The organism is Bacteroides sp. 90-K9/2 (assembly GCF_047310725.1).
In the GTDB taxonomy this organism is placed as follows: domain Bacteria; phylum Bacteroidota; class Bacteroidia; order Bacteroidales; family Bacteroidaceae; genus Bacteroides; species Bacteroides vicugnae.
Map to the genome: position 1 here is coordinate 230687 of NZ_JBCGVL010000003.1, position 115343 is coordinate 346029.

The 115343-nt window shown below is 42.1% G+C and carries 87 protein-coding genes, 2 pseudogenes and 1 riboswitch (2 of these 90 running past the window's edge); of the genes and pseudogenes, 35 read left to right on the forward strand and 54 right to left on the reverse strand.

Features of this window, described 5'->3' with window-relative positions; all coding sequences use genetic code 11:
- The 6 genes in view from AAHJ11_RS10360 to AAHJ11_RS10385 are tightly spaced (at most 54 nt apart) and all read right to left on the reverse strand, a layout consistent with a single transcriptional unit that may run on beyond the window.
- Positions 1-813, reverse strand: the 5' portion of a protein-coding gene (locus AAHJ11_RS10360; RefSeq protein WP_167511763.1) for a fimbrillin family protein. 699 nt of this gene lie to the left of the window's left edge; only the first 813 of its 1512 coding nucleotides appear in the window; the start codon lies at positions 811-813; its stop codon lies beyond the left edge, outside the window.
- Positions 814-851: 38 nt separating this feature from the next.
- Positions 852-3302, reverse strand: a complete 2451-nt coding sequence (locus tag AAHJ11_RS10365; RefSeq protein ID WP_195649453.1) for a polysaccharide lyase family 8 super-sandwich domain-containing protein — start codon at positions 3300-3302, stop codon at positions 852-854.
- Between the two features lie 21 nt (positions 3303-3323).
- The gene (locus AAHJ11_RS10370; RefSeq protein ID WP_148364866.1) at positions 3324-4277 is read right to left on the reverse strand and encodes a DUF5017 domain-containing protein; all 954 of its coding nucleotides are present in this window, start codon (positions 4275-4277) and stop codon (positions 3324-3326) included.
- 25 nt (positions 4278-4302) lie between these two features.
- Positions 4303-5928, reverse strand: coding sequence for a RagB/SusD family nutrient uptake outer membrane protein (locus AAHJ11_RS10375; protein WP_229126990.1), 1626 nt, complete (start codon positions 5926-5928; stop codon positions 4303-4305).
- 23 nt (positions 5929-5951) lie between these two features.
- On the reverse strand, positions 5952-9158 hold the full coding sequence (locus AAHJ11_RS10380) for a TonB-dependent receptor (RefSeq protein WP_320974686.1): 3207 nt from the start codon (positions 9156-9158) through the stop codon (positions 5952-5954).
- A gap of 54 nt (positions 9159-9212) precedes the next feature.
- Positions 9213-10436 carry a glycoside hydrolase family 88 protein gene (locus AAHJ11_RS10385; protein ID WP_148364865.1) on the reverse strand — a complete coding sequence of 408 codons (1224 nt, stop codon included), beginning with the start codon at positions 10434-10436 and terminating at the stop codon, positions 9213-9215.
- Positions 10437-10649: 213 nt separating this feature from the next.
- Here AAHJ11_RS10385 and AAHJ11_RS10390 point away from each other — a divergent pair, with 213 nt between their 5' ends.
- The 4 genes from AAHJ11_RS10390 (at position 10650) to AAHJ11_RS10405 (ending at position 20788) form a co-directional block, all read left to right on the forward strand.
- Complete coding sequence (locus AAHJ11_RS10390) at positions 10650-14684, forward strand: two-component regulator propeller domain-containing protein (RefSeq protein WP_320974687.1); 4035 nt, start codon at positions 10650-10652, stop codon at positions 14682-14684.
- A gap of 107 nt (positions 14685-14791) precedes the next feature.
- Positions 14792-15919 (forward strand): glycoside hydrolase family protein, encoded by a 1128-nt coding sequence (locus AAHJ11_RS10395; RefSeq protein WP_148364863.1) that lies wholly within the window; start codon positions 14792-14794, stop codon positions 15917-15919.
- Positions 15920-16205: 286 nt separating this feature from the next.
- The gene (locus AAHJ11_RS10400) at positions 16206-18722 is read left to right on the forward strand and encodes a DUF4955 domain-containing protein (RefSeq protein ID WP_320979084.1); all 2517 of its coding nucleotides are present in this window, start codon (positions 16206-16208) and stop codon (positions 18720-18722) included.
- A 23-nt stretch (positions 18723-18745) separates the two neighbouring features.
- On the forward strand, positions 18746-20788 hold the full coding sequence (locus tag AAHJ11_RS10405) for a PL29 family lyase N-terminal domain-containing protein (protein ID WP_320974689.1): 2043 nt from the start codon (positions 18746-18748) through the stop codon (positions 20786-20788).
- Positions 20789-20878: 90 nt separating this feature from the next.
- Here AAHJ11_RS10405 and AAHJ11_RS10410 read toward each other — a convergent pair whose 3' ends face one another.
- From AAHJ11_RS10410 to AAHJ11_RS10425, 4 genes are all read right to left on the reverse strand, one after another.
- The gene (locus tag AAHJ11_RS10410; RefSeq protein WP_148364860.1) at positions 20879-21733 is read right to left on the reverse strand and encodes a histidinol-phosphatase; all 855 of its coding nucleotides are present in this window, start codon (positions 21731-21733) and stop codon (positions 20879-20881) included.
- A gap of 153 nt (positions 21734-21886) precedes the next feature.
- A complete protein-coding gene (locus tag AAHJ11_RS10415) occupies positions 21887-23755 on the reverse strand; it encodes an ABC-F family ATP-binding cassette domain-containing protein (protein WP_148364859.1) in 1869 nt (622 codons plus the stop codon).
- Between the two features lie 26 nt (positions 23756-23781).
- Entirely contained in the window at positions 23782-24588 is an 807-nt protein-coding gene (locus AAHJ11_RS10420; protein WP_148364858.1) for a DUF3805 domain-containing protein, read from the reverse strand.
- Between the two features lie 141 nt (positions 24589-24729).
- Complete coding sequence (locus tag AAHJ11_RS10425; RefSeq protein ID WP_148364857.1) at positions 24730-25923, reverse strand: hypothetical protein; 1194 nt, start codon at positions 25921-25923, stop codon at positions 24730-24732.
- A gap of 241 nt (positions 25924-26164) precedes the next feature.
- Here AAHJ11_RS10425 and AAHJ11_RS10430 point away from each other — a divergent pair, with 241 nt between their 5' ends.
- Both AAHJ11_RS10430 and AAHJ11_RS10435 read left to right on the forward strand, forming a co-directional pair.
- Positions 26165-26854 (forward strand): response regulator transcription factor, encoded by a 690-nt coding sequence (locus tag AAHJ11_RS10430; RefSeq protein ID WP_148364856.1) that lies wholly within the window; start codon positions 26165-26167, stop codon positions 26852-26854.
- A 27-nt stretch (positions 26855-26881) separates the two neighbouring features.
- A complete protein-coding gene (locus tag AAHJ11_RS10435; RefSeq protein WP_195649448.1) occupies positions 26882-28663 on the forward strand; it encodes a sensor histidine kinase in 1782 nt (593 codons plus the stop codon).
- 121 nt (positions 28664-28784) lie between these two features.
- Here AAHJ11_RS10435 and AAHJ11_RS10440 read toward each other — a convergent pair whose 3' ends face one another.
- Entirely contained in the window at positions 28785-28931 is a 147-nt protein-coding gene (locus AAHJ11_RS10440; protein ID WP_413579538.1) for a hypothetical protein, read from the reverse strand.
- Between the two features lie 37 nt (positions 28932-28968).
- Between AAHJ11_RS10440 and AAHJ11_RS10445 the strand changes: the two are divergent.
- Positions 28969-29346 (forward strand): annotated as a pseudogene (locus AAHJ11_RS10445) (DUF6377 domain-containing protein); the annotation flags it as partial.
- A 329-nt stretch (positions 29347-29675) separates the two neighbouring features.
- Here the strand turns inward: AAHJ11_RS10445 and AAHJ11_RS10450 are convergent.
- On the reverse strand, positions 29676-29963 hold the full coding sequence (locus tag AAHJ11_RS10450; protein ID WP_148364854.1) for a hypothetical protein: 288 nt from the start codon (positions 29961-29963) through the stop codon (positions 29676-29678).
- Positions 29964-30014: 51 nt separating this feature from the next.
- On the opposite strand from AAHJ11_RS10450, the gene AAHJ11_RS10455 reads away from it, so the two are divergent.
- From AAHJ11_RS10455 to AAHJ11_RS10485, 7 genes are all read left to right on the forward strand, one after another.
- Positions 30015-30959 (forward strand): DUF5106 domain-containing protein, encoded by a 945-nt coding sequence (locus AAHJ11_RS10455; protein WP_148364853.1) that lies wholly within the window; start codon positions 30015-30017, stop codon positions 30957-30959.
- Positions 30960-31264: 305 nt separating this feature from the next.
- Positions 31265-31465, forward strand: a riboswitch (cobalamin riboswitch).
- Between the two features lie 182 nt (positions 31466-31647).
- Positions 31648-33693, forward strand: coding sequence for a TonB-dependent receptor plug domain-containing protein (locus tag AAHJ11_RS10460; protein ID WP_320974691.1), 2046 nt, complete (start codon positions 31648-31650; stop codon positions 33691-33693).
- Between the two features lie 19 nt (positions 33694-33712).
- Positions 33713-35725: a YncE family protein gene (locus tag AAHJ11_RS10465; protein WP_148364851.1), complete on the forward strand. Its 2013-nt coding sequence runs from the start codon at positions 33713-33715 to the stop codon at positions 35723-35725.
- A 49-nt stretch (positions 35726-35774) separates the two neighbouring features.
- Positions 35775-37085, forward strand: a complete 1311-nt coding sequence (locus AAHJ11_RS10470; RefSeq protein ID WP_320974693.1) for a DUF5074 domain-containing protein — start codon at positions 35775-35777, stop codon at positions 37083-37085.
- A 219-nt stretch (positions 37086-37304) separates the two neighbouring features.
- Positions 37305-38678: a tryptophanase gene (locus tag AAHJ11_RS10475; RefSeq protein WP_148364850.1), complete on the forward strand. Its 1374-nt coding sequence runs from the start codon at positions 37305-37307 to the stop codon at positions 38676-38678.
- Between the two features lie 80 nt (positions 38679-38758).
- Positions 38759-39061, forward strand: a complete 303-nt coding sequence (locus AAHJ11_RS10480) for a GNAT family N-acetyltransferase (RefSeq protein ID WP_148364849.1) — start codon at positions 38759-38761, stop codon at positions 39059-39061.
- 8 nt (positions 39062-39069) lie between these two features.
- Positions 39070-39294, forward strand: a complete 225-nt coding sequence (locus AAHJ11_RS10485) for a (4Fe-4S)-binding protein (protein ID WP_004300640.1) — start codon at positions 39070-39072, stop codon at positions 39292-39294.
- Between the two features lie 38 nt (positions 39295-39332).
- Here the strand turns inward: AAHJ11_RS10485 and AAHJ11_RS10490 are convergent, their stop codons facing one another.
- The 4 genes from AAHJ11_RS10490 to mutY all read right to left on the reverse strand — a co-directional run bounded on the left by AAHJ11_RS10490 (position 39333) and on the right by mutY (position 43092).
- Positions 39333-39965, reverse strand: coding sequence for a 4'-phosphopantetheinyl transferase family protein (locus AAHJ11_RS10490; RefSeq protein ID WP_320979086.1), 633 nt, complete (start codon positions 39963-39965; stop codon positions 39333-39335).
- Entirely contained in the window at positions 39943-41298 is a 1356-nt protein-coding gene (locus tag AAHJ11_RS10495) for a gliding motility-associated protein GldE (RefSeq protein WP_217721123.1), read from the reverse strand. The genes AAHJ11_RS10490 and AAHJ11_RS10495 overlap by 23 nt, the downstream gene beginning before the upstream one ends.
- Positions 41299-41378: 80 nt before the next feature.
- Entirely contained in the window at positions 41379-41867 is a 489-nt protein-coding gene (gene ssb, locus AAHJ11_RS10500) for a single-stranded DNA-binding protein (RefSeq protein WP_320979087.1), read from the reverse strand.
- 190 nt (positions 41868-42057) lie between these two features.
- The gene (gene mutY, locus AAHJ11_RS10505) at positions 42058-43092 is read right to left on the reverse strand and encodes an A/G-specific adenine glycosylase (RefSeq protein ID WP_320979088.1); all 1035 of its coding nucleotides are present in this window, start codon (positions 43090-43092) and stop codon (positions 42058-42060) included.
- A 211-nt stretch (positions 43093-43303) separates the two neighbouring features.
- Between mutY and AAHJ11_RS10510 the strand changes: the two genes are divergently transcribed.
- From AAHJ11_RS10510 to AAHJ11_RS10520, 3 genes are all read left to right on the forward strand, one after another.
- Positions 43304-43579 (forward strand): HU family DNA-binding protein, encoded by a 276-nt coding sequence (locus tag AAHJ11_RS10510; protein WP_004300646.1) that lies wholly within the window; start codon positions 43304-43306, stop codon positions 43577-43579.
- A 282-nt stretch (positions 43580-43861) separates the two neighbouring features.
- On the forward strand, positions 43862-45436 hold the full coding sequence (locus AAHJ11_RS10515) for an Rne/Rng family ribonuclease (RefSeq protein WP_148364845.1): 1575 nt from the start codon (positions 43862-43864) through the stop codon (positions 45434-45436).
- 178 nt (positions 45437-45614) lie between these two features.
- Positions 45615-47363 carry an ATP-binding protein gene (locus AAHJ11_RS10520; protein ID WP_217721125.1) on the forward strand — a complete coding sequence of 583 codons (1749 nt, stop codon included), beginning with the start codon at positions 45615-45617 and terminating at the stop codon, positions 47361-47363.
- 77 nt (positions 47364-47440) lie between these two features.
- Here AAHJ11_RS10520 and AAHJ11_RS10525 read toward each other — a convergent pair whose 3' ends face one another.
- From AAHJ11_RS10525 to AAHJ11_RS10535, 3 genes are all read right to left on the reverse strand, one after another.
- Complete coding sequence (locus AAHJ11_RS10525) at positions 47441-47941, reverse strand: GNAT family N-acetyltransferase (RefSeq protein WP_320982732.1); 501 nt, start codon at positions 47939-47941, stop codon at positions 47441-47443.
- Positions 47942-48712: 771 nt separating this feature from the next.
- Entirely contained in the window at positions 48713-51694 is a 2982-nt protein-coding gene (locus AAHJ11_RS10530) for a hypothetical protein (protein WP_320982731.1), read from the reverse strand.
- Between the two features lie 372 nt (positions 51695-52066).
- Complete coding sequence (locus AAHJ11_RS10535) at positions 52067-53011, reverse strand: tyrosine-type recombinase/integrase (RefSeq protein WP_217721128.1); 945 nt, start codon at positions 53009-53011, stop codon at positions 52067-52069.
- Between the two features lie 202 nt (positions 53012-53213).
- Here AAHJ11_RS10535 and AAHJ11_RS10540 point away from each other — a divergent pair, with 202 nt between their 5' ends.
- From AAHJ11_RS10540 to AAHJ11_RS10565, 6 genes are all read left to right on the forward strand, one after another.
- Entirely contained in the window at positions 53214-53483 is a 270-nt protein-coding gene (locus tag AAHJ11_RS10540) for a DUF4248 domain-containing protein (protein WP_099147019.1), read from the forward strand.
- A gap of 461 nt (positions 53484-53944) precedes the next feature.
- Positions 53945-54568, forward strand: a complete 624-nt coding sequence (locus AAHJ11_RS10545) for a hypothetical protein (protein WP_320979090.1) — start codon at positions 53945-53947, stop codon at positions 54566-54568.
- Positions 54569-54572: 4 nt separating this feature from the next.
- Complete coding sequence (gene dnaB, locus AAHJ11_RS10550) at positions 54573-55952, forward strand: replicative DNA helicase (RefSeq protein ID WP_320979091.1); 1380 nt, start codon at positions 54573-54575, stop codon at positions 55950-55952.
- Between the two features lie 188 nt (positions 55953-56140).
- Complete coding sequence (locus AAHJ11_RS10555) at positions 56141-56647, forward strand: HU family DNA-binding protein (RefSeq protein ID WP_258981323.1); 507 nt, start codon at positions 56141-56143, stop codon at positions 56645-56647.
- Between the two features lie 121 nt (positions 56648-56768).
- On the forward strand, positions 56769-57062 hold the full coding sequence (locus AAHJ11_RS10560) for a hypothetical protein (RefSeq protein ID WP_099147015.1): 294 nt from the start codon (positions 56769-56771) through the stop codon (positions 57060-57062).
- 18 nt (positions 57063-57080) lie between these two features.
- Entirely contained in the window at positions 57081-57530 is a 450-nt protein-coding gene (locus AAHJ11_RS10565) for an N-acetylmuramoyl-L-alanine amidase (RefSeq protein ID WP_148364840.1), read from the forward strand.
- 149 nt (positions 57531-57679) lie between these two features.
- Here the strand turns inward: AAHJ11_RS10565 and AAHJ11_RS10570 are convergent, their stop codons facing one another.
- From AAHJ11_RS10570 to AAHJ11_RS10675, 22 genes are all read right to left on the reverse strand, one after another.
- Complete coding sequence (locus tag AAHJ11_RS10570; protein ID WP_099147013.1) at positions 57680-59014, reverse strand: ATP-binding protein; 1335 nt, start codon at positions 59012-59014, stop codon at positions 57680-57682.
- Positions 59015-59243: 229 nt separating this feature from the next.
- The gene (locus tag AAHJ11_RS10575; protein ID WP_413579501.1) at positions 59244-60416 is read right to left on the reverse strand and encodes an iron-containing alcohol dehydrogenase; all 1173 of its coding nucleotides are present in this window, start codon (positions 60414-60416) and stop codon (positions 59244-59246) included.
- A gap of 61 nt (positions 60417-60477) precedes the next feature.
- A complete protein-coding gene (locus AAHJ11_RS10580; RefSeq protein ID WP_320982729.1) occupies positions 60478-61488 on the reverse strand; it encodes a lysylphosphatidylglycerol synthase transmembrane domain-containing protein in 1011 nt (336 codons plus the stop codon).
- Positions 61489-61535: 47 nt separating this feature from the next.
- The gene (locus tag AAHJ11_RS10585) at positions 61536-62453 is read right to left on the reverse strand and encodes a phosphatase PAP2 family protein (RefSeq protein ID WP_148365007.1); all 918 of its coding nucleotides are present in this window, start codon (positions 62451-62453) and stop codon (positions 61536-61538) included.
- A gap of 130 nt (positions 62454-62583) precedes the next feature.
- Positions 62584-63234 carry a CDP-alcohol phosphatidyltransferase family protein gene (locus AAHJ11_RS10590; RefSeq protein ID WP_148364837.1) on the reverse strand — a complete coding sequence of 217 codons (651 nt, stop codon included), beginning with the start codon at positions 63232-63234 and terminating at the stop codon, positions 62584-62586.
- Positions 63235-63320: 86 nt separating this feature from the next.
- Entirely contained in the window at positions 63321-63788 is a 468-nt protein-coding gene (locus AAHJ11_RS10595; protein ID WP_148364836.1) for a GtrA family protein, read from the reverse strand.
- 14 nt (positions 63789-63802) lie between these two features.
- A complete protein-coding gene (locus AAHJ11_RS10600; protein ID WP_148364835.1) occupies positions 63803-64282 on the reverse strand; it encodes a phosphatidylglycerophosphatase A in 480 nt (159 codons plus the stop codon).
- 162 nt (positions 64283-64444) lie between these two features.
- On the reverse strand, positions 64445-65734 hold the full coding sequence (locus AAHJ11_RS10605; protein ID WP_148364834.1) for an inositol-3-phosphate synthase: 1290 nt from the start codon (positions 65732-65734) through the stop codon (positions 64445-64447).
- A 108-nt stretch (positions 65735-65842) separates the two neighbouring features.
- The gene (locus tag AAHJ11_RS10610) at positions 65843-68395 is read right to left on the reverse strand and encodes a DUF5686 and carboxypeptidase-like regulatory domain-containing protein (RefSeq protein ID WP_320974963.1); all 2553 of its coding nucleotides are present in this window, start codon (positions 68393-68395) and stop codon (positions 65843-65845) included.
- Between the two features lie 97 nt (positions 68396-68492).
- Positions 68493-69785 (reverse strand): sensor histidine kinase, encoded by a 1293-nt coding sequence (locus AAHJ11_RS10615; RefSeq protein ID WP_195649429.1) that lies wholly within the window; start codon positions 69783-69785, stop codon positions 68493-68495.
- 26 nt (positions 69786-69811) lie between these two features.
- Entirely contained in the window at positions 69812-71161 is a 1350-nt protein-coding gene (locus AAHJ11_RS10620; RefSeq protein WP_413579503.1) for a sigma-54-dependent transcriptional regulator, read from the reverse strand.
- A 92-nt stretch (positions 71162-71253) separates the two neighbouring features.
- Positions 71254-72732, reverse strand: coding sequence for a TolC family protein (locus AAHJ11_RS10625; RefSeq protein WP_195649428.1), 1479 nt, complete (start codon positions 72730-72732; stop codon positions 71254-71256).
- 129 nt (positions 72733-72861) lie between these two features.
- Entirely contained in the window at positions 72862-75471 is a 2610-nt protein-coding gene (locus tag AAHJ11_RS10630; RefSeq protein ID WP_413579504.1) for an ATP-binding protein, read from the reverse strand.
- Between the two features lie 84 nt (positions 75472-75555).
- Complete coding sequence (locus AAHJ11_RS10635) at positions 75556-76809, reverse strand: ABC transporter permease (protein ID WP_413579505.1); 1254 nt, start codon at positions 76807-76809, stop codon at positions 75556-75558.
- 34 nt (positions 76810-76843) lie between these two features.
- Positions 76844-78133 carry an ABC transporter permease gene (locus tag AAHJ11_RS10640; RefSeq protein ID WP_148365005.1) on the reverse strand — a complete coding sequence of 430 codons (1290 nt, stop codon included), beginning with the start codon at positions 78131-78133 and terminating at the stop codon, positions 76844-76846.
- A gap of 31 nt (positions 78134-78164) precedes the next feature.
- Positions 78165-79433 carry an ABC transporter permease gene (locus AAHJ11_RS10645; protein WP_148364828.1) on the reverse strand — a complete coding sequence of 423 codons (1269 nt, stop codon included), beginning with the start codon at positions 79431-79433 and terminating at the stop codon, positions 78165-78167.
- A 1-nt stretch (position 79434) separates the two neighbouring features.
- On the reverse strand, positions 79435-80712 hold the full coding sequence (locus tag AAHJ11_RS10650) for an ABC transporter permease (RefSeq protein WP_413579507.1): 1278 nt from the start codon (positions 80710-80712) through the stop codon (positions 79435-79437).
- A 56-nt stretch (positions 80713-80768) separates the two neighbouring features.
- Positions 80769-81395, reverse strand: a complete 627-nt coding sequence (locus tag AAHJ11_RS10655; RefSeq protein ID WP_148364826.1) for a GIN domain-containing protein — start codon at positions 81393-81395, stop codon at positions 80769-80771.
- A gap of 67 nt (positions 81396-81462) precedes the next feature.
- Positions 81463-82128, reverse strand: coding sequence for an ABC transporter ATP-binding protein (locus tag AAHJ11_RS10660; protein WP_008999908.1), 666 nt, complete (start codon positions 82126-82128; stop codon positions 81463-81465).
- A 17-nt stretch (positions 82129-82145) separates the two neighbouring features.
- Complete coding sequence (locus AAHJ11_RS10665; RefSeq protein ID WP_148364825.1) at positions 82146-83393, reverse strand: efflux RND transporter periplasmic adaptor subunit; 1248 nt, start codon at positions 83391-83393, stop codon at positions 82146-82148.
- Positions 83394-83574: 181 nt separating this feature from the next.
- On the reverse strand, positions 83575-84951 hold the full coding sequence (locus tag AAHJ11_RS10670) for an NAD(P)/FAD-dependent oxidoreductase (protein ID WP_148364824.1): 1377 nt from the start codon (positions 84949-84951) through the stop codon (positions 83575-83577).
- A 137-nt stretch (positions 84952-85088) separates the two neighbouring features.
- Positions 85089-85994 (reverse strand): glucosaminidase domain-containing protein, encoded by a 906-nt coding sequence (locus AAHJ11_RS10675; protein WP_148364823.1) that lies wholly within the window; start codon positions 85992-85994, stop codon positions 85089-85091.
- Between the two features lie 110 nt (positions 85995-86104).
- Here AAHJ11_RS10675 and cdd point away from each other — a divergent pair, with 110 nt between their 5' ends.
- The 6 genes from cdd to nudC all read left to right on the forward strand — a co-directional run bounded on the left by cdd (position 86105) and on the right by nudC (position 92534).
- On the forward strand, positions 86105-86587 hold the full coding sequence (gene cdd / locus AAHJ11_RS10680) for a cytidine deaminase (RefSeq protein WP_148364822.1): 483 nt from the start codon (positions 86105-86107) through the stop codon (positions 86585-86587).
- A 2-nt stretch (positions 86588-86589) separates the two neighbouring features.
- On the forward strand, positions 86590-87429 hold the full coding sequence (locus AAHJ11_RS10685; RefSeq protein ID WP_004300715.1) for an AraC family transcriptional regulator: 840 nt from the start codon (positions 86590-86592) through the stop codon (positions 87427-87429).
- Between the two features lie 88 nt (positions 87430-87517).
- Positions 87518-88099 carry a DUF417 family protein gene (locus tag AAHJ11_RS10690; protein ID WP_148364821.1) on the forward strand — a complete coding sequence of 194 codons (582 nt, stop codon included), beginning with the start codon at positions 87518-87520 and terminating at the stop codon, positions 88097-88099.
- 99 nt (positions 88100-88198) lie between these two features.
- A complete protein-coding gene (locus AAHJ11_RS10695) occupies positions 88199-89572 on the forward strand; it encodes an FAD-dependent oxidoreductase (RefSeq protein ID WP_148364820.1) in 1374 nt (457 codons plus the stop codon).
- A 377-nt stretch (positions 89573-89949) separates the two neighbouring features.
- Positions 89950-91650, forward strand: a complete 1701-nt coding sequence (locus tag AAHJ11_RS10700; protein WP_148364819.1) for an ABC-F family ATP-binding cassette domain-containing protein — start codon at positions 89950-89952, stop codon at positions 91648-91650.
- A gap of 47 nt (positions 91651-91697) precedes the next feature.
- Positions 91698-92534 carry an NAD(+) diphosphatase gene (gene nudC / locus AAHJ11_RS10705; RefSeq protein WP_297284526.1) on the forward strand — a complete coding sequence of 279 codons (837 nt, stop codon included), beginning with the start codon at positions 91698-91700 and terminating at the stop codon, positions 92532-92534.
- 362 nt (positions 92535-92896) lie between these two features.
- Here nudC and AAHJ11_RS10710 read toward each other — a convergent pair whose 3' ends face one another.
- The 3 genes from AAHJ11_RS10710 to AAHJ11_RS10720 form a co-directional block, all read right to left on the reverse strand.
- Positions 92897-94642 (reverse strand): phospho-sugar mutase, encoded by a 1746-nt coding sequence (locus AAHJ11_RS10710; RefSeq protein ID WP_148364817.1) that lies wholly within the window; start codon positions 94640-94642, stop codon positions 92897-92899.
- A gap of 97 nt (positions 94643-94739) precedes the next feature.
- Complete coding sequence (locus AAHJ11_RS10715; RefSeq protein WP_148364816.1) at positions 94740-96377, reverse strand: C69 family dipeptidase; 1638 nt, start codon at positions 96375-96377, stop codon at positions 94740-94742.
- Positions 96378-96402: 25 nt separating this feature from the next.
- On the reverse strand, positions 96403-98055 hold the full coding sequence (locus AAHJ11_RS10720) for a M23 family metallopeptidase (RefSeq protein ID WP_234132934.1): 1653 nt from the start codon (positions 98053-98055) through the stop codon (positions 96403-96405).
- 198 nt (positions 98056-98253) lie between these two features.
- On the opposite strand from AAHJ11_RS10720, the gene AAHJ11_RS10725 reads away from it, so the two are divergent.
- The 5 genes from AAHJ11_RS10725 to ald all read left to right on the forward strand — a co-directional run bounded on the left by AAHJ11_RS10725 (position 98254) and on the right by ald (position 107971).
- Complete coding sequence (locus AAHJ11_RS10725) at positions 98254-100887, forward strand: zinc-dependent metalloprotease (RefSeq protein ID WP_259023244.1); 2634 nt, start codon at positions 98254-98256, stop codon at positions 100885-100887.
- 32 nt (positions 100888-100919) lie between these two features.
- Complete coding sequence (locus AAHJ11_RS10730) at positions 100920-104267, forward strand: SusC/RagA family TonB-linked outer membrane protein (RefSeq protein WP_148364815.1); 3348 nt, start codon at positions 100920-100922, stop codon at positions 104265-104267.
- A gap of 12 nt (positions 104268-104279) precedes the next feature.
- Entirely contained in the window at positions 104280-105617 is a 1338-nt protein-coding gene (locus tag AAHJ11_RS10735) for a RagB/SusD family nutrient uptake outer membrane protein (RefSeq protein ID WP_413579509.1), read from the forward strand.
- Positions 105618-106051: 434 nt separating this feature from the next.
- Positions 106052-106735, forward strand: coding sequence for a WG repeat-containing protein (locus tag AAHJ11_RS10740; protein ID WP_195649415.1), 684 nt, complete (start codon positions 106052-106054; stop codon positions 106733-106735).
- A gap of 129 nt (positions 106736-106864) precedes the next feature.
- Positions 106865-107971, forward strand: coding sequence for an alanine dehydrogenase (gene ald, locus AAHJ11_RS10745; RefSeq protein WP_099147204.1), 1107 nt, complete (start codon positions 106865-106867; stop codon positions 107969-107971).
- A gap of 160 nt (positions 107972-108131) precedes the next feature.
- On the opposite strand, the gene AAHJ11_RS10750 is transcribed toward ald, so the two are convergent.
- The 7 genes from AAHJ11_RS10750 to AAHJ11_RS10780 form a co-directional block, all read right to left on the reverse strand.
- Complete coding sequence (locus AAHJ11_RS10750) at positions 108132-109076, reverse strand: NAD(P)H-dependent flavin oxidoreductase (RefSeq protein WP_217721145.1); 945 nt, start codon at positions 109074-109076, stop codon at positions 108132-108134.
- Between the two features lie 73 nt (positions 109077-109149).
- On the reverse strand, positions 109150-109875 hold the full coding sequence (locus AAHJ11_RS10755; protein WP_195649483.1) for a DUF4858 domain-containing protein: 726 nt from the start codon (positions 109873-109875) through the stop codon (positions 109150-109152).
- Between the two features lie 178 nt (positions 109876-110053).
- The gene (locus tag AAHJ11_RS10760) at positions 110054-110578 is read right to left on the reverse strand and encodes a DUF4943 family protein (protein WP_074559124.1); all 525 of its coding nucleotides are present in this window, start codon (positions 110576-110578) and stop codon (positions 110054-110056) included.
- A gap of 11 nt (positions 110579-110589) precedes the next feature.
- On the reverse strand, positions 110590-111639 hold the full coding sequence (locus AAHJ11_RS10765) for a porin family protein (RefSeq protein WP_413579513.1): 1050 nt from the start codon (positions 111637-111639) through the stop codon (positions 110590-110592).
- Positions 111623-112174 carry an RNA polymerase sigma factor gene (locus AAHJ11_RS10770; protein WP_004300758.1) on the reverse strand — a complete coding sequence of 184 codons (552 nt, stop codon included), beginning with the start codon at positions 112172-112174 and terminating at the stop codon, positions 111623-111625. The genes AAHJ11_RS10765 and AAHJ11_RS10770 overlap by 17 nt, the downstream gene beginning before the upstream one ends.
- A 219-nt stretch (positions 112175-112393) precedes the next feature.
- Positions 112394-113242, reverse strand: coding sequence for a carboxylating nicotinate-nucleotide diphosphorylase (nadC, locus tag AAHJ11_RS10775; protein WP_004314515.1), 849 nt, complete (start codon positions 113240-113242; stop codon positions 112394-112396).
- Positions 113235-113627: a DUF4783 domain-containing protein gene (locus AAHJ11_RS10780; RefSeq protein WP_148364809.1), complete on the reverse strand. Its 393-nt coding sequence runs from the start codon at positions 113625-113627 to the stop codon at positions 113235-113237. The genes nadC and AAHJ11_RS10780 overlap by 8 nt, the downstream gene beginning before the upstream one ends.
- Before the next feature lie 127 nt (positions 113628-113754).
- On the opposite strand from AAHJ11_RS10780, the gene rlmH reads away from it, so the two are divergent.
- The gene (rlmH, locus tag AAHJ11_RS10785) at positions 113755-114228 is read left to right on the forward strand and encodes a 23S rRNA (pseudouridine(1915)-N(3))-methyltransferase RlmH (protein ID WP_413579515.1); all 474 of its coding nucleotides are present in this window, start codon (positions 113755-113757) and stop codon (positions 114226-114228) included.
- Positions 114229-114247: 19 nt separating this feature from the next.
- Here rlmH and AAHJ11_RS10790 read toward each other — a convergent pair.
- The 3 genes and pseudogenes from AAHJ11_RS10790 to AAHJ11_RS10800 form a co-directional block, all read right to left on the reverse strand.
- Positions 114248-114846: pseudogene (locus tag AAHJ11_RS10790) on the reverse strand (nucleotidyl transferase AbiEii/AbiGii toxin family protein).
- Complete coding sequence (locus AAHJ11_RS10795) at positions 114801-115100, reverse strand: DUF6922 domain-containing protein (RefSeq protein WP_413579516.1); 300 nt, start codon at positions 115098-115100, stop codon at positions 114801-114803. The pseudogene AAHJ11_RS10790 and the gene AAHJ11_RS10795 overlap by 46 nt, the downstream one beginning before the upstream one ends.
- 77 nt (positions 115101-115177) lie before the next feature.
- Positions 115178-115343, reverse strand: partial view of an HD domain-containing protein gene (locus AAHJ11_RS10800; protein ID WP_217721147.1) — the final stretch only. The gene runs 476 nt beyond the window's last position; only the last 166 of its 642 coding nucleotides appear in the window; its start codon lies off the right edge, out of view; its stop codon occupies positions 115178-115180.

Below are 115343 nucleotides of genomic sequence, written 5' to 3' on the forward strand. Positions count from 1 at the left end.
ACTATAACGAATTCCACTCTTAATCTCCGATAACCAGCTCGCCAAACTGATCTTTTCTGTTCGTCCCCCCATTCCGGGAAGAACAATTTCGACGTAATATCCATTAGTGGCTGTCGACGGTAAGATACGTCCGGACGCTCCATTTCCCTCACTTTCCTCATACGCAGGAAGCAGGATGTCCTGCACATTTGTTATATCCTGAATACTTCCTGTCAACAGATTAAAATTTGCTTTGGTAGGCAGCCCCGTCAACTTAATGGTAGCATTTACCAAATACTCATCCTTTACTCCATCTCCGGCTTCCAACTCTACATTCAACTCTGCAACTACCGGACGAAGTTCCATCATTGTTTTCTTATTATCCCTATTCAACCCTTTACTATTATTGGCATACACAAAGCTGAAATTATCCGCTACTGTCTGATCCGCAATATTCAAAGGGTATAAGTCATCCTTTAGATTATCTTTATACGGGTAGTAAGCCACTATATCGACTTTACTTCCATCTTCAGGATAATACAGTACTTCATCTGTGGAAACAGGAGAAAAATATCCAACAGGATAAACAGTAGCTTTATGCTTTATATTATGATAGGGCATGATGATCTCCGTTGAATTGGCTTTCAGCATAGAAACACCGATCATCTGATTATTTTCCCATTGTACACCCGACTCATCCACATCAAATGTATACACTGTGCCCTGTATGACTGCGGGAGTTATGATCGCTTCCACTTTCTCATCATCGCTACACCCCGAAAAGATGCCAGCCGACAATATCACTAGAATCGAATAAAACAGATTGTTTTTCATATTGTATCTTATTTTATTATTAATCATTATAAATCTTCTCATAACGTAATATTTGCAGGCTTACCACAGAATGCACCCTGCGGCATTGCCACCGGAATATGTCTGCCGTTCCACTGAAGCACAATCTCTTTCAGCCCTGCATTCATGGCAGCATCTGTCACGGAAATGGTAATTTTCCCGTTAATATCCTCAATCAGTACCGTACAAGGGGCTGAAACTTCCAATCTTACATCACCCTTATCTAATACCTCCCCCGATTGATAGAAGACAGCTTCGATCACTTTGCCGTCTTTAGACTTTACAGCCTGCACTAATGTATCATTACGCAATACTTCAAAGGGTAATTCCGCTTCCGGCATTCCATCACCCGCATATACAACATACCCATAAGTATCATTCACCGGATTTTGTGTATGGTCAATCCATAAACGAAGTATGTCAACTTGCGATGGAAGATCTTTTATGCTTTTATTGGCTGAATTACGTTTTACCCAGTCCGTTTTCAGAGTCTCGCATATAAAAGATGCATTCTTGGTATACTGAGGCAATATGCTATATGCAAACTTACCTTTCTGCACCACCCAGAAAGATGTACCGTCTTTAGGAAAACTTTGCATGCCGGCACCCACCGGCAATATTTTACCATTGCTCCAAACAACAACTTCCGATTCCTTTTCAGGCTGGTCAATGGTAGTCCGGATAGTTCCCTGCATCTGAGGAGTCAGATTCGTTATTCCGGCACCCAAGGCTACCATATAGTCCTTCAACATAAAATAAGACTTGTATGCTTTCACTCCATAAAGTATCTCATTCTTAAGCGGAATATTTTTCTTTCTTTCAGATTCAATCTTATCCGTGGCATCCATTTTCTCAAAGATATATCCGGCAACAGCATTCTCTCCGCCATTTGTCGAAGCAGCCGCATAATTATGTTTACTGCAATATCCTCTCCAGTTAGTAACCGGAATTAATTTTTCCGCTCCCTCACGGGCGGTTACTCCCGGAGTCATAGTTATATCCCACGCTCCAATAGCTTTACGATATTCATTTCCACTTTTCTGAAATAAAGTCATGCCATCCGCAGGGTAAAAATTATACTCATCAGCGGCCGCCACTGCGCTTTCCAGTCCGTCACAACGAACAGATGCCATATTGACAATCATATGATAACGATCATTCTTCTTTATCAGGTCATCATTATTGAAAAACCAACGCGTACCATTATACATCCCGTCGGAATAGCCATTCATACTGATTAACCGTTTGCGGGCATCATGCAGAAAACAACGAAGTTCATTTTTCTGCACTGGCGTGAAAGAATCCGACCAATCTTTAAGCAACTTATCAACAATGGCCAGTGTACGAATATCAACTTTAGCCGGAGTGTAACGGGCCGTAAATCGGTCAATATAAGGAGTTATATTTCCTTTGTAGTAATACCAGTTACTTCCCCGGATAAAATTAAGCAAGGTTTCTATATTCTCATCGGTCAACTTCTTATCCCACGGGGAGTTCTTTAACGCACCTAAAATATTTAACGCATTAATTCCTCCATCAATAGGATATCCCCAGACAAGACACTGCATCCCGTGTCCCCAACCTGCGCCATCCGCCGTACAACCTTCTGTCCAGAAAGCGGTATTATATGTATTCTGTGAAGTATAACTTATCCCTCCCTGGGCTACCTGAACCAGCAGATCGACCATCGGGATAGATCTATACATCATAGCTACCGGCAATAACGGACGATATGCCAGCGCATTACCGCCTACCCACCATACATGGTTACGAAAACGTTCTATCTGTACTACATTTTTATCCGTCTCGTCATTCCGCAGGGGCTGTGTCCACGACTGAAGTGCCAGTGCTTTCAGCATTTCACACATATCAACCAACTGTTGGTCTTTTGTTTTCCCGTTTTCCACCGCATCCATCTGTTTCAGGAAACAATAGTATATATTCACCGCAGCTGTAGGAATAGCAAAACAGGAAGCATGAAAGCGGTTCACCTTATTACTGCGGCTCACCTCAAGATTACCATAATAAAGTATAGACTTCTGAAGTTTACGAAACACATCTTTATCCAATGAAACTCCCATCCGGTCGTTGCGGAACTCTTCCGAAAGTTTCCATAGACGATTCATTGCATCTGTAATAAACAATCCCATCTCTTGTGCATCTTTCCCTTCAATCACCTTTTTTTCCCTGCCTGTCCAATCTGTAAATGTACCATCATCGTTCAGGAATGCAAGAATTTCAGGTACTGATATTTTTATCTTTGTTAAATCATATGCACGATAAGGAACTGTAGCATACTGATTCCGAAATGTCTTGATTGCCTTTTCTTTTTTATCATCTTTCACTTGTTGCGCATCCTTGGAATACCGATACAAATTATCAAACGATAACCGGCGCTCCTCATTCTGAGCCTGAACAGCCAGAGCTCCTATCCAAAGAAGGACAATCGCATATATACAATTCTTTTTCATAACTAATCCTCTATTTACTGATCAATTCACGGGATTTTCTTTCACTAATATCTTAATCTCCTTTACCATGCTCTTTGAGTTCCAAGCATTCGAATTAGAGCCTACGAATGTAGCAGTATATTCACCCGGTTCGTTATACGTATAGGTATAAGACTGTGTTTTCATATTTAAAGACTTGATAGGAGTTCCCATATCCGGTGATACCGCAGTCAGATCTATAGCCTGACTAATCGCCCAGACATCGACATCCGACTTCAAATTGTCTGTTGTAGGCTGAAACAACAACGTAGTATTGCTAGCACTAAAATTAGTCTTTTTCGTAATTGCTTCAAAAGCATAATTAAAACCGAATTGCGATTTCGGATCATTCATTGTTGAGGTAGAACCATCTTTCAGTTTCTTCGACACAACTAAAGAGGTGACATCCACACGAGGATATGTATCCGCATCTGACGCAGCAATAGCATTATAATGGAAAGCCAGATAAAATTTCTTATCTTTATAAGCAGTAAGATCCATTCCGTCAGCAACCGTTTCCCTGCCACTGGCATCTGCACAAAGCGGAACTTTCAGATGCAGCTGTCCGTTTGCTCCGGATAAACATTGCCAGTCCTCCTCTTTTATTGTGGAATAATCTCCATTAAAACTCTCTGAGATGAAAATAGACATTGTCTCTTTATTACGATAAGGTACCCGTGTATACTGCTGCAATATTTCATATGACAATTCAGCCGATTCTATCTCCACCCGCAAACGGTCTTTATTTGCATATTTACTCCCATCCTCACCGGAATAAAAAACAATATAATCCGGATTTCCACTAAAATCAAAGGTAACAGGCTCACCTGCAAATATTTCCTGTATATCATTGGATAAAGTCACGCCAAAATCAACACAATCCACTTCGTCAGCATCACAAGAAGAAAGCCATACGCCTGTCATTATCAGGAAAGAATAAAAATATATCTTTTTCATAATTTCGTTACATTAAAAGTTAAGATCACCAATTCACATTTTGTCCACAGGTCGGATTAGTATTCAGTTCTGCCTGGGGTATAGGATAATAGATATGTTTTTCTGCCAGGTTAATAGCAGGCAATGCTTTCACAGTGGTCAGATCATATCCGATTTTTTTATTCTGACTATCCATAGACTGATCCTTCAACAAATTGATACGGTCAAAGAAATATTGTTTTCCCCAACGGCGAAGCTCCATATGACGAGGCACTTCAAAGCATAGCTCCCTTGTACGTTCTACTTTGATGGAATCGCGGAAAGAACTTTGAGTACAGTCTGTCAATCCGATCTCCGATATTCCCGCTCTTTTACGTACTTCGTTTATCGCATCCACAGCTTCTTTTGTCGGCGAACCAGCCACCTCATTAGCACACTCGGCAATCATCAATAACACATCCGAGTAGCGCATTACAGGAAAGTTGATAGAGGAACTATTCAAAGACCACGGACGAACCGGATCATATTCAGCTCTCCATTTTCCGGGATCACCATCTACATAACTGGCTTTATCACTGTCTGACAACATCACTTTTTTAACTTTACCATCCGTCGTCACATATTTATAATCCGCAAAGTTCCACCATTTACGGGCATCTGCATCTTCGAACATCTTAAAAAACAATTTGGTGCCATGATACCAGGCATATGCTCTCGGTACATCGGGATCAGTAGTCGTTTGCTGGCTAATGCCCATATAAAGTCCCACTTTACCGCTTTCATTGGTCTTATCCAAACCGTTACCATAAAATTCGACCTCGAACATACTTTCACGGTAAGTCAGGTCATACTTATTGGAACACATATTAATAAATAAAGCACGATAACCATTCACCCCGTCCTCGGTCGTCTTATATAGAGTATGCAAACCGCTGTCTCTCACTTTACGCGCCCAGATAAGTGCGTCCTCCCAAGTATCAGCCTCAACTGGATATCCCGCCTGCCACATATATGCACGTGCCAACAATGCCTGCACGGTAGTTTTCGCAATGCGTCCCGGTGCATTCAGTTCATCAGCCGGAAGGCAACCCGGTTCCGCTTCTTCCAAGTCCTTTATAATCTGCCTATAAATTTCCGGCTGGGAAGATTTCTTCAGTTGTTGTTGTGCCAAATCACGAACAACTTCCAGTCGCAAAGGAACCTCTCCCCAATAAGCAACCAGATTCATATAGAATAATGCCCTTAATGCTTTTGCTTCTGCCAGAAACATTGTTTTCTTTCGTGCACCGCCACAATCCGAATCCGTGCGTCCGGTAATAGAAGCAATATAATCATTCGCACGATTAATACCCTCATACAAATGTTGCCAGGTAAGCTGTAAATAGGGATCCGTATTATTATAATTATTGAGTGAAGGCAATGCCTTGCTTTTATTATAATCGGCGCGATATACAGTAAGATCTGTTCCGGCGTCCAACTCTCCCCAGATATTCAGTCCATAAACACCTTCTGCTCCCAAACGGTCATAAATCCCGGCCAAACCTGCCATGCAACTATTCTCATCATGATACAGGTTCTTTTCATCCAGATTGCCATATACCTCCGTATCCAAAAAACTACAAGAGGAAAATGCCAAGGTTACTCCTATAATATATACTATTTTTTTCATCATATTCTGTTTTTATACCTGTTAAACTATAATCCTAACTTCACACCAAATGTAAAAGAAGTCGTTCTCGGATAAGCCGAATAGTCAAATCCACGAGTCATTGCCGAATTCCTGGTTGACACTTCCGGATCATATCCGGTATATTTGGTCCATGTCCACAAATTCTGTCCGCTAAGATACAACCGCAAGGAACTCAATTTAAACTTGCGAATCAGCTTTACAGGAAAATTATAACCTAACTGCACATTTTTCAATCGCAGGAAGGATGCATCTTCTACGACACGACTTGTATTGATGTCGGACAGTCCGCCATCTACCCTCCATAAATAATTCGTATAATTTCCAGCTGCATAAGTTCCGTCACCATTGTCTATACGAGGTGTCCAATGATCTTTTGCAGAAGCAAGCATATTGGTATGGCGGACACCATTCATATTCTCCAGTTTGGCACGATTATAATTGATCACATCATTACCATAAGACCATTGAAAGAATACACTCAAGTCAAAGCCTTTGTATTCGAAATTATTAGTAAAACCACCCGTATGAACCGGCAGCCCGTGACCAATCACTGTCATATCTTCAGGCGTCACCTTTCCGTCTCCATTAATATCTTTCAGTTTCATATCCCCCGGTTGAATGGTATTACGTTCCTTTGTATTGTTGGGTATTCCATCTTTCAGCACAAATACATTGGGAGAAACTTCATTAAAATCCTCATATTGATAAACACCATCATATACATATCCGAACATCTCCGAAAGAGGATGCCCTATACGGGCAATATAAAGATTAGACAACTTGGGAGAATCCAGCCCTGAAACCTGATAATCCTGATCGCCCGACAGTCCGGTAATCTCATTTCTATTGAAGGAGATATTAAAATTTGTTGTCCACTTGAAACGCCCCCTGCCACCTACTAAGTTGACCGTATTGATTGATATTTCCAATCCACGATTGCGCACACTACCTATATTCTGCTGTATTTTATCAAAGCCGATAGACAACGGGACTTCCGCATACAACAACAAGTCCTTTGTTTGTTTATCGTAAATATCTACTACACCGTTAATACGGTTATTAAATAATCCAAAGTCCAATCCTATGTTTGTCTGATAAGTGGTTTCCCACTTCAGGTCTTTGTTCGGCATTTGAGAAATATAAATTGCCGGATTATCTATAGAGTTATTAAAAGCATAATTCTGATCGCCTAAATAAAGCAACTGGGAAGGATAATAATTCTTCGTATTGTTATTACCGGTAGTTCCCCAACCCACTCTGAACTTTAAATTCGACAGCCACTTGCGACTTCCCTGCATGAACGCTTCTTCTGAAACACGCCATCCGAAAGAAGCCGAAGGGAAATATCCCCACTTATGATAAGGAAAACGGGAACTTCCATCCGCACGCATCGTTGCCGTCATCAGATAACGGGATTTCCAGTCATAGTTGAAACGGGCGAAATAAGACATCATACGGTCTTCAAAATTAGTCGAAGTAACCTTGTCAGGTGTTCCATTCGAAATTCCCCAAAAGCCGAGTCCATCCCACGGCACCATCGTCGAACTGGCACCTAATGTAGAGATTGTTTTGCTATTCATCGAGGCTCCGAGCATGGCAGTGATATTATGACTCTTGACTCTCTTTTTATAAGTCAACGTATATTCATTAGACCATCCATCCCACTCCCTAAAACTAAAATTACCATTTGAATGTTTGGCAGAATAACGCGGATCTCCCCAATAGGTATCCGCATTATTAAATGCCTCATTCCGGTCCTGACGCCAAGTATAAGCAAAAGTAGCTTTGAATGCCAGATCCTTTAGAATATCCCATGATAAATAGGCATTCAGATTCAACTGACGGCTGCGCACTTTCTGATACATATTTTCTATTGTTTTCAAAGGATTATACGGATAGTTCGGATTTTCAGCTAACAAAGCGTCCTCCGATTCTTCCGAATCGGCATAAAACACCGGACGATAAGCCAGTACCTGATATAGAAAATACTGCGTACCACCTGCGTCAGAACCCTGTGAAGGCGCCGTACCTTTTGAAATATTATTAGCAAAATTCAAGCTACCGCCGAATTTCACTTTCCTGGTAATCTGCTGGTCTAGTGTCAGACGTGCTTTCAAGCTCTCATAAGAAGAGTTAATGATAATCCCCTGCTGGTTATAATAAGACAAACTGGAACTATATTTCGTATTTTTAGTACCGCCCGTCAATGAGATATGATGACTGGTCATGGGCGCATTACGGAAAACCTGATCTTGCCAGTTGTACGAAGGCACTTTATCATAATCGTTCAAAATACGGTTACGTCCCAACGCTTCATCATAACTATAATATGTTCTATTCATTTCAGAAACAGTCAATACCTCCTCCTGCATGGCAACATAGTCTCTCCCCTGAAGCAGCTCCATGCCCTGCGGTTTCAATTGGTAAGTCACATATCCATCATACGTTACTTTCGGAGCACTTTCCGAACCACGTTTCGTTGTAATAATAATGACTCCGTTTGCCCCACGTGCTCCATAAATAGCCGTAGCAGAAGCATCCTTCAATACATCAATCGATTCAATGTCATTTGAATTCAGTGAAGCCAGATTTCCATCTTCCGTAGCAAAACCGTCAATCACATATAAAGGTGCGCCATCACTGGAGTCCGAAATTGTATTACTACCACGAATCACAATATTAGCCTCGGCTCCGGGTTGCCCGTCAGAGGAAACAACTTGCACACCGGCAACACGTCCACCCAATGCCTGGTCGACGGAAAGTACCTGCGCTTTCGTTAAATCATTCATATCCACCTTTGCCACCGATCCGGTTAAATCACTTTTTTTCACTGTTGCGTACCCTACAGCAACAACTTCATCCAAGGCAACACCATCTTCTTTCAATGTCACATTCAGTACCTTTTGATTTCCTACCGTCACTTCTTTAGTCGCATAGCCTATAAACGAGATGACTAATACTGAAGATGATTTAGGAACAGAAAGTTTGAACCGTCCATCCATATCGGAGATGGTACCGGTCGTTCCTCCTTTCACTTTAATATTCGCCCCTATAATGGGCTCTTTCGATTCATCCATCACCCTTCCACTGATTGCAATCTGTGCAAAGACAACGGTGAAAGAACAAAGCGTCATCAGCAACAGACAGACGCGTCTTGTGATTTGTCGATTCTCCATAATATAATTCAAATTGGTTATTAATCTATTTTTCATTCTTAGTATTCTATTGATTTAATATGCCGGTTTCTCAAGAAAGCAAACGGAAAATTACAGTACTTTCTTGCAAACTACTTGTTTTTCCATCTCCCGCTTACGACTCAAGGCTTCCAGAAAATAATAATCCGCATAATTCAATGGAACATCTACCTCCGCATTATGAGGTATGCTGCCTACTGAATGCATTAAAATAAAATTCCCGTTTTCTCCTACTTTAGCACGGTAGGCAGGAGTGCTTAATGAGGCCAGTATTTTGTCGGCTGTCTTTTTATAACGCGGATTAGGCAAATACATGCTCAGCTCATAAAGAGCTGCAGCAGTGATAGCCGCCGCTGAGACATCCCGTGGCTCATTAGGAATATTCAATGCATCATAGTCCCAATATGGTATCAAGTCGGAAGCCAAATGCTTATTCGTAAATATGAAATCATATATTCTACAAGCCTGCTCCCAATACTCCGGTTTATGTGTATAACGGTAACAAACCGTATAACCATAAATAGCCCATGCCTGCCCTCTTGCCCAGGCAGACTCATCAGCATATCCCTGGGCTGTCTGCCTACTGCGTACAGTACCAGTTTCCGGATCATAGTCTACTACATGATAACAGCTGCCATCAGAGCGGAAATGTTCTTTAAGTGTCCGGTCGGCATGACTGACTGCCATATTATAATAGGTGGAATCACCCGACAAGCGGGTCGCCTCGAAAAGAAGTTCGAGATTCATCATATTGTCTATAATAACGGGACATTTCCATCCTCGTTGTGCCTGCCAGCCCTTATCCGCATCCCAAGACTGTATAATTCCAGCTCCGGACCGGAAACGTGTAGAAAGCGAACGCGCTGTTTGCAACACAACCGACTTATAATCTTTCTGTCCCAAACGCATTCCATTAAGATAACTGCATCCTACCATAAAACCCACATCATGATGCCATGTAAGATACTGCACGGAATCGAGTGATTCCGTATATTTCACAGCCAGTTTCTCCCACTTTTCATCTCCTGTAAGCTGATACAAATACCACATACTGCCAGGGAAGAACCCACTGGTCCAATCATCATAAGAAGCATAAACCACTTGTTGCTTTTCGTCCAAAGTCTTCGGATTCATTATGCAGTCACTTGCTTCTATCCGGTTGGTCATCAAAGAATATTGGGAAACGGCGTTTGATATATTTTCTGTTACCATATCTTCCGTTGCAGCCTTTTTCAAGTTACATCCGGCCATCATAAAGATGGAAATTCCCGCCAAAGTCAAGACTATGCTGTTCATATGCTGTAAAGATTTAAATGAATGATATCGCAAATGTAGGTATTCATAAAAAAGAGGCCGTTAGCTATGCATACAAGAATCATACTCTGTACGTACATCATCCCTGCAAACTGCAAATGTACTTATATTACACATTTTATGTACTCATACAACAGTTGCATATCTGCAAAAAGAACGTATATTTGCATAGCAAATTCTAGAATTCTAATACCTATGACTATCAAGAAACATCTATGTCTCATTTGTTTCCTGCTTATCCATATTATCAAAGGACAAGCACAGGATATCTCTTTCAGACATCTCACAAATAGTGACGGACTCTCTCATAATGCAGTCATGACGATGTATCAGGACGAACGAGGATTCATTTGGATAGGTACACGAAACGGGGCTAATTTATATAACGGGCATGAATTCAAAATATACAAATCCCAGAAAAACAATCCAAACAGTCTGATCTACAACAACATCAGACAGATAACAGGTAATGGCAACGGGGAGATTTATTTCATGACTCCCAAAGGGGTATCTGCTTTCAATATCAGGCTCAATAAATTCACCACACTGATACAAAAAGAAATACGGGCCATGTTTTTCCATAAACAATTATATATCGCTTACAACAACTGTGTCTATAAATACGATGGGAAACAATTTAACACATATTATGAATTACCAGAAAAGCGGACTCAAATTACTTCCCTTCATATAAGTGAAGAACGTGTACTCATTGGTACCGAAACCCAAGGGCTGTTCAGTTTAGAAAAAGGCAACCTGTCACACCTCATTCCCAAAGGGAATATCTCTACAATCTTTCAGGATTCATCCGGACAATACTGGATAGGAAGCTGGGAACATGGACTTTTCACAATGAACGGAACTACAATCAAAAACTTCCGTCATCAGGAAAATGACCTCTCAACTATCAGTTCTAATTTTATCCGTTGCTGTATCGAAGATAAACAGGGGAATATATGGATAGGCACTTTCGACGGATTAAACATGTTTCATCCGGCTACTCAAACATTCACTTATTATTTGAAACACGAAAAAGGGCTTAGCCATTCCTCCATCTGGAGCCTTTTGTGTGACCATCAGGGTAGTATCTGGGCAGGGACCTATTTTGGCGGAGTCAATTATTTCAATCCGGAAAGTCAGATTTACCATCAATATCGGACATCGGACGTAGCAAATGAAGGATTGAGTTCTCCTATCGTAGGATGTATCATAGAGGACGGCCAGAATAACTTATGGATAGGAACTGAAGGCGGAGGACTGAACAAGTACAATTTGACAAGCCATCAATTCGAATGGTATAAACACGACAATAATGCCAACAGCCTTTCGCACAATAATATAAAATCACTCTATTATGACGCTCATCGCGAAGTGTTATGGATAGGTACGCACATGGGAGGACTGAACAAAATGGATTTAAAGACCAAACGGTTCACCCGATACAAATCTAAAGAGGGTGACAAAAATTCACTTCCTTCTAATATTATCAGGGATATTGTTCCTTATAAAGACCAGCTGCTCATTGCAACCAATATAGGGGTTTGCCTATTCCATCCCGAATCGGAAAAAGTGGAACGCCTGTTTCAAGAAGAACCAGACAAGATAACATATGCCGGAGGTCTCTTCATTGATCACCGCAAGACACTATGGATATACGGAGGAGGTGACGGGATATTTACCTACCAGCCAGATAGTCATAAAATGACAAACTATAAGCATAACCATGCTTTGGAACATAGTATCAGCAGTAATAGTATCAACCGAATCTATGAAGACAGCCGCCACCGTATATGGATATGCAGTAATGATAATGGCATTGATCTCTACCGGTATGAAACGGATGATTTCATTAACTTTGATGAAGAAAATAATGAGTTAGCAAGCAACTGTGTGTATGACGTATGTGAGTTGTCTCCGGATAAATTACTGTTCACCACAGATTTAGGTTTTTCAATTCTGGACTACCCTACCCAAAAATTCACGAATTACAATCAAGAGAATGGTGTACCCCTATCCACCCCTAACGAACGTTCTTTATACAGAACCCGCCAAGGAGAAATCTTCATAGGAGGCATTGACGGAATGATCTCTTTTGAGGAAAAAGACATTGATTATGCTCCCGGAGATTACACGATATCTCCATTCCGTCTTTTAGTAAACGGACAGGAAATTAATGCGGGAGACCAAAGCCATATACTGAAAGAAGATTTATGTTCCACCCGAAAGCTCATACTCAAAGCCAACCAGTCCATGTTTAGTATCGAATATGCCATATCCAATTATATTCCGGCCAATAAAGACCAACTGGAATATTTTCTGGATGGATTCTCAAATACATGGACCAGTACACGCGGACAACATACAATTACATATACAAACCTGAATCCCGGTGAATACACACTATACGTACGCCTTAAAAACAACCATGCGCATATACCGGCACATCAATTGAAGATCGTTATTCTTCCGCCGTTCTATAAGACTGTTTGGGCCTATTTATCATATATTCTGATTATTGGCGCAATTCTTTATTTCCTTATACGCACTTACAATAACCGGATCAAATTGCAGGAATCATTAAAGTATGAACAAAAACGTACTGAAGACATCGAACAGCTCAATCAGGCCAAGCTGCGGTTCTTCACTAATATCTCGCATGAATTCCGTACACCGCTCACGCTAATTATCGGGCAAATGGAAATGTTACTGCAAGTCCGTTCGTTTGCACCGACCATCTATACTAAAATTCTCGGAGTATATAAAAGCAGCCTGCAACTGCGTGAGCTGATAACAGAGCTTCTTGACTTCCGAAAACAGGAGCAAGGATATATGACTATCAAAGTAAGCGAACATAACATTGTCGATTTTATTTATGAGAATTATCTACTCTTCCAGGAATATGCCGTACAAAGAAAAATAACGTTCAGATTCCAGAAAACAAACGATATAATAAACGTATGGTACGATGCTAAACAGTTGCAGAAGGTCATGAATAATCTTCTGTCCAATGCCTTTAAATATACGAAAGAGGAAGGAGAGATTTCCGTATCGGTACGGAAGGGCAACCGGGAAGTCATCATTGAAGTTACCGATAATGGAGCAGGTATTTCTCCACAGGATATTGACAAGATATTCAACCGCTTCTATCAAACGGAACAAATGGATTCTCCCATCCATGCCGGAACAGGTATTGGTCTGGCTCTTACCAAAGGTATTATAGAATTGCATCACGGCAGTATCGAAGTATACAGCGAACAAGGAGAAGGAACTACCTTCTGCGTGCATCTCAAAAGTGGTAACGAGCATTTCAGTCCTGAACAAATCAGCAAACATCAGGAAGAACCGCAACAAGCAGTTGAAGAAGGACCTCACTCTCCGGAAACCGTACAACAACTTTTATCGGATCAGGAAGTCATGAATAAAGAGTCTATCGCACAAAGCAGAGAGGTTAAAATTCTGATTGTAGAAGACAATGAATCGCTGCGGGAAATGCTTGTTAAAATATTCGAGGTATTCTATACGGTCGATACAGCGGCTAATGGACAGGAAGGCTGGGAAAAGGTGCAGGCAGGACAGCCCAATATCATACTTAGTGACATTGTTATGCCTGAAATGTCCGGTACGGAGCTTTGTAAACTAGTAAAGAATAACATAGACACATGTCACATTCCAGTAGTATTGCTCACGGCACGTACAGCCATCGAGCACAATCTGGAAGGGTTACGTTTGGGAGCAGATGATTATATTACTAAACCATTCAACATTAATATCCTGCTTTCACGATGCAACAATCTCGTGAATAACCGCCTTATGCTGCAAGAAAAATTCAGCAAACACCCGCAAACGGTTCCACAAATATTGGCAACCAACCCATTAGATAAGGAATTGGTTGATCAGGCCATGCAAGTCATTGAGAAACATATAGATGATGTTGAGTTTAATGTAGATATCCTAGCCCGTGAGACAGGTATAGCGCGTACCAAATTGTTTACCAAGCTAAAAGCTATTACAGGACAGACCCCATACGATTTTATCCTGACCGTACGGCTAAAGCGTGCGGCCATCATGCTCAAGGAAAACCCTGAATTCAACATCTCCGAAATCTCCGACCGTTTAGGATTCTCTTCTCCCAGACAATTCAGCAAATGTTTTAAGGAAAAATATCACATGATACCTCAAGCATACCGGAAAGGGGATAATAAAGAAGAACAGGAAAGCGAAAACGGATAGGCCTGTACGCAGACAACACTATTCATGTACAGATGACACACTTGATTCTCATTAAAACAGACTTTATTTGCAATAATAAAGATAGTCTATAATTTAAGTAAAAAAACATGAGAAAGCAACATTTATATGTCTTATTATGCTTCACTGTATTGGGAAGCACTGTATTTGCGCAGAAAATAGAAAACCTGACAAAGTTGAAACGGCAATCGGAGAATGAGCTATTCCATCATCTGGGACAGGCTCCACGCACACCGGCGTTTGAATCCGAAGGATATTGGGTATGGGGAAGTTCTGTTATAAAAGGAAATGACGGAAAATACCATATGTTTGTTTCCCGTTTTCCGAAATCTCTTCCTTTTCATCCCGGCTGGATGGTAGCTTCAGAAATAGTTCACGCAATATCCGATACCCCCGAAGGACCTTACAAATTCAGTGACATCGCACTACCCGCCCGTGGAGCACAGTATTGGGACGGACGCTCGACACATAATCCGCGTATTCTGGAATACCAGAATAAATATTACCTGATATATATGGGATCTACACATCCTTTCGCCAATCCTACCTATGACCAGTTGACACTGGACAGCCCATGGTGTACTGTCGGACGCTCCAATAAACGCATCGGACTGGCTATTGCCGACAGCCCATATGGTCCTTGGAAACGTTTCGACGAACCTATATTAAAAACAAAACCCAATACTTTCTATAGTTTTCTTGTATCCAACCCTTCTCCTATCATACAGGAAGACGGTTCGGTAATGATGATCTTCAAAGGAAGAACGTATGTCGGAGACGATAAGTTCTCGGACATGGCGCTTGGCATGGCATATGCTCCGTCCATCGAAGGACCTTACACAGTACTCAACAATGGCCAGCCCATCTTTCAAGTGGACGGACAAGGAGAAGCGGAAGACCCGTTCCTTTGGAAAGACAGCAGAGGATACCATGCAATCTTTAAAGACCATGTTGCTAAATTTACCGGAGAAAAAGGCGGAGGTGTAATGGCTCACTCCCCAAATGGTATTCAGTGGACGATAGACAAAGATCCCAAAGCCTACTCACGTACTGTAGAATGGGAAGATGGAAAAGTGGAAATGCAAGGACAACTGGAACGCCCGTTCCTGTTATTCGAAAATGGGAAAGCGACTCATGCTTTCTTTGCAACAATGAATGGTGCCGGCGGATTTGACAATGCAACCCAATCATGGAACATGGTTATCCCGATAAAATAAAGACTCCCCCCTTTCGATACAGTCAACAGATCTGAAAAGAGATGTAACTTAGCACTTGAAGCCATGCAGTAAATTTGCGATGTAGATAAAAACTCTATGTCGCTTTTTTTATCCGGTTTCCATTCCGTTCATAACGAGTTCCCAATGTTCCGTTTTTATGCGGTCAACGTACATTGATCTTATTTTGTACTCTAACGTATGTTCTTAAGTACGCTGCACGCACCTGTTTTTTACCCAGATCAAATACATTTGCCCCCAGCAAAATTACCCACAAAAATAAAAACGTATGAAAAACAACAAAAGCATTAAGTACCTTTTGGGAGGTTTCTTCTGCTTGTTCTTCCTGTTCTCGTGTCAAGACACTGACGAATTGAGCAAAGAAATCAACCTGCTAAAAGACCGTGCAGTCGCTTTGGAGACTGCGACAAAGAGTCTTAACACTTCTCTCGAAAGCCTACAGGCTTTACTGAAAGCTGATATAATCGTAGGAGTCACTTATGTAGGCGACAAGTACCGGATTGAACTAAATGATGGTTCTACTATTGAAGTGGTACAAGCTTCTAAAGTAAATCTATCCATTCCCCTACTCTCTATCAGTAAAGAAGGATTCTGGGTTTTCAGTACAGACAACGGAGTTACATTCAATTCTTTGACTGACGAAAAGGGAAACAAAATTCCGGCTACGGCAGAAAGCGCAGACAAAACCGCTGTTACTCCACTATTAAGAGTCAACTTAGATGGATTCTGGGAAATCAGCACGAATGGGGGCGCCACATATAGCCTCTTGGGTGGTAAGGAATGTACAGCCATAGGAAAAAACGGTGTAAGTGAAGACGGAGTATTCAAAGAAGTTGTTTACGACTCTGAAAAGAAAATACTAACCGTCACCCTGACAGACGGTCAAGTATATAAAATACCTTGTACGGAAAGTTTCTATCTAAGAATACCGGGGACAAGTAAACAACAAGTATTCCCATTGGGTGAAAAACGCGTATATGAAGTAGAACAAAACGAGGTGTCCGCCGTCACTATCCTTGCACCGGATGACTGGCAGGCAGATCTCGAAGAACAGCAACTTACAATTATTGCTCCGTCAAACACATCAGTCGAGAAAGAAGAGAATATTAAAATTATATATACTTCCATACAAGGTTATCTTCGTATGACGACTATTTCCGTAAAATTGCTGACCACCGGTTTTGATGCGAACGCCACCTTGGCATGGAATCGTTTTGCCACCAACTCTCCGGAAAATATTCTGCTCGATTTTTCATATGCAGGTTACAAACACGGTACAGAAGCTCCTCCCGCCGTTCATTTAAAAAGTAATGACTACACCGTTTATAACGTAAAGGACTATGGTGCCAAAGGCGACGGCAAAACGTCAGACCGGGAAGCGTTGTTAAGTATCACCCAATTATTCAAGTATCAGGCCAATGCAAAAGCCATCATTTACTTCCCGGAAGGAGATTATGTGCTGCACACCGCTGCCGATGATGAAAACGGAGTTTCAAAGCCAATTGAGATAAATTTCGGAGGATTTGTACTCAAAGGAGCCGGACGTGATAAAACCATTATCAGAATGGCTGACCGCAATGTAAACGTAGCTAATTCCACTCCTCCTGCCATGATTAATATCAAACATACGGTAGATCTTCAGAATCCGGTCAGACTGACCGGTGATGTTGCTCCCAAAGGAACATTTGTCATCAATGTGGCAGATGCCAGTTCTTTTAGTGCAGGACAATGGGTATGCTTAAGATTGATTGATACCAGCCCATCTCTTATCAACAAGGAACTGACGTCTATTACAGCCGACGGGAATGTGTGGAACAAAACAGCCAACTCACAATGGACTAACCTTACTAATTCCGGTGTACAGGTATATGACTATCATCAGATAGTCAATAAAAAAGGAAATGAAATTACATTTGCAGAACCATTGATGCATGAGGTAGACCCTCAATGGAAATGGGAGCTATGCAAATTCAATTATTACGAGAATATAGGCATAGAAGACCTTACGTTTGCAGGAAACACACAACCCGGATTTCTTCACCATGGTAATAATGGAGGAGATGACAATGACTATAAGCCGATTGGCATGATGCGTCTGGTAAACTCCTGGATACGCCGTGTCGACTTCACTAATATAAGTGAAGCACTTAGCATATCATCATCTGCTAATATTTCAGCATATGACATTGAGATAAACGGCCATCGTGGTCACTCTGCCATTCGCTCGGGAGGATCATCCAGAATATTCATCGGAAAAGTTCACGACCATAGCAACGGATACATCGCCATTGATGAGAACACAACCGGTACTTATCTTGATAATGCCGGACAGTTTCATGGTTGCGGGGTATCCAAGCAAAGTATGGGTACCGTTATCTGGAATGTCACTTGGGGGGAAGACGCATGCTTCGAAGCGCATGCCACACAACCACGGGCTACTTTATTCGATTGCTGCAATGGAGCATTTATCAAATTACATCAGGGCGGTGCCAAAAGTGAGCTACCCAATCATCTGGACGATCTTACCTTATGGAATTTCAACGCAACTAATACAAACAGTGTGTCTCAAGGTTCTTTCACATGGTGGGACGGAAACTGGACTTGTTTCCTACCTCCTACAATCGTAGGATTCCACGGTCCCGCTGCCAGTCAGTTAACTTTCTCAGATAACGAAGTCAAATTAAACGAATCTTACAACACTGCCGTAGAACCTTATTCACTCTATGAGGCACAGCTTCGTAAACGTTTGGGATATGTACCCGCTTGGATTAACTCATTAAAATAAAAACAACTTTAAATAGAATTATTATGAAGAAATTATGGAATCTTCTAATCATGCTGACCGTAGTGTTCGCAGGATGCAACAAGACTGATGATCTTTGGGATGAAGTACACGATTTACAAAAACGTCTGACCAAATTGGAAATTCAGGCCAATAATCTGAACGGAAATATTACGGCTCTCCAAGAGCTTTATAGAAATGGGGCTACCATTACCACGGTGAATGAAGAAAACGGTGCCTATACCATCACTCTTAGCAATGGTAAAATATTGAGAGTTGTTCAGAAGATGGAGGAAACAATCTATCCCATGGTGGGAATTGACAGCGAAGGTTATTGGACCGTACGTTATGGAAATGAAACACCTGAACGCATACTCGTTGGCAACAGTCCGGTAAAAGCAACAGGCGAAGACGGACTTACTCCGGAATTCCGTATCAACGAAGAAACAGGGTATTGGGAAATACGTTATAAAACCAGCGAACAATTTAAGCCGGTTGAAGACTCCAACGGTCATCCGGTAAAAGCAGAGGGAACAACAGACACGGGTTTCTTTAAATCAGTCAATATCAGTGATGACGGGAAATCGTTCCACCTGATCTTGAAAGATGATACGGAAATAACGGTACCCATCGTTGGTTCATTCTCATGTACATTTGAGGAGTCAGTGACAGGAATTCAAAAATTCACTTCTAAAGAAAGTAAGAACTTTAAAATATTGCTGAACGATGTAGATGACATTGCATTAATGGCGTGTCCTGCCGGCTGGAATGCAACATTATCCGAACCTCTTGACAATGAAGCTATCTTAACCGTAACCGCACCCGAAGCTTTGACAACATTGACACGTGCCACGGCATCTAACAGCACGGATATTTCAATTCTGGCTAATTCCGGTAAATTCAGCACAATCCTGAAGTTGCAGGTGGAAGTTATTGCCGAAGAACCGGTTGAACCGGCTATTGACTATCTAAGTATCTATCAGAAAGGGGAAACTCTCTTCACTATCGGAGACGGAGCCGGTGCTATTGAAATTAACAGTACGAATTTCCCCGTATCACAAGAAATAGATTTGAGCGAAACGGACCAGACACTGGAAAAAACAATACTCGCCCCGTCTCAACCAACGATTTATTTCTTATCGGGAGAGCACATTCTTAATATTACCATGGATGGAGATCAAGCTATGAATGGTAAAAAGGTGGTATTCATCAGTAAGTCGGCAACAGAAAAACCGAATCTTAATTTTAGCGGTACCGGTGGCATACGTTTACAACAAAACAGTTCCATCGTATTCAAGAATGTCACTATAGAAAACTTGTCTATGGGCAACTACAGCAGTACAGGCAACGCCCATAATGTCTGGATCGGAGACTGCAACATCAACGCACCGGCCAAATCAATTCTCGCACTGACAGGTACTAACGCACCATTGGGTGGTATCAACAGCCTATACTTTAAAAACAACTATATCGACATGAGTAAATTTCCGGATAAAAGTTCAATATTCAACATTGGTTCATTGATAACCACAGATGTCACTAATGTCTCTATAGAAAACAATATCTGGTACAAGAAAGGAACTCTGCTGCAAGGAAGTATCTATACTTCCAATGCCAAAGGAACTACCAAAAACATTTCTTTCTCCAACAATACGATTATCAATTATGCCGGTAACAGCAGTAATTCCCTTGCTGCCGCCTATTTGGTTATGACTAATGTAGAAAATGTAAGTATAAAAAACAACATTGGTTATTCTGACGATAATGTGACGGATGGATTCAGCAATAGTGGTTCAAGCTTCTATATCATCGCAAACATCGACCCCATGCCATCCATATCAATAGCTGACAACATTGTTTACGGACTGAATCCCGACCTGACCAATAAATGGAAATGGAATACCTATGGATGGAAAACGAATGCCTCAACCAAAGTAAACCAAGAAGGGGAAACAAATGGTATTATCACCCGTTATTCAAAGAACCCGTTTGCAATTCCCGGAGGATTTGATAGTGGAAACTTCACACCAATCCCTGAACTTGCCGGAAAAGGAGCTAACCTGAAATAACATATATATACAGAGAATTTCAAGTATCTCACAGATTCCAGAACGTGTTTTCCCAGTAAGCTAATGACGCTCAACGGAAAGCACGTTTTCTCATACAAATGAAACAGAACCGATTCTCATATCTTCCCACCTTCCATGATGCCACTCCACGACTGTCTCAAAGCCTGCTTTCTTCAAGGCTGCCAATGCTTCGGCACGCCCATTATTGATCCGCTCCGGATAATGTGCATCACTGTTCACCTGTACCCGGACACCCAGCTCTTTCAAGAAAGAAAAATACCGTTCATTGGGATAGAATGTTCCTAATTCATAATAAGATTTGGTATTGACTTCAACAATGTATCCACGTTCGGCAATTGCCGTGAAATAGCTGCGAACGAATGTATCATACCACGGTTCATCTAGCAATCCCGGACGGTAGCAAGAAGCATTATAATGCATCTTGTCCGCATGACCGACAATATCAAATCCTCCCAGTTCTACCATGCGAAGCAGATTCTTATAATAAAGGTGGACTACATAATCCAAATCACCGCCAAAATGCTTGTCCACTAATTGACGGAAAGTATCTGCCGGAGTATCAATATCCACGATTTTCCCTTCCGGAGAATAGAGCATATGCACAGAACCTATCCGATAATCAAGCGGCAATTCTTGAAATCGGAAGAAAGCGGGATTGCTATCTTCGTTCAGGTAATCAATCTCAAGACCGACAGCAAGTTCTATTTTATCTGCAAACTTTTCTTTGAGACGGGCAAATTCGGAAAGGTAATCTTCCATTCTGTCCCATTCCATAGTCCATGCGGTAGAAAACGGCAACGGGGCATGAGAAGAGATGCCATAGGAAGTAAAGCCTTCACTAATAGCAAAACGGATAAAATCTTCCATATTGGCACGCCCGTCACAATAAAGGCAGTGGCTATGATAATTGGTAAGGTTTGTCATACAAGGTTACGTTATCAGGGTTATTATCATCATCAGGTCATCACAGCAATAGGCTGAACTATACTTGTGCCAACATAGTGGCACAACTGTGCCACTATGTTGGCACTGCAATGCCACCGCATTGGCACAGGTGTGCCAATACAGCGGCACAGTTCAACCTTCTATTTCGCTGAGTTCCAACCAGCGCATCGTCTTTTCATCAATCAAGTCATTGACTTCAGGCAAGCGTTTCGATTTCTCGGTCAGTTCGTCAACGGAGAGTGTACCGCTGCAAAGAAGTTCTTCAATCTGTGCCTTTTCGGTTTCCAGGTCGGCAATTTCCTTTTCCAGTTGTTCGAATTCACGCTTTTCCTTGAAACTCATTTTCCGCTTGTCGTTCAGGCGGACGCGGGCAGTCTTTTCTTCCTGCGGCTTCTCTGCTTCTTTCTCCTTTTGCGCTTTCGCCTCCTTCCAGTCGCGATAATCACTATAATTGCCGGGGAAGTCACGGATGTCACCCTGTCCGTTGAATACCATCAGGTGATCTACTACCTTATCCATAAAGTAACGGTCGTGGGAAACGACAATCACACAACCTTTGAAATTCTGAAGATATTCCTCAAGCACATTCAATGTGATAATATCGAGGTCGTTGGTAGGCTCATCCAGCACGAGGAAGTTAGGGTTACGCATCAGGATAGTGCACAAGTAAAGACGACGGCGCTCTCCCCCACTCAACTTATAGACATAACTATGCTGCGTTTCGGGAGTAAACAAGAAATGCTGCAAGAATTGTGAAGCTGTCAGTTTCTTTCCATTACCCAATTCAATTACTTCGGCAATATCCTGCACTACATCAATGACCTTCATTTGTTCATCAAACTGAAGACCATCCTGCGAGTAATAGCCGAAACGCACCGTTTCGCCAATATCTACCATACCGCTATCGGGCTGTACTTGCCCCATTAATATCTTGATGAAAGTAGATTTTCCGGTTCCGTTGTTTCCTACAATTCCCATCTTCTCATAACGGGCAAAGATATAAGAAAAGTCTTCCAGAATCTTCAGGTCACCGAAGCTCTTGTACAAATGGTCGGCTTCGAATATCTTGCTGCCGATATAGGATGCTTTTACTTCCAGTTTGACGTTATCGTTATTAAAACGTTGCTTCGCCACCTTTTCCAATTCATAGAAAGCATCTTCCCGATAACGGGCTTTATGTCCGCGTGCCTGCGGCATCCGGCGCATCCAGTCGAGTTCCGTACGATAAAGATTATTAGCCCGTTCAATTTCTACACTTTTAGCTTCGATACGTTCCTGACGTTTTTCGAGGTAATAACTGTAATTTCCCTTATATTGATAAACTTGCTGATTGTCTATTTCGATAATCTCCGAACAAACACGGTCGAGGAAATAACGGTCGTGCGTCACCATCAGCAGGCTAAGGTTGGTACGACGCAGATAATCTTCCAGCCATTCAGTCATGTCCAAGTCAAGATGATTGGTAGGCTCATCGAGAATCAATAAATCCGGTTCGGTAATCAAGGCGTTTGCCAAAGCGACGCGCTTCAACTGTCCGCCGGACAGTTGTTTCACTTTCTGGTCGAAGTTACGGATTTTGAGTTGCGAAAGAATTTGTTTGGCTTTCTGTTCATATTCCCAGGCTTTCTCCTGATCCATACGTACCAAAAGGTCTGCCAGTCCCGGATGCCCTTCGGTTTCCATACAACGTTCGTACTCCTTTATCAACTCCACTGTGCTGTTGCCATGATGAAAACAAGCTTCCAGCACTGTCAGTTCTTCGGGATATTGCGGGTCTTGTTCCAGATAATCCACCCGAAGGTCACGACGGAAGACAATATTACCGCTATCATAACCTTCCTTTCCGGCAATGATATTCAGTAAGGTCGTTTTTCCGCTACCGTTCTTTGCGATCAATCCTACACGCTGACCTTCGGCAATGCCCAAAGATATATTTTCAAAAAGAACCAAGTCACCGAAAGACTTGGTCAGGTTATCTATCTGTAAATAAGGTACTGCCACGTAAATAATGATTAGTTGGTTAGTGATTAGTGATTAATAATCACCGATTTATACTCTTCAATGACATTGCAAGGTTCACCTGCCTTTACTTTACTCCATGCAATTTTCATCGGGTCAATGATCCGGTCATTATATTGAACAACAGGAGCTTCCCGGTTACCGTCAATCAACGTCTTCCACTCCATACCTTCCACTTCATTCGTCAGAATCGCACAGACAGTAATACCGATAGCCAGCCATTCCTCTTTTTTCTTCGCACCTATCTTACCGCTGTCAATCACTTGCTGAAGTTTCTCCAAGTCCTCTTCTATTCCCTGAAAATCTTTCTTCAGTTCCTGCTTCACGGTAGATACCACCCATTCGTACCCTTCATTAATCAAATAGATTTCAGAAAGACGGACAGGAATCAGTTCAGCAGGATACTTCTGTCCTTCTTTGCGTATCTCCAAAGTAGCGATCACTTCTTCCGCCTCCTTCACAACTCCGCCTTTAGGTACGGTAAAGGAACATTCGAAAGCTATATCATCAACACCTGTAATCCACAAATGGGAAGTATAATAAGTTCCCTCCTCCTGAAACATTTCTTTGCTATACGCACATTCCCACGCTCCGACTTGCACCAACGAAGCCGAATCGTTCTCTTTCAGTTCCTGCCGGATAGCATCTTTACCATAACCGGCTTTTCCTTTAAATGCGGATATACGAAAATTTCCCGTCCATACATCGGGATTATAGAAAAGAAAAGAGCCTTCGCCATCTTCAAACTCGTTCCAGTCTGACGGATAGCTCATAGAAAACCATGCTCCGGGAGAGATAAATTTCTTGCCTTGCATCCTTTTACTTTAAAATGATTACTTGGCAAAAGTACGAATTAAATACGAATTTCAGGCACGGATTACACGGTTTTCACAGTTTTCGGAAAGATGATAACATAAAGCAACAGCGTAATCCGTGTAATCCGTGCCTGAAAAACATCATTTCCCTATAGGCTGTATTTTCCTACGCACATCTTTAGAAATCTCCAGAAACATATAGTTCAACTTTCCGGAGTGGATTCCTTCCTCATTCTCCTTATACTTTTTATTAGCATATTGCTTTGATTTCTCGAAAGTCAGCAATGACATTTCATTCTGCGATTTGCCTACCATCGTAGAGTCCAGCTGTTCATCCGGAAAGAAATCATCCAGATCGACGTCACCAATCATGGTTGTTTCCAGAAAGTTCTTGTCCGTATGTGAATTATCCGTATAATACCCCACAAACATATGCCCCGGTGTACGTACCAAGATCGGATCGATATTGATGGCACGGAGCAATGAAGCGAACAGTACACTACCGTCCACACAATTAATCTGTGAAGATTCCAGCGCATCATCAAACGTACGGACACGCTGCGAGAAAACAACATTGCTCGAAAGGCTGGTGTTGGAAACAGAACTGTAACGGAATTTGCGTTTCTGCAATATGTTCCAAAGGGCGTACACTTGCTTGTCCACCGCTCCTTTAGCTTTGCTCTGATAGCCAAGGAAACGATTCACAATACGGGTATTCAATGCCTCGCGAAGCAACTGGTCGATCATCGGATTCTCTTCATTGACATAGGCAGCAAAGAAAATACTTGTATCATGGAATTTGGTTCCATTCGATACATACCCCAACAGACATTCATTGATACTACGCACAGAGAATGTGCGCACCCGTTGCCCCAGATCCTTTCCATTCATCTCAACAGTAATAGCCACACTTACCGGTTCTGCCTGCGCCTCATTTTTCAAGGCTTCATAGTTCCAGATGATATCAGGATAAATCGTATATTCCGTTCTGGGCTTGTTTAGTACAAATTCCGACACCGAACGGGAGAAAAAAGGTGTTTCGGCCACTTCAATCCGTACCCGGCTATAGGCTGTCTTCGACTTCACCCGAATAGCAATACACGATTTCGGATTCCCCAAATACGTTGAATCTGACGGAACAATCACCTGCGCATCAGTGGTGGCAACAGACAGAATCGCCGAAGGGAATATATTCCCTCCCAAGTCGTCTACAATCTCAAAACCGGAATTGAATGAAGTATATTTAAACACAGACATACCGCCAAGGAGAATTAACAGCACCACAACAGAGCCTATTATTTCCCGCCGATGTCTTTTCAGGTCAATTTTTATCATTATTTGTAGTTTCTATGGTCAAACATTTCTATTGTATCTCGCTAACAAAGATAACAAATAGCGTTCGTTTTTTCCTCTTACAATCAGCAAAAACTTTTATATTTTATATCAGCCCTCTCGATTCCCGGAATGTAACATGATTGTAACGTCTGTTTCATCTGCCCGTAACAAAGTCTCCCCATCTTTGCAAAGGATAAAATAAAAACGTAACTTTGTCATATCACATTAATACATATATCTTATGAACGATTACCGTATTCTAGTTGTCGACGATGAAGAAGACCTCTGTGAGATACTGAAATTCAATCTTGAAAACGAAGGCTATGAGGTTGACACTGCAAACTCTGCCGAAGAAGCAATGAAGATGGACATCAGCAGCTATCATTTAATTCTCCTCGATGTGATGATGGGAGAAATCTCCGGATTCAAAATGGCGAATATCTTGAAGAAAGACAAGAAAACAGCGAAAGTGCCTATCATCTTTATCACGGCAAAAGATACTGAAAACGATACCGTGACCGGATTCAATCTGGGAGCGGACGATTATATTTCGAAACCTTTCTCTCTGCGTGAGGTCATTGCCCGTGTGAAGGCTGTACTAAGACGCACGGCAACAACGGAAACGGAAAGAGCTCCCGAACGTCTTACTTATCAATCGCTCGTCATTGACATCACCAAGAAGAAAGTAAGTATCGACGATGAAGAAGTGCCATTGACCAAAAAAGAATTTGAGATATTGCTTCTGCTGGTACAGAATAAGGGACGTGTATTTTCGCGTGAAGACATCCTGGCCCGCATCTGGAGTGACGAAGTGTACGTGCTCGACCGTACCATCGACGTAAACATCACCCGTCTGCGTAAAAAGATTGGTGTATACGGCAAATGCATTGTCACCCGTCTCGGATACGGATACTGTTTTGAAGCTGAATAAATAATTATGCCGAATTAAATAGTTATTATGAACCTGCCTGTAACTCAAAAGCATTTTCTTTCTTTCAGCCGGAAGCTTTTCCTTTCGGTTATCTCACTGTTTCTGGTATTTGCCATTTGTTTCATTGCTTACCAGTATCAACGAGAACGGGAATACAAAATAGAACTGCTGAATACAAAATTGCAAGATTACAACAGCAGACTCTACGAACAGTTGGACGAACAAGCCATTGACAGTGAAATAATCAATGGATATGTCAACAACCATATTCTGGAGGATTTACGCGTAACCCTTATCGATATGGAAGGAAATGTGGTTTACGACAGTTATCCGAGCCATAACAGCCAGATAGAGAACCATCAGAACCGTCCGGAAGTACAAAAGGCAATAAAGCATGGCAACGGGTATGACGTACGCCGTACTTCCGAAACAACCGGACTTCCCTATTTCTATTCAGCCACCCGCTATAAAGATTATATCGTGCGCTCGGCTTTGCCTTATAATGTCAGCCTCATCAACAACCTGCAAGCAGACCCGCACTATTTATGGTTTACCGTAATCGTAACCTTATTATTAATGGTTATCTTCTACAAATTCACCAATAAACTGGGGACTTCCATCAACCAACTCCGTGAATTTGCCATGCGCGCCGACCGGAACGAGCCTATCGAAATGGCTATGCAATCGGCTTTCCCGCACAATGAACTGGGAGAAATCTCCCAACATATCATTCAAATCTACAAACGACTGCACGAAACCAAAGAGGCTCTCTACATTGAGCGCGAAAAACTGATTACCCATCTTCAGATTTCACACGAAGGACTGGGTATATTCACAAAAGACAAGAAAGAAATTCTAGTCAACAACCTCTTTACCCAATACAGTAACCTGATCTCGGATTCAAACCTGGAAACAACAGAAGAAGTCTTTGCCATCAATGAACTGAAAGAAATTATTCATTTTATCAACAAGAACCAGCAAGAACGTTCAAGAGGAAAAGGTGAGAAACGAATGTCAGTCACCATCAACAAGAACGGACGGACATTTATCGTAGAATGTATCATCTTCCAGGATGCCAGCTTTGAAATCTCCATCAATGACGTCACCCAGGAAGAAGAGCAAGTAAGACTCAAACGCCAACTGACCCAAAATATCGCCCACGAGTTGAAAACTCCCGTCAGCAGTATTCAGGGGTATTTGGAAACCATTGTCAGCAATGAAAATATTCCACGTGAGAAGATCAACGTATTCCTCGAACGTTGTTATGCACAAAGCAACCGGTTAAGCCGACTATTACGCGACATCTCCGTACTCACCCGCATGGATGAAGCCGCCAACATGATCGATATGGAACGGGTGGACATCAGTGTACTGGTAGGAAACATTATCAATGAAGTGTCACTGGAACTGGACGAAAAGCATATAACAGTAATCAACTCCCTGAAAAAGAGCATACAAATCAAAGGTAATTACTCACTGCTCTATTCCATCTTCCGCAACCTGATGGACAATGCCATTGCATACGCCGGAACCAATATTCAAATAAATATCAACTGTTTCCGCGAAGATGAGAAATTCTACTATTTCAGCTTTGCCGACACAGGTATAGGAGTATCTCCCGAACATCTGAACCGCCTCTTCGAACGCTTCTACCGGGTAGACAAAGGCCGCTCACGCAAACTGGGCGGAACAGGGTTGGGACTGGCTATCGTGAAGAACGCCGTCATCATCCACGGCGGCAACATCTCCGCCAAAAACAATCAGGGTGGCGGATTGGAATTTGTATTTACGTTGGCTAAGGAAAAATAAGGTTCTTAGTCAAATTCCGTGTTACTTAATTTAGGCTAAAGCCCCTTACACATCGGTCTTTCAATGAGATTTACCAACACGAAACTTGACGAAGAACCATAAAGAAACAAGAATTACAACTCTATTTTAGCTCAAAAGGAACTCTGGACTTGACATCTGTAGCGGAAGATGCTATGACTGCCTCGAACTTACCCGCCTCTGACACCCACTGATGACGGGTGTCATCAAAGAATTTCAAAGCAGCTTCATTGACAGTAGATGATTTCAAATCACTGATATAAATTGTACTACTTCGCTACCCTCACGAGATGAAAGCCAAACAATTTGATGACATAAAAGAATTGACAGACTCTCCGATTATGGCACAGAATGAGTTGAAAGAGCTTTACCATAACTTCGACGCCATCTTTCTACATGTCTATCCCAATTTTGTCGAAGACTTCAACGCCCTGCTGCATCCCGACGAGCAGATTTTACTAAAAGATGGAGAATTACTGAACACCGAACTACGCATATATGCGCTGGTACGTCTGGGAATTAACGATAGCGTGAAGATAGCCGAATTCTTACATTGCTCTCCACAGACGGTCTACAACAACCGACTGAAGACACGCAACAAAGCCATTGTACCAAAAGATGAGTTCGCCAATACAGTGAAAAGTCTGGGCAAAATGCAAGAATGACCACTGTGCATACTTCCTTAAAAAAGGAATATTAAAACACACGAGAATGCAATAGATTGGATCACCGTGCGGAAGATTAACTAAATGCGTAGCATTTTCCTTCAGCGGAATCCTATATTTTACATTTTAGAACGTTTTTCTTTCAACACAAAAGTAATTTACCACTATATGACTCTTTTGGAAAGACAAATCATCGGTATACGGTCTTTTTGCCATTTTCCTTTTATCACCCGGCGAAGACCAACCAGCTCAAAAAAAGTCCCTTTTTATGCCTTCGCAGCTTCCTCACCGAGAAACCAAAGGTTTGTCGGTGAGAAACCAAAGCTATATCAGTAAGAAATGGAGGCTTTACTTACCCCCAAAAGTGCATATTCCTCGCTAAAACATACAAAATAAGCCGGAGTTTCTGCATATTCTTGCATTTGTTTATGCAATTTGTCTTCTGGTTTAATCATGTTGAAGTATTCTTTTTCGATGGAAATCTTAAAAACAGAACATGATCCTCTTTCCAGCTCATCCTTTCCCGAACTTCGCAAATTCACCATTTGAAACTCCGGTAACTGAAAAAAAGATGATTTTTTTGATAAAAATAAAAAGAAAGTTATCTTTGTCTTCAATACATGTATACTTCAATGCACATACATAAGTTAAACGAAAAATAGCAAGTCATGAAAACGAATATAAATATCCTATTTACTTTGTGTATTCTCCTTCTTTGTGCCTGCAAAAGTGGAAACGCTTCCAATCAATGTGAAAACGAAGCTCCCCGGGATACTATTACAACCTTCACCCTGCCCGCCATCCCGCAAATGATGACAGCTCCGGAGCAACGTGCAGAATTCCTCGTGAAGCACTATTGGGATCATGTCAACTTCGCCGACACCAATTACATCCACCACCCCGAAATAACCGAACAAGCCTGGGCGGACTATTGTGACATACTGAATCACGTCCCGTTGAAAACCGCACAAGAAGCCATGCGGAAAACAATCGAGCAAACGAACGCAGACAAAAAGGTATTCACCTACATCACCGATCTGGCCGATAAATATCTCTACGACCCCAACTCCCCCATGCGTAACGAAGAATTCTACATCCCCGTATTAGATGCTATGTTAACTTCCCCCCTGCTAGAGGAAATAGAAAAAGTACGTCCCAAAGCCCGCCGGGAATTAGCCCAGAAAAACCGCATCGGCACCAAAGCCCTGAACTTCAACTACACGCTGGCTTCCGGCGCGCAAGGTTCCCTCTACCAACAACAAACGGATTACATCCTGCTATTCATCAACAACCCAGGTTGCCATGCCTGCACAGAAACGATAGATGCCCTGAAAAACGCCCCTATCATCAACCAACTTCTGGAACAAAAGAAACTAACAGTCCTCTCCGTCTATCCTGACGAAGAACTGGACGAATGGCGCAAACATCTGAACGAATTCCCCAAAGAATGGATCAACGGATACGACAAGAAATTCGCCATCAAAGAACAACAACTATACGACTTGAAAGCAATCCCCACCCTCTACCTTTTGAATAAGGAAAAAACTGTGCTCTTAAAAGACGCCCCCGCACAAGCCATCGAAGAATACCTACTAATGAAAAGCGAACAGTAAACATACACTATACGAACTAATATAGGACACTTGATTAACATAGAAAAAATAGTGACGGTATATGGCAAGGATACCGTTAGTATCTTGAGCATATACCGTCACTATTTATATCGGATAGCGTCACCATTTTTCCAAAGTCCCACCAACGCTTACCCCTCCCCCACACCCACCTCACGAACACACCGCATGGTTTCCCGGCCTCGTTTTTCAGCGTCAAGCGCAGGTGTTTTCTTTTTGGTTCTTTCTCTTTCGTATCAAGACGAAAGAAAAAGAACACTCCCCCTTGCAAAAGCAAAATAAACTCGCTATCTTTGTCACGCATTGGTTCGCGACTCCCATGCGGGGGAAGCGATTAAAAGGGAATCAGGTGTAAATCCTGAACAGTCCCGCTGCTGTAAGTTCCATGTATGTTACAAGCAATTCACTCATTGCCACTGGAGACTAATCCGGGAAGGCGTTTGTAGCAGGAATAAGTCAGAAGACCTACCATGCAAATATGTTTCACTGCTTTCGAGGAAAAAGCGTTGAGTCTAATGAACGGGACAAGTCGTCCATCATTTCATTCATCACTCTGATTCAGAGAAAGTGTGTTAAAACGAATAAACTCTGCCAAGTTTATTTATGCGTGTCCGGTCGAAGGGATTTCGCCCGGACACTTTTAAATAGCAATAGACTGAAAAAGGAATAAATGAAAGAGAGAACATTTAAGAAAATGATCTTTGCAGTATTCTGCTGCCAATTCTTATCCATATCACTTTTTGCACAACAGCAAAAGGTAGATACGACACATACATATTCTATTCCTGAAATAACAGTATCAGATATCTACCAGACTCGCGAAGTACGTTCAACCGCTCCCCTGCAAGTATTCTCCAAAGACGCCCTGAAAAACCTGCACGCCCTGCAAGTCTCCGACGCAGTGAAACACTTTGCGGGAGTGACCGTGAAAGACTACGGAGGTATCGGCGGACTGAAAACAGTATCCATACGAAGCCTGGGAGCACAACATACTGCTGTCAGCTATGACGGAATTACCCTGACCGATTGCCAAACGGGACAAATTGATATAGGTCGCTTCTCGCTCGATAATGTTGACCAACTCTCTTTAAGCAATGCTCAAAGCGACAACATTTTCCAGCCTGCCCGCTTCTTTGCAGCAGCAGGCATACTGAATATACAAACACTTACTCCCCGCTTCGAGAAAGAAAAAACAACCAATATAAGTGCATCTTTCAAAACCGGTTCATGGGGGCTAGTCAATCCCTCCATACTATTAGAACAACAATTAAACTCCAAATGGACGGTATCAGTCAATGGTGAATGGATGTCTTCCGATGGACATTATCCATATACCCTACACTATGGAGATACAAAAGAAGATCTGACCTCTCGTGAAAAGCGGAAGAATACAGATGTGCAGATCTTTCGTGCCGAAGCTGGGCTTTACGGGAATTTTTCAGATAAAGAACAATGGAGACTTAAAGCATACTATTTTCAGTCGTCCAGAGGACTACCCAAAGCTACCACTCTTTACAATGATTATTCTCTCCAACAATTGTGGGACAAAAACACATTTGTACAAAGCCAATACAAGAAAGAATTCAGCCGTCAATGGGTATTCCAATCTTCTGCCAAATGGAATTGGAGTTATCAGCGTTATTTGGACCCAGACACTCCAAATTCTAAAGGTAAGACAGAAAACAGTTATTATCAACAAGAGTATTACCTCTCTGCTTCTGTTCTCTACAGGATGTTGGACAATCTTTCATTCTCTCTTTCTACAGATGGAAGCATCAATACAATGAATGCTAATCTTAATGAGTTTGCACAACCTACACGTTATTCATGGTTGACAGCTTTTGCTGGGAAGTACATGAATGATTGGCTAACAATCTCCGCATCAGCTTTAGCAACAATTATCAACGAGGATGTAAAAGAAGGGGGTAGTGCCGGCAACTATCGTAAATTAACACCGTATATAAGTGCTTCATTCAAGCCCTTTTATCACGAAGAATTCCGTATTCGCTTCTTTTATAAAGACATTTTCCGTTTACCTAGTTTCAATGATTTATATTATCAGGAAGTGGGAAACACTAAATTAAGACCGGAAAACGCACGACAATATAACGTAGGTCTGACATATAGCAAAAACGTATGTCCGTTCTTACCTTATTTATCTGCTACAATCGATACATATTACAACAAGGTGACAGATAAAATCATCGCCTACCCAACTAAGAATCTTGCCGTATGGAGTATGAGAAATTTGGGTGAAATTGAAATCAAAGGAATTGACGCCACGGGTAGTTTATCTCTTCAGCCCTGGGAAAGAATCCGTATTAATCTCTCCGGTAATTATACCTACCAACAAGCTTTGGATATAACTAATTCTGACCCCACTACCGAAGCAGGGAGGACTTACAAACATCAGATAGCTTATACTCCCCGTGTATCCGGTTCAGGACAAGCCGGTATCGAAACACCGTGGATCAATTTTTCGTATTCATTCCTCTTCTCCGGGAAACGGTATGTGCAGAATGAAAATATAGCCGAAAATAGTATGGAGGGTTATAGCGACCATAGTATTTCAATAAGTCGTAGTTTTCACATTCTAAAAACTCATACTTCAGTCAGCGTAGAAGTATTAAACATAGCCAACAAGAACTATGAGATTGTGAAGAACTTTCCCATGCCAGGACGCTCTTTCAGAGCAACTTTAAATATTAAATATTAAGAATAAAAGCAAGTAAATTATGAATATAAGAACAAAAATATTATATATATATCAGGCACTATTTTGCGCATTCCTGCCATTATTCGTAGCTTGCGATGACTTAGAAGACAAACCGACTTCAACAACCATAGATGGTAATATTACAGAAACCGGAACAGCCGAAATATATATATTAAGTGAGGGTTTGTTCAACTTGAACAATAGTTCATTAGCTAAATATTCATTCAAAAGCAACAAACTAGTCAAAAACTATTTCAAAGACTTGAATAAGCGTGGGCTAGGTGATACAGCCAACGATATTGCACTCTACGGAAATAAACTGTATATTGTAGTGAATGTATCGAGTACCATTGAAGTGATTGATTTCCAAACAGGTATATCGATCAAACAAATTCCCATGTTTACCGATAATGGAAGTTCCAGACAACCACGCCATATCGCTTTCTATGAAAACAAAGCATATGTATGTTCGTTTGATGGAACAGTAGCACGTATCGATACGACTTCGCTGCAAATAGAAAGTTTCACAAAAGCCGGAAGAAATCCGGAAAACATTTGTGTGAAGAATAAGAAATTGTATGTCTCCAACTCTGGAGGATTAGACTATTCGGAAGGACTAGGAGTAGATAATACAGTCTCCGTTATCGACATCGCATCTTTCACCGAGATAAAAAAGATAAAAGTTGGTCCTAACCCCGGCTGTATCTCACCAGGACCAAACGAAGCGGTCTATGTGGCAACCTATGGAAGTAATATTGCAGACGGAGATTTTAACTTCGTGAAGATTAATAGCCAGACGGACGAAGTAGAGCGCATTTATAACGAAAAAGTGATGAACTTTGCCATCGATAATAATAACATAGCCTATCTATATAATTATAATTACAATACCGAAGCATCGTCTATCAAAGTATTAAACTTAAGAACCGGAGAGACGATACGGGAGAATTTCATCACAGATGGAACTAAGATTAGTACTCCATATAGCATTAATGTCAACCCTTATAGTGGTAATGTGTATATCACAGAAGCATATAGCTATACGATAACCGGAGATGTATTATGTTTCAATACAAACGGTCAATTATTATTCAGATTAAACCGTATCGGTCTCAATCCCAACAATGTCATATTTAGCCAAAAAGCATCGACTGGTGATAGTGACGGAGAAGAATCCGACCCGAATGCCCCCTCTGCTTTTGCCAATAAAGTATTGGACTACAATCCGGCTCCCAGTCAATATATGAATACGGTTACCACAGCTTATAAAGAGAATTATACCGCTGAAGAGGTTAGAAAATATGCAGAAGAACAATTGAAAGATACCGATCTATGCTTGATTAGTCTTGGAGCATATGGTGGCTATATCACAGTAGGATTCGATCATACCGTTCCTAATGTCCCGGGTGAATACGATCTTAAGATATATGGTAACGCATACTATGATATGTTCGGAACATTGACCGGTGCTCTCGGGGGAAGCTCTGAACCTGGTATTGTATTAGTGTCCAAAGACACTAATGGAAATGGATTAGCAGATGATGAATGGTATGAACTGGCAGGAAGTGAATATAACTCTCCTGCTACGACCAAAAATTATACAATCACATATTATCGCCCATCCTCTCCGAAAGAAGATGTTAAGTGGACTGACAATAAAGGTAATGAAGGATATGTATATCGGAATGATTACCATACAACAAATTCTTATTACCCAGCATGGATAAAGGAAGATCAAATCACATTCCATGGAAGTCGTCTGAAAGATAATACAGTGAATGAGCCGCGTGAAAATATGCCCGAACATTGGGTGGGTTATTGTTATGCCTGGGGATATGCCGATAATCATCCGAATGGAGAAGAACAATGTAAATTCAAAATAGACTGGGCAGTAGATAAGAACGGAAATCCTGTCGTATTAGATGGAATCGATTTTGTAAAAATCTATACAGCAGTCAACCAAAGTAGTGGATGGATGGGAGAAATCTCCACAGAGCTACAGGCCGTTGAAGATTTACATTTCAAGAAATAGAAAGACAATAAACTATATATAATTTATTAATTCAAGAAAAATGAAGAAAATGAAATTCTTAATCAGCCAACTTTATCTGTTGGCATTATTCGCACTGCCATTTGTTTCAACATCATGTAGTGATGACGATGACAATAGCACAAAAGTAGAAATTACCAGTTTAGGTGTAGAAGATGGAACTACTATAGTAACAGGACAAATTATTCAACTTGAAGCTCTATTAAATAATCCACAAGGAGAAGTTCATTACTCATGGTCAACAGCTGGAAAGGAAGTCTCTACCCAAAACACTTATACTTTTCAAAGTGATGTCACAGGAACTCACACGATAACGCTAACTGTAACAGCCAACAATGAAGCGCAGGAAAAAAGTATTAATATAATGGTCGTTAAACCACCATTCTATGTTATTAATGAAGGTCAAGGCAAAGGTTCTGTTAATAGATACAAACAGGAACAATGGCAATATAATATAGTAGAAGGACTAGGAGTAACTTCAACTGTAGGTATTATCAATAACGGTTATATGTACATCGTTTGTAAACAAAGTCCTTTCCTTGTTAAAATGAATTTGGAAAATAACCAAATTGTGAATAAGATAGAAGACGGGTTAGACCAAAATGCACAAGGACAAAACTTTTGCATTGTTAATAATGAAACAGGTATTCTTACAACTAGTAATGGAGCATTCAAAGTTAATTTAAAGCAATTGACATTAGGTGAAAAGTTATCAGGTTTAGATGCAGTTAGTAGCGATAATGAAGATATATATAAAACAGACAAATACATATTCATTAGCAGCAAAAACACGATTAAAGTATATAATACCAATGATCTTTCCTTTAAACAAGACATAGCCTATCAAATAAAAACAGGATTCGCCCAAACCAAGGATGGCACATTATGGGCCGCAAATGGTAACAAATTAATTAAAATCAATGTAGAGACATTAGATTATGAAGAAGTTGAATTACCTAACGGACTAAGTGTTTATTATAACCAGTGGGCCTATACTCCTACAGGATTATGTGCATCTATAACAGAGAATGCATTATATTTAGTACAAATGTTTGAAGAAGGTTACAGTGTATATGGTAAGAACATTTATAAATATAATATAGAAACAAAAAATGCTACCCTATTCTTCTCTGCTCCTGCTGCTGATAAATCGGTATATGGAGCAGGTGTTCAAGTCGATCCCAGAAATGGAGATGTATACATTATCTATACAGAAGACGGATGGTTGACACATTATTTAAATACTAATATTTATATAGCAAATGGAGTCACTGGTACTCAAAAAGAAGTAATTGATTATACTGGGACTTATTGGTTCCCATCGACTATAGCCTTTCAATAAACATAGTACTACATTAGAAATCATCCTATAATTTTAAAGAGTCAGATATTCCCAATGGAAGTCTGACTCTTTTCATATCTCCACCCACCATGTTTCGATTTCCTACTATTTCACAAAGAGGCATCCACAACAGCCTCAATTTACAAAAAGTCATCATATATTTGCTAATCACGCAAATTTTAGCTACATTCGTCGTTCAAAACTATTAAATCTACGACAATGGAATTACCTTTTGCTGAATCATGGAAAATAAAGATGGTAGAACCCATCCGGAAAAGCACACGTGAAGAGCGCGAGCAATGGATTAAAGAAGCACATTATAATGTCTTTCAACTCAAATCAGAACAAGTTTATATAGATCTCATCACCGACTCCGGGACCGGAGCGATGAGCGACCGCCAATGGGCGGGAATGATGCTAGGTGATGAAAGCTATGCCGGAGCGACCTCATTCTTCAAGTTGAAAGAGATGATTACGAAACTAACAGGATTTGAATACATCATACCAACCCATCAGGGACGTGCCGCTGAAAATGTCCTTTTCTCTTATTTGGTACATGAAGGAGACATTGTGCCCGGAAACTCGCATTTTGACACCACCAAAGGACACATTGAGGGACGTCATGCCATCGCATTAGACTGCACCATCGATGCAGCCAAACAAACCCAACTAGAAATACCGTTTAAAGGAAATGTAGACCCTGATAAATTACAGAAAGCCCTCACAGAATACGCAGAACGGATTCCTTTTATCATCGTCACCATCACCAACAATACAGCCGGAGGACAACCCGTCTCCATGCAAAACTTATACGAAATACGTGCCATTGCCGACAAATATGGCAAACCCGTACTTTTCGACTCTGCACGTTTTGCCGAGAACGCCTACTTCATCAAAATGCGCGAAGAAGGTTACCGAGACAAAACTATCAAAGAAATCACACGGGAAATGTTCTCTCTTGCCGATGGCATGACAATGAGCGCCAAGAAAGACGGAATCGTCAATATGGGCGGATTTATTGCCACGCGGCGTGCAGACTGGTATGAAGGTGCAAAAGGTTTCTGTGTACAATACGAAGGCTATCTCACCTACGGAGGCATGAACGGACGGGATATGAACGCCCTCGCCATCGGACTGGACGAAAACACCGAATTCGACAACCTCGAAACACGTATCAAACAAGTGGAATACCTGGCAAAGAAACTGGATGAATACGGAATCCCTTACCAACGCCCGGCCGGAGGACACGCCATCTTCATTGATGCGCCTAAAGTGCTGACACATGTTCCTCGAGAAGAATTCCCGGCGCAGACGCTAACCATAGAACTTTACCTGGAAGCCGGTATCCGTGGATGCGAAATCGGCTATATCCTTGCCGACCGTGATCCGGTGACCCATGAAAACCGCTTCAACGGTCTTGACCTACTCCGCCTCGCCATTCCCCGCAGAGTATATACCGACAATCACATGAATGTAATAGCTGCCGCCCTCAAAAATGTATATGAACGCAGAGAAAGCATCACTCATGGAGTACGTATCGCCTGGGAAGCTCCCTTAATGAGACACTTCACAGTCCAATTGGAAAGATTATAAACTTGGAGAATATTTGTTCGCGTAAAACAAAAGTGTTCTCCAAGTGTTTATGTTATAATCGAACTTAATACGTAAAAATTATGGCAGAAGATCATAAATTAATAGACAACGAAGAAAAACATCGGTATGAGTTTCAGATCGATGGCAAAATAGCTGAAATAGACTATATCAAATCAAACAATGGAGAAATATACCTTGTACATACCGAAGTACCCGCTTCATTAGGCGGCAAGGGAGTAGGCTCACAACTTGCAGAAAAAGCATTGGCAGACATCGAGCGACAAGGTCTACGCTTGGTACCGCTTTGCCCGTTTGTAGCCGGTTACATTCACAAACATCCGGAATGGAAGCGAATTGTAATGCGTGGTATTCATATTAAATAAATACATATATGGGAAAAAAAATTGAATATACCAATGGTGAACTGACCATTGTGTGGCAGCCTGAATTATGTCAGCATGCCGGAATATGTGTAAAGATGCTACCCAATGTTTATCATCCAAAAGAAAGACCCTGGGTACAAATTGAAAATGCGACAACAGAAGAATTAATTGCACAAATCGGCAAATGTCCGTCAGGAGCATTGAGCTATCGACTTAATAAAAAAGAGAAATAACACACCGAGAAAAGAGCTTCACACACTTCTTCATCCGTTCAATTCAATGTCCACGTCAATACAAAGTCCGGACAGCTACGATAACCGACAGAATAAAGTTCTTGCTGCTCCGTAGCCAACTCCTGAACCTGAAACGTCCCCTCCGCTTGAGGAATAAAATGCGTCAACCGGAGTTTACGAAGATCAGCATCCGCATTTTCCATCCGCTTGAAAACAGCTTCCTTTGCCGACCAATGCAATAACAGCCCCCAGGTTATATCTCCCAGATAAGATTCTACTTGCTCGTCAGGACGGATATAACGGTCGGATACCTTGTGAACCCGTTGAGCATATTGTTCAATGTCAATGCCTACCGGAACCGAAGAAGCAAGCATCACCGCCACATAACCTTTCGTATGAGAAATACTGATAAAAAAAGAATGATCTGTGAGATAAGGTTTCCCCTCCGAAGAATAACCGATTTCCTTATCCTCCTGCAACATGGAATACAACAGAACACGAACCGACAACCATTCCATCTTACGACGTTCGGAGACAAAGCGATTCAATTCCTGCTCACAGAAAGCTCTTCGCGCACCGGGCAAAAGAAGCAATAAAGCATCCAAAGACTCTTCCATCTTCCAGACAGCCCACTGTATACCATTTGTCTTATACTGCAGAAACAACGCCATCTTCCACTTCCTTCGGCAGAATTGTGAACTTAACTTTCAATATACGGCGACTATCCATTTCGAGCACTTCAAACTCATAATTGTGATACGTCACTTTCTCATGCAGCACCGGGAATTCACCTTTAATTTCGAGCAACATACCTGCCAATGTATCTGCATCACCCACCACCTTTTCAAATTCGTCTTCGTCTACTTTTGCAATCTTATAGAAATCCGTCAACTGCGTTTTCGCTTCAAATATCCAAGTATGGTCATTCAAAACAACGTATGTACGCTCTTCATCATCGTATTCGTCGTGAATTTCCCCTACAATCTCTTCAATAATATCCTCCATCGTTACCAGTCCGGAAGTTCCTCCAAACTCATCCACAACGATAGCAATATGAATCTTATTCGCCTGGAAGTCACGCAGCAAATCATCAATCATCTTCGTCTCCGGCACAAAATAAGCCGGGCGAATCAATGACTGCCAACGGAAATTATCCCCCTTATTGACATGAGGCAGAAGATCTTTAATATACAGCACCCCCTTGATATTGTCCCGTGAACCGGAATAGATAGGAATACGTGAATAAGCATTTTCAATGATACACAGCATCACCTCCTTGAAAGACGTACGGATATCCAAATCGACCATATCCAGGCGTGATGTCATCACCTCCTTCACGGTTTCCCCACCGAAACGGATAATGCCCTCCAGAATATTATTCTCTTCAGAAAGCTCCGCTTTATCCGTCAGTTCCAACGCGTGCGACAGTTCATCCACAGAAATATTGTGACTCTTCTTAGCAAAATGCTTATTCAGAAAAGTTGTCGAACGCACAAGCACAGTAGCTATCGGACGGAATACCTTCTCCAGGAAGTAAATTCCCGGTGCCGAAAAACGGCAAAAGGCTAATGTTTTCTGTGCCGAATAGATCTTTGGCATAATTTCACCGAACAACAACAGCAGGAAAGTCAGGATGACGGTCAGTATCAGGAACTCTGCCAATGGAGAATGGAAGACAAACACATTCATAAAGAAGAAGTTGCAGAGCATGATAATGGTCACATTCACAAAATTGTTCGTAATCAATATCGTTGCCAAGAGGCGTTCTGAATCACCCAACAGGGCACTTATTTTTTCATCGGAAGGATGATTGTGTTCATCAATATCATTCCGGTCGGAAGGAGTAAGTGAGAAAAAAGCTATTTCGGAAGCCGAAGCAAAGCCGGAAGCAAGCAGGAGCACACCTGCCAGCACTATGGCAATAATAGCAGAGATAGAAGGAGTGTTTACGGTAATACCGTTGAAAATGTCAGCCAACTGGCTTAAATAACCATCTGAGTCCAAAGAGTTTATATTTTAGTTAAACAAAAGATAATGTGCCAATGAGCTAGAAAAAAAATCGATTGGCACACTATCACATTATCCTAGAACGGCAAATCATCTGCCGGATTATCTTGTACAGGTTGCGCCTGCGACTGCTGCGTTTGTTGCGTTTGTTGTGGCTGGCCGGCAACCGGTTGTTGCTGCTGTCCCGTAGCAGGCTGTCCGGAAGCAGAAGCTCCCGCACCCGAATTGGCTCCTTTCGAAGACAACATTTCCATATAATCGACGTAAATTTCAGTAACATAACGCGTAGCACCAGACTGGTCACTGTAAGAACGGGTTTTTATCTTTCCTTCCAGATACAACCTTTCTCCTTTGCGTACATACTTATCCACAATTTCCGCCCAACGGTTGGATGCAACGATATTGTGCCATTCTGTTCTGTCGGGAATCTGGGTTCCATTAGCCAAGGTATATCCACGTTCCGTCGTAGCTAACGAAAAAGTAGCCACCGCTGAACCTGCATCGAAATATTTCACCCGCGGATCTTGTCCTACGTATCCTAACAATATCACTTTATTTACTGACATATATGTATCAAGTTTATGATTCTTAAATCAAATCTGTCGCCAAAATTAAACAGAATAACAATAGGATGCAAGAATTTTAAGTATTAAAGTTTTAAGTATTAGGTATTAATCAAGTATTAGGTTTTAAGTATTAAGTATTAGGCTGTGCCATAAACTGGATGGTTAATACTTGATACCTAATACTTGATACCTAATACTTGATTAAGTTTTGCACCAGCTTTGAAATAGCGTACTGCTCCAGTTCCTCTACTTTTATTTTCTGGAAATCACCGAAAGAAGCCAAATTTTCAGAGATTGTTACTTCATACAGATTAGCATAAATCACCCGGTGAGACAACACATGCTTCACTTCCCTGCAAACAGAACGCACCACCGGCACTTCCCCCGATGCAAAGAATGCACGGAATTCCGGCAAAGCAAGAAACTCTTCCTCCGAAAGAGCCGTCGGAGTTTCTATCAATGGCAATTCGAACAAATTCTTCCAAATATCATTTCCTGTCCGTTTATTTATAAAGGTATACGCGCCCGCACGTACATAAATATAATTGAAGTAACGGTTGGTAGTCTTTGTTTTGTGCTGTTTCACCGGAAGCTTTGTCACCAACCCCTTCGAAAGTGCCGAACAACCGCCTGCCAACGGACAGAACAAACAGTTGGGCGACTGCGGAGTACACTGAATTGCTCCGAAATCCATTATCCCCTGATTATAAACAGCCGGATGCTTTTTATCCAACATCTCGTCTGCCAATGCTGCAAAAAGTTTCTTTCCCTCCGTCGAATCAATCGGAGTATCTATACCGAAATAACGTGAAAGCACCCGATACACATTGCCATCCACCACCGCATAGGGCATGCCGTAAGCAAACGAACAGATAGCCGCCGCCGTGTACTCCCCCACTCCTTTCAGAGCCAGCACTTCCGGATATGTTTTCGGGAAAACACCATTCATGCTTTTGGCGGCGGCATGAAGATTGCGGGCACGCGAATAATACCCCAACCCCTGCCAATACTTCATCACCTCATCCTCATCCGCAGCGGCCAAAGTCTGTACATCGGGAAAACGCTTGATAAAGCGAAGAAAATAATCATACCCCTGCGCCACCCGCGTCTGTTGAAGAATAATCTCCGAAATCCAGATCAAATACGGATCGGCAGACTCCCTCCAAGGCAATTCACGTTTATTCTCTTCATACCACTCTACAATCGTTTTCGTAAACTCGTTCATATCCTCTCTACTAATGTATTATCTAACATTTATCTTGTATATCCTACTCAAAAGGCACACAAAAGTAACTCTTTTAGCTCTAAGAAAACCCTATGCCACTATTTTTTTAGAAAAATGTGCAGAATATATTTTTTTAGGAGCTTAAAAAGCTATATATTTGCAGTCCAAAAAATTAGCAATAACATAGTAATAATATTTTTTTTAAGGAAAAATGACTAAAGCAGATATTGTAAACGAGATTACAAAGAAAACTGGGATTGACAAGCAGACAGTTCTTACAACAGTTGAAGCATTTATGGATGCAGTAAAGGATTCGCTGTCTAATGATGAGAATGTATACCTGCGTGGGTTTGGTAGTTTCGTAGTAAAGAAAAGAGCACAGAAGACTGCTCGCAACATTTCTAAAAATACTACGATTATTATTCCGGAGCACAACATTCCGGCTTTCAAACCGGCTAAGACATTTACAATTTCAGTAAAGAAATAATAAACAAGAGTATTAACCCATAAAATGTGAAGCTATGCCAAGCGGAAAAAAGAAAAAAAGACATAAAATGTCTACGCACAAGCGTAAAAAAAGACTAAGAAAGAACAGACATAAAAGCAAAAAATAATTTTTAAGTCTGGATCACACAGAAATAAAGAACAAACTTGCGAAGCCAATGTCTTTCAAGTTTGTTCTTTGTTTAAGTAGCTAACCCAAAATGAACATTTTGTAAAAAAAGTTGTTCATATAAATGAGATTCAATCAATAATAAGGAAACAAACAGTGACAAGTGAACTAGTAGTTGACGTACAGCCCAAAGAGGTCTCCATCGCCCTTCTCGAAGATAAGAGCCTGGTGGAACTTCAAAGCGAAGGAAGAAATATTTCTTTCTCTGTGGGCAATATGTATTTGGGACGTATCAAGAAATTGATGCCCGGACTCAATGCATGCTTTGTAGACGTCGGTTACGAGAAAGACGCTTTCCTTCATTATCTGGACTTGGGTCCTCAATTTAACTCACTCGAAAAGTTTGTAAAGCAGACTTTAAGCGACAAAAAGAAGCTGACCTCCATCAGCAAAGCAACCCTGCTTCCCGACCTTGACAAGGATGGAACTGTATCCAACACACTCAAGGTAGGACAAGAAGTAGTGGTGCAAATCGTTAAGGAACCGATCTCCACTAAGGGGCCGCGACTGACGTCCGAAATTTCGTTTGCCGGACGCTATCTCGTACTGATCCCTTTCAATGATAAGGTTTCGGTATCGCAAAAAATTAAATCGAGCGAAGAACGCGCCCGCCTGAAACAGCTGCTGATGAGCATCAAGCCGAAAAACTTCGGTGTCATTGTCCGCACGGTAGCCGAAGGCAAACGCGTAGCCGAACTCGACGGAGAGCTTAAAGTCTTGGTTAAGCATTGGGAAGATGCGATGGTAAAAGTACAAAAAGCCACCAAGTACCCGACGTTGATTTATGAAGAAACCAGCCGCGCCGTAGGTTTGTTGCGCGACCTCTTCAACCCATCATTTGAGAATATTCACGTCAACGACGAGGCTGTGTACAATGAAATTAAAGATTACGTATCACTGATTGCGCCCGACCGGGCTAATATCGTGAAACTGTACAAAGGCCAACTTCCCATTTACGACAATTTCGGTATCACCAAGCAGATTAAATCATCGTTTGGTAAAACAATCTCTTACAAGAGTGGTGCCTATCTGATTATTGAGCACACTGAGGCGCTTCACGTAGTAGACGTGAACAGCGGCAACCGCACCAAGAATGCCAACGGGCAGGAAGGTAACGCACTCGAAGTAAATCTGGGAGCCGCCGACGAGCTGGCCCGCCAACTGCGATTAAGAGATATGGGTGGTATCATTGTCGTCGACTTCATTGATATGAATGAAGCCGAAAACCGTCAAAAGCTTTATGAACGAATGTGTGCCAATATGCAGAAAGACAGGGCACGGCATAATATTCTGCCGCTTAGCAAATTCGGGCTAATGCAGATTACACGCCAACGTGTGCGTCCGGCAATGGACGTCAACACGACCGAAATCTGTCCTACTTGCTTCGGCAAAGGCACCATCAAATCGTCCATTCTCTTTACGGACACTTTGGAGAGTAAAATTGATTACCTGGTCAATAAACTGAAGGTTAAGAAATTCTCGTTACACGTCCATCCGTATGTTGCCGCCTACATCAATCAGGGACTCGTTTCCCTGAAACGGAAGTGGCAAATGAAATATGGATTCGGAATTAAGATTATTCCAAGTCAGAAACTCGCATTCCTGCAATATGTGTTCTATGATACACATGGAGAGGAAATCGATATGAAGGAAGAAATCGAAATCAAATAGACAGAAAAGGCGGCTCGTTAGGTACGGGTCGCCTTTTTGTTTATTCTATTTTTCTTCAACTATCCATTTTTCAAGATTACGGATTTCCGCACTGAAATTGATTCCTATTTTAAAAAGCTTCCGTCCATCCATCAAGATTCATTTTTTATTGTTACTTTTGTGAGAAAATGAAAGAGGCATGAATCAACCAGTAAAGCGCAAACGTATTCCTTATGGAATGATGAACTTCATCGATGTCCGCGAAGACGACTGTTACTACGTGGACAAGACACATTATATCCCGCTCATAGAGAATGCGAATAAGTATTTCTTTTACATTCGTCCACGCAGATTCGGGAAGAGTTTAACGATTTCCATGCTCCGACATTATTATAATATACTCGAAGCTGATAAGTTCGAGAAATGGTATGGCGACTTATATATAGGCAAGCATCCCACTCCCGAACGCAATTCATATCTCATCATTTACCTCAACTTTGCCGTAGTTAATGCGGAATTGAAAAGTTACCGTGAATCATTAGACGCGCATTGCAACACAGAATTCAACTTCTTCTGCGATGTTTACGCCCAATATCTTCCCGAAGGGATAAAAGAAGAGATGAATAAGAAAAAGGGAGCCGTAGAGCAACTGGACTATTTATATAAAGAATGCGTCAAGACCAATCAACAGATTTATCTGTTCATTGATGAATACGATCACTTTACAAACAAAATCTTATCCGAACCTTCCTGCCTGGAAGATTATAAGAGCGAAACACATGGGACCGGTTATTTACGCAGTTTCTTCGATACAGTGAAAGCCGGTACAGACTCCACGATCAAACGTTGTTTCGTAACAGGTGTCAGCCCCGTCACGATGGACGATCTGACTAGCGGATTCAATATCGGCACCAACTATTCACTTTCCCCGGAATTTAATGAAATGACCGGATTTAACGAAGAAGAAGTGCGCGCAATGCTGGATTATTACGCCACTACCTGCGAGTTCCATCACTCTATCGACGAGCTGATAGAAGCAATGAAGCCTTGGTATGACAATTACTGCTTTTCAGAGCAAAGTTACGGAAATACCACCATGTACAATTCCAATATGGTGCTTTACTTTGTAGATAACTACATTCGTAATGAAGGATATATGCCTCGCAATATGGTAGAAGAGAATATCCGCGTAGATTATAACAAACTACGAATGCTCATCCGCAAGGATAAAGAATTCACCCATGATGCCTCGACTATTCAAACATTAATAAAACAGGGATATATCACTGGTGAGCTAAAAACGGGCTTCCCAGCCGAGACTGTTGCAGAACCGGATAATTTTGTCAGCCTACTGTTCTATTTCGGCATGTTGACTATCAGCGGAACGTTAGAAGGAGAAACGAAGTTGACCATTCCCAACCAAGTAGTACGTGAACAGTTGTACAGTTACTTATTAGATACATACAACGAAGCAGATCTCCGTTTCGATAATTGGGAAAAAGGAAAACTGGCATCTGCCATGGCTTATCGTGGCGACTGGAAAGCCTATTTCAACTATATCGCCGAATGCCTGCACCGCTACTCTTCCCAACGTGACAAACAAAAGGGCGAAGCATACGTACATGGATTTACACTGGCTATGACTGTACAAAACCGTTTCTATCGTCCTATTTCCGAGCAGGAAAATCAGGAAGGATATGCCGATATCTTCATGTTTCCTTTATTGGATATTTACAAAGATATGCTTCATTCATACATTATAGAACTGAAATATGCCAAAGGAAAGGATAACGATGAAAAAGTAGAGCAACTCCGCCAGGAAGCCATCACACAAGCCAACCGCTATGCCGCCAGCGAAACGGTGCAAAAAGCAATCGGAACAACGACGCTGCACAAAATTATTGTTGTCTATCAAGGCATGAAAATGGCGGTGTGCGAAGAAGTTTAAAGTTCATATATATTCAAATGCACTATACAGAAAAGGCGACTCGTTAGGTACGGGTCGCCTTTTTGTTTGATTATTGTCTATTCTTCTTTCAAATCATAATACAACAAACGAATATGTTTATCATCATCATTTGGAAGCAGCAGACTAAAATTATTTTTCTCATAAAATGGAATAGCGTTTAAATATGCATCCACAGTAATGAAACGACATCCAGTTTTATTGTTCTCGATAAAATAGTCTTTTATAAAATCCATCAATACTGTACCGATACCTGTACCAGAATAAGCAACATCAACAGCAAAACGGCATATTTTCACAGCGGGACAACTTTTCAAACGCTTATCATTAACAAAACGATGCTTACGAAACCTATTAAATTCTGTCTTATTCTCAAAATCCCCTAACGAAACACGGTCATTAGCCAAACTGAAATATGCTATTATCCTATCATCAACTTTAGCGATGTAAGACACTGCCAGTAATGCCTCCCGATAAAACGAAGCCTCATGCAAAATAAAATCGTTCAAGTCGGCATCACCGCAATTGAACGATTCTTCTATTTTTTCACCTTCTTCCATCCGACTAATGCGGAATTTAGAAAAGTCTATTTGTACACCTATTATCCAATCATTTAAAATTGGTTGCCGCTTTCATAACGAGCTCATAATTTTTGCGTCTACGTTCCCGCTCCTCTTTCGACACTTTACGTGGACTTTTCATCTTTTCTTCAAACCGACGAGCATCCTCTCCAAACAATATTGGGGTTTCTCTTATTGGTCTTGCCATCTCATTACCTCCTTTCATTAATTGTAGATACAAAGGTAACACAATTTCTCCTATAGCAAATCATCATACATTTTCTTCTTCAGGAAGGATATGCCGATATTTTCATGGTGGTATGTGAGGACGTAAAATAGCAAGAATGGGTGTTTGGTAATTATCGTGCGATAATCTACAACTAAGATTTCTTCTTAAAGATTGAAAAGCCCGGACTTTCGCAAGCCCGGGCTTTCCGTATTCTCTCAAAGCATCTCCTTAATCTATAGGGAAATGGGGTACTAGTATTAAAAAAATAACGTACTAGCATAATATAGGGAGATACATTCAGAGTAAAGATAAAAGGGATGCCAGTGGGAAATTAGGGCGGCATCCCTTTCTAAAAGAAGTACAGAAAGGGGAGGACTGACTTTCACAAGCTAATGCCTTCCATCTGTTACTTCTTGACGTATTCTTCACCAGCGTGGTGAAGAAGGGTTTATCTATCACCAGAGATTAATATCTCCCGTTCCTTTTATTAGAAGAACCTATAAGTTACGGGAGATATTGTTATCTGATTAATTAGCAGGTTATTATTGTTTGTCTACCCAAGTCGGAACAGTGACTGTTATCGACTTAGCCTGACCAACCATGCTACCCCAAGGAGAGGTAGGAGTAGCTGTCACAACAACTTCCATCGTACTCTTGATCGTACTTGTTTCAGCTATTGATTTAATCAATTTGAGTTTACTGTCAGAAATAGTAGGCACTTCAAAAGAGGATGCATCTTTTCCTGAAAGAGAATACACGATAGAGAAATTATAGATATCCATAGCGTTATTGCTGCCATAGGTATCATTATCAGCTGTAGGCCATACGTTTTTCTTATCTCCATCTTTCCAAACAAATGCAGTTGTCAAATCAAGACCATTTGTTCTTGCAGTCGCGTTTTTCACGTCATACTCAAATTTGGTATTTTTTGCATCTTTATAGCCGAATGTTCCGTTCAACTCATTAGCAGGAATTACAACTGGAATAGTTATGGCGAATATTTTCTCCTTACCACATTTTCCCTCCAGTGTGACTTTGATAGGTTTGCCATCGTAATCGTTAGACACTGTAACAGTACCGTCTTTGTCAACTTTTACACCTTTACGTTCTTCCGGAGCAGCATCTTTTTGAACATCATCAGCAAGAGCAAACTCCATTGTACCACCGACAGTCGTAACCAAATTTTCATATACTTTATCGTAGTTTGTATAAAGTTCTTTCAAGCTTCTGGAGGCTGTTACTGCATTTACCTTACCATTAACATCTTTACCTAAATTAATAAGCAATGTTCCGTCTGTATAAGTATTAGCTACCAATTTAAATGCTTTATTTTCTGCATCAGGAAGAGTTACGGTTACGCCCTTCACTGTTACATCTACTGTATAATCACCATTAGTAATCTTCGTAGTAATATCAGTAGGCGCACAAGTTGTTTCTTTAGGAATAATTAAAGCAAGTTCACCACCGCTATTAGAACCCAACTTAATTGTCTGGTCTTGCGCAACAGCATCAAAGGTACAAGAGCTGAATTTATCCGTTACTTTCATATTCAACGCATTCTTTATTGCAGCTATAACCTTATCTACACCGTCGGCACCAATAGTAGTAATATCATAAGGCTTTTCTATAGCATTCCACAAAATAGACTCTGTTGATTTAAGTGTAATAATTTGTGCCTCTCCTTCGCTGACGATTTTAACTTCCGTATATTCCTTAGCTGTATATTCTTTTGTCACAGGTTTTTTATCTCCGGCTGTTGCAGGATCCGTCACTGTTACGGTAGATTTCACAGTAGCTTTGCTTCCTGCATCTCCTTTAGCTGTCAGAACACCAGTTGCTTCTTTTAATTCAAAGGATTTTTCAGCTGTAGCCTTGTCTGTAAATGCAAATGCCACCTTGAAATATTTATCCGAGATGCCTAGTTCAGCCAAAGTCTTTGTGGAAGAAGTACCGCTAACCCTTCCACTACCATCTATTGATGTATTCACAGTTAACTCGTAATCAGAAACCTTTGTATCTCCATCGTTTTCCATATAGTCAATAGTAGCACCTTTCTTCACTGTTGCTACTGCACCATTTGCAGATGCCCATTCTACCTTGCTGATATACAAATCACTCTTCACAGCAGCAAAATAGTTTGAAGAAACATCATTCAACGTTTTCTTATCTGTAGCAACCTTGTCTTTTACAGTCAGAGCTACAGCATAACTATGACTTACCGCACTGGCATCCAACGTCACTTCAATCAAGTTAGATTCTCCTTCTACAGTTTTGATTCCTTTTATCTTGAACGGATCGTTTAAAGCACGTGTTTTCACTTTCTGGCAATCTACGGCAATATCATATTTTGCGTTTTCCTCGCCGAAGTTAGCAACCAAATCAGCTACCACAGCAGAAGGTGATACACGGAATTTCACTGTTACTTCGTCCACATTGACTACAGGTTTCCAATCTTCTTTCTTATCATCAAACTGCATATAGTAAGTATTAAACAACACCTGTCCATCTGCATATTCCGGTACATACACAATGCTCTGAATCATGCCTTTGATAGCATCAATTTCTTTCTGTAGTTTTTCTTCCAGACCTTTTATAATACCGGCATTACCTTCAGATTCTCTTTGGATAATATCTTTAACAGCTGAATTAAAGGTAACCCCCTCACCCGAAGGCAATTCCAATCCTGCCAATTGTTGTTTTGTTTCATCAATCTGTTTGATGACAGCTGCATAATCCTCATAAGTTGAGCCATCTCCTACAGCTTTATCGATAGCTGCCAACAACAGATTCAGCTTATCCATTTGAGCTTTATACTCTTTAGAGAAAAGCGTTTCATTTACTTCTTTCACAAAAGCAGCAAGATCCGCATTTTCCTTAAAGTTTTCAGAAAGATACTTATTGACGTCTGCAAGCACTGTACCGACAGCCGTTTTCACAACTTTATCCACATAAAGAGCAATACTACCCTCTTTGCCGATAGCATTCAAAATCTCCTGATTCAGATAAGCATCAAAACCGGTATTTTTATAGCCACTAATATCCTTATTATTCTGATAAGCAGCTTCGGCATCGATCAAAGTCTGCAAAGTAGATTTAGCAGTTTCGAGGTCGGTGATCTTTTTTTTCAGTCCATTGATGTAATCATCATCTCCTAAAGCCTTCTTCAAAGCGGCCAAATCATTTTGAGCTGTAGCCAGTTTACCAGCCAAATCTTTTGCATTCTCACCTACTGCTGTTTTCAGAGCTTCCTGCAAATCAGCAATCTGCTGTGTCAACGAAGTTTCAGACGAAGGATCATTCACCAGTTTTTCCAGTTTGGCCAATTGTTCTTTCAATTCCTTGCTCGCCTTATCAACAGCTGCATTCATGTCTTCCGTGCTTACAGGACTAGCAGATGTGATCTTATCAACCTGCTCCTGCAAGCCTTTAATGTCATCATCATAATCCTTACAGCTCGTTACTGCTGTACTGACTGTAAGCGTCAATGCCCCAAAAAGCATTACCCTAACAAATTTTTTCTTCATAACTACTTAAAAATTACATTAATAATATATTATTAAACACTAAGTTTCAATAATAGCCGCCCGTTACTTCGTAGGTAACGGATAAACCTTTGTACCTGCTCTTTTGGAGTAGTCAATACTGAAAAATGAGACGATAAGCAATGAAACATTTTTACCCCTGCTTCTGAAAGGCAGTAGAGGGAGGGAAATCTTTTGCAAAATTTAGAAGTTAACAAAGTCCTAATACAAAGAATCCGTGTGTTTTATTTGTTTAATTCCTCTTTTGAGTAGTTTATTAGAAAAAATGTATGATTTCGTTTGGTTGTTTTAAGAAATATGCTCATATTTGCACCGATATTTCAACCCGTTACCTACGAAGTAACAGAGTAAAAATCAAGCACTTGTACCTATCACCGAGCGTTTTACAAAGTCGATCACCTGTTTATTTGCTTCATCAATTTTCCTACTCCGGAAAGGTTTCAAATAAGTTTCTGTTACAGTGATAGACGAATGTCCCATTGCTTCGGAAATAATGCCCGGATGAATTTCGCAATAATACGCAGTGGTCGCCCAAGTATGACGTGCGGTATATGAGCTCAACCGATCTTTGAGTCCAAGCAGCTTTCCCACCAGTTCCAACTGATAGTTAAAATTGCGCAGAGCCAGTTGATATTCCTTATACGCCATTGGCGAACCTTCGTCACTGTGAAGAATCGGGAATAAATAGGGCGACTGCTCCTCGCGGCTCCTATACTTCCGTAAAAGAAACATCGCTTCCGAGGTCAACGTCACAGACAGCGGACGCCCCGTTTTACGACGACGATAACTAATCACATTCCCCCGGAGATCACTCTTACGCAGATAAGCCAAATCGACAAAAGGCAATCCCCGGAGCAGGAACATAAGAATGAACAACTCCTGCGCACTCCTCATGGCAGAAGTAACCGCATCCGACTGCAACAGACGGGCAAATACCTTCTTCATATCCTCCGCATCCAATGCCCGGCGACGGTCCGCCCGCGTACCTGTATATACGGAGCGAAACAAATGTGGCACATAAGGCGCCTTCCGAAGATCGACAGCACGATTGTAAACCGCACGCAACGTGCGAAGATATGTAGACACCGTGTTCCAGCTACACCCACGAGCCCGAAGGCTACCCTCAAAATGCTTCAGCCACTCCGGAGTTATTTCCCGGAACGACAAACAACCGGAACCCTGAAAAGTAAGAATCGCATTCAAACTACTTCTATATACATGAGCAGTCCCTAAATTCCCACTCTGCTGCAAATCAACAGCCACTTGCTTCATAAACGAAGTAAAACTTTCCTTCTTCATTAAAAAATAATTTAATAATTAATATTTACCATTCCCACAATTTACTTTAGTAAAATACGAAAATATATATACAAAAATTTACATACATAAAATTATAAAGTTAAAAACTGAAATATTCACATTATCTATCAAATTTATTTTCATACATTTGCGCAGTTTTTTAAACAAATAACTCTTTTAATTACTAAAAAACAACAAAGTTATGAACAACAATGAACCAGCTGTCGAACACTACAGCATCAATGGATTCAAGTATTTCTCCGAGTTGGCGAAAGAATATTTTCCTGATCTGGCAAACGCCTCTTCCGCCAGCAAAAAAATGCGCAAACGCATCAAAGCAGACAAGACGTTGAATGAACAACTGGCTGCCGCGTATTACACCTGCCAAACAATCGACATCAGTCCCGAAATGCAACTAATCCTTTACCGTCATTGGGGACCTCCCCACATCGACCTGCCGACAAACGTTTAATTACGTAGTAGAAAACGAAAACATCGACAAGGAATAAAAGGAAAATCGAACTATATATTTTTAAATATATCATTTATCTTTTTATTGTTTATTATGTATTCCACTTTGCGTTCACCACTTTTTTCAGATAAGAAGATAACTATCATTTATACAGCTATTTACCGAAAGAAAAAAGCGTTCCACAAAGCGTTCGGCAAAATGACCGTTTTTTTCATTCCAAACAGAGCCTCCGAATCCCCCTAACGAAGGCTCTGTCTATCTCCGGCAGAAGCTCTATCAAACACAAACAGAGCATCCATTTCATCTCCCGATCACTTCTTCGCCCCATGAAAGAAAACAAAAATACAACAACTTACGTACCACAACTATTCTTCTTCGTCCACACCCGTCCACAAACAGGCACACCCCTTGCAAACCGCACGGAAACAGCGTACTTTTACAGAAAATTTAAATAATACCCAATGAAAAAAATCAATTTCCAAGCCATGCTGAAACAAGGTTTTCTCATTATCCCTAAAGCCTTAGTACAGCAGCAGATAGAAGACCTGCACATGCAAGAAGGAGAACTAGAAGCACTCCTGAAAATCCTGATGAAAGTCAACTATTCGGATACACTCTATAACGACCGACAGAACAAAGACTGCTTGTGCAAAAGAGGCGAAAGCCTATTTAGTTATCGTGACTGGAGCCACATCTTCCACTGGTCTGTCGGAAAAGCCTTCCGGTTCATACACGAGCTTGCCACGCTGGGAATTATAGAAATCATCCCCCACCCCAACAATTCCTCCCTGCATATCCGTGTCACCGAATACGACAAGTGGGTGGGAGTTCCCGACAGCGACAAGCAGAAAAAGAAAACCGTCAACGAACAGTTCCACCTGTTCTGGAATGAATTCCACAGCATCACGCAGCTCCCCAAAGAGAATATCGCCAAAGCACAACGCGAATGGAAAAAGTTGAGCGACAAGGAACAACAACTCGCCATCGACAGGATAGAGGAATATTATTTCCACCAAACGAACATCAATTTCCTTTTCCATGCCGCCAGCTATTTATCCAACAAAGCTTTTCTTAACGAATACTGATCCTATGAATACCGAAAACAGAGTTTCACCACAGGCTCCCGAAATAGAAGAAGCCATCATCGGCGCCTGCCTGATAGAGCAGGGAGCCATACCACTGGTAGCCGACAAGCTGCGTCCCGAAATGTTCTACGTCCTGCGCCATCAGGTTATCTATGCCGCCATACTGGCCATGTATCATGCAGGAATAAAGATAGACATCCTCACCGTAAAAGAAGAGCTTTCCCACCGTGGAAAGCTCGAAGAGGCGGGCGGACCGTTCGGCATCACCCAATTGAGCAGCAAGGTGGCAACCTCCGCCCATCTTGAATATCATGCGCAGATCGTACACGAGAAATATCTGCGACGCGAAATGATTCTGGGGTTCAACAAACTCCTCGCCTGTTCGCTAGACGAAACGATGGATATCGACGACTCACTGGTAGACGCACATAACCTGCTCGACCGTCTGGAAGGCGAATTCGGCCATAACAACCACATGCGCGACATGGATGAACTAATGACCGCCACCATGGTAGAAGCCGAAGGACGTATCGCCAACAACAAAAACGGAGTGACCGGCCTCCCTACCGGACTGGCGGATCTGGACCGCATGACGTCCGGACTACAGAAAGGCGAGTTGGTGGTGGTCGCCGCCCGTCCCAGCGTAGGAAAAACGGCATTCGCACTACACATGGCACGAAGCGCAGCAATGGCAGGGTATGCCGTAGCTGTCTACAGCCTCGAGATGCAAGGAGAACGACTAGCAGACCGATGGCTGACAGCGACCAGCGAAATCAGTGCCCGCTATTGGCGATCGGGAACCGTCAGCCAACAGGAACTCGTAGAGGCACGCACAACAGCCGCTGACCTCAAACGCCTACCGATACACGTAGACGACAGCACATCGGTCAACATGGAACATATACGTTCCAGCGCGCGACTGCTGCAAAGCCAACATGCGTGCGATGCTATTATTATCGACTACCTGCAACTCTGCGACATGACAACCGGTCAAAACAACCGCAACCGCGAACAGGAAGTGGCACAAGCCACCCGCAAGGCAAAATTGCTAGCCAAAGAACTGAATGTACCGGTCGTACTGCTTAGCCAGCTAAACCGCGAATCGGAAAACCGCCCTGCCGGCCGGCCCGAACTGGCCCATCTCCGCGAGAGCGGAGCCATTGAACAGGATGCAGACGTCGTCATGCTGCTCTACCGTCCCGCCCTTGCAAGGGTAACGACCGACCGGGAAAGTGGTTATCCCACCGAAGGCCTGGGAGTAGTCATCATAGCCAAGCAACGCAACGGAGAGACAGGAAACGTCTATTTCAGACATAATCCGGAAATGACCAAGATCACCGAATATGTCCCTCCGTTAGAGTATATGCTGAAACATGCTAAATAAGAAACAATTACACTAATAACATACAATTTTATATTACAATATATAGCAGAAATCATTTTCTTATTTTATTTCATTATACACACAAAATATATAGCAAAATACTTGACTTTCCCTTTCATATTTCGTATATTTGTAATGTCGTAAGGATAGAGAAAATTTTATTACTTAAACCTTAACTTTTTAATTGTATGAATGTATTAGTGGAGCGCTATCAGCGCAGAAAGTATGTGAATCAATCCGATTCACAGATGTTGTATTATGTACGCCAGAAATCGGGTACAGTGAGAGTGATGGACATCAACAAGCTGGCGGATGCCATCGAAGCGAACTCCTCGCTCACTGCAGGAGACGTGAAGCATGCCATTGAGGCTTTTGTCGAGCAATTACGCCTGTCGCTTACCCAGGGCGACAAGGTGAAGATTGACGGATTGGGTACGTTCCATATCACGTTGAGCAGCGAAGGGGCGGAAAAGGAGAAAGATTGCACGGTGCGCAGCATCCGCAAAGTAAATGTCCGTTTCGTAGCAGATAAGGCGCTTCAGCTGGTGAATACGAGTCATGCCACTACCCGAGGCGAGAATAATGTCGATTTCATCCTGGCAGCAAAGGGCGACGGAGAAAGCACCGACGACGGAAAAGACGGCGGAAGCGGTGATGGCGGCGGAAGTGGCGAAGCTCCGGACCCGGCAGCTTAATCTTAAAAAACAGTGCCGCATGGATATTACGGAGTGATTTCTACAGTTACTCTCCATGCGGTTTCTGTTTCCTTCTACATTTATTTTTTAATTCTCAATTCTCAATTTTCAATTTATTAAAATGCTTGATAAAATCATAGAGATCATTATGACAATCCTGCCCTTTCTGGGCAGTAACCGCAAAAAGCGCAAAGTAATGGCGCAAGAAGTAAAAGAGTTCAGCGAACTGGTGAAAGACCAATATACTTTTCTGATGCAGCAGTTGGAAAAAGTGTTGAAGGATTATTTCGACCTTAGCTCGAAAGTGAAAGAGATGCATACGGAGATATTCTCATTAAGAGGTCAGCTGGCGCAGGCTGCCACCTTGCAATGTATCCATAAAGAGTGCTCGCAACGTAGTGTGGCAGAAGCCTGACAATGAACGGTCTTATCCATGAGAACTATCAATCTAATAGTAATCCATTGCTCCGCCACGCGCGAGGACAAGAGCTTCACGGAATATGATCTGGATATCTGTCACCGCAGGCGCGGATTCAACGGAACGGGGTATCATTTTTATATCCGCAAGAACGGTGATATAAAGTCTACCCGTCCGATAGAAAAGGTCGGTGCGCATTGTCGCGGTTTCAACAAGGAAAGTATAGGTATCTGCTACGAAGGAGGACTCGACTGCATGGGACAACCGAAGGACACACGCACCTGTTGGCAAAAACACTCTCTGCGCGTATTGATTCTTGCTTTATTGAAAGAGTATCCCGATTGCCGGATATGTGGACACCGGGATCTTAGCCCCGACCTGAACGGAAACGGCGAGATTGAACCGGAAGAATGGATCAAAGCCTGTCCTTGCTTCAATGCTGAAAAGGATTGGGATAAAGTCTAAAAAAAGATTAGCTTTATTATAATTTAGGCACGGATAACACGGATTTCACGGTTGCTTTGTATAAGCATAGCACTAACCGTGTAATCTGTGTAATCCGTGCCTAATCTTTATTTTATGATTTTACAAGACTACTCGTTATCAAAGGTCGTTTAAAACCGACGCAATATGCTGTCTAATTTTCCAACGAGGTAAAAGGGAAGATTAATCAATTTGAATTCTTTCCCGTCTGCCGTCTTCACCTCATCCACCGCATAGGGCTGCGACCATATTCTGACTGCAACTGTCTGCACAGAGCGATTCATAAAAGAATGCAAGGAACGCAGATGGGCGTTATGTCCTGACTTAACTTCAATGGGATAAACCATGGAATCCTGTACCCAGACATAATCGACTTCTGCATTTGAACCGCTCTTATTACGTACCCAGAAACAACGTTTCTGACTGACTTTATCTGTCAGTGTCAACAGTTCTTGCGCCACAATCTGCTCCGCTATCATACCACGCCAAGCATCCATTATATCTTTTGCTCCCAAAACTTCCTTCTGCACCTGTGCCGCATAATTCACCAATCCTGTATCCAACCAGACCAGCTTGGGCATACGCTTTATTTCAGGAGTGGCCGGAACTTCCGTTGCCGTAGTCGGATAAACTAGTTCCAATAGCATTGCTTTCTCCAACAGACGAAAAGCCTCTCCTACTTCCCGGGCATTATAAGACGAACCGGCAAATCCCCCTAAAGTTACTGCTTGCCCAGCTTTATGCCATCCCTCCTTTAAGATAAAACGAATCACTTCCGGAAGTCGTTTCCCTTGAGCGTACTTTTCCACATCATCCCGGTATCCTTGCAAAAGGGTTTCATAAGTGGACTCCAAAACTAGAATATCCCTGCTCTCTGCATAAAGCTGCACAACTTCCGGCATGCCTCCAATCAGCGTATAGATATTAAACAATAACATCAAACGGTCATGAAAAGCGAAAGTGACTTCCGGTTGATCTAAAACAGTCACTAAAGCTTCTTCGCCGACAGCACCCAGAAACTCGCGAAATGAACAAGGACGCAATGCCATATATTGCACCCTTCCCACTGGAAATGAAACATGCACATCTATCAGGTTTTCTAATAATGAACCGGCAGCAATCACATAAATATCAGGTAATTCTTCATAAAAATAGCGCAACAATGCCATCGCCTTTGCCGAATTTTGAATTTCATCAATAAAAAGCAAGATTTGTCCCTCTTTCTTTACCTTTCCACAATGTGCAAAGAACAAAGGCATCAAATCTTTTAGAGGCACATTCAACTCAAATAAGGATGCTGCCTCCCGTTTCTCCAAATTCAAATAAAGGTAATTTTCAAACTGTTTCCCAAATTCGTTAACTACCGTTGTTTTACCTACTTGTCTCGCTCCACGTAATATTAAAGGCTTTCTGTGCGCATCGACTTTCCATCTTTCCAAATGAAGCAATATATCTCTTTTAAACATGAATCACAAACTTATTGGTTATCAACAACAAAGTTATAAAAAGTTTTCAAAGATGGGGTAAAATACTCGAATTTTGTTCTAAAAATGGGGCATAACTATACTGTTTTGTTGCATAAAGAGGGGAAGCATTTATAATACTGTTCCAAAGATGGGGCAAAAGAAACAAACCAACAACTGCACCCCTCTATCAGAAGACAAATGATGCAGTTGTTGGTTATATCTGTTTTTCTTATAATGCCAGACGGTAAATCTCTTTGCTGTCCTGTTTCGCTAATTTGACATAATTGCCTACCAATTCGCCTTTATTCCGGTGCAGACTATCTACAAGGCGGTCGATGTCGGGATTCTCAATGCCAAGTTCTTTGAAGGTCACAGGCAGGCCGATGGAAGTAAAGAAGGATTTCAGGCGGGAAATTCCTTCAAGGGCCACCGCCTTTTTATCGTCAGATTCTGCCACTCCCCACACCCGGATAGCGTATTGGGCTATCTTATCCACATTGTGTTCTGTCATCCATGTCATCCAGGCAGGGAAGATTACGGAAAGTCCGGCGCCATGAGTTACATTGTAAATAGCACTGATTTCATGTTCAAGGAAGTGGGAAGCCCAGTCCTCTTCACAACCTACACCACAGGTTCCGTTATGGGCAATGGTTCCACTCCACATCAGATTGGCACGGGCTCCGTAGTTTTCAGGTTCTTTCATGACGGTGGTTGCTTCTTTGATGATGGCAAGCAGTGTGCCTTCGCACAGACGGTCGCCTATCTCTACATCTTTCGTGTTGGTGAAATAGCGTTCCATGATGTGTGCCATCATATCAGCAATGCCGCAGGCGGTTTGGAAAGGAGGAAGTGTGTAGGTCAGTTCGGGGTTCATTACGGCGAAAACAGGACGCAGTACACCGGGAGCACGGAGGCTTAATTTCTGTAAGCCATCGACTTTCGTGATGACGGTGTTACCGGAACCCTCGCTTCCGGCAGCAGGAATCGTTAACACAACGGCTACTTTCAATGCTTTCGTCACAATGGCTTTTCCGATGTAGAAGTCCCAGAAATCTCCGTCATAAGGAACTCCGGCTGCAATAACTTTCGCCGTATCAATCACAGAGCCGCCACCAACGGCGAGCATCATATCTACGTTCTCTTTCCGGCAGAGGTCGATTCCTTCATATACTTTCGTGTCTATCGGGTTAGGCTGTACACCGCCCAGCATACAATAGGGAATCCCTGCTTCCTGCAATGATTTCTCAACACGAGCCAATAATCCGCTGCGTATCACAGAGCCACCGCCATAGACAATCATTATTTTGCGTGCGCCGTATTTCTGCACTAATGCTCCGGTTTGCGCTTCCGTGTCCCGTCCGAATACAAATTCGGTAGGGCTGTAAAAGATAAAATTATTCATTGTCGCTTTCTTTATAGGCCTTTTTATATAGATCCTTTATAAGTCAGACAAAGTTATAAATTTAAGCAGAATATTTTTCTTTTGATTGTTTAAAGTTTCCTACTTTCATCAGTGCAAGTCCGATAACAATCCAGACCATTTCACGCACCCGGGTAATCAAAGCGGCATAGACACCGTAGGCTCCGGAAAGGGAAAGTCCACCTACGGCAAGGGCAAAGCCGCCTTCACGACCTCCCAGTTGCATGGGCAGGAAAAACAGCAGGTTGGCAAGAAGAGAAGAGAAAGCTGCAATCAGGCAGCAGTCGGCAAAGCTGACGTTAGTGGTCAGCACATTCAGTATCAGCCAGATTTCAAGACAGCTGACTACACGGGCGGTATATTCCAATAAGAGGGCACTATAAAATGTTTGTTTCTTTTGCTGATGGAGAAGTGCGATTTGTTTGTCTATATTCTCCAGTTTCTCTTTATGTGCACTTGCAAAATGAACGACTTTCTTTTTCAGGAAAGGAATACGGCTACCCATGCGGACAAAAGCTACTGCCATCCCATGCCGGTAGCCTTTGATGAAAAGAATAACGATCAGTAGGCAAAAGAGGGTTATAGCTCCCAGAATCATTCCCATCGCCCACCCCACCGGGTACAGGCAGACATAAAGCAAGACTGAACTCAACCAAAAGCAAAAGTGGGAAAAGATGTGCATCATCACGTAAAGAATCACGGAAGAGGTGGCGCGTTCGATTCCTATATAGGGTTTCAGTTCCATAATGCGGTATGGCTCACCGCCCATCAGTCCGACGGGAGTCACGTAATTGAGTGCAAATCCCGTCACGGTGAATTTGTAGAGCCGGGCAAATGAAAAGCCGGTTTTACCGCTGCTACGAATTATTATATACCACGATACCGTATTAATCAGGTAGACGAACAGCCACAGCAACAAGACCAAAGGTAAATATATCCCCGCACGTTTCAGATTCATCCAAAGCTCCTGATAATCCATATCGAAAGTGAATATCATAATCAGGACGGCAATAATACCAAAGGCGAGGAATATATTACGATATTTGTTCTTCACTGTTTCTTGTATGACTTAGTACGATTTATTCCAGCACGGAGATAGATCTACTTTATATATGCATAATATCTTTCGAAGAATCTTTTGAATGCCGGAATTTTCATCAATACATATTCGAATACCAGCCAGCCGATCAACGCGCAAGAGATACCGAGTAATACATCAATGATATAATGATGGCATGAATAAATGGCTGTTCCCCAAATACCTACCATAATAATAGAGAAAAGGGTAATCACATACCATCTGCATTTACCGATAATGGCGTACACTAATGCAACTACCATATAGGCCGCGTGCAGTGAAGGTACTGCCGCAAAGACGTTTGCATTGCGTCCATAGATCGAATCGAAGATGGTCACTCCGAAGAAAGCATCAAAGCGTCCCAATCCTGCTACATTGCCGGGTGTGTTAAGTATCGGTTCGAAACCGTAGTTGATAGCATACCAGGGCGGAGCTGCCGGATGGATATAATAACCGGCAAAGCCGATCAGGTTGACGAATAAGAATACCAATGCAAAGCGAAGGTAGGTTTTTCTTTCCTTCTTGAAATACAGGCAAAGCCCGAACAGGATAGGAACAGGAACCCAGCAAAGGTAGAAAATTCCGGCAAAGACGTCTGCTATCGGCCAGTTGTGTGCAGCGAAGTATTCGCAAGGGGTAACCAAAAGGCCATTATCCATCACTCCGAAGAGGGACTTTTCGAGATTATACAGTCCGGCTACGTCAATCGGGTTCACTTCGTAGTTGGGGCAAATACGCATCCAGTCATACGAAATTCCAAAAATAGCGAAAGGCAACAGAGCTACCGCCAACTTACGAGTAGGCAATCCGGCAAAAAATAAAACTAAATAGAGTACCGCCATTAACAGGTGCTCGGAACGAAGTCCGATGAAGATACCTGTCAGCAAAAGGAAAAGAGCCATAATGACTGTCACAGTCAGGGCTTCTCTCTTCGACGGCATTTGAATATTCTTTATCATCATAACGTTTTGATTAGACAACTAGACTATTTACTATTGGACTATTTACGATGTACTATTTAGGATGTACGATGTAAATAGTAAATAGTAAATCGTCCAATAGTAAATTAATTCATTCTTTCATCGCTTTGTAGCAATGTCTCACACGTGCAAAAGCCGTGATATTGGCAAACACAGCAACAAAAGCGAGAGGAACAATCATAATCAGAATCGGTTCGAAAGCGGTGATGTCTTTGAAAACGCCACAGAACAAAGCTCCGAGACTGGTCAGCACTACACGCTCCGGACGTTGCATGAATCCTACTTTACATTCGATTCCCAACCCTTCGGCACGAGCACGCACGTAGCTTACCATCAGTGAGCCGATTAACGCTATGAAGGCAATAAGTGCATAGAGGAAATAGTCTTTCATTGACAAATAGTAACAGATACCGAAGAAGGTCATCAATTCACTGTAACGGTCGAGCACTGAATCGTAAAGCGCACCGAACTTGGAACTCATGTTACCTAGGCGAGCTACACGTCCGTCCATCATATCAAACAATCCGGCAAACAAAATCACACCGCCTGCCCAGCCGATAATGGCCAAATCATTTTGACCGCCATAAATGCCGGCATATACAAACATTCCTGCCGCTACTACATTCAGGATAAATCCGGTAGTGGTGATAAAGTTAGGAGTGATCCCTATTTTAATCATTCCGCGTATCAGGGGATTGATAATCTTATAAATCAACTGTTGTAAATAATCTCTGTAATTCATCTGTTTAAATCTGTTTATATCTATTTTTATCTAAATCTTCTGTTTTCTCAATCAGTTCTTTCAATCGATCTTTTCAATCTGTTTTTTCAGTTTCTTTTTCCGAATAAACTTCTTATATCTATATTCCGGTAGACAAAAAAGCGTTGCATATTATAATTCCAGAACAATGCTACGATGATTGCCACTACCACTTTAGGAATAATAAAGAAATCTCCGAAATACAGGCTAAGCGTATCACGTACCCAAGGAATCCTCGCTAATGATTCCGTCAGTGCATACGTGCCCCACGTGTTCAGCCAAACGCTGCAAATCCATACAAGGATAAATTTTACAGCCACATTCGTTTTCTTTCCTTTCGATTTAAAGGTCCATTTATAGTTGATTACACAATTGATGATCCCTCCATAGATAGCCCCCGCCAAGGTGGCATATACGTAGTAGACTTCGAAGAGCCTGACCAGAAGAATCGTAACAAGAAAGTCTGCAATAGTTGCCATTTGAGCAGAAAGCTGCGCCCTCAAGAACATGAAGAAACCACCCTTCTGGGAAATCATCCGTGCAACTCTTTTCAGCCAATCACCCATCTTGCTCCCACTAACAAAATAAAACTATACACTCCCGCCAAAACATCGTCCATCATCACACCAACTCCACCTTTCAGGCTTTCCATACGGCGTATGCCCAACGGCTTGGCTATATCAAAGATACGGAACAAGGCAAAAGCCGCAATCACGTACCAGAACCAACAGTCGTCATTGGGGACAGCCAATAACGGTATCCACACTCCTACCATCTCGTCCACTACCACGCGCGAAGGATCTTCCCCCCAATAAGTTTCCAACTTATCGGCAGCCCAAATACCAGCGAATGTAAATACAATCACCAAAACGGCGGTCAGCCATAATACAACAGGGAAAGGAAGAAGGAAATAAAATGCAATCCAAATGATAGAAGCCAGTAACGCCCCAGCCGTGCCGGGAGCAAAAGGAGAAAAACCGGAGCCAAAGCCCGTGCCTATAAAAACAGGTAGAAAGGGAGGACGCTTCATTTATTACTTATTACTAATTACAAACTACGAGTCGGTTGTGCCATAAGTTCCCAAACGTGATCGGGAATTTGTACAATACAAAAGTAAAAGTTGAGGTTGAGCATCCACCAGTCTTTATAGGATGGTAAATCTCAATCTCAACTTATTATTCGGGGTTACTGATTAAGCTAAATAATCAGGTTCTTTTTCACCAATCATGTTACGCAATGTCTGTTTTACCATTCTCCATTGTGTAAACAAGTCGTGTTCGGGCTGATGTTCGAAATCGTGCATCGGGCTCTTGCAGAAGAATGACAACCAAGTCTGGATGCCGCACATGCCTGCACGCATAGCCAAGTCACTGAACAACACAAGGTCAAGAGCGATAGGAGCTGCAAGGATAGAGTCGCGGCAAAGGAAGTTCACCTTGATTTCCATCGGATAACCCATCCATCCGAAGATGTCGATGTTGTCCCATGCTTCTTTGTTGTCTTTGCGAGGAGGATAGTAGTTGATACGTACTTTATGATAAACATCTCCATAGAGATCCGGGAATTTTTCGGGTTCAAAGATAGTATCGATTACAGACAGCTTGCTGACTTCTTTCGTCTTGAAGTTATCCGGATCATCGAGTACTTCACCGTCACGGTTACCGAGGATATTGGTAGAGAACCAACCGTTCACACCCAGCATACGGGTTTTGAACATCGGAGCTAATACGGTTTTCATCAGTGTCTGACCACTCTTGAAGTCTTTACCGGAGATAGGTACATTCTTTTGTTTAGAGAATTCCCACATAGCAGGAGTATCTACACATAAGTTAGGAGCACCCATTACGAACGGAGCGTCTTCTGCAATCGCAGCATACGCATAACACATACTCGGAGAAATCACTTCTGTGTTGTTTTCCTTCATTGCTTTCTCTAAAGCAGCGAGTGACATGTGTTCGTCAGACAACGGAATGTAGATTTCAGTACTTGCAGCCCAAAGCACAACGACACGTTCGCAGTTGTTAGCTGCCTTGAAGTCGCGGATATCCTGACGAAGTTGTTCTACCATTTCCCAACGGGTAGCAGCTTTCTTAACGTGCGTACCGTTCAGACGTTTTGCCCAGTTATGATCGAAAGCAGCCGGCATCGGCTTGATAGCTTCCAACTCTTCTTTCACTCCGTTCAGGTCTTTTTCTTTCAAAACCTCGGCGTACATAGCAGCTTCGTATGCGTTGTCCGGGAAAATATCCCATCCTCCGAAAACAATGTCTTCCAAATTCGTCAAAGGCACAACGTCCTTGATGAGTTTTTCTTCGTTGTTCTCCATGCGCATTGTGGCTAACTGTGTAATAGATCCTATCGGTTTTGCCAGTCCCTTACGAGAGGCTAGTGTACCTACAATCATCGTGGTAGCTACCGCACCACCCACTCCGACTACCAGTACGCCAAGACGCCCGGTAGCGGGTTTAATTTCTTGTTTCATTTCTATTCTATTAAAATTAAACTAAAATTGATGCAAAAATAAGATTAATTAATTACTAATACGGTCTTTATTTGTCATATAAACATTGCAATTAGCAGGATTTAACTTTTAAAAGGTCATGTGGAGACTTATTCTCAAGCCGGATTTGTCAATCCCGGGAGAATCACGATAAGTGAGCCTCCAGACATAGTCTAAACGTAACACCTTGAAAATGTTTTCGATACCGACACCCGCCTCCACGTAAGGTGTTTTTCCCATTGTTTGTGTGTGTTCTATCGGAAAAGCGAACAAACCGTCACTCAAAGCAGGGTTGTTTTTATCGCTCAAATGTCCATATAGACCCCGACAGGAAACTATTTCCCTCCATTTAAGTTTTTTCAACAACGGGACGCGGTTGAACAGCCATCCGTTGAGGAAATAAGTAACATCCCACGAGAAATATTCATCGTTCATAAACTCCATCGCATTCATCAACGAGTAGGATTCGGGTTGGATGGTATAAGAAAGGTTGGCATTAGGCATGATTAGCAACGGAAAAGGAACTTTGTCCCACACTTTTCCGGCTTTCAGGATAATGTCTGTATAGCCGAATGCGGAAAACCAGAAGCGTTTCTGAATACCGGCCTCGGTATGATTGTAGGTATAATCACTACCCAACACGTCTTTTCCGGCAAGGGTATGCGACAGGGTAAACACCGGTGCATCCAACGATACAGGGAAACGGTTCCATTGAGTCTGGAAGAATTTCTCGTTCGGAGCATAACGCAGTTTCAACTCTGCCGCAGTGATAGAGAAATCTTTGACCGGAGTGTACGCATCTCCTTCTTTTTTTAAGAAAGGAATCAGATAGGAGGACTCATCTTTTCGTGTACGTGCCGTCAACTGGAAAGAAAAACCGGAATAAAACTCATTGGTATAGGTCATCTCTGCTTGCCGGAAGTAGCCGATACGGTCGTCTTTCTCACGTTTCAAAGCCAGAAACACGTTGTCTTTACTTGTATACAGGTAGTTTTGCCCGTACTGGTTTACATCGGATTCGTAACGCAATTTCAGAGAATGGATCGGAAATTCATTAGCATATTCTTTTTTCTTCTTGAATGAATATTCCAGTTCCGCCAATCCTTTCACTCTTTCATCTTTAAAACCGTAGGCCACATATCCTTTGCCAAACAGGTGCGGATTGAGCCAGGCGGTTGTCATACCTCCGGCACGAATGCGGGGACCCTCCAATGTATTACCGCTGATGGTGGCATTCATCGGGCCGATATAAAAAAGAGGGGCTTCTTTAGAGGTAGGGATATATCCCGTAAAGAGAATGGAAAGCACTTTTTCGGTCCAGTAATATACCGGATAGCTGCGTAATTGCGTCATCAGGCGGTCTACCGAGTTTTCCTGTTGGGAGATAGCGGCTTGCGGGCGGTTCTCCGCCCAGAATGTTTCGGGACGAGACAGAGCTTCGGTTTCTTCAATAATGCGTTCGGGCTTGGTGAAAGCTTTGCCGGCTTCAGCAGTCGGGATAAAGGTGTAGTTGCTGTAATCTGCCACACGGCGGGCAAAAATACCGTCCTGCCCTTCGGTCAGTTTAAACTCAACAGTGATGCTTTCGTGGTCGAGCAAGCGTGTACCATCTTCGGCACGCTTGAATTCCTGCTCAAGCAACATATAATCCACAAAGTTCAGGTTTATCCTTTTGGGGAAATTAAATACGGCACGTTTGACAAAATAAGTAGAGTCGAGCACCACATACAGATGTCCGTTGAAACCGAAAGACTCGGAATTGAATGGTGTAAAAGCAAGGTCTACACAGGGTTCTCCGGCAATCTGTAAAGTATCCATCAGGTAATATTTATAGAAACCTGTGCCGATACGAGACAAAGGACTGACAAACTTGTTCGTGAACAGGGAGATATTATTTTCATAAATGTCTACGTCTTTAAAGACTTCATTGATGGCAGCCTGCATTCCTTGTTTGGAGAGAAACTCATCGACCCCGGCCTGTTTACGCCCTTTCACCCACTGCTTCTCGGAACGGGGAGATTTCCGGTAATAGTCTGTGGCAAGCAGTTCGCGAGCCGATACTGTCAGAATCGGTTTACCGGTGACGGCGGAAGTGTCTACGTATTCGGTAAGGAAATCAAATTTACGATACAGCCATTTCTTCTGTTTCTCTTCATCGAAATTGTTCAATGCGAAAGTGGTCTTTTCATAACGTTCGCGTTGCCAAAAGTCTTTTTCGTAGGGGGAATGGTTGTCACGGCTTTCAATCATGCGGCGCACAAATTCTACGGCCGGATTATCTTTCTTCCGATAGTGCTCGCGTTTGGGTTTTACCACTACTTCACCGAGGGCATATTCGGTAGGCGAAAGCGCCACTTTATACGATGCGTTATGGGCAGGACGAATGGAATGGATATAGTCATTATAACCGATTACAGAGATAACAAGCACTGCTTCGGGACGGTTGGTTTTGAAGTAGAAACGTCCGTCGCTTCCGGTAGTAGTTCCTTCTGTCGTGTCTTTTAAGCGTACAGATGCATAAGGCAGAGGTTCTTTCGTCAGAGAATCAGTCACCACACCTTGCACCACATACTGCGCACTTAGCGGAATACTGATAGCCAATAAAAGAAAGAGCGTCAATGTGCCTTTTTTCATTAATCTCATACCTTAAATCCTATTGAATTGAGCGGGGCAAAGGTATGAGTGATTTTAAGACAAAAAAAGGTCTATTTGATGGAAGAAATGTTCTTATTTGACACAATTAGGGGAAAATAATGCGGAACCGGGTCAGGCCGTCGGCGTAGGTTCGCAAAGAGAATGTGCATCCGTGACGCATCAGGACTTCACGAATAAAGATAAGCCCGATTCCCTGACCGTTCGGTTTGGTGGAGAAGAAGGGGCTGAACAGTTTAGCTTCTGTTTCCTTGCTGATCCCCTTACCGTTATCTATCACTTCAACAGTGGCGGGAGACATAGTACGGACTATTATTTCTCCATCGGCTTCAATGCTTTCCACCGCATTTTTGATGATGTTTACGAGTACTTGTTCAAACAAAGCGGCATCCAGCATAACGTCTTTCATACTTTCATCTATTTCCATGCGGAGGACAATATGACGGTCATTACACATTCCTTCCATAAAGCGTTTGCAGGTGAAAACCAAATCATTCAGATTGATAGAAGAAAGTGTCGGTTCAGGGATTTTCACAACGTCAGCAAAACGGGTAATGAAACGACTCATCGAGAAACAACGGTCGGTACACACACGCATCACGTCGCAGATGTCGTCCATACCTTCTTCACAGGAAAGGGCTTGTTCTACCGTATCCAGTGTAGAAGTGATGCCGGCAGTTGTGTTGTTCACTTCGTGAGCAATCATGCGGATCACTTTCTCATAGGCTTTCTTTTCCGCTTTCATCACTTCGTCAGTAAGGGTTTCCACCAAGTAGAAAGGGTGCTGAAATCCACGGTCGATGAAGGAGGAATGAGTGCACCGGTAGATATTCGAGTCGTTCAGACGGACAGTAACCGTCTCTCCTTTCGGAAGGCTGGACAGTTCCACCGCCAACGGAGAATCAATTTCTTTCATCTTCTTGCCTTGTACATCTTCCAGACGAACGCCCAGCATCTTCAAAGCCATCGGATTCAGTTCCGCAAGGTCTTCATCAAGGGAGGTTATGATAACTCCCATCGGAGAAGCCTTAATCAGCAGATCGAGAAAGTTATTCTGCTCACGCAGACGGAGACGTTCATTCTTGAGCTGTTCCATCATACGGTTGAATATATTCACCACACGGTCGGCTTCATATTGTCCTACAGGACTAAGACGGCTACTGAAATCCTGCTCACGCAGCAGTTCCATACCGCTTCCGATGGTATTCAACGGTTTCACTATCTTACGATAGAAGAATGTCAGATAAAGCAGGATAAAAAGCACCAGCCCCTCTCCTATGTAGAAAAAGAGCGCGTTTATCTGACTGGAGAGATAGAGCAATATACTGCCCAATGCCAGCAACAGAATGACAAGTATGTAAAAAAGTCCTTTTATACGCACGTTTATCTGTAATTAACAGTTTGTTTTTATACTGTAATATTATATTTTTCGAGGCGTCGGTAAAGGGCGGCACGACTGATGCCTAATGCCGTAGCTACCTGACTAAGATTTCCTTTGCAGCGTTCCAAAGCCTGAAGAATGGTCTGACGTTCTATTTCGTCTAAAGTCATTCCGGCCAGTGCTGCGCCTTCGGCTACTTTTGCATCATTGTGACGGATGTACTGGGCGTCAAAATCGGAAGCATCGAGAAGCGGTTTGCCACTTACCAAAATAGTGCGTTCCACCAAATTCTTCAATTCACGGATATTCCCCGGATAAGGCAAACGGCTCAAGAATTGCAGGGCATCGGCAGAAAACTCCGTACGGGGCAATCCATTGGTTACAGCCTGGCGGTCAGCAAAATGACGTGCCAGCAAAGGAATATCTTCACGACGTTCGCGCAGAGCCGGCAGTTTCACCGTTATCAGATTGATACGGTAGAACAGGTCTTCACGGAAAGTACGCTCACCCACCATCTTACGCAAATCGGCATTGGTGGCTGATACCACCCGAATATCCGTCTTGCGGGCGCGGCTGTCACCAAGCACTTCAAATGTTTGATCCTGCAATACGCGTAACAACTTCACCTGGCACGAAAGATCAAGATCACCGATCTCATCCAGAAAAATCGTTCCTTTGTTTGCCATCTCGAAACGTCCGATACGATCTGCGGAAGCATCGGTAAAAGCTCCTTTCTTGTGCCCGAACATCTCACTTTCAAACAGGCTTTGGGAAATTCCTCCGAGATTCACTTTCACAAAAGGATATTTGGCACGCTGACTGTTGATATGAATGGCTTCGGCTATCAGCTCCTTACCTGTTCCGCTTTCTCCTGTTATCAATACAGAAGCATTGGTCTTTGCTATGCGGGCAATGGTATTCAACACATCCATCAATCCCTGGCTACGCCCGATGATGTGGCTGCGGTCGAAAGACTCGCTCTGTTCCTGGGTTGTCTCCTGTGAGGTGGCGGAAAGTTCGAGTGCCGTTTCGATGCGTTGTAACAAGGCGGCATTATTCCATGGCTTCGTAATGAAATCAAAGGCTCCTGCCTGCATTCCTTGCACGGCAAGTTGGATACTTCCCCAAGCGGTCATTAAAATCACCGGTACTTCGGGACGGAATATTTTTACTTGTTTGAGCAGGGTTAAACCTTCCTCACCCGTTGTGGAAAGAGTGAAGTTCATATCCATCAGAATCAAATCCGGTGCTACGGAACGTACTACTTCCATTGCTTCCCGCGGACCGGGAACGGTCTGTGCTTCGTATCCTGCCCGTTTCAACATGAAGCTAAGCGAAGAACGCACTGCGCTGTCGTCGTCAATTATCAGAATCATAGTTTATGTTCTTTTTAATCATAGGTATTATTTTACTGCTATGACTGTACAAAGCTACAAAAAAATAGCAACCGGCATCACTCTTCTCTTTTTTATTGCCGGATAATTTCATCAAAATCAGCTTCAAGTTCGGAGTTCGAACGAAAATCCCATAGCGTCAGACTGCGAATCTGATAATAGTAATACCAATAATAATAGAGTTCGGAAATATGTTTCTGTCTTGCCTCATCTTTAGAGTTCTGCGCATCATTCAGATCTAAGGTATTGATTTTGCCTATTAGGAAAGTTTCAATACTGGTTTTATAACGTTGCTGTGCAATTGCATCAGCTTCCTTCGCTATGTCCAACTGCTGCGCCTGATTATTAAAATGCTCCACCAACAGAAAGATATCCTGATTGAAGTTGATCTGTTCCTGGCGGATCTTTGAAAGCACTACATCCCGGTTACTCTTGGCTACCCGGACTTTTCCACGACGTTTTCCCCAATCGAGAATCGGAATCTTAACGCCTACCTGAACAATCTGATTATCCTGCAAGTTCCGGTAAACGGCAGGGAAGTTCCGGTTCTCGCCAGTATACCCCACGCTTGCAAATAAATCGACACTACGCAGATTTCCGCGTGCGGTGGCTACTTCATAATCGGCTTCCAACTGGCGACGACGGATATTCTGTGCAAACGAGTTACGTTCCAATGCTTTATTTAAAACCAGATTGTACTCCATCTTCGGACGGTCCACCGCCTCGGGGAGAACAGGATTTAGTATTTCATCTTCACCTACTCCCAGAAAAGCACGGAGCTGGAACATTTTGGCATTGAGGTCACTCTCTGCCTCTGTTAATGCTGCTTTCGCATTCAAGGCGGAAAGTTTGAGCTGTAAGAGTTCATTCTCGGAAATCTGTCCCATTTTACGTTTGGCAAGAGCCACTTCATAAAGGTGATCAGCATTTGTCAGGTTCTGTTTCGCTGTGCCGAGATTTTCTCTTGCCAGCAAGAGATTGAAGTAGTAAGTGATAGCACGCATTGTCACTTCTTCGGTAGCGGTGATAAAAGCAGCTTTTGCTTCGGCATAACGCACCGGTTCAATGCGCCTGTTCCATTTTATATTATTCACTCCAAAGATGGGTTGCGTGAGTTGTAAGGTGACAGGGACGGACATAAAGTGACGGTCACCTCCGGCTCCCAATTGTTTGATATAGTCGAGAGAAGAGGTCAACGAAAGTTTACCACCGGTGAGCCATATGTTCTGATCGATGGAAAGATCACCGGTCAGTCCTAAGGTGTTGTTACGGACGAAGCCGTAAGAGCCGTCCGAATTTTGATAAGAACTATATGATTTATTATAATTGGGCAGAGTTCCGGTCAGGTTGACTTCCGGCAGCAGATCGGCACGAAAAGTGCGATATTCCCAATAGGCTGTTTTCAACTCGTTTAAAGCAACGGCAGCATCCACAGATTGAGCACGTGCCATCGCAATGGCTTCACTTAAGGTGATCTCCCTTTCTTTCTGCGCCGACAATGCCAATGGCAGACAAGCGGCAACAAGAGCAAACAATATACGTTTCTTTTTCATTATGCACAGTATTTTCCTCCAACAGAGGATCAAACGATGTGCCAAAAAAGTAATGTTTTTATTTTCAATAGATTACAGAATAAGAAAAGTGTTCATTTTCGGACACTATGCCCACAAATGAACGTTCGATTATTCGCAGTAGTTAGGAAGGCGCACAGTGAACCGGGTACCTTTACCTACTTCGGAAGTGACGGAGATAACGCCATTCAGCCGTTCGATAATGGTTTGGCAAATACTTAATCCCAAACCCGCTCCTTGTGTGAAGTTATCGACTTTATAGAATCGTTCGAATATATGACGAATACCTTCTTCCGAAATACCTACTCCGGTATCTTCTACAAAGATACGGATGTATCCGGGATCTTCATCATTTTCATAGCCGAAGGTAATGAAACCGCTACTCGTAAACTTAGCAGCGTTATTAATCAGGTTATTCACCACTTGCTGCAAGCGGACGTTGTCCGTTGTCAGATATTTCTTATCGCTTTCGGGCATACGCAACACCAGTTCTACTCCCGGAGGCATATTCAGCCGTTGAGAATCGTGGACGGTCTTTAACAACAAAGACAGGTTATGCTCTGCAAACATAAATTCCATGGTTCCCGATTCGATACGTGACAAATCAAGAATATCATTAATCAAAGCCAGCAACAGACCACAATTCTTATTGATGGTTCCAATAAACTGGGTAATCTCTTCTCCCGTAAAGCCGCTCGTGTCGCTTAACAAATCAGAGAAACCTACAATTGCATTCAACGGAGTCCGAATCTCATGGCTCATGTTTGCAAGGAAGGCTGATTTCAGTTTGTCAGCCTGGAGAGCTTTATCACGCGCCTCTCTCATCTCTTGCTCGGCAGTCTTATATCGTTGGATACTCTGACAAACACCTAATATATTGTACAATGAATCTTGTGTCAGCCCTGTGATTACAGAAGAACGGTATTCCCACCATTCATACTCTCCACTAACATTCCGCTGACGGAAGTTCAGGCGGGTATTTGAATCTTCACCCGTCAATGCCCTATCAAACAGTGGACTAATTTCTTTCAAATCTTCAGGATGGATGGTACGATCCATTTCATCACGGGAAATCGTAGTAACCGTTTCATCATATCCAAGACGTTTCAGGAAACCTTGCGGGAAAATAAAACAGTTTGTTTCCATATCAAACTGCCACGGATAGATGGAACTCTCATCTACTGCCATATCAAAGAAACGCTTCTGCATTTCTTCATTCGAAATATTCCGTGCGGAAAGTGCCATACCGGTAATCGTATTCTTTGAACGGATCGGGACAATCTCCCCCGACACCGGAAAGTATTTATCACTATGCACTTCTTTCATGAAAGCTCCCTGCGGTATCTCCACACTTTCTCCTTTAACAGCTACCTGCTTCAACATGGAATGAAGAATATCCTGACCGTCATAATATATCTTGAAGATGCTGCCTGCCATCATTCCTTCATAAAAACGACCTCCCGACTCATACGGCAAATGAAGCATTTGTAATAAGGAACGATTTGTGAAATGGATGTGCAAATCGGTATCATACGTTATCACACCATCGCGGATGGAATGAAATACATTATCAAACTCATTACGCTGTTCCACAAGTTTGTTCTGCACGAGCAGACGGGTCTGTGCCTGAATCCGTCGTTTGGATTCACGTCGGTTGGCACGCATCAACCACACAATAGAAGCTATCAGCAATGCCAGGATAGACGGATAGAGCAGTATAAAAAGGTATTTATATTTCTCCCAATACGGTTCGTTAACGATGGTTCCGCTAGAGGCTACTTTATCGGGGTCAATATGAAAATAATCCAACTGTTTATAGTCATAGATGAATCCCTGTGTGATTTCTGTCACTCCTATGTCTTGAGGGGATGTACCTTTTAAGACTAAAGCAGCCCTTTGAGCTGCCGATAATGCCGAAGTATAGCTGTCGGCATCATAAGCGCCAAAAACTCCATTGGTCAATCCCACATTCTGGCTCGAAAAGACAGGAGCTTTTGAGTTTTTGCCAACAAATGAAAGGAAAGGCGACCATTTAGGAGCAACTACCAGACGTTCATAACTGTTACGAGGATAACAAATAGCGGCAATAATATGACTCGTTGTATAATTTTGAGTATTATAGACTTTCATTCTATAATCCGGATTATCTTTTTGAAAGATTTTCCACTCTTCTTCAAAATCTTCAAGGCCTTTGTTACTCAAAAAGCTGTTATCTATCACACAGACCACTTCTTTCCGCCGGGGAAATATCTTTTGCGCCTGACGCAATATGACATCAAAATCCGGATTGGCTGTGAACCCGCAAACATTGGGATGAGTAGCAAGCAGCTTCGTATCAGGATACTTAATGCCGAAAAACACGACCGGTATCTGCAAAGGCAACGAATCTCCACAGGCAAAAAGAGTATAGAAAGCTTCATCACTTGCTGTTATAATCAAATCGGTCTGCCTGTCACGGGCACGCTGACAAAAACGACGCATAATTACTTTTTCGGAGTTGAATGCCCAAAAATCGGCATCAAGATACTCCGTTGTTATATTCACCTTCAGGCCACTTTCTTTAAATCCTTTGGCCAACCCCTGATTAAGATCACTATGCCAAGGAGTTTGTGAGGTGTATGACTGTATAAACAGGATATTGTATGTACGTTCCGCTGCTGCCGCCTGAATAAGAACAGCAAAAAACAGAACGATAAGCAAACAATAGTAGCGTCGATTCATATAATTAAAGCCTGCGGTGTTTTCAATATTATGTCGACAAAGATACGTTAATTATATTGAAAACAAACAGATAGCCCAAGTTTTTTATTCTTCGCGCAACGCCTCGGCAGGGTGTATGCGAATGGCCTGACGAGCAGGGAACCAAATGCCTATGAGAATCATTAAAGTCATCAAGAAATAGGTAATGGCAAATGTGATAAGAAAACGTACCACTCCCCATTCCAAATACCCTCCCGTCAAATCCAAATAGCCGATATTATAGCATATCACAGCAGCAGGCAAAGCGGCCAGCGTCAACAGTAATAATCCTTCTTTATTCAGCCGTTGCCAAAGCTGCATCCGGCTGGACCCAACTGCTATACGAAGCGCCGACTCAGCACGACGGTGCTGTGTACGAAACCAGAATATGCCGACAATACCCAACAGGATATTAAGCAGTAAGAATCCCATCATCCAGAAACGTACTTGTACCTGATTGTAACTCCCTTGCTGGAAATCATTGCGTATATCTTCGTAATCATGCACTTTCAGGATGAATAGGTTACCGACACTCAACTGACTGGCGGATAATTTCATCAAACGTTCCGGAAAGTCTGTGGAAGTTCCCGGTTTCACCCGCAAACAAACTTCCACATTGGAAGGATAAAACTCATCATCAAGTTCGGCCATTTCTTTTTCTGTAATGGCAACAGCTACATACCGGTCGCTATAATTAGCCCAGAAATCATTGTAACGCACTTTTGCCGATACACCTCCTATCTTGTACACTTCTGTAGAATCATCCACACTTACCAGATTCTTACCCAATAGTGTACGGTCTCCCTTATAATCAGGCCGCCAGAAGTTTTCACCCACTACGACATTACCATTCTTCAAAGCCTGTACCAATGGTTCATATCCACGTCCATCGGCACTCTGATAACGGAATACCTGAAAGAAATCAGGAGTCATCGCACGGTTCAGCGGATTACTAACCAATGTGTCAAGACGTACCATCATGCCGGAATTACTACCAATATAGGGACGTGCATTATTGGATATGGAAACAGCTTCCACCTCCGGCAACCGACGGAGACGATTGGTTAATTCGGTGATATCCTGTCCCAGCGTGGTATTCTTTTGCTCTTTCGAAAGATACGAGTCGCTCTTGTTGTTTTTCAGACTAAGTTCCAGATAGTAAGTATCGGTTATATCAAATCCTACCGGTTCGTAATAGGTACGAGCCGTCACATATGTCCAGTCGACCACATACCACAAGACCACAAAAACAATTAATAGTTCCGACCATAACCATCCGTTTGACCGGCGTTCATTCCATATTTGTTTTAATAGTTGCATTTTCTTTAGAATTAATGAGTTGAATGTGATTGGATTATCTTTCGTTTATGGCGTCAACAATATTGGTGCGGGTTACTTTCCATGCCGGAATAGCCGCACTTAACAGATTGAGCAAGAAGCAGGCAAAGAATGCCAACAGGAATACGACAGGATCGAATAATAAGTCGATGCACATAGTCCGCCAATCTTCCACGCCATTAGATACGAAATCTACAGAGAAAAGCATTCCTCCCAAAAGGAAAGCGGCAACATAACTTAATACCAATCCGAGAATACCTCCGAAGAGAGAATAAAGCATATTTTCGGAAAGCACTTGCATCATAAGTTCACGTCTGGGGGCACCAAAGGCTTTTCGCACGCCTATTTCAGAGATACGCTTACGCATACGCGACAAAGTAAGTCCGGACAAGTTGACAGCAGGAACAAGTAACAGAACAAGCAGCGTCAAGATATATTGCCGGACAGCTTCTTTTACAGCCGGAGGATTATTGGCGGAGTACCGTTGCGCGGCTACAAAATAGGTATCGGGTTGTCCACGATAAAGCAGATCGAAGTTGGGATGCCCAGCCATGAAAATGGCTCTTAGCCGATCCGCCTCCTGGTGAATCGCCGGAAAATCTTCTTTTGATTTGGCCAGAATGTAGACAGCAGTCATTCCCATGATATTTTCATCCCCCCAAGTGGTTGTGAAAGCATTTGTCGAACTTAAAGGAATCCAGACCTGTGCATAAGCGTAATTCGCCAATTTAGACACCGGGTGCACTACTCCACAAATAACATAAGCTGAATGATTCAGAAGAAAGGTTTTTCCAACTACTTCTGATGTTCCGAACAAGCGGCGTGCCATGTCTTCGGAGATTACGGCTTTTGCCGCACCCGCATCAAAATCGGCATTATCATACGGTTTACCGGATATAAAATCAAACTCGAACACTTTCCAGAAAGCATCGTCTGTTTGCAACACACTACAACTCTCCATTTCGCCTGCCGGTTTGGCTGCCAACATTGTTTCCCGAAAAAAACTAGTGATGGAAACCGCTTCGGGAGTTTTCATTTCTTTGAAACAGGCTTTCGCTGTATTGTATCCGATAGGACCGTTACTCTGCCAGTTCACATTGGATTTGTTCTGAAGTCCGGCATACCGGAAAATGAGCATCCGGTCACGATGGGTCTCCGGTGCAAAAGGAGCGATTGTTGCACGTAAAGTGATGACAATTACCATAATCATAGCAATAGCCAAAGCTGTACCTATAATAGAAATAGAAGAAAGCAGTTTATTTTCCCTCAACAGATGGAACGCTTGTTTAAAGTAGAGTTTTATCATTATCATTTCAGTATAAAGTTCAGTATATTTCTTACTCATCTCTTAGTGCTTCGGCCGGTTGCACTTTCATTGATTGCAGAGCCGGATACGACACGCCAAGAATAATCATTATTGCCATCAAGAGAGATGTCAGTAAAATGGCTATCAGGAAACGGGATACTGTAAATGCCATTTGTGATATATCTACCAGCTCACTATATCCAATGTTGAATGCAATCAATACGGCAGGAAGAGCCGACATGCTTAACAGTAACAAACCTTCCGTAATCAAACGATAGAATATGTTTTTCCGGTTAGCTCCCATCGCCATGTGTAAAGCGACTTCTCCCCGGCGTTGCTGAGTACGGAACCAGAAAGTACCGATCACTCCCAGAAAGATATTCAACAACAGGAAAAAGAGAATACAGAACTGGGTGCGCAATTCATTATCATTGTCTATCTCACTGGCGGTCCGGACTTTGCTTAATGGGGTGACATCAAGTATATAAATATTCCCTACTTGATAGATACGGTCGGCATCATTCATAAGACGTTCTACAAACCCATTGTCTACGCCTTCTCGAACACGCAGACTCAACTCAAGATAGGCTACATTTTCGACCGTTTCCATTTGTTCGTCAGAAAGATAAGTGCCGATATAGGTCCCGGTAAAAGGTTTTCCGGCAATATTATAATGATCGTAGCGAACAGGCTCCGTTAAAGCTGCAATACGAAGGTTGGTATCACTCGTGCGAACTTCTTTAGCCAAAAGGTCTCTTCCATGGAAAGTGGCATCCGGATAATAGTCTGCAACATCGACAGGAACGATTATCGTATTTTTCTCCAGAGCTTTCACCAGACTTTCATAACCGGAACCATCGATATTCCGAAAACGGAACACTTTATAATATTCAGGAGTTGCCCAACGATCCATCGTACTTATCCAAACCGTGTCATTATCCGGGAAGCGGAAACTCGCTCCACTGCACCCTTCATTATATGGAATACTGTTTTGAGAGATACAGACAGATTCGACCTCCGGATGACGGGACAAACGTCCGGCTATTTCCCTTAAAGCAGCCATATCATCTTTAACAGTCAGCTCCGGATTGAAATCGGTAGATTTATCGGTAAGACGATTCATGCGTAATACATACGTATTTTCTATATTAAAGCCCATTGGCTGATAATAAATATGCAAAGTGACATAAACCAGATCAACGATATACCACAAAACGACAAACACCAACAATAGCTCAATCCATAGAAAAGCATTGCTCCGGCGCTCATTATATATTTGTTTCAATAACTGTTTCATCATTTTATCTTTGGTTTATTGCATCTACAATGTTCATTCTCGATACTCTCCAGGCCGGAATACCGGCACTCAACAGGTTTAATAACAGACAGAAACAGAATGCTACAAGGAATATCAGCGGACTGAATAGCATATCAGTGGAAAGAGAAGTTTCCCCGGCAAGACCTGCATTCTCACTGTTACCGAAAAGGAATGAGTTTAACAGAAAAGTAGCTGAATAGCTCAATATCAGCCCCAGTACTCCTGCAAGCAGTGTCAATATCAGATTCTCCCAGAATACCTGTCGCAACAGTTCGTTGGCAGTAGCACCGAATGCTTTCCGGACACCGATTTCTGTCATACGTTTTCGCATATGGGATAAAGTCATGCTACTTAAGTTGATAGCCGGAACCAAAAGTAGAATTACAATGATAAGAACGAATCGCCTGACAATGTGTTTCATATCCAGGTCTGTCCCCCAATGACGATAAAGGTAAGCAAATTGAGTATCCGGCTGACCACGATAAACCAATTCCATATCCTTCAACTTACTATTGTAGACTTGACGGTATTTTTCTACTTCAGCACGGATAGCCGGGAAATCGTCGGACGAACGTGCAAGGATGACCGCCCGCATAGGCCCCATCAGATTTTCTCTCCACGAGAAAGAAGCCAAATCTGTCGAAGTATAGGGAATCCAGACTTGTGCATAAGAAGCTGTCGCCAACTTTGATACGTCTTTCACTACTCCTGTAATGGCATAATCGGCTTTGTTTAATTGGATGGTACGTCCTGCCACGTCAGTTGTACCGAACAGACGACGTGCCACACTGGCAGAAACGACAGCCTTGGACAGCCCACTCTCAAAATCGGCTTTCGTGTATGGTTTGCCACACAAGAATTCAAAGCTAAAGACTTGCCAGAACGCTTCATCCGTCTCCATTTCATCTACACTCATCCTGCCTCCTCCGGGAAGAGAAGCGCGCATCTTATTATTAACGGAAGTAATGGTAATCGCTTCAGGTATTGTCAATGTCTTAAAGCATTCACGGGCAGTCGTGACAGACATCTGACTGCTGGCAGCATTATTGTGTTGCTCTTTATGCCGGGATGTCATTGCCTTGACATACAATGATCGTGAACGGTTAACCTCCGGCACGCAGTCTTTTATCCGTATCTGCAATGTCAGCACGATCACCATTATCATGCAAATAGCCAAAGCTGTACCTACCATACAGACAATACTAATAAGCCGGTTCTCCTTCAACTGGTAAAGAGCTTGCTTTATGTATTGCTTCCACATCTTCTTATTCTTTTTTTGATTTGATTTTACAGGAGTTCACAGAAGAATGTTCTACATTAGAAATTCCAACCTTTCTTTGTTACGTCTTTACATTTCAGGTTTTTGGAATTGATTTTGCCAACGCCATCCCGTTTAAAGAAAGCTGCATCCGCTTTACCGGACACGGTGATATTTCCTACTCCATCCACTTTGGCCTTGATAGTGGTGCAATCAACATTCAGCTTCATATTGCCTACTCCGTCAACATCAAGTTTCAATTCATCGCAATAAAGACTTTTCACGTTGCAGTTACCTACTCCATCAAGTTCGAAAGCTATATTTTTAAGTTTTAGTTCTTCTTTTGCATCGAAGTTTCCTACTCCGTCTATTTTCACTTTGCTCAAATCGGGAGCAGTGATATAGAAAGTCAGATTCTTGACATTCTTGGCATTTTTATCTTTATAAGAGATAACCAGAGTTCCATTTTTCACTGTTACCTTTGTCTTCTCTACAAATTCAGAAGGACCTTCCAGACGGCAGGCACATCCTGACGATTGAGTAAAAATAATATTCCCGACAGATTGCAGGTTTATGGCAGAAAACTCGTCCACATTATAATCTTTACTCACATTTTGTGCCGATAGTGAACAAAAAGCAACACTTAACAGGGCAGCTATTGCAACGATAAAAATATTCTTTGTCATGATGATTTTTAATTTAGAGATACATTAATCTATTTTTCTATTTAGTTCTAATTGTAAGAGGCCATTTCTATTGCACCTGGCGTCCATCGAAGAAACGAATAGTGCGTGAAGTCTGCTTCGCCTGTTCTTCATTATGGGTGACCATCACGATGGTGCGTCCGTCTTCCTTATTCAACCGGTGAAGCAGTTCCATTACTTCAGCTCCCATCTTTGAATCCAGATTACCAGTCGGCTCATCGGCAAGGATTATTTCGGGATTACCGATAATAGCACGGGCAATGGCTACACGCTGGCATTGCCCACCGGAAAGTTGTGTAGGAAAATGATTCATGCGATGGCTCAATCCAACCTTCTCTAATACTTCTTGTGCCAACCGTTTTCGTTCACTGCCAGCCATACGTCGATAAAGCAAAGGAAGTTCTACATTATCCATCACGTTCAACGAATTAATCAAGTGAAAAGACTGAAATACAAAACCGAGCGTTTTATTACGAAAAACCGCCAGTTCCTTGTCTTTCATTCCTTCAGTACGTATTCCGTTGATTTCCACCATCCCCATTGTAGGTGCATCAAGCAACCCCATAATGTTCAGTAAGGTGGATTTTCCACATCCGGAAGGTCCCATTATACTTAGAAATTCTCCACGTTCTACCGTCAGATTCACATTCTCCAATGCTACCGTTTCAATCTCGTCCGTACGATAAATCTTAGAAAGAGAGTTCAATGTTATCATAACTTCTAGTATTTAGTTTATTTAATTTTCAACTTATTCTTGTTCTTATAAGCACTCATATCGCTTACCACTACCTTATCACCCGGCTGCAATCCGCTCAACACTTCTACATATTCAAAATTAGAATCGCCTAACTGTATTTTACGTTTTACCAGTTCATTATCAGAATTACAAACAAAAAGTTCATATTCACCGCGTCCTACATAGAAAGAGCCATTAGCTACACGCATCACATCTTCCTTCACTGCATTCATCACATAAACATCTGTCTTCAATCCGGAACGCAAGCGACGGTGATTGTCCTCTTTCAACTGAACGGTAAATGATATCACACCATTCTTGGATAGCGGTGTAACACTACTAACTATTCCTTCCAGTTTGTCGCTTCCTATCTTTACAATTGCTTTTCCTCCGGCTGCTACACGGTCACCGTACGTATCTGCAATCTCACCTTCCACTTTAAAATGACTCAAATCAGAAATGATAGCCACCTGTCCGCCTTCGGAAATCTGTGCACCGATCTGGTTATTAATATAGGTAAGAATAGCTTTACGCGGGGAACGGATTTGTGCATCATCCAACGTACGTTTCTTTTCGGAAAGACTCTTGCGGAAGATATTAAAGTCAAGCTCCTGAACCTTCAGTTCGGCAGCAGCTACTTCCTTCTCATTTTTATATTGTTGCTGAAGTTGTTCGTACTCTAATTGAGCTACATTATAGCTCAATTCAGCTTGACGTACTTTGTCTGTTGTTCCTGCACCGAGACTGTCCAGATAGTGTTCATTTCTCAACTCCACTTTCATCCGGCTCAATTTCATTGCCGAAACTTTTATCTGCATTGCCATATCGGAAAGTTTCGTCTGATTATTGACGCGAAGCTGATCGAGCTTATACTGACGCATCTGTTCCTCGTCCAGCAACTTTTTATATTCAATTTCCGTACTCTGAAGGTCCAGTTTCAGAATCGGAGTACCTACGTCTACGCTATCTCCCCCTTTTTTATAGACTTCAATAATACGACTGTTGATCGGAGAATTGATAATTTCCTCAAAGGCAGGGACAACCTTACCGGAAGCACTGACACTTACCTCGATCACTCCTTTATCGACTGTGGAAAAGACAAGATCCTTTGCTTCCACTCCTGCCCTTAGTACAGATATAAGTACACCGATGGCAATCATACTTGCCACTCCAATGGATGAATAACGAATTATCTTCTTATTACGTTCTTTTTGACGTACTTCTTTAGGAATTTCTCTGTCCATATCTGATCATTTACTATTTTATGATGTATCAATTCGGTACTTTATATACCAAATCTGTGCCAAAACCGTAAATGATTGATAAATAGAAGATAACAAAAAACAAAGGGTGTCCGATATCGGACACCCTGTACGAATTTACCGTTCAGAATAAAATCTATCATCCTGCCGACAGGAGGTCTGTCTACTTGGATGATGATGTAATAGAGGGGTTCTTTTCCTCTTGTACTTGTTCTTTTCCCCAATGCGTAGTCTCTTCCAGCTTTTCACGATCACGAATCTCTTTTGCTTTACGGGCGTAGACAATCATACGCATAGACTGATCGTAAGTGAAATAATTCCATACCCAATTCAAGAGTACAATAACCTTATTACGTACCCCAAGAATAGAGCGCAGATGAACAACCAGCCACATCACCCAGGCAAACCATCCCTGCATTTTTACTTTACTAAACTCTGCCACGGCACGATTACGTCCTACAGTCGCCATCGACCCTAGATTACGATAATGGAAAGGTTTCATTTCCCGTCCTTTCTCCATACGAATCAGATTCTTTGCCAGCAGTTCTCCTTGCTGAATAGCGACTTGCGCCAATTGAGGATGTCCGTTCGGATAATCTTCATCAGCAACCTGAATACATTGGTCACCAATAGCAAACACATTGCTCATTCCCTCCACACGGTTGAACGAATCAACTTTAATACGTCCGCCACGTCCTATCAACGAAGGATCCATGTTGCCGATAGTCACTCCGGTAACACCACTTACCCAAATAAAAGTGCGCGTAGCAATCTCCGTACCATCTTCGAGTACCACTTTATGGTCACGATAGTCCACAACACGTTTATTCAACAGGATATTTACCCCCATTTCACGGAGAAACTGTTCGGCATGAGCGGAAGATTCTTCCGACATTCCGGCAAGCAGTCGCGGCCCGGCCTCAATCAGATATATATGCATCAAGCTACTCGGCATATCAGGATAATCTTTTGGCAGGACAAATTTCTTCATTTCGGAAAGTATTCCGGCTACCTCTATTCCGGTTGCTCCACCTCCTACAATAACGATATTCATCAACTCTTGTTGCTCCTGTTTGGTTGAGCAAGTTAAGGCACGTTCCAGATTCGCAAGAAGAGCATTTCTCAACCCCATTGCTTCCGAAACGTTTTTCATCGGCATGGCTTCTTCTTCAATATGTTTATTACCGAAAAAGTTGGTTGTAGTTCCTGCAGCCAACACCAGATAATCATATTCTGCTTTTCCGATGGAAGTCTGTATCATATTCTTTTCCGGGAAAATGGCACGTACTTCTGCCATACGGAAATAGAAATCTTTCCGGCGCTGGAATATTTTACGAAAAGGGAAAGATATGGAAGTTGGTTCCATACCGGCCGAAGCCACCTGATAAATCAAAGGGGGAAACTGATGATAGTTGTTCTTATCTATCAATACAACTTGGAAGCCTGACTTTTTCAGCTTGTTAGCCAATTTCAAGCCACCGAAACCACCGCCTACTATAACGACACGTTTCTTATTATTTTTTGCAATGTTAAGACTCATATTACAATCATGTTTTATCAAGAATAATAACACATGAATGAACCATTAAGTTTTCGAAATGCAAAACTTTTACGAAGAAAGAAAAAAAGCCGGATTTATTCATCGGTGGCGAACAAAAAACCACTCTATATGTGTCCCTACCGCAGGCGCAATCTATCTCCGATTTCAGGAACATATTCGCCGTCCTTACGATTCATCTTATAAAGATTTTTGAGGCGGATACCATATTTTTGAGAGATACCATGCATAGAATCTCCATCTTTCACAATGTATACGGTATAAGGTTTGGAAGCCTTTTTCTTCTTGCTCTTCAGATAGATGATATCTCCCTCTACTAACGTATAATCGCGCTGCAGATCGTTATACTTCACCAGTTTCTTCCAACTAATGTCAAATTCGTTACCTAAATCTTTAAAGGTATCACCGTTGCGGGCTACAACATAGGCTATATCATTAGCAATATATACCTGATGCGGACTCATCAACCAAGGATTCTTTCTCAGTTTCCGTTCCGAGTATACACCTTTACGGTCATATTTATACAGATCATAATCTTCGATAATCGTAATCAGACGGTTAGCATAGGACGGATCTGTAGCGTATCCAGCTTTTTTCAGTCCACGGGCCCATCCTTTATAGTCTGTGATATCCAGTTTGAAAAGAAAGGCATAACGGGCACCTCTTCTAAGGAAGTCAGAATGATCTTCGTAAGAATCACGAGGATGGCTATAGGCACGGAAACATTCGTTGCGTGCATCATCATCGTGACGAACGGTACGCCCCCGCCAACTACTTCCACACTTAATACCAAAATGATTGTTGCTCTTTCGTGCCAACTGACTGTATCCGGCACCGCTTTCCAGCAATCCCTGCGCCAACGTGATACTGGCCGGAATTTTATGAAGCTTCATCTGTTCAACAGCCAGATCACTATACTTATTTATATATTCGATGTAACGGGCATTCCGTTTCTGTGCCTGCACTCCTACGGCAAAGAAGAAAACAACAGTTAAAAAGATAAGTCTATACAGTTTATTCTCCATTTTAGTTCAGATGTGGATTAGATGGCACAAAAATCCGAAAAATAATTGGGATTATCAATCTCTTTCCTAACTTTGTAACATTAATTGTAGAAACCAATACCCTGACGTATATGAGAGACCTCACAATTACCGCTATTATTAAAGTATATCAATATGATGAGTTGAATGAGGCCGATCGGGCACTTATGCAGACTGCCATGGAGGCAACAGCTCGTAGTTATTCTCCGTATTCCCATTTCTCCGTAGGTGCCGCTGCGCTATTGGGCAACGGAACTGTTGTGACAGGAACCAATCAGGAGAATGCCGCCTATCCATCGGGACTTTGTGCGGAACGCACTACCTTATTCTATGCCAATTCCCAATATCCCGACCAGCCGGTTGTCACTCTTGCCATTGCGGCACGAACGGAAAAAGATTTCATCGACCAACCGATTCCCCCCTGCGGCGCTTGCCGGCAAGTGATTCTGGAAACGGAAAAGCGTTACAAACAACCCATCCGTATCCTATTGTATGGCAAAGAATGTATCTACGAAGTAAAAAGTATAAGCGACCTACTACCGCTATCATTTGACGCATCAGCAATGGAGGACTAACTATGTTACAACAATATCACACGAAACTAAAAGGGACACTCGCACTTACAGACTCTTATCTGACAGAAAAAGCACTGCAAAAAGAAAAGGGGCTTTATAAATTTATATGGGTACGCAGCGGAAGCATCACAGTAGAAATCGACCATCAGGAAATGATGCTTACCAAAGATGAAGTGATTTCACTCACTCATCTGCAACACCTCGAATTTAAATCGATTGACGGTGAATATCTGACTTTGCTGTTCAACAGTAACTTCTATTGCATCTATGGCAACGACCATGAAGTGTCGTGCAGCGGTTTCCTGTTCAACGGTTCTTCTCACCTGATCCGTTTTACCCTGAATGAAAAAGAACGCAAAGAGCTCGACACCATTACCGAAGCACTGGAAAACGAATTTACCGTTTCCGACAGCCTGCAGGAAGAGATGCTACGCATTCTGCTGAAACGCTTCATCATTCAATGTACCCGCATTGCACGTCATCGCATGAATATCACCCGTGAAAAAGAATCCGGTTTCGAGATTGTCCGCCAATACTATAACTTGGTTGACGAGCATTACCGGACGAAGAAGCAAGTACAGGATTATGCCGATATGCTGCACAAATCTCCCAAGACACTATCGAACATCTTTTCAACCTGCAAACTACCATCACCGCTCCGGGTAATCCACGAACGGGTGGAAGCGGAAGCCAAACGCCTTTTGCTTTACAGCAACAAAAGTGCCAAAGAAATTGCCGATATTCTGGGATTTGAAGACCAGGCTTCTTTCAGCCGTTTCTTCAAAAATATGACCGGACAGAGCGCCGTACAATTCAGAAATACACAGGAAGGGAAAAATTGATAAGGCATACGGAAGTATTGCTATTTGAGGAGTATGGGGAATGAACGATCTTTGCAACGTTAGATAAACTCATTAAAACCCCAACAAAATGAAAGAGAAATTTATCGCTTTACTGACCTTCACTTCAAGTCTAAAAGGTTTCGGTATCCAATTTATCCGCGTGGCCATCTTGGTAGTATTTGTATGGATAGGCGGATTGAAGTATTTCCATTATGAAGCCGACGGGATTGTTCCGTTCGTAGCCAACAGCCCTTTCATGAGCTTCTTCTATGCTAAAGATGCGCCTGAATACAAAGAACATAAAAATGCGGAAGGCGCTTTCGTCCCGGAGAATCGTGCATGGCACGAAGCAAACCGTACTTATACTTTCTCCTACGGACTGGGAGCTCTTATTATGAGCATCGGCATACTGGTATTCCTAGGCATCTTTTTCCCGAAAGTGGGACTGGCAGGTGACGCTCTTGCTATTATCATGACGCTGGGAACACTTTCTTTTCTCGCCACCACCCCGGAAGTCTGGGTTCCCGATCTGGGAAGCGGAGAATTCGGCTTCCCATTACTATCCGGCGCAGGGCGATTGGTGATTAAAGACATTGTGATTTTAGCCAGTGCCGTAGTGTTATTATCCGACTCGTCACAACGCGTACTCAAAACACTTAAAAAGAGCTAATCCCCTTTTGCAGAAAGTGCTAACTTCTTGAGATTACGGAACAAATCGTATTTTCAGACTGTTATATAGTCTCATACGAATCGTTAATAAAAAGAAGTTATGAAACAATATGATGCAATAATAATAGGATTCGGCAAGGCAGGAAAGACCCTGGCTGCCGAACTTTCCAACCGCGGATGGCAAGTTGCCATCGTGGAACGTTCCAACATGATGTATGGAGGAACCTGTCCGAACATAGCCTGTATTCCAACCAAAATGCTGGTGCATGAAGCCGAGGTTTCCGCCTTGCTCTACTATGACGATTTTCCCAAACAGGCGAATATGTACAAACAAGCCATCGGCCGGAAGAACCGTCTCACCTCTTTTCTTAGAAATGATAATTACGAAAGACTAAACAAGCGTCCCAATGTAACTATTTACACCGGAACGGGCTCTTTCGTATCTTCCAATACCATAAAAGTAGCGCTTCCGGAAGGGGACATCGAACTGCAAGGTAAAGAGATATTTATCAATACTGGCTCTACTCCTATCATTCCGGCAATAGACGGTATTCAGCACAGCCAGCATGTATATACCAGTAGTACGCTTCTGGATTTAAACGTCCTTCCCCATCACTTGATTATCATAGGCGGAGGATATATCGGACTGGAATTTGCTTCTATGTATGCCGGATTCGGTAGCAAAGTGACGATACTCGAAGGAGGAAACAAATTTATGCCTCGTGAAGATCGGGACATTGCAAACAGCGTCAAAGAAGTTATGGATAAAAAAGGTATTGAAATCCACCTGAACACCCGCGCACAGTCCGTCCATGATACCAGTGACGGAGTGACACTGACTTACTCGGACGTATCCGACGGTACTCCTTATTATGTGGACGGAGATGCCATTCTCATCGCAACGGGACGTAAACCGATGATTGAAGGATTAAATTTGCAAGCAGCAGGCGTAGGAGTCGATGCGCACGGAGCTATTATAGTAAACGATCAGTTGCGTACCACTGTTCCTCATATATGGGCAATGGGAGATGTGAAAGGCGGGTCGCAATTTACTTATGTCTCACTGGATGATTTCCGGATTATCCGTGACCAGCTCTTCGGTGATAAGAAACGTGATATCGGAGACCGTGATCCAGTTCAGTATGCAGTATTTATTGATCCACCGTTGGCACATATCGGAATCAGTGAAGAAGAGGCGTTAAAAAGGGGATACTCATTTAAGGTTTCCCGGCTACCGGCTACTTCCATCGTCCGCACCCGTACACTACAGCAGACAGATGGTATGTTAAAAGCCATCATCAATAATCATAACGGGAAAATTATGGGCTGCACACTATTTTGTGCCGATGCTTCGGAAATCATCAATACCGTAGCTATGGCTATGAAAACGGGACAACCGTCTACATTCTTACGTGATTTTATCTTCACACATCCCAGTATGAGTGAGGGATTAAATCAACTATTTGATGTATAAGAATAAGGCAGAATATAAATCACTCCTAAAATACAGCCTCTGAATAAGACAAACAGAGGCTGTATTTGGAGTAATCAGAGGCTCTGAATGAGGCAAACAGAGCCTCTAAATAAATGAATCTTATTCTTTTTCCACCTCAACAGAGTGAAATCCAACAGAAAGTGTTATCTTTGCAACCAAGTTAAACTATATACCTACCGCAATGAGAATTAGTAAGTAAGACAACACTTCTAAGTAAACATCACTTTTCTTATATGCTTTTTCTATTTTGTTAAGCATCACGAAATCCGTGTTGTTTAGCCAGTATTGTGTTTGTCGTTCCCCTATCCTGTGATTTTCCTTCACGCTATTTCCAACCTCAAACCCAATAGATCATTATGTCTATAAGTATTCAACAAATCAGCTATATCCATCCGGATAAAGAAGTATTATTCAGTGATCTCAATTTCGCCATCAGCAAAGGCCAAAAACTGGGATTAGTCGGTAACAATGGCTGCGGCAAATCTACTTTGCTGCAAATTATTGCCGGTCAACTTTCACCCTCTTCCGGTGTCATTGTCCGCCCGGATGAGCTATATTATATCCCGCAACATTTCGGGCAATATGATTCATTAACCATCGCCCAGGCACTCCGGATAGAGCGTAAGCAACAAGCCCTACATGCTATCCTGTCAGGAGATGCCTCAAACGAAAACTTCGTCGTCCTGGATGATGACTGGAATATTGAAGAACGTTCCATTGCCACTCTCGATTTATGGGGGCTAGGACAGTTTACTCTATCTTACCCGATGAATTTGCTTAGCGGAGGTGAAAAGACCCGTGTATTTCTGGCAGGTATGGACATCCATCACCCACCTGTCATACTTATGGATGAACCGACCAATCACCTCGATTCTTCCGGCAGACAACATTTATACGACTGGGTAGAGAAATGCCGCTCCACACTGTTAGTTGTAAGTCATGACCGCACTCTGCTTAATCTTCTCCCCGAAATATGCGAACTGGAAAAGCATCAAATCAATTACTATGGAGGAAATTATGAATTCTATAAAGAACAAAAAACGCTGATGCAGGAAGCATTGCAGCAACGTATCGAAGAAAAAGAGAAGGCACTGCGCATTGCCCACAAAGTGGCACGCGAAACGGCCGAACGCAGGGACAAACAAAATGTGCGTGGAGAAAAAAATCATATTAAAAAGGGAGTTCCTCGTATTGTGCTCAATGCGCTTCAAGGAAAATCAGAAAAGAGTACCAGCAAACTTAACAGCACCCATCAGGAGAAAGCCGAGAAGTTAAGAGACGAACGCAACCAGCTTCGAAGTTCGCTCTCCCCAACCGCTACATTAAAAACCGATTTTAATAGTTCCTCGCTCCACACCGGAAAGATATTGGTGACAGCAAAAGAGGTTAACTTCGGTTATCATCCCAATTCAATCAACAGTCATATTCAGATGAATAATGAAGCAAATCTTGCTGATACAGGTAATCATCCCAGTCCGGACAGTAATGATATTCAGGACAATAGCGATTTCAAACAGCAACTCTGGCAAACCCCTATCAGCTTCCAACTAAAGAGTGGAGACCGCCTCCGTATAGAAGGGGCCAACGGCAGTGGGAAAACAACTCTTTTGAAGCTAATCACCGGACAGTTCCAGCCACAGGAAGGAAACCTGACGCGAATGGAATTTACCTATGTTTATCTGAATCAGGAATATTCTATCATCGACAACCGGAACAGTATTCTGGAACAGGCTTACGCTTTCAATAACCGGAACCTGCCGGAGCATGAAATAAAGACCATTCTGAACCGTTATTTATTCCCTGCTTCCGAATGGGATAAATCCTGCCGGAAACTTAGCGGCGGTGAGAAAATGCGTCTTGCTTTCTGCTGCCTGATGATTAGCAATAATACTCCCGATATGTTTATTCTGGATGAACCGACCAACAATCTGGATATACAGAGTATTGAAATCATTACTGCTACCATCAAGAACTATACGGGTACTGTAATTGTAATCTCACACGACGATTATTTCATTCAGGAAATCGGTATCGAGCAACGTATTTTATTAAGCTAGTCTATTGATATTTTATCCGGGAAGTCTACATATCAACCTAGTTTTTTATAACTTCGCAGCGCAAAGAAAAGAATTGGAATAAAATGGATCAGACAGCACAATCATGGTGGTTTATCTTTTATAAAGATCAACTGCTTCTTGAGAAAAAAGGGGATGGTAAGTATGCCGTCCCATATGGAGAAAGTTCTCCTATCATTATGAAAGAAAAAACAACAGTACATAATATCACCACATTGGAAGGTAGAAACTGCAAAGCTTTCTCCCTCTCCTCTCCCATTGAAGAATCGGAGCAATGGACAATGATAGGACTTCGCGCCTCTTATGAATATCTCCCTTTGTCTCATTATCAGACTGCAGGAAAAGCGCATGAGATTCTGCATTGGGATAGAAACAGCCGCTTCTGTTCCGCCTGCGGCACGCTGATGGAACAGAAAGAATCTATTATGAAACGTTGCCCGAAATGCGGTCGGGAAGTATATCCTTCCATATCCACAGCGATTCTGGTATTAGTGAGAAAAAAAGACTCACTACTCTTAGTGCATGCCCGCAATTTTAAAGGAACATTCAATAGCCTCGTTGCCGGATTCCTGGAAACCGGAGAAACATTAGAAGAATGTGTAGCACGTGAAGTGAAAGAAGAAACCGGACTGGAGGTAAAGAATATCACTTATTTCGGCAACCAGCCCTGGCCTTATCCCAGCGGTCTAATGGTCGGATTTATTGCGGATTATGCCGGAGGGGAAATCACACTCCAAGATGAAGAATTGAGTTCGGGAGACTTTTACACAAGAGATAATCTACCCGAACTTCCCAGAAAACTTAGCCTTGCACGAAAGATGATCGATTGGTGGATTGAACATCCAAATGAAGATATACTAAACTAATAGCGAGTAGAAAAGCAGGCTACGAAATACACACAACTACAAACGAACAACTTACGAATATGAAACTGAACGTATCACTCTAAAGCATCAACAAAACATGTGTATATCCGCAGCCTGCCTGTTGAAATTGAGATGATGCCAATACAACAAGATTCTCGCAAGAAGGATTAGCAAGTGAGCTTAAAGAATGCAAAGGAAATGAAAGAACTGTGCCAAATGAGGGAAAATGCCCCAAAATAGGCAGAATCAGGGCTATGTACAGAGAAAAAGAAGCGCCTCCACAATCTTCAAAAGACGATGGAGGCGCTATTTTAATCTTTATCTTTTTATGATCTATGTCTGCAATTTCAGAAGAGACAAAATCAGATACCCAATGATTTCTTCACTGCTTCAATCTTTTCCATGGCGGCAGACTCGGCAGAAGCATAACAGTTGCGGCATCCCATTTCACCCTGAACTTCCATATAGAACTTAATCTTCGGTTCTGTACCTGAAGGACGAACGGAAACTTTGCTACCGTCTTCTGTGAAATATTGAAGAACGTTAGAGGGTTCCGGCATATCAATTACAGTTACGTTACCTTTATCGTCTGTCTGTTTCAGAGTCTTATAATCTTTGCTCAAAATCACTTTAGAGCCACCCAATTCTTTCGGAGGATTAGCACGGAAGTTTTCCATCATCGCTTTGATTTCTTCAGCACCGCTCTTACCCGGTTTCACTACGTTTACAGTAAACTCTTTAGAGAATCCATATTCTACGTAGATATCAAGCAACAACTGATACAAAGATTTGCCATTATCTTTTGCCCATGCAGCAACTTCAGCAATCAGACAGCAAGCGGATACAGCATCTTTATCGCGCACGAAGTCTTCAGCAAGGAATCCGTAGCTTTCTTCACCACCACCGATATATTTCTGTTTACCTTCACGCAGACGGATTTCACGGGCAATCCACTTAAATCCGGTGTAGCAGTCAAGCATTTCGATGTTGTTCTTATCAGCGATTTTCTTGATAAGTTCGGTAGTAACGATTGTCTTCACACAGAACTCGCCCCCTTTAATCTTACCCAGTTGTTTGTACTGTGTCAGAATATAATAAAGGTACATCATACAAGTCTGGTTACCATTAATCAGTACCCATTCGCCCTTGTCATCCTTACAAGCGATACCCACACGGTCGGCATCCGGATCGGAAGCCATAACGAGGTCAGCATCAATTTCTTTGGCAAGGTTTACAGCCATGGAAAGAGCTTCCGCATTTTCCGGGTTCGGAGATACGACAGTCGGGAAATTACCATCCTTAATCATCTGTTCGGGCACAGTAAATACGTTTTCGAATCCCCACATCTTCAATGCACGCGGAATCAACATCATACCTGTACCGTGAATCGGAGTATAGACAATCTTCATATCTTTGTGACGGGCGATAGCTGCCGGATCAATAGAAACTGTTTTCACCATATCCAGATAAATCTTATCAATGTCCTCACCGATAATCTGAATCAAATCAGGATTTCCCTGGAATTTAATGTCAGCAGCAGAAGCAATGGCGTTCACTTCGTCAATGATACCTTTATCATGCGGGGCCAACACTTGTGCACCGTCATCCCAATATGCCTTGTAACCGTTGTATTCTTTCGGATTGTGAGAAGCAGTCAGAATGATACCGCTCTGGCAACCGAGGTGACGGATAGCAAAAGACATTTCCGGAGTCGGACGCATATCATCAAACAGATATACTTTAATGCCGTTGGCAGAGAAAATATTAGCGGAAGTCTCTGCAAACAAACGGCTGTTGTTACGGCAGTCGTGACCTACTACTACAGAAATCTGCGGCAGCTCCTTGAAGTTCTTCTTCAGATAGTTGGAAAGTCCTTGAGTGGCAGCACCTACCGTATAGATATTCATACGATTACTACCAACTCCCATGATACCACGCAGACCACCAGTACCAAATTCAAGGTCTTTGTAGAAAGCTTCAATAAGTTCGGTTTTATCATCGTTTTCCAACATGCGTTTCACTTCAGCTTGGGTTTCAGCATCATAAGCCGGGGTCAGCCATTTTTCGGCTTTTTCAGTGACCTGTTTAATAAGTTCCTGATTTTCCATTTCGATTGTTATTTATTGGTTAATGAATTATTTATTATCAATTTCTTGAGCACACAAATATAAAATAATAAGTTTACAAATCCTAGTTATTCAATTCTTATTTCACCAAATATCTATCACCGGTCTGTTTGACATATTCTTGCAAGAATTCTTTCGGATATCCGGGACGGATCACACCGGCAGGTTGTCCGATAGAATTACGCTCAAACTTACCATCTTTAACACGCTTCACTACTCCATCATTATACTTCACAATCAAGAATGTACCTAATTGTTTCCAAGTATCGAAAGTGCTCTGTGCAGTCATGTTTGTATAATTTGTCAGAAAATCTACTGCTGCGTTCTTATCTTTAGCCAACAGTTTGGCAGCCATCTCTTCAATGCCTTCCTGCGCATTGTTGAAAGTCGTTTCCATTTCTTTCTGCGCTTCCCGTACATCACCGATCATCAAATCATAACGCGGATAGACCATATTAGACACCCAGTTAAAAATCCAGAAAGCTGAATTCCAGGAGAATGTAATATAATCGGCTCCGCCCACACGGGTATAGCATACCGGAGCTTTCGTTGCACAGCAATAGACCGGAGTAAATACCGCCATGTTAGCATCATCCACGCCAAACCAAAGTACACCACCTATCGGGTCCGGCTTATGAGCACGCATTTGTGCAACAAATACAAATCCGCTTTGTTGAGTGGAAATGGGACGTTCGTTGAAATATTCCTTGTCGTCTACCTTGAAGTTCAGAGGAGAGAGGCGATATGGCGTCTTATAAGGACCTGCTCCGAAATCATTGGAAATATCAAGAGGCGTACCTTCATAGTGGTCACGCATCATATCTTTCACATCCTGTACAGACAGTTTTTGTTTCGGTTTCACAAAAAGAGGCATCGGAGTATCGGTCTTTCCCTCAATATAAGGAAGATAATCTTTTCCGTTATCCGTGAACTTATTAAAATAGCTCCACACACGTGCCTCACAGAAACGGCGGGCACCAAAATCAAGAGGTGCGTAGGCTAGCGAAAAGCTAAAATCTTTGTTTACTCCATTAAAATATCCCTTCTCGCGGGCAAAAGAAACAACATCCGGAGAGTACATACAGTTCTCCTTGTCATTCATATCAAACTGGTGAATACGTGACTGATTGGCATGAGCCGAGATGCAGTCGTCGGGTACACGTACAGCTACCCAAACAGCTCCACGGATTCCGGGACCTTTACCAATCATTTCCATGATCCAGATTTCATTGGGATCGGCAATAGTAAAAGACTCTCCTTCGCTATAATAACCGTATTGCTGCACTAAATCGGTCATGATTTTAATTGCTTCACGGGCAGTACGCGAACGTTGCAAACCAATATAAATCAAACTTCCGTAATCAATAATCCCTGTAGAATCCGCCAGTTCCGGACGTCCACCGAAAGTAGTCTCACCAATCGTAACCTGATATTCATTCATATTACCGACTACATTGTAAGTCTGACGTGCCTGCTCTATTTCTCCCAAATACTTGCCGGTATCCCATTCATATACTTTCAACATCGTTCCCTTCGGGTAGGTAGCAGCCGGATAATGATAAAGTTCTCCGAACAGGCCATACGAGTCGGCAGAATAGGAAACGATTGTCGAGCCATCGGCAGACGCATTCTTTCCGACAATCAGGTTAGTGCAAGCGAAAGTGTTCGCCACAGCCGCCATAAATACAGCAGCACAAAAAATAATTCTTTTCTTCATAAATATATGATTCACTTTTAATAATTTACCAAACAAAACTTTCACGAGCTACCGTTTCATTTCCGCAACCATCGGTCACTGTAAACTCGACCGTATGCTTTCCGCCCTTCTTCACGTGTTTCGGATCAAGTACACATTCCCAGTACGATTTCACCATATTGGGGCGTCCGAAAAGTGCATACTTACCGTCAATCGTCCCGCGATAGGAAGCAATTCCCGTCCCCTGATCTTTCAGCCGATAGACAATCTTTCCGTTTCTTCCCCACTGGTTCTTATTAACAGGAATAATCTCCGGCGGAATGGTGTCGATGGCAACAGTATAAGTTCCTAACTCCTTGATGGCAGCTTTCATATATCCGTCTTCATACTTTCCGCCTACGCTGTACTTTCCTCCCTTCGGAGTGATGCGGGCCACATAATATTTGGTCGTATCGGCAACCGGCTTTCTACGCAATCCGATACGAAGTTCGCAAGCTGCATGCAATGGAACCGTCTTATCATTCAGTTGATAAGTAAAAGCAACGGCACCACTATCCGCCTTCATCTGATAATTGAGGGGGACATCGTCATACAACATTCCTTTCGGAATAACCAGGCTCAATCCCGGCTCTTGCAAATAATTAGTCTTATTCCAGATGAAATAATATTTCTCCCGATGATTCAACGGTTCAATCGGCTGCTTCCGACCCCGCACGGTAAAACGATAGTTGGAAGTGTTTCCGAAAGCATCTTTCAATGTATATAAGAACTGATAATCCCGTTCCTCGTCAATCGTCACCAGACCACGATGATCATTCGACGCTTTCAGCAGACGCAACGTATTTCCCGGATCAATAAAAGATTTCATATATTGTCCATACGTCCAAGAGTTAATCATCCGGTTCTCTTCTTGCGAGAAACGATCTACGGTACTGCGAAATATTTCATTCCCATCTACCGTGAGCACAACAGAATAAACTCCGTAATGGTTACTTACGCCATCCATGTAATCGTATGCCTTGATACCCAGCCCTATCACTCCCCATGCTTCCACAGGACGTTCGCTATTGGGAAGAATCGTTTTATTCTCCTGTTTTCCATCCACCACTCCTTTGCCCGGTTGCGGGAAAAAGAGGATGCCATCAGCTTTCGGAGCACGTGTATCTTTTATTTTCGACTGGAAGAAAGGCATAGGGTCAATATAATCCCCCGATTCCGTTTCAAACACATCCAGATGAAGATGTGGGCCGAACGAATATCCGGTATTGCCGCTCCATGCAATCTGTTGACCTCCTTTTACCGGATATTCTCCCGGTTCAGGCACAATCTCCACTTCCCAGTTCTCTTCTTCATATTGAAGTTTCTCCACCCTTTCGGCAATGGGAGAAACAAAACCGCTCAAATGGCGGTTGATAGTTGAATAACCATTATGGTAGCAGACATCAAGTACATACCCCGATCCATTCGTTACGCGAATACGCGAAATATAACCATCAGCGAGAGCAAGAACGGGTTTACCGATCACTCCGCCTGTTTTAAAATCCAGCCCGCCATGGAAGTGATTGGAGCGGATTTCTCCAAAGTTTCCACTCAATGTAAGAGGAAAGTCAAAAGGAGGCACAAAGGTTGCTTGCTTTTTCTCTTGTCCATACCCTCCGATGCAGCAAGCCAGCATCAAAGCAGTGATATATCGTCTCATCATTCCATTCACTTTTTTACTCCCGCAAATGTACACTATTCCCACTAAACTATGAAATATCTGGGAGGAATGATGGTCTTAGATTCTAGTTAATATTTCTTTTAAATGTTATATTCATTGCAAATCAGTAGTTATTATGTTATTAATATTAGTACTTTTGTGGCTGTTTTTTAATTATAATTAAAAGTTAGAAACTCAATGAGAATGTATGTAAAAGTAATGGCAGCGGTCATTGCATGTATATTGCTGAGTGGAGAAACGCTCTCGGCATTTGCAACTACCCCCGCTACAGAAAATCTGAGTTGGTTTAAAAAGAAAAAGAAGAAACCAGAAGAGAAAGAAGAGAAGAGTAAAAGCGACTACGAAAAATTAGTGGAAGACAGTAAAACAACGAAAGGAATGTTTGCTGTACACCAAAAAAAGAATGACTATTATTTTGAAATTCCCACCTCACTTTTGGGACGTGATTTATTAGTTGTCAACAAACTGCAACGAGTTCCTGCCGAACTTAATGATGCAGGTGTAAACCGTGGAGTAAACTACGAGAATCAGATGGTTTGCATGGAATGGGATAAAGCTACGGGCAAATTAATGCTACGACAACAACGCCCATTACCTCTGGCCCCCCAAACGGATGCCATCTTCCGTTCGGTAAAGGATAATTTTATCTCTCCATTGATTGCCGCATTCAAAATTGAAGCGATTAATGCAGATTCTACTGCATTAGTAATCAAGGTGAATGATATTTATGACGGTACTGAAACCAGTATTAATAATGTATTTACTAATATCAATCTGGGTACTTCGGCTATCAAAAATTTATCCCGTATTTTATCCATCAAATCCTTTTCAAACAATGTCGTGGCAACTTCCGAATTGACTACCAGAGTTACAGAAGGAACTACCACTGTTTATGTGACGGTGGAAGTCAGTTCTTCTATTCTCTTGTTGCCTGAAAAGCCGATGATGGGACGATTCGACAATCAGAAAGTCGGTTATTTCACTAATCCGTTATTAAGTTTTAGTGATGCACAACAAGGTACGGATAAAACACAATATATCACTCGCTGGCGCATGGAACCCAAACCGGAAGACCGGGAGGCTTATCTGAAAGGACAGCTTGTGGAGCCTGCCAAACCAATCGTATTCTACATTGATAATTCAACACCTTACCAATGGCGTACGTACATTAAAAAAGGTATCGAGGACTGGCAGATCGCTTTCGAAAAAGCAGGTTTCAAGAACGCGATTATCGCCAAGGAAATCACAGACAGTATGCATATAGACATGGACGATGTCAATTACTCCGTACTGACTTACGCTGCTTCAGAAAAGAAAAATGCAATGGGACCTTCCCTGTTAGACCCACGTTCCGGAGAAATTCTGGAAGCTGATATTATGTGGTGGCACAATGTGCTTTCTATGGTACGCGAATGGATCACTGTGCAGACTGGAACTGTGTGTCCGGAAGCACGCAATGTGCAATTACCTGATGCTTTGATGGGAGATGCTATCCGGTTCGTTGCTTGCCATGAGGTAGGCCACTCATTGGGACTCCGTCACAATATGATGGGTTCATGGGCTTTCCCGACGGATTCGTTACGTTCCGAAGCATTTACTTCCAGAATGAATTCTACCGCTTCATCTATCATGGATTATGCACGATTCAATTATATTGCACAGCCTGGAGATGGGGTAAAAGTTCTTTCTCCGCATATCGGTCCTTATGATATGTTTGCTATCGAATATGGCTATCGTTGGTACGGAAAGAATACTCCGGAAGAAGAAAAAGATATTTTATTCGATTTCTTGAGTAAGCATACCGATCGTCTTTATAAGTATAGTGAAGCGCAGGATGTACGTGACGCAGTAGATCCACGCGCACAGAACGAAGACCTGGGTGATGATCCGGTCCGTTCTTCTTTATATGGCATCAAAAACCTGAAACGTATCGTTCCACAAATTCTTCAATGGACTACCACCGGAGAAAAAGGACAAACTTACGAAGAAGCGTCGCGTCTCTACTATGCAGTTATCAACCAGTGGAACAACTACTTATATCATGTACTTGCCAACATCGGCGGTATATATATTGAAAATACAATTGTAGGAGACGGTGTCAAGACTTATACATTCGTTGAGAAAGAGAAACAAGAAGCTTCATTGAAATTCTTGATGGATGAAGTATTGACCTATCCTAAATGGCTGTTTGACACGGAAGTAGGACAATATACCTATCTGCTCCGCAACACTCCAATCGGAAAACAGGAGAATGCTCCTACTCAAATCTTAAAGAACGCCCAAGCCTATATCCTTTGGGATTTACTAGGCAACACTCGTTTGATGCGTATGATAGAGAATGAATCTGTCAACGGAAAGAAAGCATTTACAGTAGTGGAGCTTATGGACGGACTTCATAAAAACATTTTCGGTATTACCGAACGTGGTGGCATCCCCAATGTTATGGAACGTTCTTTGCAGAAAAACTTCCTCGATGCATTACTTACAGCAGCCGCAGAACCCGAAGCTGTAAAAATCAACAAGAAGATTGCAAGCGAGCATTTCCTGCTTGACCATGCTACTCCTTTCTGTAGTTGTTATGCCGCCGAACAACGGGCACTTCGTCAGGAAGACCGAATGGGTGCTCCACGTGTGCTCAACTTCTACGGCAGTCAGCTCAACCGTATTTCTGATGCTATCTCGGTGAAACGCGGAGAGTTATTACGTATCAAGAAATTGTTGCAAAACCGCCTCGGCACTTCTGATACTGCTGCACGCTATCATTATGAAGACATGATTCTACGTATCAATACAGCTTTGGGAATCAAATAAAACAAAATCAATCACTTTAATTATCTATATTGATGAGAAAAAAATACTTATACGTTCTTATATGTTTTCTTGTTAGCACGTTGGCTACAGCCAACGCTGTTAACCGCACAATCACCGGAGTCGTTATATCCGGTGAAGACAATGAACCTCTAATCGGTGCTTCTGTATATGTTAATGCAGACGATTTGAAAAAAGCTGGAGTATCACAGACTTCTCTAGGTACTATCACTGATATGGATGGCAAATTCTCCATTTCCATTCCGGAAAAGGTGACCAGACTACATTGTAGTTATATAGGTTTTGAAGAACAAAATATCGTGTTGCAAGCTGGAAAAGATACTTATCGTATTGTCCTTCAAGCTTCATCACACACACTAGGAGACGTAGTAGTAACTGGTTATCAAGAACTGGAACGTCGTAAACTGACTGCTGCTATTGCTAAAGTAGACGTTACAGACGGAATGGTAGGCGCAGCAAAAAGTATCGACCAGGCATTAGCCGGACAAGTTGCGGGGGTAGCCGTTACGACAACTTCCGGCGCACCGGGAGCTCCTGCACGTATTCGTATTCGTGGTACAGCTTCATTGAATGGAACACAAGACCCGTTATGGGTATTGGATGGAATACCTTTGGAGGGGACTGATATTCCTGAAATCAACAAAGACAACGATAATGACATCGTAAATATGTCGCAATCTTCTATCGCAGGGTTGAGTCCAAACGACATTGAAAGCATTACGATATTAAAAGATGCAGCTGCTACTGCCATCTATGGCGCACGTGCTGCAAATGGCGTAATTGTGGTAACAACCAAAAGAGGAAAAACTGGAAAACCTGTTATTAACTTCAATACTAAATTGACTTACACCCCTAACCTCAACACTTCACGACTCAACTTACTAAACTCGGAAGAGAAAGTCGATTTGGAACTTCAATTATTGAAAGAAGCACGATTTGACATATTATGGGGGTTAACAGATCCGATAGCAGTATTTCCTGAAAAAGGAAAAGTTGCCGCGATCATGAAGCAATATAACTTAATAGACATCTATAAAGAACAGGGCTGGAACGGACTGACACCTGAAGCCCAAAATGCTATAAACAAACTGAAAACAATCAATACAGACTGGAATGATATATTATTCAGAGATGCTTTCACACAAGAATATAACTTTAGCATTTCCGGTGGTAGCGAAAAAGTTACTTATTACAATTCCCTCGGTTATGTAAAAGAAAACGGAAATGTACCTGGCGTAAGCATGAGTCGTTTTAACCTGACCAGTAAAACCTCTTATCAAGTCAACAAAATGTTAAAAATTGGAATGTCTATTTTTGCCAACAGACGCAAGAATAACACATTTATGACTGACACTTACGGACTCATCAACCCAGTATATTATTCACGTATCGCTAATCCTTACTTTGATCCATTTGACGAACAAGGAAACTACCTTTACGATTACGACGTAGTCAAAAGTAGTGAAACAGATGAAAAGCAAGGCTTTAATATATTCGAAGAACGAGCAAACACAAATAAAGAATCTGTCACCACAGCCATCAATTCTATCTTTGACGTTCAACTACGTTTTAACGATCAGTGGAAAGTTTATTCACAGATTGGTGTGCAATGGGATCAATTGTCTCAAGAAGAATATGCCGGGATAAACTCATATAATATCAGGAATATACGTGAAAACAATAAATATTGGAAAAATGGCGTACAAACCTATCTTATACCGGAAGGAGGTATGCTTAAAACAACTAATAGCACAACCTCACAACTCACATGGAAAATCCAGGGAGAATACAAAAATACATTCGGTGATATACATGATATACAAATAATGGCCGGCTCGGAAATCCGTAAAAACTGGGTAGACAATCAAGCCTCAACCGGATACGGATATGATCCCAAGAAACTGACATTCCAAAATCTCATATTTAAAGATGAAACACAGGCTAATGATTGGAATCTAAAAACCAAGTCATACAAGGAAAACGCTTTTGCTTCTTTCTTTGCCAATGGTTCATATACTTTAATGAATCGTTATACATTGGGAGGAAGTGTACGCATGGATGGTTCTGATTTATTCGGAGTAGATAAGAAATATCGTTTCTTGCCAATCTATTCGGTAAGTGGCTTATGGCGTTTATCTAATGAATCGTTCATTAGACAATACAAATGGATCGATAATTTAGCCCTTCGTCTTTCTTATGGCTTACAAGGAAATATTGATAAGGGAACCTCTCCATTCCTAGTCGGAAAATATGATAATGTGAGCATTTTACCTGGCTACAGTGAAGAAAACATTATTATCAATAGTGCTCCCAACAGTAAATTACGCTGGGAAAAAACAGCATCTTACAATCTAGGAATAGATTTTTCTGTACTCAATCAAGCCATCAATCTTAGTGTAGATTACTACTATAGAAAAGGAACAGACTTAATTGGTTCTAAAGCATTAGCTTTGGAAAATGGATTCACTAATATGTCTATAAACTGGGCTAGTATGGAAAACAAAGGTGTCGAAATAAACCTGCAAACCCGTAATATCACCACTAAAGACTTCTCTTGGTACACAACTTTCAACTTCGCATATAACCAAAATAAAGTACTAAAAGTACTTACAGATAAAAACCAAGTGACTCCTAGCTTGGAAGGATACCCCGTAGGTGCAATCTTTGCATTGAAAACCAAAGGTATAAACCCCGAGACTGGACAAATCTATCTTGAGAATAAAGAGGGGAAAGCTGTCACTGTAGAAGAATTATTCAGAATGACATCGAATGAAGACGGACTTGGCACTTACCAAATAGGGCCGAATAGTGAAGAACAAAGAGATTTCTACAGTTATATCGGAACGTCAGATGCTCCCTATACGGGCGGTTTTCTAAATACGTTCAATTACCGCAATTGGGAACTGAATTTGAATTTTTCTTATAATTTTGGAGCACACGTAAAAACAACTCCAAGTTATAATGTATCTGACTTAGATCCAGGACGCAATATGAATAGAGACATACTGGATAGATGGACACCGGAAAATAAAACAGGAAAATTCCCTGCATTAGCAACATACAACTACAATCCGGCTGACTACTACTTGTTCAGTACTCGAAATGATATTTACAGGTCATTGGATATCTGGGTGAAGAAGTTAAGCTTCGTACGTTTACAAAATATACGTCTTGCTTACCGGGTTCCATCCGAATGGCTACATAAACTAAGTATCGGAGGAGCAACTGTAGGCTTAGAAGCTCGTAACCTATTTGTTATCAGTTCAAACTACGATAATTATATGGATCCGGAATCAATGGGTAACCTATACTCTACTCCAGTTCCTAAATCTATTACATTCAACCTGAGTCTTAACTTTTAAAAAAAATAGATTATGACAAAGAAAATATATTATATATTCACATTAATAGGAAGCCTACTATTATCTTCCTGTGATAGTTATTTGGACATACAACCAGTAGGCCAAGTAATTCCTAATACATTGGCTGAATACAGAGCTTTATTCACAACTGCTTACAATACTGTACTCAATGACAGAGGAATATGCGAAATCAGGACAGATATCGCAACCATATTACAGTCTGACGCCACTTCAAAAAATGCTTTAGGAGATGTTGAGAAATGGAATGATGTTAATCCGAATGCAAGTACGAGACAATTTGGCTGGGCGGCCTATTATACCAATATCTATTATGCTAACGCAATCATTGATAAAAGAGATGAAATATCAGAAGGAAGCCAAGAAGATATTAATCAATTAGTTGGAGAAGCTTACCTTATGAGAGCATATATGCATTTTATATTGGTTAATCTTTATGGACAGCCCTATACAGCTGCCGGAGCATTAGAAACCAAGGCGATTCCTCTAAAACTCAATACTGATTTAGAAGAAATACCATCACGAAACACTGTAAAGGAAATATATACCTCTATATTGTCTGATATAGAAACAGCACAGAAGCTGATTAACAAAAAAGAATGGGAAGTTCAATATTCATACCGTTTTTCAACATTATCAGTAGACGCAATGGAGTCACGGGTATATTTATATATGGGTGAATGGGCCAAATCTTATGAAGCTTCGGAACGTGTATTAGCTGGAAAATCGACATTAGTGAACTTGAATGATGAAGGAGACAAACTTCCTAATGAATTTACATCCATAGAAATGATCACTGCCTATGAGGTTTTCCCGAATAGCGATTATGCCGGATCACTCCTACTTTACCCTTCATTTTTGCAAGAATATGAGGAAGGAAAAGATCTACGCCCAAACAAGTACTATAAAGTAAATCAAAATGGGAATTATACTTCCAGCAAAAGTGGTGAATCTAAATTCAAATGTACTTTCCGTACCGGAGAACTTTATCTAAATTCAGCCGAAGCTGCTGCACATTTAAACAAATTACCAGAAGCACGTACCCGGCTCTTGAAACTAATAGAGAATCGTTATACATCAGAAGGCTATGAGCAGAAAAAGAATGAAATAAATGCGATGAGCCAAGAAAAGCTAATCACAGAAATTCTGAAAGAACGTGCTCGTGAGCTTGCTTTTGAAGGACATCGCTGGTTTGATTTACGCCGAACTACCCGGCCGGAAATCAAAAAAGTAATTGAAGACGTAACCTACACACTTGTACAAGATGATTCCCGTTACACATTGCGTATTCCACAAGATGCAATTGATGCTAATCCAGGACTTTTAAACTAATAACAGGCATCCTTCATAGAAACTGTCTGACAATAGACTAAAAGAAGCTCTCCTTACCTAAAACGTAAGGGGAGTTTTTTTTAGTCTATCTACTAACCACTTCACATTCTATCTACATATCTCATTCATCGCAACATCTTTATCCCTCAAAAATATTGTTCTTTAACAAGAAATCCGTATCTTTGTAGCGACTTATTACGATTAATAACGTAGAAGCGTTTAGAATATTATCTCTATTCAGAATCTGGTAAATTCTTAAATTGGGGAGATAATGGCAACTAAGCGTTCACGTCTTTGTTATATACAAGGGCGTGGACTCTGTTGTTCATTTCCCAATAGGTTTACCAGAACCTTGAATAGAATGAACTAACGACGTCCACGCTTCTCTTGTATATAATGGTATCCGGACGCTTACCACACAAACAATAAGAAAAATGAGCAACACTATTACAAAGTTCTTTGCTTCTTTTTTAGCTTATGGGGTAGCTAATAAGAAAAAGCGTTTTTCGGCAATTGGCCGTTTCTCCGAAGGATTGGCTCCCGTTAAAGGAAAAATCCAATGGGGATACATCAATAAAGGATATGACGTTGTCATCCCTCTAATGTATGAACGGGCTTTCTCTTTTAAAGAAGGATTAGGAATGGTAGTACTCAATTCCCAATACGGATTCATCGACCATACCGGACAGATACGGATTCCGTTTAAGTACGCAGCCGCTCACTCGTTTGAGCAAGAATGCGCACGTGTATGCCACGATGGATTATGGGGACTGATTGACAGACAAGGAAACTACATTCTTCCACCGACTTACAGTCAAATAGAACAATTCGCGGAAGGATTAGCCCTCGTCTCGCTACACAACAAAGTAGGATTCATTAATAAGAAAGGAGAAGTTGTCATTCCCTTGAAATATGATAATGGATGCTCTTTCTCTGAAGGATTGGCTGCTGTCTGTATTGAAAGCCAGTCGTCCAAGTGGGGGTATATAAACAAAGACAACCAAGAAGTACTTCCTTTTAAGTACGATATTGCAGAACCCTTTTATAACAACATAGCTCGAGTGGGTCTCTATGGAAAAAGCATGAAAATCAACAAGCAGGGCAGTGAATGTCTATAAAATAACCACTCTACGCATTTATTCATCTCAACACGCGAGGCATTCTGTTCTAAAACATCCCCTTACGAATAACAACGTAAGGGGATTTTTCGTACATTCGAACATGTTAAATCTTTAATACGTAACATTATGATTATCGGAGTACCAAAGGAAATCAAAAACAATGAGAACCGTGTTGGCATGACACCTTCGGGGGTGGCCGAAGTGGTAAAACAAGGGCATCGGGTATTTATCCAACATACAGCGGGAATAAATAGCGGTTTTCCGGATGAAGCATATCAAGCTGTCGGCGCGCATATCCTGCCAACAATAGAAGACATTTACGCCACTGCCGAGATGATCGTAAAGGTGAAAGAACCGATAGTCACCGAATATAACTTAATTAGAAAAGGACAGTTACTATTCACTTATTTCCATTTTGCTTCCGACCGGGAATTAACTCTTGCCATGCTCTCCAACAAATCAATATGCCTGGCTTATGAAACTGTAGAAGAAGCAGATCACTCATTGCCTTTATTAATTCCTATGAGTGAAGTTGCCGGACGTATGTCTATCCAGGAAGGCGCCCGTTTTCTGGAAAAACCGCAAGGTGGAAAAGGTATTCTTTTGGGAGGCGTGCCAGGTGTTAAACCAGCTAAAGTATTAATTTTAGGAGGTGGAGTTGTAGGTAGCAATGCCGCACAAATAGCTGCAGGAATGGGGGCAGATGTCACTATTACAGATATAAATCTGGCACGTCTGCGCTATTTGAGCGAAACACTGCCGAAGAATGTAAAGACATTGTACGCATCCGAACTAAGAATCAGAAAAGAATTACCGGATGTTGATTTAGTTGTCGGTTCTGTACTGATTCCCGGTGATAAAGCACCACATTTGATTACCAAAGAGATGCTTTCAATGATGCAGCCCGGCACAGTATTAGTGGATGTGGCAATCGATCAGGGAGGATGTTTCGAAACGTCTCACCCGACTACTCACAGCGCACCGACTTATATTGTAGATGGAATTGTTCATTATGCAGTAGCTAATATTCCGGGAGCTGTGCCTTACACTTCCACTCTTGCACTGACTAATGCTACCCTCCCCTACGTAATGGCTTTAGCAAATAAGGGATGGAAAAAAGCCTGCAAAGAGAATCCAGCATTAGCACTCGGATTAAATATCGTAGAAGGAAAAATCGTTTATAAGGCCGTAGCCGACGTATTTGGTTTGAAGTACGAACCTGTCAGCCTATAATTTCACCACAGAGGACACGGAGGACACAGAGTTCTTCTCTCTCTTTCCGTAAGTAAAACAGAGCGATAAATACGATTCTCAATACGTGAGACTCTGTGTTACTAAAAAGATTAAACCTCTGTGTCCTCCGTGTCCTCTGTGGTGAAATAGAAATTAGCATTTATCTTTCAAACAAATATTTCTTCTCCACCGCCTGCCAATAAGACTCAACCAATTCGTTCATCACCTCTGCCACCGACTGTCGACGGGATATTATTGCCGAAACCTGACCTATCTCCAGTTCACCTTCTTCCAAGTCTCCTTCAAACATACCTTTCTTTGCACGTCCTTTTCCTAGCAAGCTTCGTAATTCTTCAGCAGAAGCACCACTATCTTCAGCCTTCTCCACCGCCTCGCGGAAAGCATTCTTTACCAAACGCGTCGGAGCCAGCTTTTTCAATAACAACTTAGTATCTCCTTCACCAAGACTCAAGCAATAATCCTTAAATACCGGACTCGCTGAACTCTCGTCAGTCAGAGCAAAACGGGTTCCTATCTGCACACCTTCGGCTCCCAATACCATAGCAGCCAGTATTCCTTCTCCTGTGCCGACACCTCCTGCAGCTATCAAAGGCAATGTTGTAGCCTCACGTACAGCGGGAATCAAACAGAAAGTCGTTGTCTCTTCGCGTCCATTATGCCCTCCGGCTTCAAACCCTTCTGCCACTACCGCATCTACTCCGGCCTCCTCACATTTTACAGCAAAACGGGAAGAAGAAACAACATGAACAACCGTTATTCCACGCTCTTTCAACCACCCAGTCCACGTTTTCGGATTTCCGGCAGAGGTAAAAACAATCTTCACTCCCTCTTCCACCACAATATTCATGATCTCTTCTATCTGAGGATACATCAAAGGAATGTTTACACCAAAAGGCAATTTCGTGGCCGCATTGCATTTACGGATATGCTCGCGTAAAGTGTCCGGATGCATGGAACCGGCACCGATCAATCCCAGTCCACCGGCATTGCTCACAGCAGAAGCAAGACGCCAACCGCTGCACCACACCATGCCACCTTGAATAATAGGATATTGAATACCCAGAAGAGAAGTAATTCTATTCATAACCAATAATTTATCTATGTGTTAATAGGTTGACATGAGCGCATTGCTACATCAACACATCATTATAACGCCTTCAACGGGCAATCTGTTCAATTGGTTTATTTATCAACACAGTGGTAGAATCTCCATAAGTTCTCAACACTTCCAATGTGCGGGCACGGTTATCCCGTCCCGTCTTATTCCAAAAATCTTTTGTAAAGACAGCCATCAGGTCAAGTCCGCCGATAGTTCCACCATTGATATACACTCCACTCCCACCAAACAAGGGAATAGGTGCATCCATCACTACCGTGTTCACCATCATTCCGTTAGCACGTTCACCCAACTGGCGGAAACGCACCCCACTCGCCTGTATCTCATCCAACGACTTACGCATTCCTTTTGCCATCGGATTGCGTGCCCAGTTTGAATAAGATCTTTGATGACGTATCTCGTAGAAAGGATCACCCCGCCAGGTATTTTTATCGATCTTTATCTTCTTCTGATAGATGGGATCCCAGTTATAGCGGGTATTTGCTTTATATGGCATCAGAGTCAACATCACTTTCGGTTTAGGCAATGCTTCAGGAAGCGATTCGTCAGGCATCATCCAGCTTTTCTCCTCCGACATCCGGGGAGTACCCACTGCGCTTCCGAAATCAATCGACTTCACAGCATCCATATTTAAATGCAACTCCTGGTCACTCTCCAGCAATTTCTTTAAATGCAAAGAATCTTGTGCCGTCCATACTTGCGCATATGCAAATACAGCGATCAGACACAGTGCCATTGTTGTTATAAACCGTTTCAATCCATCCATCCTTTTTACTCTTTCATTACCTATATTTCGGAGCACTTCATATACATTTTGCACGTATGAGAAGCTATCTTTTGAGCGTAATAATCCCCCTGTCAGCAGCAAAAGACTACTGATACAAACAAATGTTCCCACATGAATGTTTCCTATTTTTTACTTTCCGAAGGCTCCTCCCCCTTTATTACCACCAACGATAACCCGATCCACAAAGCGGCTCATCGTAGCACGGATCAATTGTCCATCTCGTTTTCGGATATTGGCGTTCTTCCCACCAACTACGATAACAAGCGGCTGCATCGAGTACTTCCTCATCGGTCAGGAAATAGATTGCTTCATAATTTTCAGCATTCGCCAATACCATTTTACAACCTAATGACGGAGGTGTGCCCTGACGGATAGATTCAATCACCCAAAGCATACACTCACCCAACCGAATCTTACCGTTGTTCATATTGTAAACCGACGGAAAAGAAGGGATAATAGTCAGATCTTCCGCATATTTTAAAAGTTCGGGAATGTCCTCTTCCGTGAAATGAGGAACTTCCACTACTCCTTTATCATTCTTCATCTTATACGTACCCGCCTTCAATTGTTTCACAAAAAGGGCAACGTCCGGATTGTTATAATCCATTTCTTCGCTGGTGCATCCTGTAAAAGATACAATCAGGCAAACAGCCATCCACAGCATTAGTAGTGTTTTTTTCATTTTCATAAGGATTAATACGTCATGCGAAGTCCGCAAAGTAAATTAAAATTAGTCGGCCGTTTCGTTCGTACCGTAGCCAATTTCGAATCTGTCTTGAAATGATGCGAAACTCCGGGTTCGGCAAAAACAGCAAGTCGGTCATTAATCTTATAGTTGATTCCAATACCGGCAGTCACTGCCAGCTGGATAGGTTCTTCTTTAAAACTGTTGTCCGGTGCACCGGCAATACATTTATCGGCTATTCCTCCCACAGTAGCATAAAAGTCGATTTTCTTCGTATCTACCAACGTCACGTTCACTTTAACGGGGATCCCCAGATAGTGCAAGTGCTGCCCTGCAGAACGGAGGTTCGAATAGAGCAGTCCGGTTTCTATGCCGAGAAAATCGTTCAACTTACGTTCTACCGTCACCCCTGCGGAAACCGGCATTTTATAAGTACCATTATCTGCCGGAAGTGCTGTACCCACTTGAACTTTCATCGCCCAGCGATGCTTTTTCACTGCTTTGGGTTGAACCATATTGACATTCGACTGTTCTTCCGGAGCGACAGATGACTCTGTATTACCGTTTGTTGCCTGCCAATAACCATTATGCACCTGATTAGCATATTGGTTGCCATTTCCCGTAGAAGTAGTGGAAGAAAAAGAAAACGACATGGAGAAAGTGATAGAAAGAGAATCTTCTTCCTCTGTATATTGCGACAGCATACCGTAAGATTTCGGAGCCGGTTTCGGCAACACCGGTTCTACCGGCAGCGGTAACTGATTGACACGTATTCCATCTCCATCCATCTGTCCTCCATTCGTCACGGCTATCTTTGTAAATGCTTCTTCCATATCTTCCTTTGGAGAGAAATACAAGAAAGTAGCCGACGAGGCTGCCAAAACGAGCAATACAGACGCCGCAGCCGCCACACGGAAGAGCAGAATCCGGCGACGATGCTGGCAAGCCACAGGAATTTCCTGCGAGAGCTCTTCCCAAAAGCCATCCCGTACACTCATCCTGGCATCAGCGAGACGTGTGCGAAACAGATCGGTTATTTCATCATTTTCTTTCTTCATGATTCCTATACTCTTTAATTCTTTTTGCTAACAAATATTTGGCCCGGTGCAACTGCGAAGTAGATGAATGCTCTTTAATGTGAAGCATCTTGGCTATCTCCTTGTGCGATTTCTCTTCAAACACATAAAGGTTGAAAACGGTTCGGCAACCATCCGGCAATTCGGCAATAAAAGCCATCAACTGCTCTTCGGAGATTCCAGCCCCTCCTCCCGAATCCGATATATCCGGTATATCGGGAAGCTGCTCTTCATGCACTACCAACTGACTGACTCGTTTCTCCCGTCGCAGGAAATCGAGTGATTGAGTGACCATCACCCGGGTGATCCATGTACAGAGTGAAGACTCACCCCGGAACGAGAAGTTGGTAAAAATCTTGATGAAACCGTCATGCAGTACATCATGCGCCGCATCCATATCGCCCGTATAGCGGAAACATACCGCCAGCATCTGTTTGGAATAGAGGGTGTAAAGCTCCTTTCGGGCTGAATCCTTTCCTGCCCGACAGCCCTTTATCAGTTCTATCTCGTTTTCCAAAGTCAATTACTTTTTTTAAAATCGAACGTATGTCTGCGTCGTTTGCTTATTAGACGCGAGAGTTTGAGGAATGCTGCAAGGAATATTGCTAAAAGAAGTTAAAGAATACGATTCACCACAGAGGACACAGAGTACACAGAGGATTTAAACTTATTTTATAGGAAGAATTTCCTATCATTGTTCCTCTGTGTACTCTGTGTCCTCTGTGGTGAAAAAAAATCAGCACGCTTTGAAACTCATATCCAGTCCTTTCACTGAATGAGTCAAAGCTCCTACAGAGATGAAGTCTACGCCACATTCGGCATAGTCGCGGAGCGTATCAAAGGTGATACCACCCGAAGATTCAGTTTCGTATTTACCTGCCACCATCTCTACTGCTTTCTTTGTCATTTCGGGAGTGAAGTTATCAAACATGATACGGTCTACTCCACCGAGATCAAGAACTTGCTGCAGTTCGTCGAAGCTGCGGACTTCTATTTCTATTTTCAGGTCTTTGCCTTTTTCCTTGCAATATTCTTTGGCACGGGTGATGGCTTTGTCGATACCTCCGGCAAAGTCCACATGATTGTCTTTCAGAAGAATCATGTCGAACAGACCAATACGATGGTTTACTCCGCCACCGATTTTCACTGCCATTTTTTCAAGGATACGCATACCGGGAGTTGTCTTGCGGGTGTCAAGCACACGGGTATTTGTGCCTTCCAACACCTTTGCATATTTACGGGTCATTGTTGCAATACCGCTCATACGCTGCATCACGTTCAACATCAGGCGTTCGGTTTGAAGCAAAGATTGCACTTTTCCTTCCACTACCATTGCTACGTCACCCGGTTTCACTTCTGTTCCGTCATTGATAAACACTTCCACTTTCATGGTAGGATCGAAACGGTTGAAGATTTCTTTAGCAACTTCGATGCCAGCCAACACACCGGCTTCTTTGATAAGCAATTTTGATTTTCCCATTGCCGTAGCGGGAATACATGAAAGGGTGGTATGATCACCATCACCTATATCTTCTGCAAAAGCAAGATCGATCAACTTGTCGATCAGTTCTTTTTCCTTATTCATTGATCTTGTCAATTCTTATTTGATGTATTAAATATTGATTCTGCACTTTCTTCAGGAAACAGTTCACACGAAAGTTCCCATTAGTAGTAGCCAACGTACCGATAACGAAACTTGATTCATCCCGTTTTCCCTGATGGTTCACGTTAAATCCGCTGACTTTATTCTTCGTAAAGAATTCCTGCATGGTAGCTGTTGCTTTCTGTTTGTCAACGTTTGTCGAGCGACCTTGGAGCACCAAGTTTACCTTGTCCCCCATATACTTACTCAGCTCTTGCGAGCTTCCTCTTTTAAATGCCGTTATCACTCCTGCCGGTATCTCCTGCGCCATCAGCAACGAGAGAGAAAGAAGCAAAGCGGTCATTCCTGCAAGCACTCGTTTTTTCATAAATACAAGCTTTTAAGTTGAAGTTTAAAGCTTTAAACTTTCAACTAATGATAGGCAAAGGTAAGCATTAATTGCAGAATAACATAAAAAATGCCTATTTTTGTGCAATAATCAGAATTGTAAACGTATGAAAACAACCCTGCTCGTCGTAGGACGAACCGTAGAACAACACTATATAACTGCGATCAACGACTATATCCAGCGTACTAAACGGTCTATCACTTTCGATATGGAAGTGATCCCCGAACTGAAAAACACCAAGAGCCTTTCAATGGAAGTGCAGAAAGAAAAGGAAGGGGAACTGATACTGAAAGCTCTTCAACCGGGCGACGTGGTGGTATTGCTCGATGAGCACGGAAAAGAAATGCGTTCTCTGGAGTTCGCCGAATATATGAAGCGGAAAATGAACACGGTCAACAAACGACTGGTATTCATTATCGGAGGGCCTTATGGCTTTTCTGAAAAAGTTTATCAAGTGGCACACGAAAAGATTTCAATGTCCAAGATGACTTTCTCACATCAGATGATCCGGCTGATATTCGTTGAGCAGATTTATCGGGCGATGACTATATTGAATGGAGGGCCGTATCATCATGAATAGTAACTTATCTCATATACTATTATAAACGAGACAAAATAGACTTTTTAATTTCGTCCCAAGATACATCCACAAACATATAAGGCATTGGCTCCTCCTCCGCATCTTCAAAATAAGCTAAACTTTTCATAGCCATAAAAGAAGATGAGTCAGGATATTTTTGAGAATAGAAATCCAACAGATTTTTCAATGAATACTTTTTCAACAAAAAGTATTCATTGAAAAATCTTTTTTAGTACCTCTCCCTTCAATAGCAGTAATTTTCATTGCCGCAATATCTCTAGGACTTGCCAAACGTATCCCATCTTTATATACGACATCATCAAGCCAAGGATAAGTATAGTTCACGATATCTATTTTAACCTCATTCAATACGTAAATGTGTATATTCTTAGAATCATTTAAGATAGTCAGTGTCCCAAGTGTTCGCAAAGCTTCCTTCAAATCTTGAGAATCTACATTAATCTGACCAAAAAAATCCAAATCGACCGACTTTCGATGTCCTAATTGCAAAGCTAATGCAGTACCACCGACTAGACGAGTATTACAAAGTACAGGTAACTGTTGCAACTGTTTTAAAAGTTCCAGTGTTGTGGATTCGACCGTTGATAAGTGTAACATCTAAATTGTTCTTTAGGAGTTTGTGAAATGGCAGAAAGATAAGCTAAAGCCCGAGGCTCCAATTCACGAAACCCTTTAGCTATTTCGACGATTCCCCCAAGACCATAATATTGTTTTACAATATTCCAATCTTGCAACATACCATATTCAAGCACTCTCTTTATTATATATTGTGAATGCTTCTCCATATCCAAATCATCTTTATTGACATCCCAAAAAAGATATGTTGAAAATCGAGTAATATATTCTTCCATTATCTATCGTATTGCAATCCTTAATATGACAAAGATAAAAATAAAAAATGAATCGAACGCAAGCTAATAGCTATATTTCACAAAACTGTATTATTCTCTTCTTCATAGATTTTATTAAAAACTCTACAAAGTTTTTTTTCATCCGCAATTAGTTGACGAAGTTCTGCCAACCGTCCGGCATTATCCGATTGGGATATCCACAACTTCAGATACCCTCCTTCTGCATATTTATCAGTAAGATGT

What these genes read in the sequence shown, in the direction of transcription:
- AAHJ11_RS10365 (WP_195649453.1), bottom strand. Translation starts at nt 3,302, where the DNA reads ATGAAAAAGAATTGTATATATGCGATTGTCCTTCTTTGGATAGGAGCT.
- AAHJ11_RS10370 (WP_148364866.1), bottom strand. Translation starts at nt 4,277, where the DNA reads ATGAAAAAGATATATTTTTATTCTTTCCTGATAATGACAGGCGTATGG.
- AAHJ11_RS10375 (WP_229126990.1), bottom strand. Translation starts at nt 5,928, where the DNA reads ATGATGAAAAAAATAGTATATATTATAGGAGTAACCTTGGCATTTTCC.
- AAHJ11_RS10380 (WP_320974686.1), bottom strand. Translation starts at nt 9,158, where the DNA reads ATGAAAAATAGATTAATAACCAATTTGAATTATATTATGGAGAATCGA.
- AAHJ11_RS10385 (WP_148364865.1), bottom strand. Translation starts at nt 10,436, where the DNA reads ATGAACAGCATAGTCTTGACTTTGGCGGGAATTTCCATCTTTATGATG.
- AAHJ11_RS10390 (WP_320974687.1), top strand. Translation starts at nt 10,650, where the DNA reads ATGACTATCAAGAAACATCTATGTCTCATTTGTTTCCTGCTTATCCAT.
- AAHJ11_RS10395 (WP_148364863.1), top strand. Translation starts at nt 14,792, where the DNA reads ATGAGAAAGCAACATTTATATGTCTTATTATGCTTCACTGTATTGGGA.
- AAHJ11_RS10400 (WP_320979084.1), top strand. Translation starts at nt 16,206, where the DNA reads ATGAAAAACAACAAAAGCATTAAGTACCTTTTGGGAGGTTTCTTCTGC.
- AAHJ11_RS10405 (WP_320974689.1), top strand. Translation starts at nt 18,746, where the DNA reads ATGAAGAAATTATGGAATCTTCTAATCATGCTGACCGTAGTGTTCGCA.
- AAHJ11_RS10410 (WP_148364860.1), bottom strand. Translation starts at nt 21,733, where the DNA reads ATGACAAACCTTACCAATTATCATAGCCACTGCCTTTATTGTGACGGG.
- AAHJ11_RS10420 (WP_148364858.1), bottom strand. Translation starts at nt 24,588, where the DNA reads ATGCAAGGCAAGAAATTTATCTCTCCCGGAGCATGGTTTTCTATGAGC.
- AAHJ11_RS10425 (WP_148364857.1), bottom strand. Translation starts at nt 25,923, where the DNA reads ATGATAAAAATTGACCTGAAAAGACATCGGCGGGAAATAATAGGCTCT.
- AAHJ11_RS10430 (WP_148364856.1), top strand. Translation starts at nt 26,165, where the DNA reads ATGAACGATTACCGTATTCTAGTTGTCGACGATGAAGAAGACCTCTGT.
- AAHJ11_RS10435 (WP_195649448.1), top strand. Translation starts at nt 26,882, where the DNA reads ATGAACCTGCCTGTAACTCAAAAGCATTTTCTTTCTTTCAGCCGGAAG.
- AAHJ11_RS10455 (WP_148364853.1), top strand. Translation starts at nt 30,015, where the DNA reads ATGAAAACGAATATAAATATCCTATTTACTTTGTGTATTCTCCTTCTT.
- AAHJ11_RS10460 (WP_320974691.1), top strand. Translation starts at nt 31,648, where the DNA reads ATGAAAGAGAGAACATTTAAGAAAATGATCTTTGCAGTATTCTGCTGC.
- AAHJ11_RS10465 (WP_148364851.1), top strand. Translation starts at nt 33,713, where the DNA reads ATGAATATAAGAACAAAAATATTATATATATATCAGGCACTATTTTGC.
- AAHJ11_RS10470 (WP_320974693.1), top strand. Translation starts at nt 35,775, where the DNA reads ATGAAATTCTTAATCAGCCAACTTTATCTGTTGGCATTATTCGCACTG.
- AAHJ11_RS10475 (WP_148364850.1), top strand. Translation starts at nt 37,305, where the DNA reads ATGGAATTACCTTTTGCTGAATCATGGAAAATAAAGATGGTAGAACCC.
- AAHJ11_RS10480 (WP_148364849.1), top strand. Translation starts at nt 38,759, where the DNA reads ATGGCAGAAGATCATAAATTAATAGACAACGAAGAAAAACATCGGTAT.
- AAHJ11_RS10485 (WP_004300640.1), top strand. Translation starts at nt 39,070, where the DNA reads ATGGGAAAAAAAATTGAATATACCAATGGTGAACTGACCATTGTGTGG.
- AAHJ11_RS10490 (WP_320979086.1), bottom strand. Translation starts at nt 39,965, where the DNA reads ATGGCGTTGTTTCTGCAGTATAAGACAAATGGTATACAGTGGGCTGTC.
- ssb (WP_320979087.1), bottom strand. Translation starts at nt 41,867, where the DNA reads ATGTCAGTAAATAAAGTGATATTGTTAGGATACGTAGGACAAGATCCG.
- mutY (WP_320979088.1), bottom strand. Translation starts at nt 43,092, where the DNA reads ATGAACGAGTTTACGAAAACGATTGTAGAGTGGTATGAAGAGAATAAA.
- AAHJ11_RS10510 (WP_004300646.1), top strand. Translation starts at nt 43,304, where the DNA reads ATGACTAAAGCAGATATTGTAAACGAGATTACAAAGAAAACTGGGATT.
- AAHJ11_RS10520 (WP_217721125.1), top strand. Translation starts at nt 45,615, where the DNA reads ATGAATCAACCAGTAAAGCGCAAACGTATTCCTTATGGAATGATGAAC.
- AAHJ11_RS10525 (WP_320982732.1), bottom strand. Translation starts at nt 47,941, where the DNA reads ATGGAAGAAGGTGAAAAAATAGAAGAATCGTTCAATTGCGGTGATGCC.
- AAHJ11_RS10530 (WP_320982731.1), bottom strand. Translation starts at nt 51,694, where the DNA reads ATGAAGAAAAAATTTGTTAGGGTAATGCTTTTTGGGGCATTGACGCTT.
- AAHJ11_RS10535 (WP_217721128.1), bottom strand. Translation starts at nt 53,011, where the DNA reads ATGAAGAAGGAAAGTTTTACTTCGTTTATGAAGCAAGTGGCTGTTGAT.
- AAHJ11_RS10540 (WP_099147019.1), top strand. Translation starts at nt 53,214, where the DNA reads ATGAACAACAATGAACCAGCTGTCGAACACTACAGCATCAATGGATTC.
- AAHJ11_RS10545 (WP_320979090.1), top strand. Translation starts at nt 53,945, where the DNA reads ATGAAAAAAATCAATTTCCAAGCCATGCTGAAACAAGGTTTTCTCATT.
- dnaB (WP_320979091.1), top strand. Translation starts at nt 54,573, where the DNA reads ATGAATACCGAAAACAGAGTTTCACCACAGGCTCCCGAAATAGAAGAA.
- AAHJ11_RS10555 (WP_258981323.1), top strand. Translation starts at nt 56,141, where the DNA reads ATGAATGTATTAGTGGAGCGCTATCAGCGCAGAAAGTATGTGAATCAA.
- AAHJ11_RS10560 (WP_099147015.1), top strand. Translation starts at nt 56,769, where the DNA reads ATGCTTGATAAAATCATAGAGATCATTATGACAATCCTGCCCTTTCTG.
- AAHJ11_RS10565 (WP_148364840.1), top strand. Translation starts at nt 57,081, where the DNA reads ATGAGAACTATCAATCTAATAGTAATCCATTGCTCCGCCACGCGCGAG.
- AAHJ11_RS10570 (WP_099147013.1), bottom strand. Translation starts at nt 59,014, where the DNA reads ATGTTTAAAAGAGATATATTGCTTCATTTGGAAAGATGGAAAGTCGAT.
- AAHJ11_RS10575 (WP_413579501.1), bottom strand. Translation starts at nt 60,416, where the DNA reads ATGAATAATTTTATCTTTTACAGCCCTACCGAATTTGTATTCGGACGG.
- AAHJ11_RS10585 (WP_148365007.1), bottom strand. Translation starts at nt 62,453, where the DNA reads ATGCCGTCGAAGAGAGAAGCCCTGACTGTGACAGTCATTATGGCTCTT.
- AAHJ11_RS10590 (WP_148364837.1), bottom strand. Translation starts at nt 63,234, where the DNA reads ATGAATTACAGAGATTATTTACAACAGTTGATTTATAAGATTATCAAT.
- AAHJ11_RS10595 (WP_148364836.1), bottom strand. Translation starts at nt 63,788, where the DNA reads ATGATTTCCCAGAAGGGTGGTTTCTTCATGTTCTTGAGGGCGCAGCTT.
- AAHJ11_RS10600 (WP_148364835.1), bottom strand. Translation starts at nt 64,282, where the DNA reads ATGAAGCGTCCTCCCTTTCTACCTGTTTTTATAGGCACGGGCTTTGGC.
- AAHJ11_RS10605 (WP_148364834.1), bottom strand. Translation starts at nt 65,734, where the DNA reads ATGAAACAAGAAATTAAACCCGCTACCGGGCGTCTTGGCGTACTGGTA.
- AAHJ11_RS10610 (WP_320974963.1), bottom strand. Translation starts at nt 68,395, where the DNA reads ATGAGATTAATGAAAAAAGGCACATTGACGCTCTTTCTTTTATTGGCT.
- AAHJ11_RS10620 (WP_413579503.1), bottom strand. Translation starts at nt 71,161, where the DNA reads ATGATTCTGATAATTGACGACGACAGCGCAGTGCGTTCTTCGCTTAGC.
- AAHJ11_RS10625 (WP_195649428.1), bottom strand. Translation starts at nt 72,732, where the DNA reads ATGAAAAAGAAACGTATATTGTTTGCTCTTGTTGCCGCTTGTCTGCCA.
- AAHJ11_RS10630 (WP_413579504.1), bottom strand. Translation starts at nt 75,471, where the DNA reads ATGAATCGACGCTACTATTGTTTGCTTATCGTTCTGTTTTTTGCTGTT.
- AAHJ11_RS10635 (WP_413579505.1), bottom strand. Translation starts at nt 76,809, where the DNA reads ATGCAACTATTAAAACAAATATGGAATGAACGCCGGTCAAACGGATGG.
- AAHJ11_RS10640 (WP_148365005.1), bottom strand. Translation starts at nt 78,133, where the DNA reads ATGATAAAACTCTACTTTAAACAAGCGTTCCATCTGTTGAGGGAAAAT.
- AAHJ11_RS10645 (WP_148364828.1), bottom strand. Translation starts at nt 79,433, where the DNA reads ATGATGAAACAGTTATTGAAACAAATATATAATGAGCGCCGGAGCAAT.
- AAHJ11_RS10650 (WP_413579507.1), bottom strand. Translation starts at nt 80,712, where the DNA reads ATGTGGAAGCAATACATAAAGCAAGCTCTTTACCAGTTGAAGGAGAAC.
- AAHJ11_RS10655 (WP_148364826.1), bottom strand. Translation starts at nt 81,395, where the DNA reads ATGACAAAGAATATTTTTATCGTTGCAATAGCTGCCCTGTTAAGTGTT.
- AAHJ11_RS10660 (WP_008999908.1), bottom strand. Translation starts at nt 82,128, where the DNA reads ATGATAACATTGAACTCTCTTTCTAAGATTTATCGTACGGACGAGATT.
- AAHJ11_RS10665 (WP_148364825.1), bottom strand. Translation starts at nt 83,393, where the DNA reads ATGGACAGAGAAATTCCTAAAGAAGTACGTCAAAAAGAACGTAATAAG.
- AAHJ11_RS10670 (WP_148364824.1), bottom strand. Translation starts at nt 84,951, where the DNA reads ATGAGTCTTAACATTGCAAAAAATAATAAGAAACGTGTCGTTATAGTA.
- AAHJ11_RS10675 (WP_148364823.1), bottom strand. Translation starts at nt 85,994, where the DNA reads ATGGAGAATAAACTGTATAGACTTATCTTTTTAACTGTTGTTTTCTTC.
- cdd (WP_148364822.1), top strand. Translation starts at nt 86,105, where the DNA reads ATGAGAGACCTCACAATTACCGCTATTATTAAAGTATATCAATATGAT.
- AAHJ11_RS10685 (WP_004300715.1), top strand. Translation starts at nt 86,590, where the DNA reads ATGTTACAACAATATCACACGAAACTAAAAGGGACACTCGCACTTACA.
- AAHJ11_RS10690 (WP_148364821.1), top strand. Translation starts at nt 87,518, where the DNA reads ATGAAAGAGAAATTTATCGCTTTACTGACCTTCACTTCAAGTCTAAAA.
- AAHJ11_RS10695 (WP_148364820.1), top strand. Translation starts at nt 88,199, where the DNA reads ATGAAACAATATGATGCAATAATAATAGGATTCGGCAAGGCAGGAAAG.
- AAHJ11_RS10700 (WP_148364819.1), top strand. Translation starts at nt 89,950, where the DNA reads ATGTCTATAAGTATTCAACAAATCAGCTATATCCATCCGGATAAAGAA.
- AAHJ11_RS10710 (WP_148364817.1), bottom strand. Translation starts at nt 94,642, where the DNA reads ATGGAAAATCAGGAACTTATTAAACAGGTCACTGAAAAAGCCGAAAAA.
- AAHJ11_RS10715 (WP_148364816.1), bottom strand. Translation starts at nt 96,377, where the DNA reads ATGAAGAAAAGAATTATTTTTTGTGCTGCTGTATTTATGGCGGCTGTG.
- AAHJ11_RS10720 (WP_234132934.1), bottom strand. Translation starts at nt 98,055, where the DNA reads ATGAGACGATATATCACTGCTTTGATGCTGGCTTGCTGCATCGGAGGG.
- AAHJ11_RS10725 (WP_259023244.1), top strand. Translation starts at nt 98,254, where the DNA reads ATGAGAATGTATGTAAAAGTAATGGCAGCGGTCATTGCATGTATATTG.
- AAHJ11_RS10730 (WP_148364815.1), top strand. Translation starts at nt 100,920, where the DNA reads ATGAGAAAAAAATACTTATACGTTCTTATATGTTTTCTTGTTAGCACG.
- AAHJ11_RS10735 (WP_413579509.1), top strand. Translation starts at nt 104,280, where the DNA reads ATGACAAAGAAAATATATTATATATTCACATTAATAGGAAGCCTACTA.
- AAHJ11_RS10740 (WP_195649415.1), top strand. Translation starts at nt 106,052, where the DNA reads ATGAGCAACACTATTACAAAGTTCTTTGCTTCTTTTTTAGCTTATGGG.
- ald (WP_099147204.1), top strand. Translation starts at nt 106,865, where the DNA reads ATGATTATCGGAGTACCAAAGGAAATCAAAAACAATGAGAACCGTGTT.
- AAHJ11_RS10750 (WP_217721145.1), bottom strand. Translation starts at nt 109,076, where the DNA reads ATGAATAGAATTACTTCTCTTCTGGGTATTCAATATCCTATTATTCAA.
- AAHJ11_RS10755 (WP_195649483.1), bottom strand. Translation starts at nt 109,875, where the DNA reads ATGGATGGATTGAAACGGTTTATAACAACAATGGCACTGTGTCTGATC.
- AAHJ11_RS10760 (WP_074559124.1), bottom strand. Translation starts at nt 110,578, where the DNA reads ATGAAAAAAACACTACTAATGCTGTGGATGGCTGTTTGCCTGATTGTA.
- AAHJ11_RS10765 (WP_413579513.1), bottom strand. Translation starts at nt 111,639, where the DNA reads ATGAAGAAAGAAAATGATGAAATAACCGATCTGTTTCGCACACGTCTC.
- nadC (WP_004314515.1), bottom strand. Translation starts at nt 113,242, where the DNA reads ATGAATAAGGAAAAAGAACTGATCGACAAGTTGATCGATCTTGCTTTT.
- AAHJ11_RS10780 (WP_148364809.1), bottom strand. Translation starts at nt 113,627, where the DNA reads ATGAAAAAACGAGTGCTTGCAGGAATGACCGCTTTGCTTCTTTCTCTC.
- rlmH (WP_413579515.1), top strand. Translation starts at nt 113,755, where the DNA reads ATGAAAACAACCCTGCTCGTCGTAGGACGAACCGTAGAACAACACTAT.
- AAHJ11_RS10795 (WP_413579516.1), bottom strand. Translation starts at nt 115,100, where the DNA reads ATGGAAGAATATATTACTCGATTTTCAACATATCTTTTTTGGGATGTC.